Below are 114,517 nucleotides of genomic sequence, written 5' to 3' on the forward strand. Positions count from 1 at the left end.
CGGACCACCTCGTCGGCCGCGTCGGGCAGGCCGCCCTCCGGCAGCACCTCGGTGGGGGTCTCCCCCCACCACCGGCGGCGCCGGCTGTCGGTCAGCGCGTTGATCAGCACCCGGTGCACGTACGCGTCGGGGTCCTGGGCGCGGCTCACCCGCGGCCAGGCCACGAAGCACTTGGCCAGGGTCGTCTGCACGAGATCCTCGGCCGCGTGCCGGTCGGCGCCCATGAGCACCGCCGAGCGGACCAGCCGCGACCAGCGGGCCGCGACGTACTCCTCGAAGCTGTGGGTCATGCCCGGGAGACGCGACGGGCCCGGGAAGTGGTTCCCGGGCCCGTCCGCATGGTCATCGAAGGTCGGCTCAGAGGGCGGCGAGGGCCTCGTTCAGCGTCTTCGACGGACGCATCACGTGGTCGGCCTTCTCGTCGTCGGGCTGGTAGTAGCCCCCGATGTCGGCCGGCGAGCCCTGGACGCCGTTGAGCTCGGACACGATGGTGTCCTCGTTCGCGGCGAGCGTCTCCGCGAACTCCTTGAACGCCGCGGCGAGCTCGGCGTCGTCGGTCTGCCTCGCCAGCTCCTGGGCCCAGTAGAGCGCCAGGTAGAAGTGCGAGCCGCGGTTGTCGATGCCGCCGATGCGGCGGGTCGGCGACTTGTCGTTCTCCAGGAACGTCCCGGTTGCCTTGTCGAGCGTGTCGGCCAGCACCTTGGCGCGCGCGTTGTCGGCGTACCCCGCGAGGTGCTCGAACGAGGCCGCGAGCGCGAAGAACTCACCCAGGCTGTCCCAGCGCAGGTAGTTCTCCCGGACCAGCTGCTGGACGTGCTTGGGCGCCGAGCCGCCGGCACCGGTCTCGAACAGGCCGCCACCGTTCATCAGCGGCACCACCGAGAGCATCTTCGCCGACGTGCCGAGCTCGAGGATCGGGAACAGGTCGGTGTTGTAGTCGCGCAGCACGTTGCCGGTCACCGAGATGGTGTCCTCGCCCCGGCGGATCCGCTCGAGGGAGTACGCCGTCGCCTCGGCCGGGGCCATGACCTCGATGGTCAGGCCGTCGGTGTCGTGCTCGGGGAGGTACTCGTTGACCTTGGCGATCAGGTTCGCGTCGTGGGCGCGGGTCTCGTCGAGCCAGAAGACCGCGGGGGCGCCGGTGGCGCGGGCGCGGGTCACGGCGAGCTTGACCCAGTCGCGGATCGGCTCGTCCTTGGTCTGGCAGGCGCGCCAGATGTCGCCGGGCTCGACGTCGTGCTCGATCAGCACGTCGCCGGCGCCGTTGACGACCTGCACCCGGCCCGCGGCCGGGATCTCGAAGGTCTTGTCGTGGGAGCCGTACTCCTCGGCCGCCTTGGCCATCAGGCCGACGTTGGGGACCGAGCCCATCGTCGACGGGTCGAAGGCGCCGTTCGCGCGGCAGTCGTCGATCACCGTCTGGTACACGCCGGCGTACGAGGAGTCCGGGATCACCGCGAGGGTGTCGTGCTCCTCGCCGTCGGGACCCCACATGTGGCCCGAGGTGCGGATCATCGCCGGCATCGAGGCGTCGATGATGACGTCGGACGGCACGTGCAGGTTGGTGATGCCCTTGTCGGAGTCGACCATCGCCATCGCCGGGCCGTCGGCCAGGCCGGCGTCGACCGCCGACGTGATCGCGTCGCCCTCGGGCAGGTCCTTGACCGCGCCGAGGAGGGCGCCTAGGCCATCGTTGGGCGAGATGCCCGCGGCGGCCAGCGCCTCGCCGTACTGCTCGAAGAGGGTCGGGAAGAACGCCTGCACGACGTGGCCGAAGATGATCGGGTCGGAGACCTTCATCATCGTGGCCTTCAGGTGCACCGAGAACAGCACGTCCTCGGCCTTGGCGCGGGCGATCTGCTCGGTGAGGAAGCGGCGCAGCGCGGCGACGTTCATGAAGGTGCCGTCGACGACCTCGCCCTTCAGGGCCTTGACGCCGTCCTTGAGCACGGTCTCGGTGCCGTCCGCGGCGACGTGCTTGATGGTCAGGGTGTCGTCCGCAGGGAGCACGACCGACAGCTCGTTGGAGCGGAAGTCGTCCTTGCCCATGGTCGCGACGTTGGTCTTCGACTCCGGCGTCCACGCCCCCATCCGGTGCGGGTGCGACTTCGCGTAGTTCTTGACCGAGGCGGGCGCGCGCCGGTCGGAGTTGCCCTCGCGGAGCACCGGGTTCACCGCGGAGCCCTTGACCCTGTCGTACTTCGCCCGGATCTCCTTGTCCTCCTCGGACTGGGGGTTCTCGGGGTAGTTCGGCAGGTCGTAGCCCTTCTCCTGCAGCTCCTTGACCGCGGCCTTGAGCTGCGGGATGGAGGCGGAGATGTTGGGCAGCTTGATGATGTTCGCCTCGGGCTTCGTCGCGAGCTCGCCGAGCTCGGCGAGGGCGTCGTCGATCCGCTGCTCGTCGGTGAGGCGCTCGGGGAACTGCGCGATGATCCGGCCCGCGAGGGAGATGTCCCGGGTCTCGACGTCCACGCCGGCCTGGGCGGCGTACGCCTGGATGATCGGCAGGAACGAGTAGGTCGCCAGCAGGGGCGCCTCGTCCGTGTGCGTGTAGATGATCTTGGCCATGGGCTTCGGCGACTCCTGAAACGAGGGGAAATATTCCTTGACGTCAAGATACCTGACTGGCTCGACCCGATCAGCCTCGCACCCGTCCACGGTCCCGGCAACGAACGTCTCGCGGGCTTAGACTCGGGCCAGGGTCGCGGCCAGCGGGGCCGTGCGCGCGGGAGGTCATTCCTGATGGCAGAGGCGTCCACCACCACCCAGAAGATCGCCGCCGAGGTGCTCGGCACCTTCGTCCTCGTGTTCTTCGGCTGCGGCACCGCCCTGATGAGCAACGGCGACTACGTCGCCATCGCCCTCGCCTTCGGCCTCACCGTCCTGGTGATGGCCTACGCCGTCGGACGGATCTCCGGCGGGCACTTCAACCCCGCCGTCTCCGTGGGTGCCGCGATGGGCGGCCGGATGTCGTGGGGCCAGGTCCCGGTGTACGTCGCGGCGCAGCTGGCCGGCGCGCTGCTGGCCGGCTTCGTGCTCTTCACGGTGATGCACGGCTTCGAGGGCTTCACCGCCGAGGGCAACATGGCCCAGAACTTCTTCGGCGACCAGGGCGGGGTCGCCTGGTGGTCGGCACTGCTGCTCGAGACGGTGATGACCGCGATCTTCGTGTGGGTGATCCTCTCGGTCACCGACGCCCGCAACGAGCACCCCGGCCTGGCACCGCTGACCATCGGCCTCTCGCTGGCGATGATCCACTTCGGCTCGATCGCCGCCACCGGCACCTCGGTCAACCCGGCCCGCTCCATCGGCGTCGGCGTCTTCGCCGGCACCGACGCGGTGCTCCAGCTCTGGCTGTTCATCATCGCCCCGCTGCTGGGCGCGGCGATCGCCGGCGCGAGCTACGCCGTGCTCTTCGGCATGGGCAGCGAGCCGGTCCCCGGCTCGGGGTTCAACTTCTCCCGGCCGGCGCCCGCCGCGGTGCCGGGGTACGGCGCGCCCGACCAGTACCAGCAGGAGTGGAACCAGGAGAACCCCGCCGTGCAGGCCCAGGCGCAGCAGGCGCAGGAGCAGCAGGCCCAGGCCTGGGGCACCGAGCCGATCATCCAGGACGGCTGGCAGTGGGACCCGCACAGCCAGCAGTGGGTGCCGCTGGCCGAGCCGCAGCAGCCGCAGCAGCAGTGGCCACCCGCCGACGGGGGCGACCAGACGCAGATCCGGCCGCCCGGGCAGTGACCCTCAGCCGCGGGTGAGCGAGACCAGCTGGGCGCTCTCGCTGCCCCCGGCGACGGTCTCCCGGAGCACCGGCCCGACCCCCGAGGCGTAGTAGGTCCGCTCCACCACGCCGGGCCGCAGCGGTGAGGTCTCCTCGATCTGCACCAGGTCGTCGTACTCGTCGAGCGGGACGGTGCGCAGCTCGGTGAGCGAGAGCACCATCGCGCGGTCCTCAGCGACCCCCGGCGCGTGCTCCTGCACGTAGCCGTCGCCGACGCGGGGGCGCGCCGCCATCACCAGCCCGGCCTCGGCGCCGTCGACGCCGGCCTCCCACGTGTGCCGCGTGCCGCGGCTGCCCCGGTGGTACGCCGTGGTGTCGGCGCCGAAGCGCCAGACGTTGCCGTCGGTGTCCTGGGCGTACCAGTCGAACGTCTCCTCGTCGACCACCCCGTCGTCGCCGGCCGTCACCTCGCGCACGCCCGTGGTCGTGACACCCTGCACGACCCGCGTCCGGTCGAGGACCGTGACCACCTCGGTCCGGTCACCCCCGTCGCCGGTGCTGCGGTAGGTCCAGACGGTGCCGGGCTCGAGCGGGAACCAGCGGTTGTCCACGCCGTCGACGAAGTCGTGCGGGTCGGGCGAGGGCGTCGGGATCTCCAGCCCGTCGACCCCCGAGGGGGCGATCGTGGGCGGCCCACCCGCGCAGGAGGAGGCGGTCACCGACAGCAGCGCGACGGCTCCCGCGGCGGCGAGCACACGACGTACTCCCGGGCGAGCCCCCCTGACCGTCATGCCCTCAGCATGGCCCACGCGCACCGTCCGGCGGCGCAGACCTCCGTCACTCCACGCCCGGGCACGCTGCTAGCGTCGCCCCGAGATCCACCCGTCTGCCCGGACCCGGGCACGCCGTCCGACAAGGAGTCCACGTGAGCTCTACTCCCCTCAAGGTGGCCGTCACCGGTGCCGCCGGCCAGATCGGCTACAGCCTCCTCTTCCGCCTCGCCAGCGGCGCGCTCCTCGGCGCGGACCGCCCGATCGAGCTGCGGCTGCTGGAGATCACCCCCGCGCTGAAGGCCCTCGAGGGTGTCGTCATGGAGCTGGACGACTGCGCGTTCCCGACCCTGGCCGGGGTGGAGATCGGCGACGACGCCAACACCATCTTCGACGGGGTCAACCTGGCCCTGCTCGTCGGCGCCCGGCCCCGCAGCAAGGGCATGGAGCGCGGCGACCTGCTCTCCGCCAACGGCGCGATCTTCACCGCCCAGGGCAAGGCGCTCAACGAGGTCGCCGCCGACGACGTCCGCATCGGCGTCACCGGCAACCCGGCCAACACCAACGCGCTGATCGCGATGACCAACGCCCCCGACATCCCGAAGGAGCGGTTCTCCGCCCTGACCCGCCTCGACCACAACCGGGCGATCTCGCAGCTGGCCGCCAAGACCGGCGCCGCGGTCACCGACATCAAGAAGATGACGATCTGGGGCAACCACTCGGCCACCCAGTACCCCGACGTCTTCCACGCAGAGGTGGGCGGCCGCAACGCCGCCGAGGTCGTCGGCGACCAGGGCTGGATCGAGAACGACTTCATCCCGACCGTCGCCAAGCGCGGCGCCGCGATCATCGAGGCCCGGGGCTCGTCCTCGGCCGCCTCCGCCGCGTCGGCCACCATCGACGCCGCGCGCGACTGGCTGCTCGGCTCGGCCTCCGACGACTGGGTCTCCATGGCGGTCGCCTCCGACGGGTCCTACGGCGTGCCCGAGGGCCTGATCTCCTCCTTCCCGGTCACCACCAAGGACGGCAGCTGGGAGATCGTCCAGGGTCTCGACATCGACGACTTCTCCCGCTCGAAGATCGACGCGTCGGTCGCCGAGCTCGCCGAGGAGCGCGACGCCGTCACGGAGCTGGGCCTGATCTGAGGGGCCTGATCTGACACGCCGACCCGTCGCTTCCTCGCCAGGAAGTGACGGGTCGATGCGTCTGTGCGTCAGACCGGCTGGTTGGGGATGGTGCTGGCCAGGAACAGCAGCACGACCCCCACGCCGGCGAGCATCACGCAGTCGACCGCGCGATGTCGTACGGCGAGCATGCCGGCCTCGCGGGTGGGCAGCACCAGCCGCACGAGCGAGGCGAGGATCAGGCCGCCCGCGACCCAGCGGATGCCGACGCGCCAGTCGCCCGTGGCCACGATCCCGATCCCGACCCCGGTCACCGCGAGCACGACGAGGTAGAAGATCCCCCCGATCGTGGACGGGTAGCGCCGCCCGTGCTCGGGGTCGGCGTCCGGGGGCGTCGGCGCGGCGTCGGTCACGGGCTGCTCGACCGTCAACCCCGGGCCTTCTCGGCCATCGACACGATGTTGGACAGCAGCATCGCGCGCGTCATCGGTCCGACCCCGCCGGGGTTCGGCGAGACCCAGCCGGCCACCTGCCACACGTCGTCGGCGACGTCGCCGGCGAGCTTGCCCTCGACCCGGGAGACCCCCACGTCGAGCACCGCCGCGCCCGGCTTGACCATGTCCGCGCTGATGATGCCTGGCACCCCGGCCGCGGCGACCACGATGTCGGCCCGGCGGACGTGCGCCGCGAGGTCGCGCGTGCCGGTGTGGCACAGCGTGACCGTCGCGTTCTCGGAGCGACGGGTGAGCAGCAGGCCGAGCGGGCGGCCGACGGTCACGCCGCGCCCGACGACCACGACCTCCGCCCCGGCGATCTCGACGCCGTGCCGGCGCAGCAGCTCGACGATCCCGTTCGGCGTGCACGGCAGCGGCGCCTCGTTGCCGAGCACCAGCCAGCCGAGGTTGGTCGGGTGCAGCCCGTCGGCGTCCTTGGCGGGGTCGACCAGGCCGAGCACGCGGTTCTCGTCACGGCCCTTCGGCAGCGGCAGCTGCACGATGTAGCCGGTGCAGCCCGGGTCGGCGTTGAGGGTGTGCACCGCCTCCTCGATCTCCTCCTGGGTGGCGGTCGCCGGCAGGTCGACGCGGATCGACTCGATGCCGACCTCGGCGCAGTCCTTGTGCTTGCCGTTGACGTACCACCGCGAGCCCGGGTCGTCGCCGACCAGGATCGTGCCGAGGCCCGGGACCACGCCGGCCTCGCGCAACGCGGCCACGCGCTCCTTGAGCTCGCCCTTGATGGCCGCCGCGGTCGCGGAGCCGTCCAGCTTCTGTGCGGTCATGCGGTCATCCTGTCATCGTCTGTCTGGTCACCGTCGGCTCGCGGGCGACGCGGGTCTCGACACGCGCCGTCGCGACCTCGCGAGCTCGGTCGCGGCGCTCGCTCGACCAGCTTCATCGAGTCCGCTGACGCGTCCTCGATCAGTGGAAGAAGTGTCGGGTGCCGGTGAAGTACATCGTCACGCCGGCCGCCTTCGCCGCCTCGACGGTGAGCTCGTCACGCACCGATCCGCCTGGCTGCACGATGGCCCGCACCCCGGCGTCGATGAGGATCTGCGGCCCGTCCTCGAACGGGAAGAACGCGTCGGAGGCGGCCACCGAGCCCGAGGCCCGCTCCCCCGCCCGCTCGACGGCGAGCTTGCAGGAGTCGACCCGGTTCACCTGGCCCATGCCCACCCCGACCGAGGCGCCGTCCTTCGCCAGCAGGATCGCGTTGGACTTCACCGAGCGGCAGGCGCGCCACGCGAACGCGAGATCCGCGAGCACCTCCTCCGAAGCGGCCTCGCCGGTCGCGAGCGTCCACGCGGCCGGGTCGTCGCCCGGCGCCTGGAACCGGTCCGCCAGCTGGGCGAGCGCGCCCCCGGGGACCTGGCGCAGCTCGACCTCGCTGCCGGCCGGCGGCGGGGAGACCAGCAGCCGGATGTTCTTCTTGCCGGAGAGGACCTCGACCGCGCCCTCGTCGTACGCCGGGGCGACGACGACCTCGGTGAAGATCTCGGCGACCTGCCGGGCCATCTCGACCGAGACCGGCACGTTGGTGGCGATCACGCCGCCGAACGCCGACACCGGGTCGCACTCGTGGGCCCTGCGGTGGGCGTCCGCGACGTCGGCGCCGACCGCGATGCCGCACGGGTTGGCGTGCTTGATGATCGCCACCGCCGGGCGGTCGAAGTCGTATGCCGCCCGGTGCGCCGCGGAGGCGTCGACGTAGTTGTTGTAGGACATCTCCTTGCCGTGCAGCTGCTCGGCGTGGGCCAGCCCCTCCGCCTCCCCGACCTCCGTGTAGAGGGCCGCAGCCTGGTGGGAGTTCTCGCCGTAGCGCAGCGTGGCCGCCCGCTCGAACGTCTGGCCCAGGAACGCAGGCCACGGGTTCTCGGGGTCGGCGACCAGTGCGTCGGCGAACCAGTTCGCCACCTGCACGTCGTACGACGCGGTGTGGGCGAACGCCTCCGCCGCGAGCCGCTGCCGCTCGGCCAGCGTGAAGCCACCTCCGGCGACCGCGCGCAGCACGTCGTCGTAGCGCTCGGGCGAGGTCACGATCGCGACCGACGGGTGGTTCTTTGCGGCCGCGCGCACCATCGACGGACCACCGATGTCGATCTGCTCCACGCACTCGTCGGTGGTGGCGCCCGAGGCGACGGTCTGCGCGAAGGGGTAGAGGTTGGAGACGACCAGGTCGAACGGCTCGACGCCGAGGTCGGCGAGCTGCTGGACGTGGGAGTCGAGCCGGCGGTCGGCGAGGATCCCGGCGTGCACCCGGGGGTGCAGCGTCTTGACGCGGCCGTCGAGGCACTCGGGGAACCCGGTGAGCTCCTCGACGCGGGTGACCGGGACGCCCAGCCCCTCGATCAGCGCGGCCGACCCACCGGTCGACACCAGCGTCACCCCGGCGTCGTGGAGGCCGCGGACCAGGTCCTCGAGGCCCGACTTGTCGTAGACCGAGACCAGGGCCCGCTTCACTGGGATGCGCGACTCGTGGGACATGCACTTCTCCTCATCGATGCGTGAATCTTCCGATGAGGGCACCCAGGCGTTCGATGCGCTCGCCAATCCCCCAAGTCGGGGCACTCCCCGGTGGTGACCCCACCTGCGCCAGTCGTGTGCCTCCAGACTAGTGGACCGGGGCGCCGAACCTCACCTTGCGCCCGGTGATGGTGTACCCCTCGCGGGCCATCCGGCCGACGCACTCGACGAGCATCTCCCGCTCGGCGACCTTGATCCGCTCGTGCAGCGACTCCACGGTGTCGTCGTCCTCGACCGGCACCACGGCCTGGGCCAGGATCGGACCGGTGTCCACGCCCGCGTCCACGACGAACAGGGTGGCACCGGTGACCTTCACGCCGTGCTCCAGGGCGTCGGCGGCACCGTGCATGCCGGGGAAGGACGGCAGCAGGGCGGGGTGGGTGTTGACGAAGCGGCCGCCGAACCGCTCGAGGAAGGACTCCCCGGCGAGCTTCATGAACCCCGCGGAGACGACCAGGTCGGGCTCGAAGCCGGCGACGGTGTCGGCCATCGCGCGGTCCCAGTGCTCGCGGCTGCTGAACTGTCCGACCTTCTTCACGAACGTCGGGATCCCGGCGCGCTCGGCGCGGGCGAGGCCCTCGATGCCGTCGCGGTCCGCGCCGACGGCGACGATGCGGGCGCCGTACGCCGGGTCCGAGGTCGCGTCGATGAGGGCCTGGAGGTTGGTGCCGGAGCCCGACACGAGCACGACGAGGCGCGCGGGGGTGGGGATCGGCACGCGTGGGAGTCTAACGACGCCGGTGGGACGCAGCTCAGTCCGTCTCGGCGGAGCGCCGGGCGGCCCGGCGCAGCCACCAGGTCATGGCCAGGCCCCCGACCAGGCCACCCACCCCGAACGAGGTGAGGGCGTGGACCAGGACGTCGAAGGCGAACGGGCCGACCTCGCGCATCCGGCCCGGGCCCACCGCCCCACCGGACAGCGCGGCGAGCAGCCCGAACAGCACGCCGGCGGCCACCCCGCCCGCGCAGCCGCGCAACGCCCCCTCGTCCCAGCGCAGCGTCGGCAGCCGGCGCTGGGTCCGGGCCGCCGCGAACGCCGCCACCAGCGCCGGGACCGCCACCACCCCGGCGACCCAGGCCGGGGTCGGCCCGTCGTGGGGAAGGGCCGCGAGCAGCGGGAACATCGGCAGTGGGCCGAGCACGACCAGGGCCGGCGAGACCAGCGTGTGGGCCCCGACCGCGAAGCCGGGCCCGAGCAGGTAGGAGCCGGAGAACGCCACGGCGTTGGGCACGACCACGAGGCTGAGCAGCACGAGGAGCGACGCCTCGCCGCCGCCGGTGTGCAGCCGCGACAGCACGTTGGCCGCGTCGCCGAGGTCCATGACCAGCGCCGCCGCGAAGACGAGCGCCGCGACCACCAACCAGGTGACCAGGATGCTCCGGCAGGTGGCGGCTGCGCCGCGCAGCGCAGCGGGGAGGTACGCCGTCCAGATCGCCGCGCGTCCGGAGCCCACGGCGATCGCCGGGGCACCGAAGCCCACGCACAGCAGCATCGCCCACTCGACGACCCGGGCCCCCGAGGCGCCGGTGGCCGGCACCGTCGCCAGCGACAGGGTCACCAGGGCCACCGCCACGTAGCCGACGGTGAACAGGAACACGGCCGTCGGGACGGTCCAGTCCCGCTCGCCGTCGGCGATGCCGTCGGCGTCGGGTCCGTGGCCGGAGACGGAGTCACCGACCCGGTGGCCGAGGCGCCACAGCGCCCACGCGCACAGCACCGTGACCCCGAGCGGGACCGCGGTGATCGCCACCCCCTCGACCGCGACGCCGGAGCCGTGGGCGAGGAGCCACCCGAGCGCCCCCACCCGCAGTCCGTCGCGCGGGGTTCCGTGTGCGCCCGCGTCGGTGAGGAACCAGCCCACGACACCCACCGCGAGGCAGACCAGGAGGGTCGACCCGGCCGCGGCCACGCCCCCCAGCGTGGCGATCAGGGCCAGGGGCCGACGGTGTCCGAGATCCGCGTGGGCATCGGTGACGCCGGTGGTCTGTCGAGGGAGCAGCGAAGTCATGACCCGGCCATCATGGCCCGCACCCGGGGGTGTTCCGGCGCTCCCACGCCGGTTGGCAGGGTGACCCACGACTCCCGTACCGTGGAGCGGTCATGAGGAATCCCGACGAGTTCGACGCGTTCTACAAGGACGCCCGCGACCGCCTCCTCCTGCAGACCTACGCACTCACCGGCGACCTCCCGGCCTCCCGGTCCGCGGTCCGCGACGCCTTCGTCGCGGCCTGGCACCACTGGCGGAAGGTCTCACGCCTGGACGACCCGGAGGCGTGGGCGCGGCCGCATGCCTGGGCACACGCCCAGCGCCGTCACACCGCCCGTCTCTGGCACCGCGAGAAGGGGCTGGACCCCGAGGTGCTGGCCACCCTCGACGCGCTGGGCAAGCTGCCGGTCAACCAGCGCAAGACGCTGCTGCTCACGCAGCTCTCGTCGGTGTCCCTGACCGACATGGCTCGCGAGGTGGGCCTGCCCCAGGCCGACGCGGAGCGCGAGCTGCAGCGCGCCACGGCCCAGTTCGCCGTGCACCGCGACGTGGCCTCCACCAGCGTCCGGACGCTCTTCGAGCCGCTGCGCGAGCACGTCGAGGCCGCGGTCCGCTGGCCGCGCTCCACGATCATCCGGCGCGCCGGCACCCGGCGGCGTCGTACCCACACCGCGGTGGGCGCCCTGGGCACCGTCGTCGCGCTGGTCGCGACCGGGGTCCTCGTGACCGACACCACCGGGGTCCGCCCCACCCTGGGCGGCGACGACCCGGCCGTGACGAGCGCGTCCCAGGCGGAGGACTCGGCGCGCCCGGTCGCCACCCCCGAGACGCTGCCGGACTCGGCGATGCTGACCGCCCGACAGGTGGCCAAGGGCATCGCCGCGCCCCGCTGGCGCATCGACGAGACCAACGACAACACCGGCGGTGACGGCCTGGTCCTGCCCTGCCAGGAGGAGAGGTACGCCGACCCCCGCGGCACCGCCGCGCTGCTGCGCACGTTCGACGCCGGGAAGGCCAAGGACGCCGCCGCGGCCTTCCAGGTGACGGAGGTGTCGAGGAGCGACAAGACGGCCGGCCGGACCTTCGACCGGACCCTGGACTGGTACGCCGGCTGCACCGACACGCGGGTCCAGCTGCTGTCGACGCACCAGGTGGACCGGGTCGGCGACGAGGCGATGATGCTGGTGCTGCGCTCCTGGAAGCAGGACAGCACGATGGTGGTGGGCGTGGCGCGGAGCGGACAGCTCACCACGACGACCCTCGCCCGCGTCCCCGGCGAACGGGTCCCCGACCTCGACCGCTCGGCCGGCCTGCTCGCGACCGCGGTCGACGGGCTGTGCCGCCTACCCGACGCCGGAGCCTGCGCCGGCCGGCCCCGCCACAGCGTCGCCGCCCCCGTGCCGGTGGGCCAGGTCCCCGGCATGCTGGGCGAGATCGACCTGCCGCCGCTCGCCGGCATCGTGCGCCCGTGGGTCGGGACCGAGCCGCGCAAGGCGGTCCTCAACGTGGCCGCCACGAGCTGCGACCACGCCGACTTCAGTGCCCCGCCGATGACCAACAACCTCACCCGGTACTTCGGCATCCCCGGCGCGAAGCTCCCCGACGAGTTCGGCCTCACCGAGACCGTCGGCTCCATGCCCGCGGCCCGGGCCCACGCCTTCGTGGAGAAGGTGCGGGCGAAGCTGGACGCCTGCCCGGACAAGGACCTCGGCACCGACGTCACCCCCGTGGCCGACGTCTCCACGAAGACGACCGACCTGAGCGTCTGGCACGTGAGGACCGAGATCAGCGACGAGTCGACCGTCGACTTCCTGATGGGCATCGCTCGGGACGGCACGTCCGTCGCGCAGGTCGGGTTCGTCCCCTCCGGCAAGGTCACGATGCCGCCGGGCACCTTCCCCGCCCTGGTCCGCCGGGCACTGGACCGGCTGGCCGCGATGCCGCCGCCGGCGAAGGGCTGACACCTCCCGCAAAATCCCTCGAGCTCGTGCAACCGTGAGTGCCCCCGGGGCGTATACCTCCCGACAGACACCACAGCACGACCACACACGAGACGGGGACGGGTCGATGGACGAACGCGAGTTCGACGACTTCTACAACGCCTCCTACTCCCGCATCACCGGCCAGGTGTACGCCATGATCGGCAACCGGGACGAGGCGGAGGAGTGCGTCCAGGAAGCGTTCGTCCGCGCCTGGGCACACCGACGCAAGCTGGAGCGCGCGGAGTACCCGGAGGCGTGGGTTCGCACCACGGCGTACCGCCTCGCGGTGAGCCGCTGGCGGCGTACGACGCGTGGCCGGCGGCCCGCGGACCGGGCGCTGGGAGCGGCGACCGAGGCGGCACCACCGAGCGAGACCCACGTCGCGCTCGTGACGGCCCTCCGGCAGCTGCCCGAGGCCCAGCGCCAGGCGCTGGTGCTCCACCACCTCGCCGACCTGCCGGTCCACCAGGTGGCCCGCGAGGTGGGCGTGCCCGAGGGCACCATCAAGGCCCGGCTCAGCCGCGGCCGCGCAGCGCTCGCCGCGCTGCTCTCCGACGACTCCAACGGCGGCCTCCAGGAGGGAGCGAGCCATGTCTGACCCCATCGAGGACCTCGAGAACCTCAAGCACGAAGGACTCAACGTGAACCCGCTGCCCGCCTCCGAGGTGCGCCGCCGCGGCACCCGCATGCGGCGCCGCAACAACGCGATCGCCGCCGTCGGCGCGCTCGCCGTGATCGCGGTGGTCGCGACGCCGCTCGCCGTGGTCGCCCGTGGTGGTGACGACGCGTCACCCGGCCCGGTCGGCACCCCCTCGCCGAGCCCGACCCGCACCGTCGACGGCGCCGGTTGGCTGCAGGCCATCCCCGGCAGCTCCGGCGACTTCGACCTGACCGCCCTGCCCGACGACGCGACGTTCCGCTACGACGTGCGCCCCCTCCCGGTGGTCGACGACCTCACGCTCTGTGGGGTTCCGACGTTCTCGACCCGGTCGAACGACCCGGTCGCCCCGGCGGTCGACTTCCTCGGCGCCACCTACAGCGAGCCCGGCACGGACGGCAGCGCCGGCCGCACCCTGGCGCTCTACGAGAACGACGAGGTCGCGGCCAAGGTGCTCGACGCGGTCCGGCACGGGGTCGAGACCTGCCCGACCGAGCAGCAGGGCCAGGGCGCTCCGCTGGTCTACGCCGCCGTGGACACCGAGCTCCCCGCCGAGGACTCCTACGTCTTCACGCAGCAGGCGAGGATGGACAAGGACCTGCTCGCCGACCTCACGGTCTTCCAGGTCGCCCGGGTCGGCAACGCGGTCTACCTCGCGACCGACCACACCAGCGCCGGCGGCCCGCAGGTCGTCGACGCCGAGGTGCAGCGGATGGCCACCCTGTCGGCGCCGGTGCTGAGCGACATGTGCATCTTTGCCGCGGAGCCGTGCCGCACACCATCCGGCGCCGAGTCGGCGTCCGCAGAGGCCCATCCCTCGATCGGCGAGGGCGCGGTCAGCGCGATCCCGGCGGACTTCCCGCTCGACCGCGACATCGCCTCGCCCGAGGGTGACCCGCTCGACGGCCCGTCGGCGAAGGCCCAGGGCGTCCCGCCCCTGGACCTGTGCGGCCGTTCCGTGTGGCCGGTCGACGGGGTCGAGCGGCTGGCCGTGACCGCCACCGGTCCGGAGTACCGGGAGAGCCGCGAGCTCGTGACCTTCTCGCGCAGTGCCGACGTCACGGCCGCCCTGGACGCGCTGCGCCAGGCCGTCAAGGACTGCCCCGAGATCCCCGGGGACACCTCGGCGAACGACCAGCTCATCAGCCTGCAGGAGGCGGACCTCGCCGCCGCCGATGACTCGGTGACGTTCTCGATGACCTACCGCGAGGGCCTCGGTGGCGGCGTCTACCAGTTCGCCCGCGTCGGCCGAGCCCTGGTGGGGACGTTCAACGGCGGCGAGTGGTCCACCGACACCCTCCCCGCCGGCGTCGAGGAGATCAGCGGCAAGACCGAGGCACTCCTGCCGGAGCTGTGCGTCTGGACGGTCGAGGGCTGCTGAGCCCGCCGACCCGTCGCTCGTCCACGCAGAAATGACACCGACCCGTCGTCAGCCGACGACGGGTCGGTGTGCTGCGCTGGATCAGAGGCTCTTCAGGATCTCTCGCATGAGCTCCGCGGTCTCGGACGGCGTCTTGCCGACCTTGACGCCCACGGCCTCGAGGGCCTCCTTCTTGGCCTGCGCGGTGCCGGACGAGCCGGACACGATCGCGCCGGCGTGGCCCATGGTCTTGCCCTCGGGGGCGGTGAAGCCGGCGACGTAGCCGACGACCGGCTTGGTGACGTGGTCCTTGATGTACGCCGCTGCGCGCTCCTCCGCGTCACCACCGATCTCACCGATCATCACGATCGCCTTGGTGTCCGGGTCCGCCTCGAACGCCGCGAGGGCGTCGATGTGCGTCGTACCGACGATCGGGTCGCCGCCGATGCCGATGGCGGTCGAGAAGCCGAAGTCCCGGAGCTCGTACATCATCTGGTAGGTCAGGGTGCCGGACTTCGACACTAGGCCGACCGGGCCCTTGCCGGCGATCGTGGCGGGCGTGATGCCGGCCAGCGACTCCTCGGGCGTGATGATGCCGGGGCAGTTCGGCCCGATCATCCGGGTCTCCTTGCCCTGCAGGTAGGACCACACCTCGGCGGTGTCCTGGACCGGCACGCCCTCGGTGATGACCACGAGCAGGCCGATGCCGGCGTCGATGGCCTCGACGCAGGCGTCCTTGGTGAACGCCGGCGGCACGAAGACGACCGAGACGTCGGCGCCGGTCTCGGCCATGGCCTCCTTGACGCTGCCGTAGACCGGGAGGTCCTTGCCGCCCAGCTCGACCGAGGTGCCGGCCTTGCGGGCGTTCACGCCGCCGACCACGTTGGAGCCGGCCTCGACCATGAGGGTGGTGTGCTTGGAGCCCATGCCGCCCGTCATGCCCTGGACGATGATCTTGGAGTCCTTGTTGAGGTAGATAGACACGTCTAGTCAGTCCTTGCTTCAGGCGTTCGCGAGCTCGGCGGCCTTGTCGGCCGCTCCGTCCATGGTGTCGACGAGGGTCACCATCGGGTGGTTGGCCTCGGTGAGGATGCGGCGGCCCTCCTCGACGTTGTTGCCGTCGAGGCGCACGACCAGCGGCTTGCTCTCCTCGTCACCGAGGATCTCCAGCGCGCCGACGATGCCGTTGGCGACCTCGTCGCAGGCGGTGATGCCGCCGAAGACGTTCACGAACACGCTCTTGACCTGCGCGTCGTTGAGGATCACGTCGAGACCGTCGGCCATGACCTGCGCGTTGGCACCGCCACCGATGTCGAGGAAGTTGGCGGGCTTCACGCCGCCGTGCGCCTCACCGGCGTACGCGACCACGTCGAGGGTGCTCATCACGAGGCCCGCGCCGTTGCCGATGATGCCGACCGAGCCGTCGAGCTTGACGTAGTTGAGCCCCTTGGCCTTGGCCTTCGCCTCGAGCGGGTCGGTGGCTTCCTTGTCCTCGAACTGCGCGTGGTCCTCGTGACGGAACTCGGCGTTCTCGTCCAGCGACACCTTGCCGTCGAGCGCCTCGAGCTTGTCACCGGCCAGACGGGCCAGCGGGTTGACCTCGACGAGGGTCGCGTCCTCCTCGACGAAGACCTTCCACAGCGCGAGCACGGTCTGCACTGCCTGCTCGGTCAGCTCGGCGGGGAAGGCCGCCTCGGCGACGATCTCGCGGGCCTTCGCCTCGTCGACACCGGCGCCCGGGTCGATCGGGATCTGCTTCACGGCGTCGGGGTTGGTCTTGGCGACCTCCTCGATCTCGACACCGCCCTCCACGCTCGCGATGCAGAGGTACTGGCGGTTCGCGCGGTCCAGCAGGAAGGAGAAGTAGTACTCCTCCTCGATGCTCGCCGCCGGGGCGATGAGCACGCGGTGGACGGTCAGGCCCTTGATCTCCATCCCGAGGATGGCCTCGGCGTGCGCCTCGGCCTCGTCGGGGGTCTTCGCCAGCTTGACGCCGCCGGCCTTGCCGCGGCCACCGGCCTTGACCTGCGCCTTGACGACGCACACGCCCAGCTTCTCGGCTGCGGCGCGCGCCTCGGCGGGCGTGGTCGCGACGATGCCCGGGGCACCCGGCACGTCATGCTTGGCGAAGAGCTCCTTCGCCTGAAACTCCATCAGGTCCACGATCCACCCAGTCCTTTTTCAGTTGACAGTCCGGGGATTCCTCCCGGCACCTTAGACCCGCTGCCAGGCGTACGACGAGGCCGGGTGCTCGGACGTGACGCACGCAACGCGAGCGTGAAAACCGGGGCGCAAGCACGATCATGTGAGCCAGGCCACCGAGCACCTACCGTGACCGCATGACGAAGGTCCAGTACTTCACCGCCTGCACCCTCGACGGCTTCATCGCCGATGAGCACAACTCGCTCGACTGGCTCTTCGAGGTCCCGCACGACGGCGACGGGGACGAGGGCGACTGGGACGAGTTCATCTCCGGCGTCGGCGCGCTGGTCATGGGCGCGACCACCTACGAGTGGATGGTGGACCGTTACGACATGGTCGCGAATCCGCAGCAGTGGCGGGAGTTCTACGGCGACCGGCCCGGCTGGGTCTTCACGCACCGTGACCTGCCCCGGCTGCCCGGCATCGACATCCACCTGGTCTCCGGGGAGGTCCGACCGGTGTACGACGAGATCGTGGCCGCCGTGCCGGACCGGAACATCTGGGTGCTCGGCGGCGGCGACCTGGTCGGCCAGCTCGACGACGCGGGGCTGCTGGACGAGATCTGGCTCGGCCTGACGCCGGTGACCCTCGGCGCCGGGGCGCCGCTGCTTCCCCGCCGCATCACGTCGTCGCGGATGCGTGTGCGCCAGGCCCGGCAGGCGGGGCAGCGGGTGCGAGTCGTCCTCGACGTCGAGCGCGGCCAGGGACCGGGAGGTCCGGGCTAGGCGGAGGCGTCCTCGGCGAAGTGCTCCGCCACCCAGCCGGTGATCTCGTGGGTGGGGGCGCCGGGCGTGAAGACCTTGGCCACCCCGATCTCCTGGAGCACCGGGATGTCCTCCTCGGGGATGATGCCGCCGCCGAAGACCACGATGTCGGAGGCGTCGCGCTCGGAGAGCAGCTCGACCAGCTTGCGGAACAGGGTCATGTGGGCGCCGGAGAGGACCGAGAGCCCGATCAGGTCGGCGTCCTCCTGGATCGCCGTCTCGACGATCTGCTCCGGCGTCTGGTGGAGACCGGTGTAGATGACCTCGTGGCCGGCGTCCCGAAGCGCACGTGCCACAATCTTCGCGCCGCGGTCATGCCCGTCCAGTCCGGGCTTGCCGACCACGATGCGGATCCGGCGGTTCGGGCTTGTCGTGATCATGGGGCGCAGGTTATCCGACCCGGTGACGAAGGCCACGCGGCAGTCGCCGGCCACGCTCGTCCACGCGGGGAAACGGGCGTTCGTACCCAATTCGGACCGTCACATTCGTGTGGGCAATTACCCAAATGGGGGGTTTCGGTTTCCCGCCCCGTGACCCATCCGTTACAGTCATCGCTCGCTGGACCACCCCCGACCTCAGCGGAGAATCCTTCATGGGCAATCACCGAGCGGATCACCGCGGCCACGGCCGTCGACCCTCGGAGACCCCGGATGCGGAGATTCGCAGCACGGGTGGCAGCAGCACCGGTGGCAAGCGCAAGGCGGTCAAGCCGGCCTCGCGCCGCTCGGCCCCGCGTGGACCGCTCTTCCGCGGGCTCCCCTCGGCCCCGATCCTCGTGGGTGTCGCCGCCCTGGCCGTCTCGGCCGGCGGCGCCGTCACCGCCGCCACCCCCGGCCTCGTCAGCTCCGAGCAGCACGTGACGCAGGCCAGCGCGCTCAACGGCGCCAGCGACGTCGACCGGGTGAGCCTCCTCGAGGCCCGCAGCGCGGCGATCAGCCGCGACTCGCGGCGCGACGCGCTGACGGACGCCGCGGACGACGACCTCGTCGCCGAGGCGGAGCAGCAGGCCGAGCAGCACAACGCGGCACTGGCGAAGCTCGCCAAGGCCGCCGAGACCCAGGCCGCCAAGATCGCCCTCAACCAGTGGCAGCTTCCGGTGGACGGCTACCACCTCACGGCCACGTTCGGCCAGTGCAGCACCCTCTGGTCCTCCTGCCACACCGGCCTGGACTTCGCGGCCCCGAGCGGGACGCCGATCCACGCGATCGCCAACGGCGTGGTCACCTCGGTGGGCTACGACGGCTCCTACGGCAACAAGACCGTGATCACCCTCGACGACGGCACCGAGCTGTGGTTCTGCCACCAGACGTCGTACGCCGTGAACGTCGGCGACACCGTCGAGGCCGGCCAGCTGATCGGCTACATCGGCGCCACCGGCAACGTTACCGGGCCGCACCTGCACCTCGAGGTCCGCCCGGGCGGCGGCGACCCGGTCGACCCCTACCAGGCCCTCGTAGTCCACGGGCTTCAGCCCTGACGGAGCCGCCGTCGACGGCGAAGCCGTCGAACGCGACTCCGGCAGGGCTCTCGGTGGTCGAGTAGCGACCGCGACTGAGGAGCGAAGTCGCGACGGAGCGTGTCGAGACCCGGTGACGTGCGCGTCGACCGTGACCACGGATGAACGCCGCCCTCGGGCAGCCTCCTCGCCTCACCGGGTCTCGACACGCTCTTCGCGACCTCGCAAGCTCGGTCGCGGACGCTACTCGACCACCATCAAGCTCCAGCCCGTCGCTGCGCTCCTGGCTAGAGCTTCTCCACCGGCGCGTAGCGGAGCAGCAGCCGCTTGACGCCCTCGGAGCCGAAGTCGATCGACGCGACGGCCTTGTCGGCCGCGCCCTCCACCGAGACGACCGTCCCCATGCCGAACGAGTCGTGCAGCACCCGGTCACCCGGCTCCAGCGAGGGGATCGCGCGGGCCGGCTTGGCCTTGGCCGCGGCGTCGGCGCGCAGCGCGGCAGAGGAGAAGTTGCGGCGGCCGGCCGACGTCGGCTGGCCCATCCGAGCCGGGGAACCGCTCGCGAGGTCGGGCCGGCCCCACCGGGTCTGGGCCGCCTCGGTGCGCCGCCAGTCGACCAGGTCGACCGGGAGCTCGTCGAGGAAGCGTGAGCCCGGGTTGTGCGACGGCGCGCCCCAGGCGGAGCGGACCACCGCGCGCGAGATGTAGAGGCGCTGCTGGGCCCGGGTCACCCCGACGTACGCCAGCCGACGCTCCTCCTCGAGCTCCGGCTGGTCGCCGAGGGAGCGGGCGTGCGGGAAGACGCCGTCCTCGAGCCCGGTCAGGAAGACCACCGGGAACTCCAGCCCCTTCGCGGTGTGCAGCGTCATCAGCGTGACCACGCCGTCGCTCTGCTCGTCATCAGGGGCGTCGGGGATCTGGTCGGTGTCGGCCACCAGGGCCACCCGCTCGAGGAAGTCGCCGAGCCCGGGCGCGACGGTGCCGGCGTCGACGTCGGCCGGGTCCGCCGAGGGGCCCGCGACCGGGTCGTCGGAGAACTCCCGGGCGACCGCGACCAGCTCGGCGAGGTTCTCGATCCGGGTCTCGTCCTGGGGGTCGTCGGAGGCCTCGAGCTCGGCGAGGTAGCCCGAGCGCGCGAGGACGGACTCGAGGATGACGTCGGCCCGCTCCCCCGCCTCGACCATCGACTGGAGCTCCTCGACCAACGCGACGAAGCCCCTGATGTTGGTCAACGAGCGGGTCGCCAGGCCGGGGGCGTCCCCGGCCCGGCGGAGTGCCTCCCAGAACGTGAGCCGCTCGCGCTCGGCGAGCGCCTGGACGCACTCCACGGCCCGGTCCCCGATGCCGCGCTTGGGGGTGTTGAGGATCCGGCGCAGGGAGACCTGGTCGGCCGGGTTGACCAGCATCCGCAGGTAGGCCAGTGCGTCCCGAATCTCGCGGCGCTCGTAGAAGCGCACCCCGCCGACGACCTTGTAGGGCTGGCCGGTGCGGATGAACACCTCCTCGAACACGCGGGACTGGGCGTTGGTCCGGTAGAACACCGCGACGTCCGCGGCGCGCACCTCGCCCTCGTCGACCAGCTTGTCGATCTCCTCGGAGACGAACCGCGCCTCGTCGTGCTCGTCGTCGGCGACGTAGCCGACGATCCGCTCGCCGTCGCCCGCGTCCGACCACAGCCGCTTGGGCTTGCGCCCCTTGTTGTGGCCGATGACGGAGTTGGCGGCGGTCAGGATGGTCTGGGTGGAGCGGTAGTTCTGCTCGAGCAGGATCGAGGTGGCGTTCGGGAAGTCCTGCTCGAAGTCCAGGATGTTACGAATGTTGGCGCCGCGGAAGGCGTAGATCGACTGGTCGGCGTCACCGACCACCATCAGCTCCGCCGGCTCCACCCGCTCGGCGGCGGCGTCCTCGAGCGAGCCCGTCTCCTCCATCGGGTCGGCGCAGAGCTGGTGGATCAGCGCGTACTGCGCGTGGTTGGTGTCCTGGTACTCGTCCACGAGGACGTGCCGGAACCGCCGGCGGTAGGTCTCGCGCACCTCCGGGAAGGCCTGGAAGAGGTGGACCGTCATCATGATCAGGTCGTCGAAGTCCAGCGCGTTGGCCTCGCGCAGGCGTCGCTGGTAGAGCGTGTACGCCGCGGCGTAGGTCTCCTCCAGCTTGTTCTGCGCGTCCTTGGTCGCCTCCTCGGCGTCGCGCAGCTCGTTCTTGTGGTTCGAGACCCAGTGCAGCACCGCGTTGGGCTGGTAGCGCTTCGGATCCAGGTCGAGGTCCCTGCAGACCAGCGTCATCAGCCGCTTCTGGTCGGCGGCGTCGTAGATCGAGAAGTTGGACTTGTAGCCGAATTTGTCGATCTCCTTGCGGAGGATCCGCACGCACGCGGAGTGGAACGTCGAGACCCACATGATCCGGGCACGCTTGCCGACCAGGTCCTCGACCCGCTCCTTCATCTCGGCGGCGGCCTTGTTGGTGAACGTGATCGCCAGGATCGACCCGGGGTGGGCCTTGCGCTGGGAGATCAGCCAGGCGATCCGCCGGGTCAGCACCCGGGTCTTGCCGGAGCCGGCGCCCGCCACGACGAGCAGCGGGGCACCCTCGTGCACGACGGCCGCGCGCTGGGGCTCGTTGAGCCCCTCCAGCAGCTCCTCGCGGGTCGGACCGCGTCGGGTGGTGCGGGGCTCCTCGGCGCCCTCGAGGCGGTCGAGTCCGGGCAGGGTGAAGGGGGTGCTCATCTCGGAGCCAACCCTACGTGCCGGCACCCCCCGGCCCGACCCGGCCGCTCTCGCGCAGGCGCACGACGACGGGGGCGCTGGAGCCCGGCAGCAGCGTCCGGCGGTCGGCCGGCAGCCGGACCGCACACTCGAGGTGCGGGGCGACCCGGTAGGGCTGGGTGAGCAGCAGGCCCCCCAGCACTCGGCGCAGCCGCGACACCTCGGCCCGCACGGTGACCAGGCGCCCCGGAGCCGCGAACAGGTCGGCGGCCAGGTCGGCGGCGGTACGCCCCGCCGGGCCGGCTTGCACCAGCGCCACGAGGATCTCGGCGTGCCGGCGCGAGAGGCGCTGGACCCAGTCCCGCGCCGCCCCGCTCACCCGCACCTCGGGCTCGCGGGCCAGGTCGAGGACCAGCCGCGCCGGCTCCGGCTCCTCGGCATCCGCCAGGCACAGCAGCCACCCATCGGGCAGCGACTCCACCCGGGCCGTGCCCAGGCGCGGCAGCCGGGCCTCGCCGTCGACCAGGCCGTCCGGCAGCGCCACCCGGTCCGGCGCGCGCAGCCCGGTGGCGGCCGCGAGGTGGCCGTCCCGGTCCACGACCAGGGCCGGCCCGGCGATCCGGGCGAGGACGGGGGTGGCGTGCCCGCGGAGCCGCTCGAGCCGGGCCCGGCGCTCCTCCAGGAGCTCGACGGACGCGAGCCGGGCCGCCATCTCGACCAGGGCGAGCTCGGCGGGGTGCAGGCCGCGGCTGGGGCCGCTGACGTCGACCACGCCCAGGCTGCGGCCGGTCCACGGGTCCACGACGGGGGCCGCCGCGCAGCCCCACCGGGTGTGGGACTCCACGAAGTGCTCCCCGCCCCGGATCTGCACCGGGCCGCCGAGCACCAGGGCGGTGCCGATGGCGTTGGTGCCGACGTTGCCCTCGGTCCAGGCCGACCCGCGCACGAAGCCGAGGTCGTCGGCCATCCGCTGCACCCGCGGCGTGCCCCGCCGCCACAGCACACGCCCCTCCTCGTCGCTGACCACGACCAGCTGCCCGGCACCGACCACGGACTCCAGCGAGCGCACCAGGCCGGGCACCACCCGCGCGAGGGCGCTGGTGGAGCGCCGGCGCTCGACCTCGGCCTCGGTCAGCGGCGCGACCTCGGGAGCCCCGGACGGGTCCAGGCCGCACAGGGCCATGCGACGCCAGGACGCGGCGATCTCGGCGCGGGGCGGCGCGGCGCCGGGAGCGGCCCGGGCCCCGGACAGGGCGGCCTCGCGGGTGCGGCGTACGGCGAGGTCCTGCTCGTCCACCCTGCCGCCCTCCTCACCGCGGCGGCCGCGGCGCTGCAACCCAGTGCAACCCTGTCGCGACCCCGCAGCCTCGGTGTGTGCTCCATCACAGCGTAGGTGAAGGAGGCAACCATGACCCAGACCATCGATCCCCCCACCGGGACCAGCCCGCAGGCGCGCGCCGACGCGTGGCTGTCCGGCTTCGAGGACGCGCTCCGCTCGCGTGACGTCGAGCGGGCCGCCGGCATGTTCGCGGCGACCAGCTTCTGGCGCGACCTGATCGCGTTCTCGTGGAACATCACCACGGTCGAGGACCCCGCCGGGGTCGCCGACCTGCTCGGGGCGACGCTCGAGCACACCGACCCGAGCGGCTTCGCCACCAGCGAGCCGCCCGACGAGGCGGACGGCGTGACCACGGCCTGGTTCACCTTCGAGACCGCGGTCGGCCGCGGCCGGGGGCTGCTGCGGCTCGTCGAGGAGCACGGCGAGCCGAAGGCGTGGACCTTCCTGACGACCCTGCACGAGCTCAAGGGTCACGAGGAGCCGCGCGGCGGGCGCCGGCCGAAGGGCGCCCAGCACGGCGCCGACAAGGACCGCACCACCTGGCTCGAGCACCGCCAGGCCGAGGCCGAGTCGCTCGGCTCGACCACCGAGCCCTACGTGCTGGTGATCGGCGGCGGCCAGGGCGGGATCGCCCTCGGTGCCCGGCTCCGCCAGCTCGGGGTGCCCAGCCTGGTGATCGACAAGCACGCCCGGCCCGGGGACCAGTGGCGCAACCGCTACAAGTCGCTGTGCCTGCACGACCCGGTCTGGTACGACCACCTGCCCTACCTGAAGTTCCCGGACAACTGGCCGGTGTTCGCCCCCAAGGACAAGATCGGCGACTGGCTGGAGTCCTACACCAAGGTGATGGAGGTGCCGTACTGGACGAGCACCGTCGCCGTCAGCGCGTCGTACCACGAGCCCACCCAGGAGTGGGTGGTCGAGGTCGAGCGCGAGGGCAAGCCGCTGACCCTGCGCCCGAAGCACCTGGTGCTGGCCACCGGGATGTCCGGCAAGCCCAACATCCCCGAGCTGCCGGGGCAGGACGCCTTCCTCGGCGACCAGCACCACTCCTCCGCGCACCCCGGCCCGGACGCGTACGCCGGGAAGCGCTGCGTGGTGGTCGGCAGCAACAACAGCGCGTTCGACATCTGCGGGGCGCTGTGGGAACACGACGCGGACGTGACCATGGTGCAGCGGTCGAGCACCCACATCGTCAAGAGCGACAGCCTGATGGACATCGGCCTGGGTGACCTCTACTCCGAGCGGGCCGTCGCCGCGGGGGTCACCACCGAGAAGGCCGACCTCATCTTCGCCTCGCTGCCCTACCGGATCATGCACACCTTCCAGATCCCGCTCTACGAGCAGATGGCCGAGCGGGACAAGGACTTCTACGACCGCCTCGAGTCCGCCGGCTTCGAGCACGACTGGGGCGAGGACGGCTCGGGCCTCTTCATGAAGTACCTGCGCCGCGGCTCGGGCTACTACATCGACGTCGGCGCCGCGGACCTGGTCGCGGACGGCGAGGTCAAGCTCGCGCACGGCCAGGTCGACCACCTGACCGAGGACGCGGTGGTGCTCGCCGACGGGACCGAGCTGCCCGCCGATCTCGTGGTCTACGCGACGGGCTACGGCTCCATGAACGGGTGGGCCGCGGACCTCATCTCCCAGGAGGTCGCCGACCGGGTCGGGAAGGTGTGGGGGCTGGGCTCGGAGACCACCAAGGACCCGGGGCCCTGGGAGGGCGAGCAGCGCAACATGTGGAAGCCCACCCAGCAGGAGGCGCTGTGGTTCCACGGCGGCAACCTGCACCAGTCACGGCACTACTCGCTCTACCTCGCGCTCCAGCTCAAGGCGAGGTTCGAGGACATCGACACCCCGGTGCACGGGCTGCAGGAGGTGCACCACCTGTCCTGAGGCCTCGCGGACGCGCCCCGGCCGGGCCGGATCCCCGCACCCGGCCGGGGCGTCACGCACGTGCGCTCAGGTGACGCCGTCGGCGAGTCGCAGGAACTCCAGGTGCCGCTCGTACTGGTCGAGCACGTCGTCGATGAGCTGCGTGCGGGTGTAGCCCATCACGTCGTAGCCCTGCCCCCCGTCGCGCAGGTGCACCTCGAGCCGGTAGTACCAGTCGTCGTGCCGCGAGACCCGGCCGCCGTAGGTCGGGGTGACGGCCCGGGTGCGCTGCACCCGGTAGACGAACGGCTGCTCGCCGACGCCGGCCATCAGCTCGGCCGCCGGCTCGGCGTCCTCGTCGACGACGGACGCGACGACGACCTCGACCAGCTGCTCGCGCAGCTCGGCCGCGACCTCCTCCAGAGCCGGGGTCGCCACCGACGCGAGGTAGTCGTCGGCGCGCTGCTCGTCGGGGAAGTCCATCGTCCGGCGCAACCGGGACTGCCAGGGTGCGTGGCTGCGCTCCCGGTCGCCGTGGACGATGCTGCGGCCCGACAGCGCGCCCTGCAGGGTGCCGCGCTTGCTGTCGGCCAGGTGCGCCTCGGCGGAGAGCGCCCTCCACAGGCCCCACATCACGCCGACCATCACGAACGCGAACGGCAGGCCGACGATGACCGTGGCGTACTGGAGCGCGTAGATGTTGCCGGCCGCAATGATCGCCAGGGTGAGCGCCCCGGTGGCGACGGCCCAGAAGATGCGCAGCTGCGGCCCGGCGTCGTGGTTCGCGGTCTTGAGGGTGCTGGACAGGTTCGCCATCACGAGCGCCCCCGAGTCGGCCGAGGTCACGTAGAAGAGCAGGCCGATCAGGATGAAGAGGCCGGCGACGAAGGTGAAGCCGGGGTACTGCTGCAGCAGCGACCACAGGGCGGTGTCGGGGCCGCTGGCGTCGTTGACGACCTCCTTCAGGTCGGTGTTCCCGCTGCGGATCTGGTCGAGCGCGGCGTTGCCGAAGATCGCGATCCACATCACGATGTAGCTGAACGGGATGATCATCGTGCCGACGACGAACTGGCGGATGGTGCGGCCCCGCGAGATGCGTGCCAGGAACAGGCCCACGAAGGCCGCCCAGGCGATCCACCAGGCCCAGAAGAACAGCGTCCACAGGCTCATCCAGTCGCCCGTGTCCTGGTAGGCGAACGTCTGGTTGGTCATCCCGGGGAACATCCGCACGTAGTCGCCGACGTTGAGGACCAGCGCGTTGAGCAGGAACGCCGTCTTGCCGGTGACCAGGATGTAGCCCGCGAGCACGATCGCGAGCAGCACGTTGAACTGCGAGATGAGCTTGATGCCCTTGTCCACGCCGGTGACGGCCGAGAGGGTCGCGATGGTGATGGCCAGCACGACCAGGCCGATCTGCACCGGCAGCCCGACCGAGAGACCGAAGACGATCTCGAGGCCGACGTTGAGGCTCACGACGCCGATGCCCAGCGAGGTGGCGACGCCGAAGATGGTGCCGAGGATCGCGGCCGTGTCGGCGGCCGTGCCGATGCTGCCGTTGATGCGCTTGCCGAAGATCGGGAAGAGCGCGGAGCGCACCGCCAGCGGCAGTCCCATCCGGTAGGCGAAGTAGGCAAGGGCCATGCCCATCAGGGAGTACATCCCCCACCCCGAGAGGCCGTAGTGGAACAGCGTCCACACGGTGCCCTCGCGGGCGGCCTCGACGGTCCCGCCCTTGATGCTCGGCGGGTGGAGGAACTGGTACGCCGGCTCGTAGACGGCATAGAAGATCAGGTCGGTGCCGATGCCGGCGGCGAACAGCATCGCCGCCCACGCGCCGGTCGAGAACTCCGGCCGCGAGTGCTCGGGGCCGAGCCGCACCCTCCCGTACCGCGAGGCGCCGAGGTAGATCACGAATGCCAGCACCGTGGTGGTCAGCGCGACGTAGTACCAGCCGAACCAGGTGGAGACCCACCCGACCACCGACTCGAGGGTGGAGTAGGCGTTGTCGGGCAGCACCACGCACCACAGCGTCACCGCCACCGTGATGGCCGCGGAGGTGAAGAACACCGGCTTGTTGAGGACCCAGTCGGGCTGGTCGTCCGGCGGACCGGCCGGCACGGTCGACGTGGTCTGTTCCGTGGCTGTCATGCAGTCCTCCTGGGATCAGCTGCCGGCCCGGACGGTGCCCGGGCGGGAGTCGTTGCGGGGGTCGCCCTCGGGGTGGAGCGGCATGCCGGTGCCGTGGCGGTAGAACGGCACGTCGAGCGGGGCGAGGGGCTCGTTGCCGGCGATCAGGTCCGCGGCCTTCTCGGCCAGCATCATCACCGGGGCGTAGATGTTGCCGTTGGTGACGTAGGGCATCACCGACGCGTCGACCACCCGCAGGCCGTCGACGCCGTGCACGCGCATCGACGACGGGTCGACGACCGACTGGGCGTCGGTACCCATCCTCGCGGTGCAGGACGGGTGCAGCGCCGTCTCGGCGTCCTCGGCGACCCAGTCCAGGATCTCCTGGTCGGTCGAGACCCCGGGGCCGGGCGAGATCTCCCCCGCCGAGAACGGCGCGAACGCCGGCTGCTCCAGGATGTCCCGGGCGGCGCGGACCATCTCGATCCACTCCCGACGGTCGCTCTCGGTCGAGAGGTAGTTGAACTGCAGCGACGGGTGCTCGAACGGGTCCCGGCTCTTGACCTTCAGCGTGCCGCGCACGTCGGAGTACATCGGCCCGATGTGCACCTGGTAGCCGTGCTCGGCGGCCGGCTGCGAGCCGTCGTACCGGATCGCGATCGGCAGGAAGTGGAACATCAGGTTCGGGTAGGCGACGTCATCGTTGCTGCGGATGAAGCCGCCGGCCTCGAAGTGGTTGGAGGCGCCCACGCCGCGTCGCCCGAACAGCCACTCGGCGCCGATCCGGGGCTTGTGCCGATGCTTGAGCCACGGGGCGATCGAGACGGGCTGCTTGGCGGCGTGCTGGATGTAGACCTCGAGGTGGTCCTGCATGTTGGCGCCGACGCCGGGCAGGTCGGCCACGACGTCGATGCCCATCGAACGCAGGAAGGTCGCGTCGCCGATCCCGGCCAGCTGCAGCAGCTGCGGGGAGTTGATCGCGCCCCCGCAGAGGATGACCTCACCGGCCTCGACGCTGCGGCGGCCCCGACCGGGACGCACGTAGTCGACGCCGCGGACCCGGTTGCCCTGCACGCGCAGGCCGGTGACCTGGGCGAGGGTGCGCACGGTGAGGTTCTTCCGGCTGCGGACCGGGTGCAGGTAGGCGCGAGCGGCGGAGAGGCGACGACCGCGGTGGACGTTCCGGTCGAACTTCGCGAACCCCTCCTGCCGGTAGCCGTTGACGTCGTCGGTCAGCGGGTGGCCGGCCTGCTGGACCGCCTCGAAGAACGCACCGAACAGGGGCGTCTCGGCGGGGCCGCGCTCGAGCACGAGGGGCCCCGAGCCACCGCGCCACGCGTCGGCGCCGGCCGTGCACGTCTCCATCCGCTTGAAGTAGGGCAGGCAGTGGGCGTAGTCCCACTCCTCCATGCCGGGGTCGGCCGCCCAGCGCTCGTAGTCGAGCGGGTTGCCGCGCTGGAAGATCATCCCGTTGATGCTCGAGGAACCGCCGAGCACCTTGCCGCGCGCGTGGTAGACCCGGCGGCCGTTCATGTGTGGCTCGGGCTCCGACTCGTACTTCCAGTCGTAGAGCCGGTTGCCGATCGGGTACGGCAGCGCCGCCGGCATGTGGATGAAGGGGTCGAGCCTGCTGTCGCTGCGCCCGGCCTCGAGGACCAGGACACTGGTCCCCGGGTCGGCGGAGAGCCGGTTGGCCAACGCGGACCCGGCCGACCCTCCCCCGACGATCACGTAGTCGAATCGCTCCTGCGTGTGGCTCATGCGTCCTTCCCGTCGGCGAACCAGCCCTGCGGGGCAGGACGGGTGTGGTGCCAGATGTGCTTGGTCTCGCGGTACTCGTCGAGCCCGGCCAGTCCGAGCTCGCGGCCGATGCCGCTCTGCTTGTAGCCGCCCCACTCGGCCTGGGGCACGTACGGGTGGTAGTCGTTGATCCAGATCGTCCCGTGCCGCAGGCGGGCGGCGACCCGCTCGGCACGACCTGCGTCGCGCGTCCACACCGCACCGGCGAGCCCGTAGATCGTGTCGTTGGCGGTCGAGATCGCCGCCTGTTCCAGCGCGTCCCCGTCCTCGCCCGTGAAGGTCTCGACGGTGAGCACCGGCCCGAAGGACTCCTCCTGCACGCAGGACATGTCCGCGGCGCAGCGGTCCAGGACCGTGGGCAGGTAGTAGTGGCCGTCCTCGTACGCCGCACCCTCGGGGCGGGCGCCACCGACGCGAAGCGTCGCGCCCTCGGCGAGACCGGCGGCGACGTAGGCCTCGACCTTCTCGCGGTGCGCCGCGCTGATCAGCGGCCCGGTCTCGGCCTCGTCGTCGAACGGTCCGCCGACCCGGATCATCCCGGCCCTGCGGACCAGCTCGTCGACGAACTCGTCGTGGATGGACTCCTCCACGATGAGGCGGGACCCGGCGGAGCAGACCTGTCCCGAGTCGAGGAAGACCGCGGTCAGGGCCATGTCGAGGGCCGCGTCGAGGTCAGCGTCGGCGAAGACGATGTTGGGGTTCTTGCCGCCCAGCTCCAGGGCCACCTTCTTCACGGTGGCCGCGGCCGAGGCCATCACGCGGCGGCCGGTGACGAGGCCGCCGGTGAAGGAGACCAGGTCGACCTCGGGCGCCTCGGTCAGGGTCGGGCCCACCCTGTCGCCGGCCCCCAGCACCAGGTTGGCCACCCCGTCGGGCAGCCCCTCCTCGGCGAGGGTGCGGCACAGCCAGATCGCCGTGGAGGGCGTGAGCTCGCTGGGCTTGAGCACGAAGGTGTTCCCGGCCGCCAGCGCAGGCGCGACCTTCCACGAGGTCTGCAGCAGCGGGAAGTTCCAGGGCGTGATCAGCGTGCAGACGCCCACGGGCTCGTGCACGACCCGGCTGACGACGTCGGGCTGACCGGTGTCGACGACGCGACCGGCATCGGCCTGGGCGAGGTCGGCGAAGTGCCGGAACACGCCGATGATGTCGTCGACGTCGATCCGCGCCTCGACCAGGCGCTTGCCGGTGTCCAGCGCTTCGAGCCGCGCGACGTCCTCCTTCTCGGCGGCCAGCCGATCGGCCACCCGGCGCAGCAGCGCGGCGCGCTCGGGGCTCGGGGTGTCGGGCCAGGGCCCGTTGTCGAAGGCGCTGCGGGCGGCCACGACGGCGGCGACGGCATCCTCGGCGGTGGCCTCGCTGACGGTGGCGACGTGGCGTCCGTCAGCGGGACAGCGGATCTCGCGGGTCGCGCCGTCGGAGGCCTCCCGCCAGGTCCCGGCGATGAACAGGTCGGGCATGGGTGTCCTCGATGCTCGGGGGCAGGGGTCGTCGACCGGACCGGACTCGCCGCTGCCGCGTCGATCCGACGCGGCAGGGGCTCACGTCCGGCCCGTGTCGCTCCCCCGCAGGCGCACCATTCCCCGCTCTCGCGGTTCTACTCCTGCAGGCTTCGACGGGCGGGCAGGGCCGGCAGGTCAGGTGTGGACCGGCGACCAGAAGACCGCGACGGCGATGTTCGCGATCGTCAGCAGGAGCAGGCCCATCCAGAGCCCTTGGGGGATCCGCTCCTTGCGCACGTTGGCCATCACCAGCACGAGGATCACCAGGCCGATCGCGAACTTCACCCCGACCTTGGCGTGGTTCACCGAGTCGTCGTCGGCCTCCAGCACCCCGACGAGGAGGAGGCCGGCGACGAACGCCGTCCCGATGCCGTCGCGCATGGCGGGGTTGACCACCTTCTCCGGCAGCCGGGCCTGGACCAGCAGCCCGCCCAGCAGCGCCGCGAACCCGAGGATGTGGACGAACAGCAGGACCAGCCGCACAGTCTCCATGCGCAGATCGTAGGGGCAGCCGGCCGCGGGGACGCCCGACTCCGCGCTTGTTGCACATTGTTTGCAACTACGAAGGACGCGCTCCTAGGATGGCTGGGTGACCCCGACGACCATCGACCGTCCCGCCCGGCGTTCGTTGACACGCGAGGAGAAGGGCAGCCTGGTCCGCACGCTGGGCTTCGTGCTGCTGCTCCACCTGGTCGGCTGGGGGCTCCTGGTCGGCGTGGTCGCCCCGCACGACTACGAGGTGGGCGGCAAGGTGCTCGGGGTCGGCCTCGGACTCACGGCGTACACCCTCGGCATGCGGCACGCCTTCGACGCCGACCACATCGCCGCCATCGACAACACCACCCGCAAGCTGATGGCCGAGGGCAAGCGGCCGATGAGCGTGGGCTTCTGGTTCAGCCTCGGACACTCGTCGGTGGTGTTCGTGATGGTGATGGGCGTCGCCCTCGGCGTGCGAGCCCTCTCCTCGGGCATCAACGACCAGAACTCCGGGCTCCAGCAGCTCAGCGGCGTCTGGGGCACCATGATCAGCGGCCTGTTCCTGCTGGCCATCGGCCTGGTCAACCTCGCGGCGCTCGTCGGGATCCTGCACGTCTTCCGCGAGATGCGGCAGGGCCGGTTCGACGAGGCCGAGCTCGAGCGCCAGCTCGACAACCGTGGCCTCCTCAACCGGATCCTCGGCCGGGTGACGCGGGCGGTCACCAAGCCGTGGCACATGTACCCGACCGGCTTCCTGTTCGGCCTCGGCTTCGACACGGTCACCGAGATCGGCCTGCTCGTCATCGCCGGCGGCGCGGTCGCCGCGAGCCTGCCCTGGTGGGCGGTCATCACGCTGCCGGTCCTCTTCGCCGCGGGCATGTCGCTGCTCGACACCCTCGACGGCGCCTTCATGAACGTCGCCTACGGCTGGGCGTTCGCCCGCCCGGTGCGCAAGATCTACTACAACCTCACCGTCACGGCGCTCTCGGTCGCCGTCGCACTGATCATCGGCGGCATCGAGATCATCGGGCTGCTCGCCGACAAGGCCGGCATCACCCACGGTCCGCTCGCCGCGATCGCGAACGTCGACCTCAACCACGTCGGGTACGGCATCGTCGCGCTCTTCGTGGTCACCTGGGCGGGCTCGGTCGCGATCTGGAAGCTCGGCCGCATCGACGAGCGCTGGAGCGCCCACCTCGGCAAGGGCTGAGCCCTCGTCCGGCCGGTGTCACAGCAGGCGACGGTCGGAGGCCCAGCGGGTCAGCTCGTGCCGCGAGGAGAGCTGGAGCTTGCGCAGCACGCTGGACATGTGGGTCTCGACGGTCTTGATCGAGATGAACAGCTCCTTCGCGACCTCCTTGTAGGCGTAGCCGCGCGCGATCAGCCGCATCACCTCACGCTCCCGCTCGGTGAGCCGGTCGAGGTCCTCGTCGACGGCGGCGACGTCGATCGTGCCGGCGAACGCGTCGAGGACGAACCCCGCCAACCGCGGCGAGAAGACCGCGTCGTCCTCGGCGACCCGCTGGATCGCCTGCACCAGCTCGGGGCCGGTGATGGTCTTGGTGACATAGCCGCGGGCGCCGCCGCGGATCGTGCCGATCACGTCCTCCGCCGCGTCGCTGACCGACAGGGCCAGGTAGCGCGCGTCCGGCCACGGCATCCTTCGCATCACCTCGGCACCGCCCCCGCCGGGCAGGTGCACGTCGAGCAGGACCACGTCGGGGTGGTGGGCCGCGATCGCGGCGACGGCCTCGTCCACATCCGCCGCCTCGGCACAGATGTCCACGACCCCCGCGCCGGTGGCCTCCAGCTCGGCGCGCACCCCGCGCCGGAACATCGCGTGGTCGTCGACGATCACGACCCTCACCGCGCCGTGCTCATTCATCCAGGTCCTCCTGTCGGGCCCCGCGGGGCTGTCGGGGCAGGTGCAGGCGCACCTCGGTCCCCTCGCCGATGCTCGACCGCACCTCGGCCGAGCCGCCGTGCCGGTCCATCCGGTCGACGATGCTCATGCGTACGCCGTGCCGGTCGGCGGGGATGTCCGCCGGGTCGAAGCCTCGACCCCGGTCGCGGACGAACACGTCGACCGCGGCGGGCGACACCTCGGCGTACACGTCGATGCGGCCGGTGCCGGCGTGCTTGGCGGCGTTGGTCACGGCCTCGCGGGTGGCCGACACGATCGCCCTCAGGGACTCGTCGAAGTCGCAGTCGCCCACGGTCACCACGTCCACGGAGACACCGTGGGCGTCCTCGATCGTCGCCGCCGCGCCGCGCAGCGCGCTGGCGAGCGTGCTCTCGTCGGTGGACTCCCCCGCGTAGAGCCAGGCGCGCAGGTCGCGCTCCTGGGCGCGGGCCAGCCGGGCCACGGTCGGCCCGTCCTGGGCGTTCTTCTGGATCAGCGCGAGCGTCTGGAGCACCGAGTCGTGCAGGTGCGCCGCGACGTCGGCGCGCTCCTGGGTGCGCACCCGCTCCGCCCGCTCCGCGGTGAGGTCGGAGGCCAACCGGTAGACCCAGGGCCCGACCACGATGGCGATGCCGACGATCCCGAGCAGGGACGCCACCGCCACGTCCCGGGCGACCGCCAGCGACTCGCCCCGGAACGCGAACAGCGCCAGTGCCGTGACCACCAGGCCCACGCCGGCGGCGAGCCGGGCGTACGCCGCCCAGCCGCCGCTGCCGAGCACGACCCGCACCGGGTCGATCCGGCCGGTGGTGTCCAGCCACCGCTCGCGCTGGGCGTCGTCGGCCTGCCGCCACAGCAGCGCGATGCCGATCATGCCGAGGAAGAGCGGCCAGAACACCGCACCGCGGCCGAGGACCGCCTCGACCATCAGGATGCCGCCGAAGGCGAGCGCCGCCAGCGCGATCGCGGGTCCCACGTCGCCGAGCCGGCGCATCCGGCCCGGCCGCCGGCCCCCGCGGGAGGCGCTCTCCAGCCCGGGGGCCCCGATGTCGAACCGGGAGTCCGAGGGCAGCACCAGCCAGAGCCCGGCGTAGAACGCGACTCCGAGGCCACCGAGCAGTGCGGTCAGCACGAAGGCCGCGCGGACCCACAGCACCGGCACCGCGAGATGGCGCGCCAGGCCGGCGGCGACGCCGCCGAGGATCGGTGCCTGCGCGTCGCGGGTCGCCCGACGGACGCCGGCGGGCCCGGTGGTGGATGTGGTGGCCATGTCGGCTCAATCGTCACACAGCGCGCGGGCCCGAACCATGAGGACGAACCCCGACGCGACCCTGACTCCGGGCCCGGCCGGGCACCCGGGGATCAGGGTCCTCCCCGATGGTGCGCGCGGCCCGCGGGCCGCAGGCTTGAGCCATGACAACGACACCGCCCGAGGCCCCCTCCGGGCCGCAGCCCCCGCAGGACCAGGGGCCCCGGGTCACCCGGGACGAGGTCCGCGACCTCGGCCGGCTGCGCCGCAGCGTCACGGACCGCAAGATCGCCGGCGTGGCCGGCGGCCTGGCCCGTCACCTCGACGTCGACCCGGTCATCCTGCGGGTCGCCTTCGTCGTGCTGGTCTTCTTCGGGGGCGCGGGCCTGATCCTGTACGGCGCCTGCTGGCTGCTGGTCCCCGAGGAGGGCAGCGAGTCCGCGCCCCTGCACCTCGACGACCGCAGCCGCTCGGTCGCGCTGGTGCTCGTCGGGGTCGTCGCCGCGCTCGCCCTGCTCGGCGACACGTGGGGCGCTTCCTGGTTCCCGTGGCCGCTGGCGGTGATCGCCCTGGTGGTCGTCCTGGTCCTGAGCCGCAAGGACCGTGGGAGCGCCCCGCCGGCGCCGGCGTACGGTCCCCCGACCGCCGACGCGGCCGCCGCGACGTACACCCCGGGGCCCGCGAGCGGCTACGCGCCGCCGGCCTACCCGCCCTCCGACTGGGCACCGGTGCGGCCGCGCTCGCCGCGCAGGCGGGGACCGATCCTGTTCTGGTTCACGCTGGCCCTGATCGCCCTCGCCGAGGGCGTGCTCGGCATCGTCGACCTCGCGGGTGCGGCGATCGCCGCCCCGGCCTACCCGGCGCTGGCCGTCGGGATCACCGGCCTGATGCTGCTGGTCGGGGCCTTCTGGGGACGCGCCGGCGGGCTGATCCTGGTCGGCCTGGTGGCCACCGCCGTCCTGGCCGGCACGACGGTCGCCGACAACTGGGAGGGGGAACGCCTGGAGCGGACCCCGACCAGGGCGGCCGGCGTCGACGACACGTACCGCATCTCGACCGGCGAGCTCGTGCTCGACCTGCGCCAGGTGCGCGACCTCTCGCGTCTCGACGGACGCACCGTCCACGTCACCGGTGACGTGGGCCGGCTCGAGGTGATCGTGCCCGACGGGCTCGACGCGGACGTGCACGCCGACGTCGACGGCCCCGGGAACATCAACCTCTTCAGCGAGGAGACAGGCGGCATCGACCTCGCGATGGACCGCACCCACGACGGCGGCGCCCGCGCCCCGGAGCTCACCATCGTCGCGGACCTGAGCGTCGGCCAGATCGAGGTGCACCAGCGATGAAGGAGACGACCATGAGCGCGACCGACCGGCCGACCGGCCGCCACCCCGTCAGCATCGGGCACCTCGTGATGGGCCTGGCCTTCCTCGGCCTGGTCGGGGTGTGGGCGCTCTACCAGGCCGACGTGGTCGAGGGCCATGACATCCGCTGGCTGCTGCCCGTGCCCTGGGTGCTGGCCGGCATCGCCGGACTGATCGCCACCACCCTGACCAGCCGGGACCGCTGGGGCACCCGCCAGACCGGCTGGGCCGGCGACGACACCCCGCCGGCCACCGACAGCACGACCACGTTCGACACCACGCACGACAACACCGAGGAGATCCGATGAGCACCCCGCCGCCCGCCCCGAGCAACCCCAAGCGCCTGGTCCGGCGCCGCGACGACCGGATGGTCGCGGGCGTCTGCTCCGGGGTCGCCGCCTACCTCGGCGTCGACGTGACGCTGGTCCGGCTCCTGACGGTGATCGGCGCCATCATCAGCTTCGGCACCGTCGCCATCGCCTACCTCGTCGGCTGGGTGCTGATCCCGGAGGAGTGACCGGCGGACCGCGCCCAGGAGTCCCTGGCACCGACCACCTCGTCGGGGTGGTCGGTGATCAGCCCGTCCACCCCCAGGTCGAGCAGACGCCGGGCCTCGCCGGCGAGGTCCCCCCGGTGCCGGCGCCGCTCCCCGACCCGGAAATCCTTCGCGAGGAACTTGTTCTCCGCACGCAGGGTCCAGGCGTGGACGGTCAACCACTCGCGGTGGGCGGCACGGACCACCCGGTCCCCCAGTGCGCGCCGCAGCAGCAGGTCCTTGCGGGCACCGATCCCGTCGGCGTACGTCGCGGTGACGGCGAGCTGCGTCCGCGTCACCTGGTCGCGGCGGTTGACCAGCTGGATCAGCGGCACCCGCACGCTCCGCGCCAGTCGGCGCAGCACCTCGCGCTCGAAGGCCATCGCGCTGACCCGCGACCGCTCGTGGTCCATGCCGAGCCGGCGCATCGAGTCCTGCAGCAGCTCGTCCAGCGGCAGCCCCGCGGCCTGGAAGTAGGCCCCGTGCTTGATCTCGGCGAGCACCCCCACCGTCCGGCCGCGCAGCTCCGCCTCCTCGCGGACGAGCCGCACGACCTCCTCGAAGGTCGCGACCCCGTGCCGGCCGTCGTGCGCCGCGCTCCCGGGACGGGCTCGCGGCATCCGCTCGCGGGTCCTGAGCGTCCGCAGCTCCGCGAGGTCGAGGTCCTCGACGAACCAGCCGGTGATCGGCCGTCCGGCGACCAGCTTCGTGGTGCGGCGGCCGGCGAGGTCCTTGCGAGCCGCCACGTCGGTGGTGTGGCTGAGCTCGACGTCGTGACGGACCACGAGGACGCCGTCGCGGGTGGCGACCAGGTCCAGCTCGACGTCGTCGGCGCCCATCTCGACGGCCACGCGGAACGCCTCGAGGGTGTGCTCGGGGCGGTAGCCGCTGGCGCCGCGGTGCGCGGCCACGGCGGGCGTGACGACCAGGGAGGACGGGCGGGTGGTGAGGGGTGCGGGCGGCAGGACAGCGGGGCTCACCCCCTCAGGAGACCCGGGCGAGGTGGACCTGCAGCGGGATCCGGGTGAACCCCGGATGACCGTCGGGGTACGTCCCCGTCAGGATGGGGCGATGACGTTGCCCAGCCTCGGTTCCCTCGCGCCCCTGCCGGCCGCCGACCATCCCGGCCTGCTGGCCGCTCCGGTGACCGCCGTGCTCAGCGGCTGGCCGCACGCGCCGCACGTCGCCGTCGTCGAGATCGACCCGGAGCTGGCCGACACCGCGGCGATGACCGAGGCGTACGACGTGCCGCTCACCGCCAGCGCGAACTGTGTGGTGGTCGCCGGCCGCCGGGGCGGCGAGGAGCGGGTGGCGGCCTGCGTCGTCCGCGCCGACACCCGCGCGGACGTGAACAACCTGGTCAAGCGGACCCTGGACGTGCGCAAGGCCTCGTTCCTGCCGATGGACCGGGCGGTCGAGGAGTCGGGCATGGAGTACGGCGGGATCACCCCGCTGGGCCTGCCGGAGCACTGGCGGCTGCTGCTCGACGCCCGCGTCGTCGACATCGACGTGGCGATCGTCGGGTCCGGCGTACGACGGTCCAAGCTGCTGCTGCCGGGCCGGCTGCTCGCCGAGCTGCCGGGCGCCGAGGTGGTCGACGACCTGGGCCTGCCGATCAGCGGCTGAACACGCCGGCCCGCTGCCATACTGACGCCCGTGACGACAGATCAGGGTGGGTCGGAGACCCGGACGGGGCGCAACGAGACCGACGAGGAGCGCCTCGACCGCAAGTGGGACGACCTGCTCCAGGAGCTGCGGGTCATGCAGACCAGCGCGCAGCTCACCGCCGGCTTCCTGCTGACCCTGCCCTTCCAGACGGCGTTCGCCGACCTCAACAAGTTCCAGGAGGGGCTCTACCTCGGCCTGGTCGTCCTCGCCTCGCTCATCATCGCCCTGGTGATGACGCCGGTGGCCGTGCACCGGCACCTGTCGGGCGAGCACGTCAAGGAGCGGGTGGTCGCGACCGGCCACCGCATCGTGCGCACCGTCGTCGGCGCGCTGTCGCTGCTCATCCTCGGCATCGTCACGCTCATCTTCGACGTGGTCATCGACCGGACCATCGCGCTGGTCGTGGCCGGGTGCATGGGCCTGATCCTGATCGGGCTCCTGGTGGTGCTGCCGCTCAGGCTCACCCGCGACTAGCGCGATGTCCTCCCGGCTGCTCGGCGCCGTGCTCGCGGCACTGCTGTGCTGCACCTCGTGCACGGGAGCGAGCGAGCCGGAGGCCGGGCAGGCCGGCTCACCGGAGCCGTCGGTCCCCACCCTGTCCCCGATCCGGCTGCCGCCGAAGGGCCCGCCGACCGGGCGGCTCTACGCCGACCTCCGGCAGTCCTCCCGGGACGCCGCGCTGGGCCGGATGGAGGTGTGGGTCGAGAACGACACCCGCCGCGACGTGACGCCGACCCGGATCACCTACACCGACCCGAGGTTCCGCAGGCCCGTGCCGGGCGAGCGGCTCCGGCTCAACCCGTCGCGCTCCGAGCGCGGCTACCCGCTCGCGCTGCCGGCCGAGCCGGACTGCGGGCAGCACCACGGCCCGGGTCGGCTGCGCGTCGCGTATGCCGGCCGGACGGTCACCCTGCCCGTCGCCGACGACAACGACGTCGTGGCGCGGTACGTCGCCTCCCGCTGCCTCGAGCTCGCCGTCGACCGGGTCGCGCCCCTGCGGTTCGCCGACCGGGTCCCGGTGGACCGGGCGGGCGAGGGCAGCACCGGCACCCTGGTCCTGGTCGCGCAGCCGGCCGGCGTGCCCGGCCACGTGCTGCGCATCGACGCCGTCGGGGGCACGCCGCTGCTGGGTGCGGCCGGCGGCTCGGCCTGGCGGCCACGGGCGCGGGTGCGCAGCGACGGCCCCGTCGTGCGGATCGAGCTCCCGGTCCGTGCCGCCCGTTGCGACGACCACGTCTTCATGGAGTCCGCCGGCGCCACGGCGTTCCTCGTGTCGCTGCGCCTCGACGGTCGGCCGGGCAGCCTCGTCGTACGGATGAGCCCGGCCGGCGCCTCGGCCGCGATCGCCTTCGCGCGGGACTCCTGCGGCCTCTGATCGAGGCCGGCCGTGGGGGACGGCCGATGGAGAGTTGTTGCCGGATACCGTCAGCCCGGTCGGACGGCGGCCATCTCGATCGACCCGGAGCTGAACGGCGCCACCAGGCCACCGACGGAGATTGAGCCGTCGGCGGCATTGCGGACATCGATGCGGCTGGGGCGGCCGACGAAGCGCCCCTGATGCACGTGGAAGAACTCGTCCGCAGGTCGCAGCCCGTGGCGGACGAGATAGGCCGCCGCCGGTCCGGCGGCGCTGCCGGTCGCTACGTCCTCAGTCACGCCGCGGTTGTCCCAGGTGCGGCCTTCGGGTCGATCGGGATCGAGCACATAGACGAATGCGGCTCCGATCTCGCTCAGCATCGAGGGCAGGTCCGCGACGGCGACGTGGCTGGCCGCGAGGCCTTCGGAGGTGACCGGGAGCAGGAGATACGGGAGGCCGGTGCTCACGACTTGGCTGGGCAAGTCCTCACGCACCTGCTCGACCCGCAGCCCGAGGGCGGCGGCGAAGCGCCGTGCCACGCCCTGCGGGAGTGGCGGCGACACAGTGGCAGGACCTTGATCCATCTCGGCCCCGATGATGCCGTGGTCCCGGGCAACCGTCGTGACGCGTAGCGGCCGGCCGGCGACCCGGATGGTCCACACGTGGCGATCCGCAGTCGGTCGTGACTGGGCATGTAGGACGGCTGCCGCCCCGAGCACCGGATGACCTGCGAAGTCGAGCTCCTCTTCCGGCGTGAAGATCCGTGCCTCGGCCCCGTCCTCCCCGACGTGGAACAGGAAGATCGTCTCGAACTGTCTCAGCTCCTGCGCGATCCGCAGCATCTCATCCGCCGCGAGCGGGCCCGGCGAAGCGACCACGGCCAACCCGTTGCCGGCCATCGGTCGGTCTGTGAAGACGTCGACGTGATGAAGACTGAGCTGGCCGATTCCGGAGCCAAGTCCATCCATGTGCGACTCGTCTTCTCTCATCCGCGATCGGTTCGGACAGCCGGTTGGGACTGCTGCACGAACTGGTGACACGTTACTACTGACAATCTTCGCGGCCCCGAGCTGAGTCTTGTCGGGATCGTGAAGCTGGCCGAGGGCGCGGCTGCGTGCCTCGACGTCCTGCCGACACAGTGGCACCTTGGGAGGGTGATGCGTCCACCCCCTCCTCTTCTGGCGGTCGCCGCAGGGCTGACCCAGTCGGTGCTGACCAAGGGTGCGCGTCCGCCGTCAGCCTCCCGGGCTGCGGGGGCAGCTGCGATCGCGACCGCGTCCGGAACGCTTGCGGCTGCGGCCGCGGGCGCCTTCCGCCGTCAAGGAACGACGCTCGAGCCGTTTGATCCGGCGCTGGCCTCTGTCCTGGTGACCAGCGGCGCGAACTCCGTGAGCCGGAATCCCATGTACGTCGGTCTGGCGGGGCTCTTGGTCGCAAATGCGATTCGGCTCGGGTCCTGGAAGGCCCTGCTCCCGGTGGCCGCTTTCACACTCGTCATCGACCGGTTTCAGATCGCAGCGGAGGAGCCCGCACTGCTCGCCAACTTCGGAGCCGACTACGAGGCCTACCGTGTCGCCGTGCCGCGCTGGTTGGGTCGCAGATCGCTGAAGCCCGGCCCCTGAACGACGTGCGTCCTTCCGCCGCGAGCCGGCTGCCCGAAACAAGCCCGGGGTAGACGCGTCGCGGCACCTCGGATCCTCGAGCCGGCAAATCTGTCTAGCAAGACAGCAAGCACGTCTACCCTCCGTGGGTGATCAAGCGCATCGTTCTCGGCACTCTGGCCGCCGCGGTTCTCACCGCGTGCGGCGGAACCGACTCCGACAAAGTTGACAGTCAGACGTCCACGGCTGCTGCCTGCGAAGAGAGCTCGCCCGAAGCCACGAGCTCCTCGCAGGGAACAATTCTGGAGTCGGGCTTCGGGCAGAGCAACGAGTACGCGTGGGTCACGGCGCTTGTCCAGAACGACTCCGACCATGCCGGCCAGACAGTCACTGTGAACTTCAACGTCAAGGACGCCAGCGGCAAATTGGCAGCGAGCGGGTCACAGGTATCTGCTTTCTACTGGGCCGGACAGAAGCTTCCAGTTGGAACGCAGGTTGATCTCGGCAGGGGTGTCAAGGCCGCCAGCATGGAGGCAACCGTTCTCGTCGAGGATGAAGGCACATTCGACGACCAAGTCGTCGAGCAGGACTGGGGCAGCTTCCCCGGCACGATCTACAAGCAGTACGGCAACTGGGGCGCCAAGTTCCAGGTCGAGAACCCGACAAGCGAGCCGCTGGACGGTTCCGCTGTTGCGGTTATCTGCCACAACGCGAGCGGTGAGGTCATCGGCGGATCAAGCACATATCCGGACCTGATCCCGCCGTCCGGTGAGACGCTGGTCGACGTGAGCGACCTCTACGCGGCAGCCGAGCCGCACGACTGTGTCGGTTACCTGCACCCGTGGATGTGAGTCGAACGCGACCCATTGTCGTCTTCTCGATTACGGAAGCCACGGACGTCTCTGTCCCGCCCTGCAGTCCAGAAACGAGCAATCGATAAGTCTGACCGACGCGCGTCTTTCCCGCCGCCTCCACGGCAGCGTCCGGATCCGTCTACATTCGCCGCCTCGGCGACTCCGGCCTGATGCCCTCCTCGGTGAACACCTCCATGCACGCCGTACGTGGCTTCTTCCGGTTCGCCCACATCGACGGACTGAACCCCGGTGACCCTGCCGGCCCAGACCATCACTCCACCAGCGCGCCCTGGCCAACCTGCTCGGGATCGACGCCCTGCGCGCCTCGGAGGCCGCAGCGGTCAGCATCGAGGACTACCGGGAGACCTTGCGCTGACACCGGCTGCGCCTGGTCGGGAAGGGCAACAAGCCTGCCACGATGGCGCTGACCGTCCCGGTCCTCCGGGTGCTCGAGGCCTGCCGCGGGCAGCGCACCCACGGGCCACTGGTGCTGCGACCCGTCTCGGGCAACCCCATCGACCGCCGCGACGCGTACCGGATGGTGGTGGGGATCGCGAAGGCCGCGGGCATCCCCTCGACTTCGAGGGAGATGAGTCCGGCTGGGTCGATGGCGCACCTACAAGTCGGAACGGCCAATCGTGTGCCTTCTGTGGCAACGAACATGCGGACTGGGCACATCCGTTGGACGCCGACCTGATCAGGTACGAGCAGTACGGCAAGGGCCATACGCTGCCTACCTTCTGGGCCCTTTGTGATGCGTGCGAAACGATCTACCAAGCAGGCGAAGACGTCGTAGCCGTAGGCGTGACGCGGTCGTCGGGTGCGTGGAGTTGGGTCGCGGACGCGGACGTAGCGGAGTGCATTGGTAGGCCTCTCAGCGTGTTCCGTCGCACCGACAAGGCGGTAGACCCTTGGTGGGATTGACCGGGAGCGCGAGAAGTTCACCACTCCGAGCCAACGGACTTACGAGGCACGTCGTCTCCACGGTAGGTGCCGCGGCCGGTGCCCCACCGACGACGGCGGCCGCTACCTGCGTTGCACCGACTGCGGGCGCAACGACCCGCGCGTCAGGGCCCGCGTCAAAGGCAGCGCGGCTTGGAGTGATTGTCGCCTACTCGCCGAGCTAGAGTCGCCCGACATGACGATGTCCGGGCTCCGGCTCACCTCCCCCACGGCCGAGCTCGCCGAGCAGTTCCTGACTTGGCGCCACCGGCCCGACGTGACCCGCTGGTTCCTGCAGCAACGCATCGAGCACACCGAGGAGTACGTCGCTGACTGGGCGGCGTACGACGACCACGACCACCACCGAGTCGTGGCGGTGCTCGACGGCGCGATGGTCGGCCAAGCGACCCTGGGCGTCGTCGACGGGATGGGGCAGTCGGGTAATGAGGCGGAGTTCGTCGGCCGTGAGGGGCGGCTCTCGTACTTCGTGCACCCGGACCACGCTGGCCGGGGCATCGCGACGGCGCTAGCACGCGAGGCGCTCGCGAACGCTTTCGGCCGACTGGGGCTGCGCCGGGTCCAGGCCGGCTGCTTTGCCGACAACGTCGCGTCGTGGCGGGTGATGGAGAAGCTGGGGATGCGGCGTGAGCAGCACGGCGTCAAAGACTCCTTCCACACCGAGTTCGGCTGGGTCGACGGCTACACCTATGCGCTCCTTGCCGAGGAGTGGAGGGAATGAGGACCGGGAACGCAAGCGGACCTGCTGGTGCTGCTCGCCGTCCGGCTGCCGGGGTTCGCGCCCGTCGGGCGTTTCCACCCGCCACGGACTTCGGGAGGCGAAGGTCGCCGAGCGATGACCGCCTACTACCAACACATGGGACAACGACCGCTGTTGCCGCGTTGAGGGCGATTCCAGCAGGTGCGTCATACCGCCCACGAGGCGCGTCTCTGCCCACCGAGCGTGAGCCGGGCCCGGCTCACGGAGTGTGTCCGCCAGCGTCACTTCGACTTGGATGGATTGGGGTCTCCGACCACTCCAGCGTCGATGTGTTGGCCGACAGTCGTGGTGACGATGACGGGGATGCCGTTGGGGATCTGCCCGTCGAGGTCGGCGACGAGCTCGACGGTGGATGGCAGTCCGCCTGGGGTCTGGACGTTGACGTAAACGTTCTTCGAGACCACGGTGACGCTTTGAATGCGGGCTCCGGACTGTCGTTTGATCCATTGCTCGGCGGTCGTCTGCACGCGCTGGGTCCACCGGTCGACGAGGTAGGTGCCGACGGTGTTGGCAGCCATCGGGACAAGGACCACGACCAGCAGGATCCCGATCGCCAGGGTGGCGCGGCGACGCGAGAGCTGTTTGTCCTGGCTTGCCTCGGCGGCGTAGCCGGCACTGGTGAAGACGAGGGTGCCGGCCAGCACCAGCGCGACGAAGTTGGAGGCGAACAGCACCAGGGCACCCACCGCCAGCGTCACGGCGCCCTGGCCCAGGCAGACACCGACGACCGCGAGCGGGGGCACCAGTGAGATCGCGATCGCGACCCCGGGAAGAACCGCTGCAACGTCGCGGCGGGCGAACGCGACGGACCCGGCGAACCCGGTGGCCACGGCCGCGATCAGGTCGACGAGCGCAGGCGAGGTGCGGCTCGCGATCTGGCTGTCGTTGAGCAGGTCCACCCCACCGGGGATGACCAACGAGAACGCCACGCCGATCAGCACCACCAGGACGCCTCCGGTGAAGGTGAACGCGGCTGCCCGCCAGGTCACCGTGGTGCTGCGTCGCACGATGCCGAGAGCGACGCCCATGATGGGGGTCGACAGCGGCGCGATGATCATGGCGCCGATCACGGTGGCGGTGGAGTCGGACAGCACGCCCGCCGTCGCGACGACCGCCGACAAGACCAGCATCGTCCAGAACGCCGACTTCTTGGACCGGGTGTCTCCCGAGCCCAGGTCGAGATCCTCGGACAGCTCCTCGAGGGTCCGCCGCTGACGGGCCGGCAGGACCCGGTCGGAGAGGTTGAGTGTCACGTGCGCAGCATCCCTCAGGTACCGACGGCGCGCGAGCCCTCAGGCGCGCTCTCATCCGCCGAGGGTGATGAGCTCGACCGGGGCGTGTCGGACGTTCGGGGGACGGCGAACCGGACGCTTCGAGATCGCTCCCAACGTGCTGCTGGTGCTGATCGACGACGCGGGCTTCCTTCTACGGATTCCTGGGCGGCGACTCGGGCCAGTGGGACCCGCTCCCGGCCGAGAACCAGAAGGTGAACGTGACTCCGGAGGACTTCGACCACGCGGAGCTCCCGTATCACCTTCCGATGCGATGGCCGACAAGACCATCGAGTGGCTGCACGGGGTCAGGGGAAAGGACGCGCACCAGCCGATCTTCGTACGACCGGGCAGCGGGTCAGAAGACCGTCCAGTCCGAGTACGTGGTGAAGGCGTCCAGCGCCGCCAGCCCGGCTGCCGAGCTGCCGCTGGGGCCCAGCGAGGGGCTCCATACACAGGCGACCCCCCGGTCCGGGATGACGGCCAGGATGCCGCCACCGACGCCGCTCTTGGCCGGCAGCCCGACCCGGTAGGCGAAGTCGCCGGCCGAGTCGTAGGTGCCGCAGGTGAGCATCACGGCGTTGACCCGCTTGGCCTCGCGCTCGCTGAGCAGCCGGGTCGCGTCGGAGAGCACCCCGTCCCGGGCCAGGAAGAGCCCCGCGAGCGCCAGCTCGCGACAGGTCATCGAGAGCGCGCACTGGGCGACGTACTGCTCGATCACCTGGTCGACCGGACACTCCAGGTTGCCGTAGCTGGCGAGCAGGTGAGCGAGCGCCGAGGTGCGGTGCCCGGCCTCGAGCTCGGACCGGGCGACCTCGGCGTCGCTGTCCACGTCGCTGCGGCCGCTCTCCCGGCGCATCAGGTCACGAAGTGTGCCGAACGCGTCGCCAGTCAGCGCGTGCAGCCGATCGGTGACGACGAGTGCTCCCGCGTTGATGAACGGGTTGCGGGGCCGGCCCGCCTCCTGGTCGAGCTGGAGCAGGGAGTTGAACGGGTTGCCGGACGGCTCGCGCGACACACGCTCCCAGATGCGCTCGCCCTCGGCGGCGATGACCAGTGCGAGCGTAAAGACCTTGCTGATGCTCTGCACCGAGAAGGGCACGTCGGCGTCGCCCACGGCGTGCACCTCGCCGTCGCAGGAGGCGACCGCCATCCCGAACTGGTTCGGACAGACCGACGCCAGGCTGGGGATGTACTCGGCGAGCCGGCCGTTGCCCACCTCGGGTGCAGCCGCCTCCTGCGCGCGCAGCAGGGCGTCCTTGATCTCCACGCCAGAATCCTCGCGCAGCCGGGGTCGCGCCGTGAGGCCGGGCTTCCGCCGCGGGTCGTTCGACTCGGCTCAGCACTTCGTTGACCGTCCAGCGGTGATCAGGCCGCTGGCCATGACGCTGCACGGGACAGCCATCTAGCCCGCTCACAGTTCAACTTCTGGCGATGGCTGCCGGGGGTGGCGCCGAGCGAGCGCGCCTTCTTCGAGGCGTTCTTCACCTGGGTGTATACGCCGCGAGCGCACGCGGACGGGACGGTCGGAGCAATCGTCGAGGAAGCGCTGGCCTTCCCCCACCAGCAGTCCGTCGAGGCCTTCCAAAGCGCAGGTCGACGCCGGTCTCGAGCACAACACCGCCGACCGCCTGCCGGAGATCGCAGTTCCGACCCTGGTCATGGCTGGCGAGTACGACACCATCTTTCCACCGCGCTCGGGTCGACGCGTCGCCGAGGCGATCGCGGGCGCCGAGTTCGAAGTCCTGCCCGGGCAGGCGCACCAACCCTTCCAGGAGATCCCGGATCAGTGGAACGCCCGCGTCGACGCTTTCTGGCGCGAGGTCGAGCCGCGAGGCTGAAACCACCGCGCTTGGAGGACCGGGGCGTCCCGCCTCACGTGCAACGCCCCTGGAAGCCGGCACCGTCGAGATCGAGTGGATGTCTCCGACAGTTCGTCGGGGATCGGTGCCGACGTGGCGCCCGACGCTTCCCGCCGGCGGTTGACGCGCCCACGTGTGCCCACAGCGGCACGGGTACGGACGGGGCATCCCTTGTCGATCGCTGGCGGTGATCGAGGAGGTGGACGACGATGTAGCTGTGCAGGGTCGGGACGCCGGTGTCGCGCATGGTCGTGAGGCCTACGCCGACGCCGCGTGGCTCGATGCGTCGGCTCACCTGTCGCGGGCGGACGAGGCGTTGCCCCTCGACCCTCCGGACCTGGAGCTGCTCGCGACCGCCTGGTACATGCTTGCCGACGACGCGGCGTACGCGGCCTGTCTGGAGCGAGCCCACCACGGCTACCTGGCCGCGGGCGACGACCGGCGGGCGGTGCGGTGTGCATTCTGGATCGGGCACAACCGCTTGTTCCGTGGCGACCCGGTCCATGCTGGTGGTTGGTTCGCTCGAGCACACCGGATCCTCGGTGATCAGGACTGCGTCGAGGCCGGCTACCTGCTGATCCCGGTGTGGCTGAGGGAGATGGCCAGTGGTGACTTCGAACGTGGTCATGCCACGGCGGTGCGAGGCGAACAGGTGGGCGAGCGGTTCGGCGATCTGGACCTGACGTGGCTGGCACGTGACGACCAGGCCCGCGCCCTGCTCAACCTCGGCCGCGTCGAGGAGGGCCTACGCCTTGTCGACGAGGCGATGCTCGCGGCCACTTCCCAGGAGCTGTCGCCGATCGTCACCGGCATTCTCTACTGCAACACGCTTGCGTTCTGCCAAGACTCTCTCGAGGTCGACCACGCCCGGGCGTGGATGCTCGGGCTCGTCGGCTGGTGTGACGGCCAGCCCGCGATGGTGGAGCACAACGGTTTGTGCCAGGTCCACCGAGCCGAGGTGTTGGAGCTCGAAGGCGCCTGGGCCGATGCCCTCGACGCCGCAGAGCAGGCGGCGGACCGTTTCGACCACGGGGTGTTGAACCAGCTGGCCAGCGGAAGGGCGCGCTATCGGCAGGGGGAGATCCATCGGCTTCGCGGGGACTTGGACACGGCCGAGCAGGCCTTCCGGGAAGCCAACGCCCTGGGGTACGAGCCGCAACCGGGCCTGGCGTTGCTCCGCCTCGAGCAGGGCGACTCCGGTGCTGCCGCGGCCACGATCCGCCGTGTCCTGCGTGAGACGGTCCAACGCCTCCCGCGTGCTCGGCTGCTCCCCGCCTTCGTGCAGATCATGCTGGCCGCCGGCGAACAAGACGATGCTGTGGCCGCATCCACCGAACTGGATGACCTCGCTCGGTTGCAGGGCACCAGCATGCTCCGCGCACAGGCGGCGTACGCCGTCGGGGCGGTCTCACTCGCCGGCGATGACCCCGGGGGCGCCCTCGTCGCGCTGCGGCGGGCCCTGAACCTGTGGCTTGGTCTCGCGGCGCCGTACGAGGTGGCGCGGACCCGCGTCCTCATCGCCCTCGCGTGCCGCGCCCTGGGCGACGAGGAAACCGCGACGATGGAGCAGGAGGCCGCCCGGTTGTCGTTCAACGCGATGGGCGCTCGGGCTGACGCGGCCCGGCTCGATGCACGTCGAGCCCGGAGGGCCGCGGCCGGACTCACCGGACGCGAGGTGGAGGTGCTCCGCCTGGTCGCCGCCGGTCGCAGCAACCGGGAGATCGCGACCGAGCTGCAGATCAGTGAGCACACCGTCGCCAGGCACGTCCAGAACATCCTGGGCAAGGTCGGCGCGTCGTCGCGCACCGCTGCGAGCGCCTTCGCTCACCACCACGGCCTGGTCTGAGCCTGGTCAGAAGTAACCACCCCCGGCCCCGATGATGGTGGATCTCGGCGAAGCGGCCAGCTCACCTCGAGACCTACGGTGACGTGCACGACCTCACCGAAAGGGGACCGAGATGTACGTGATCGCTCACCACCGCTTCACCGACCCGCCGACGGCTGTCGCTCGCGGCGAGAAGCTGATCAAGAACGAGGGTGTCCCGGCCGGCACCCGCGGGCTCCAGTTCTACCCGAACCGCGACGGCTCCGAGGCAGTCTGCCTCTGGGAGTCGGACTCAGTCGCCGACGTCCAGGCCTATGTCGATGACACCCTGGGCGACAGCAGTGTGAACACGTGCTGGGAGGTGAACAGCGACCAGGCCTTTGCCGATCGGCCCCTCGGTCTGCAGACCGCGACGACCGTCCGCGGCACGATGGCGACGACCTAGCGCACGTGGCATGGTCTGCCTGCCCTTGGTGCGGACCCGAGACGTCATGTCGGGCGGCCCCTGCGCGGGAGTATTCGTCGCAGGAACCGCCGTCAAGCGGCGTAGTCGAGCTCGAGGCCGACCTGTGAGTGCCAGATCTCGACGACAACAGGCGACGGGCCCGGCTCCTCGAGATGTGAGCTCTCGGGGGTGCGCGGGAGCCGGCGGGTGCCGGTGTGGTCGACGAGGTAGAAGACGCCGTGCGGGTCGCGCCAGAGGTAGAGGCCGGGGTAGGGCTGCTGGACCTGCCACCGGCCGTGGGTCTTGATCCGGTGGTGGAGCGTGGTCATCGGGCCGTAGTTGCCCACCCCGGTGACACCGCCCTGGGCGTGCGGCACGGTGTGGTCCACCTGCTTGGTCCGGGTGGTGCAGGAGGCGTGGGGGAAGGTGTCGGCCGGCGTCATCAGATGCACGGCCTGCCGATGTCGGTCCGGGATCTCGTAGGCGTCCACCGGCGCCTGGCCGGCGAGGTCGAGCACCGGCCGGACCGTGAACCGGGCCCGCGGCCCGAGCAGGCTGCGGACCCAGTCCTCGGTGACCGGGCCGTGGCCCTCGACGCGGGCGATGCCCTCGCCGTCGGGGTGCCGGTAGGTGTGGACGTGGAGCTGGACGTCCGGGAGCAGGTCGGCCAGGTCGGTGTCGGGCGCGGCGCCGGGGTGGGCCATCAGCAGCAGGGCGTGCACCCGCCGGTCGTCGTCGGTGTGGAGGTGCTCGGCGTCCGGCAGCGTCTGCGCGAGGTGCTGGGCGGCCGCGGTGACCGCGGCCTCGATCTGGTCGATGGTCGCCACGTCGGCGCGGATCAGGAACGACGCCATCCCGTGCGCCTCGCCGCGCAGCTTCTTCGCGAACCGCGCCCTGGCGGCCTGCTCCTCCTTCTCCCGGGCGACCTCGGGCGCGGCCTGGGCGACCTTGGCCTCGACCAGGGCCTCGAACCGGGACCACGGGATCCGCCCGTCGGTGGACTCGGCGACCGCGGCGTCGACGTACGCCGCCTGCGCCAGGCTCAGGTCGCGCGTCTTCGCGGTCACGTGGCGGGCGTAGGAGGCGCGCACCTCCCCGGCCCGGACCCGCGCCCACAGTTGTGGGTGCCGGTGGTGCAGGTCCTGGGCGTCGGCCATCAGCCGCGCGGCCGCGTACGGGGAGCGGCCGATCCGGGCGCCGAGCTCCGCGGCCGCGAACTCGGAGACCTCCGGCACGCCGTCGCCGCCCAACCGTCGCGCCCCCTCCCGGCCCGGCTTCCCGCGCTCGGCGGGATCGAGCCGGTCCGCGGAGTGGGTCACCGCCCAGTGGTACGCCGCCCGGAGCAGGTCCACCTCCGCCCGGCGGGCCGCCTCGGCACAGGCGCCGGCGAAGTCGAGGACCTGGTCCTCCGACATCTCCTCCAGCGCCTGCACTTCGAGCATGCAGACAGTCAAACAGCGACCACCGACACTCGGACTCCACGAGGTCTGGCGGGTGTCGTTGGCCCCTAGCGAGGATGGTGCGGGCGTTCCGATGCTCGTCGTATGACATCGGCGCGCAAGCTCGCGGGATCGGCGGCGACAGCCGGGATGGCGGCTCTCGTCTACGGACGCTGGGTGCGCCCTCGGCTCCTGCACTGGGGCGCAACCGACGACGAGGTCGACGGACCGTATCCGGGTGCCGACCTGGTCGCCGACGGCCACAGGGGCGCGACGATGGCCGTCACGATCGACGCGCCGCCGGACCACGTCTGGCCGTGGCTCGTCCAGCTGGGCGGGGACCGCGGAGGGTGGTACTCCTGGGACCACCTCGACAACGCCGGCCACCCGAGCGCGCAGCGCGTCCACCCCGAGTGGCAGGACCTCGCCACGGGCGACCACGTGAAGTACCGGACCCGACGCCACGGCATCGTGGACGCCTGGCAGGTTGCGGCACTCGAACCGAACCGGTTCCTGGGACTGCACGCATCGAGTGACCTGCGGGGCCGCCCCCTTGCTCCGGGACGGGCACGCCCGTCGGCCTACACCGAAGGACTGTGGGGCTTCCGCCTGAGCGAGCTGCCCGGAGGCCGGACCCGGCTCGTCATCGGCGGCTACGAGGCCTTCCGCCCTCGGTGGCTGGGCCGGATGATCTCGTTCTGGATCTTCCCGCCGCTCGTCTGGGTGATGCAGGCGCGGATGTTGTCGGTGCTCAAGCGCAACGTCGAACGAGCATCCGGCGCGAACGCCGGGGTCGTCTCCGGGTGAACGCCTGAGGACCACCCGGGGGACGCGCTCGCCGGTGGCCGGGCACGCGAAATTCGGTCGCTGCCGGGCCGTCCGCCCGCGTAGCGTGATCAGGTGCGCCACCTCCCCCTCGACCACCCCGGAACCGCCGACCACCGGTCGCCGGGCCGCTTCCTGTGGTGGATGGCCAAGGGGCAGTGGCGCACGCTGGTGATGGGCATGCTGTTCGGCATCGTCTGGATGAGCGCCCAGGCCGTGATGCCGGCGGTGATCGGACGGGCCATCGACCGCGGCGTCGCCGCCAAGGACACCGGCGAGCTCGTCCTGTGGTCCGCGGTGCTGCTGGTCATCGGGCTCGTGCAGGCCGCCAGCGGGATCATCCGGCACCGGTTCGCCGTCACCAACTGGCTCACCGCGGCCTACCGCACCGTGCAGCTGGTCGGGCGCCAGACCGTGCACCTCGGCGGCTCGCTGCCGCGCAAGGTCTCCACCGGCGAGGTGGTCGCCATCGGCACCAGCGACCTCTCCCACATCGGGCAGGTCATGGACGTCTCCGCCCGGTTCGCCGGCGCCATCGTGTCGTTCCTGCTGGTGTCAGTGATCCTGCTCAGCACCTCGGTGACGCTCGGCCTGGTCGTGCTGCTCGGCGTACCCCTGCTGATGCTGGTCGTCGGCCCGCTGCTCTCGCCGCTGCAGGAGCGCAGCGCCCGCCAGCGCTCGCTGATGGGCGAGCTCTCCAACACCGCCAGCGACATCGTCGGCGGCCTGCGGGTGCTGCGCGGGATCGGCGGCGAGCAGGTCGTCCACGACCGCTACCGCCGCGAGTCGCAGGCCACCCGCCGGGCCGGCGTCGAGGTCGCGAAGCTGCAGTCGGTGCTCGAGGCCCTGCAGGTCTTCCTGCCGGGGGTCTTCGTGGTCGTGGTCGTGTGGCTCGGCGCGCGCTATGCCGTCGAGGGGCGGATCAGCCCCGGCGAGCTGGTCGCGTTCTACGGCTACTCGGCGTTCCTGATGATCCCGCTGCGCACCGCCACGGAGTACGCCAACAAGTTCATCCGCGCCCGCGTCGCGGCCCGCCGCGTCTGCCGGGTGCTGGCGCTGACGCCCGACGTCACCGACCCCGAGCACCCGGCGCCCTCGCCGCCGGTGGGATCGAGCCTGTACGACGTCCGCACCGGGTTGCGGGTTCGCGCCGGTTCGTTGACGGCCGTCGTCAGCGAGCAGCCCGACGAGTCGTCGGCACTGGCCGACCGGCTCGGCATGACGGCCGCCGAGGTCGACGACGACGTGCGACTCGGCGACGTCCCGCTCAGCTCGCTGCGCCGCGAGGAGGTCCGACGCCGGATCCTGGTCTCGGACACCGGCGCGACGCTGTTCTCGGGCCGGCTGGCCGAGCGGATCGACGTCACCGGCGCGGGGCGGGTCCGCGAGGCGCTGGACACCGCCTCGGCCGACGACATCCTCGAGGCGCTCCCGCAGGGCCTCGACACCCCGGTCGCCGAGCGCGGCCGCACCTTCTCCGGCGGTCAGCGCCAGCGCCTGGTCCTGGCGCGTGCGCTCGCGGTCGACCCCGAGATCCTGGTGCTGGTCGAGCCGACCTCGGCGGTGGACGCCCACACCGAGGCGCGGATCGCCTCCCGCCTGCGCCGGCACCGCGCCGGCCGCACCACGGTGGTGACCACGAGCAGCCCGCTGATGCTGGACGCGGTCGACGAGGTGGCGTTCCTGCGCGGTGGCCGGGTCGTGGCCACCGGCCGGCACGTCGACCTTCTCGAGACCGACCCCGTCTACCGCGCGGTGGTGACCCGGGAGACCGAGCCGGCCACGGAGCGCGTGGAGGCCGTCCGATGAGCGCTCCCGACACCCGCCTGCCGGTCGCCTCCACCCGCGAGGTGCGCCGCTACGCCGCCCGGCTGACCCGCCACCACCCCCGGCTGCTCTGGACGGCGGTGACCCTGCACGTGCTCGCCGCGCTGGCCGGCCTGGCCGCGCCCCGGCTGCTCGGGGACCTGGTCCAGTCGGTCCAGGAGGGCACCACCACCGCGCACGTCGACGAGATCATGCTGGCCCTGGCCGGCTTCCTGCTCGTGGCGACGGTGCTGACCCGCTACGCCCGCTACGTCAGCCAGGTGCTCGGGGAGCAGGTGCTCGCCGAGCTGCGCGAGGACTTCGTCGGCAACGCGCTCGCGCTGCCGGTCGGCGTCGTCGAGTCGGCCGGCTCCGGCGACCTGCTCACCCGCACCAGCCGCGACGTCGACCAGCTCGGCTGGTCGGTGCGGATGGCGCTGCCCGAGTGGACGATCGCGGTCATCACCGCGGTGGTGACGTTCGTGGCGGCGATCAGCGTCGGCTGGTGGGTCGCACTGCCGTGCGTGCTCGGCGTACCCCCGCTGGTGATCGGGCTGCGCTGGTACCTCGCCCGGGCCAAGGACGGCTACCTGCGCGAGAGCGCGTCGTACTCCGCGATCAACGCGACGCTGACCGAGACCGTCGAGGGGGCGCGCACCGTCGAGGCGCTGGGCACCGGCGAGGAGCGGATCCGCGCGATCGACACCGACATCGACGAGTCCTACCGGGCCGAGCGCTACACGCTCTACCTGCGCACGGTGTTCTTCCCGAACATGGAGATCTCCTACCTGATCCCCACGGTCGCGACGCTGCTGTTCGGCGGCTGGCTCTACACCCAGGGCCAGGTCTCGCTGGGCGACGTCACCGCCGCGACCCTGTACGTGCAGATGCTCATCGACCCGGTCGACCGGATCGTGTCGATCCTCGACGAGCTGCAGATCGGGGCGGCCTCGCTCGCCCGGCTGCTCGGCGTGGCCCAGGTGCCCGACGACCGGGAGGTGAGCGGGGCGGAGCCCGACGGGGAGGATCTCGCCGCGACGGACGTGCGGTTCTCGTACGTCGAGGGCCGCGACGTGCTGCACGGCGTCGACCTGGTCGTCGGAGTCGGCGAGCGGGTCGCGATGGTCGGCCCGTCGGGTGCGGGCAAGTCCACGCTCGGCCGACTGCTCGCCGGAATCCACCCGCCCCGCACCGGTTCGGTGACCGTCGGCGGCGTCGGGCTGACCGAGCTGCCGCTCGACGACCTGCGCGGCCACGTCGCGCTGGTCACCCAGGAGCACCACGTCTTCGTCGGCACGCTGCGGGAGAACCTGGCACTCGCGGCCCCGCCGGGCGCGGTCGACGACGACATCCGGGGCGCGCTCGCGGCCGTGGACGCGCTGGACTGGGTGGACGCGCTCCCCGACGGCCTCGACACCGTGGTCGGCTCGGGAGGGCGGGCGGTCACCGCCCCGCAGGCCCAGCAGATCGCCCTGGCCCGGCTGGTGCTGGCCGACCCACACACGCTGGTCCTCGACGAGGCCACCTCACTGATCGACCCGCGGGCGGCGCGGCACCTCGAGCGCTCGCTGGCCGCGGTGCTGGAGGGCCGGACCGTGATCGCCATCGCCCACCGGCTGTTCTCCGCCCACGACGCCGACCGGGTGGCGGTGGTCGAGGACGGCCGGATCTCCGAGCTCGGGTCGCACGACGAGCTGGTCGCGGCCGGCGGCTCCTACGCCGCCCTCTGGGACTCCTGGCACGGCCGCGGCTGACGCCGACCCGCCGCGTGCTCACGGCACGACACGCGACGGGTCGGCGTTCACTTCAGGGGGCACACAGGCTGCGGCCCGTCGAGCGCGGTGTTCCAGTGCGCCCGGTACATGAAGCAGGGACGGTCGCCCGAGGACGTCCCGGCGGCCGAACCGGCCGGGACCACCACGACAGCCGTGGCCGTGCCGAGCGCAGCTGCAGCGGCGATCGTGCGCCACCCCGGGTGACGCGAGCCCGAGACTGATGACTCGTTCATGATCTGGCTCCTCCCGCCGCGGGGCCCGGTGCCCCGCGTCCGCCACCAGTTCTGCACGGCGCGGTATCGCCGCGGTATCGCCCACCGGCGCCGTCCTTGCCGTCGTGACAGTGGTTCTGTCAAGGTTGTGAGGTCCTCCACCCACGCCCGACAGGGGAACCATGAAGCTCTCGATGCCGCTGATCTACGCCGGCAACCCGCGCGAGACCGCCGACCAGGTGGCCGGCCTGGAGAAGGCGGGTCTGGACACGATCTGGGTCGCCGAGCCCTACGGCTTCGACGCCCCGACCCTCATGGGCTACCTCGCAGCGAAGACCGAGACGGTCGAGATCGGCGCGGGCATCCTCAACGTCTTCTCCCGCACCCCGGGCGCCCTCCTGCAGACCGCGGCCGGGCTCGACAACGTCTCCGGCGGCCGCGCGGTCATCGGCCTCGGCGCCTCGGGACCCCAGGTGATCGAGGGCTTCCACGGCGTCCCCTACGACAAGCCGCTGGGACGCACCCGCGAGGTCATCGACATCATCCGGATGGGGCTGCGCCGCGAGGCACTGGTCAAGGACGGCATCTTCAAGATCCCGCTCCCCGAGGGCCAGGGGCTCGGCCTCGGCAAGCCGCTGAAGCTGCTGAACAAGCCCGAGCGCTCCGTCGTACCGCTGTGGGTCGCGGCGCTCGGCGACAAGAACGTGCAGATGACCGCCGAGGTCGCCGACGGCTGGCTGCCGTTCCTGTTCCACCCGGAGAAGGCCAAGGACGTCTGGGGCGACTCGCTGGCGAAGGGCACCGCGAAGCGCTCCCCGGAGCTCGGCCCCCTCGAGATCAGCGCCGGCGGCATGGTGGCCATCGGCGAGGACGTCAAGGGCATGCTCGACTTCATGCGTCCGATGTACGCGCTCTACGTCGGCGGCATGGGCGCCCGCGGGAAGAACTTCTACAACGACCTCGCCTGCCAGTACGGCTACGAGAAGGAGGCCAGGGAGATCCAGGACCTCTACCTCGGCGGCAACAAGCGGGACGCCGAGGCGAAGGTTCCGCTCGAGTGGCTGGAGGCCGGCAACCTGGTCGGCCCCGCGTCCTACGTCAAGGAGCGGATCGAGGCGTTCCGCGAGGCCGGCGTCACCAGCCTCCAGGTCTCCCCCGCCTCCGACGACCCCGCCGCGACGATCGCCCAGGTCAAGGAATGGGCGTCCTAGGCGGGCTCGCCCATCCCCGCAGGTACGCCAACCTGCGGGAGATCCGCACGCTCGACCCCGAGCGCGACACCGACCGAATCGTGTGGCTGACCAGCCGGCACGAGTTCCCGTGGGACTACACCCAGGGCACCGGCATCGCGTTCCTGCGCGACTACGGCATCCCGTCCATCGCGCGGCTGCTCGACCGGACCCGCCAGTTCGAGGACGACGGGGTCAAGAGGTACGACGACACGTTGCTGTTCGCCGAGGAGGCCTCGGTCGAGGGGATCGACTCCGAGCGCTCGCACGCCGCGGTCCGCCGGCTGAACCGCATCCACGGCCACTACGACATCCCCGACGACGAGTTCCGCTACGTGCTGGCCACCACGATCGTCGGGCCGGTCCGCTGGATCGAGGAGTTCGGCTGGCGCCGGCTCGACCCGGTCGAGCTCCGGGCCCTGGCGAGGTTCACGACCCGCTTCGGCGAGCTGATGGGCATCAAGGACCTCCCCAGCACCTACGACGGCTACCTCGAGCTGCTCACGTCGTACGAGCGCGAGCACTTCGCCTTCGACCCCGCCAACCGGCGGGTCACCGAGGCCACGCTGCGGATCGCCCGGAAGACCGCCCCGCGCCCGCTGCGGCCGGTCGTGCGGCGGGTGACGATCGCGCTGATGGACCAGCCGCTGCGCGAGGCGCTCGGCGTGCCCCGCCAGCCGGCCTGGTTCGCGGCCGCGGTCCGGGCCGGGCTGCGGCTGCGCGGCCGGCTGCTCCGCCTCGCGCCGCCGCGGCGCACGGCGTACCACCACCGGCCGTCGACCTACCCCCAGGGCTACCGCCTCGGCGACCTCGGGCCCGCCTCGATGCTCGACGAGCTCGACCACCGGGACGTCTCCGCACCGCTTGAATCGTGACAGCGATGCTGTAACAGTTGGGCTGTACCCGCCGGCTCGGCGGCCACCGACCCAGGAGGACCTCCATGACCGCACCGTTCTTCGAGCAGGAGCACGAGGACTTCCGGGCCACCGTGCGGGCCTTCCTCGAGCGCGAGGTGGTGCCCTTCCACGACCAGTGGGAGAAGGACGGTCAGGTCAGCCGCGAGGTGTGGACCAAGGCGGGGGCGGCGGGGCTGCTGTGCTTCGACGTCGACGAGGAGCACGGCGGGGCCGGCATCAAGGACTTCCGCTACAACATGATCGTGTCCGACGAGATCGGGCGGGTCGGCGCCTCCGGGCTCGGCTTCCCGGTGCACAGCGACATCATCGTTCCCTACATCAGCAGCCTCGGCACCGACGAGCAGAAGGCGCGCTGGCTGCCCGGCCTGGTCAGCGGCGAGCTGATCTCGGCCATCGCGATGACCGAGCCCGGCGCCGGCAGTGACCTCCAGGGCATCCGCACCACCGCCGTCGACAAGGGCGATCACTATGTCCTCAACGGGTCGAAGACGTTCATCAGCAACGGCATCATGTCCGACCTCGTCATCGTGGTGTGCCGCACCAACCCCGAGGCCGGCCACCAGGGCATCAGCCTGCTCGTCGTCGAGCGCGGCATGGCGGGGTTCGAGCGCGGCCGCAACCTGGACAAGATGGGCCTGAAGGCGCAGGACACCGCCGAGCTGTTCTTCGACAACGTCGAGGTCCCGAAGGCGAACCTGCTCGGCGAGGAGGGCTCGGGCTTCGTCTCGCTGATGGTCAACCTGCCCCAGGAGCGGATCTCGATCGCCGCGATCGCGGTCGCCGCCTGCGAGCACGTGCTGCAGCTGTGCCTCGACTATGCCAAGGAGCGCGAGGCCTTCGGCCGGCCGATCGGCAAGTTCCAGCACAACCGGTTCCTGCTGGCCGAGATGGCCACCGAGATCCGCATCGCGCGGGTCTTCGTCAACGACTGCGTGCTGAAGCTCAACGCCGGCGAGGTCGACACCTCGCTCGCGTCGATGGCGAAGTGGTGGACGACCGAGCTGCAGAAGAAGGTCGTCGACCAGGGCGTGCAGCTGCACGGCGGCTACGGCTACATGATGGAGTACCCCATCGCCAAGGCCTACGTGGACAGCCGGATCCAGACGATCTACGGCGGCACCACCGAGATCCAGAAGGAGATCATCGGGCGCAGCCTCGGCATCTGAGGCCGGTAGGTCACAGCTCGCCGACCGGCGTCAGCGGGCGCCGCCCGGACCGGACTCCGGGCAGTTGACGTCTCGCCTGGCCGTATCCCCGCCTGGACCGGACGCAGCGCGGACGAACTGCCCGGGGTTGTGGCCGGTGCCAGTAGGTCCCCCCCGGCGCGCCGGATGCGGTGTCCGCGTACTGCTCGCAGAGCCGGCCCTTGACCATCTTCCCGGTGGGCGTGCGGGCAGCTCGTCGCGGAAGAGGATCTCGCGCGTCACCTTGTAGTGGGCGATCCGCTCGCGGGCGTACGCCGTCAGCCCGGCCGCGAGGGGGGTACATGCGGCGACACCAACGCTCCCAGATGGTCTAGACGGGCCATGCGCGGCGAGGAGCCCGTGCCCCCAACAGGCGATGAATTCCGGGAGGGAAACGGGTCTGATCGGGGGAAACCCTGATGCCGAATGTCGCCGCTCTCTGCTGGAGTTCTCTCATGCATCGTCAGATCGCCGGAAAGCTCACCGGACGCGTCACCAAGTGGGTCGTCCTCGTCTTCTGGATCCTCGTCGTCGGCGTGTCCAGCGTCTACGCGCAGAAGCTCACCGACGTCCAGAACAACGAGGCGTCCTCCTGGCTCCCATCCAGTGCCGAGTCGACCAAGGCGCTCGCGAAGCTCGAGCCCTTCCAGGACCCCGACCTGATCCCCACCCTGGTGGTCTACGAGCGGACGTCCGGGCTGACGCCCGCCGACCGCGCGGCGGCCGCCGCGGACGCCAAGCAGTTCCAGACCCTGGACGGTGTCGAGGGCAAGGTCGTCGGCCCGATCCCCTCGGAGGACGGCGAGGCGCTGCAGACCCTGGTCAACTTCAACTTCGGCAAGAACGGCTGGAACGACATGCCGGACGCCGCCGACGAGCTCCGGGACATCTCGGCCATCGACGGCGTGCAGGTCTACGTCGCCGGGGCCGGCGGCCAGGCTGCCGACTCCGCCGAGGCGTTCGGGGGCATCGACTCCACCCTGCTGTTCGCCACCCTCGGCATCGTCATCCTCATCCTGCTGTTCACCTACCGCAGCCCCGTGCTCTGGGTGCTGCCGATCATCTCGGCCGGCTTCGCGCTGACCTCGTCCCAAGCCCTGATCTACCTGCTGGCCAAGTACGCCGACCTGACCGTCAACGGCCAGAGCCAGGCGATCCTGACCATCCTGGTGATCGGCGCGGGCACCGACTACGCGCTGCTGCTGGTGGCGCGCTACCGCGAGGAGCTGCGCCGGCACGAGGACCGGCACGAGGCGATGGCCTTCGCCCTGCACCGGGCCGCCCCGGCCATCCTGGCGAGCGCGGCCACCGTGGTCCTGGGCATGCTGTGCCTGCTGCTCGCCGAGATGAACTCCACGGCCGGCCTCGGGCCGGTCGCGGCGATCGGCATCGCGGTCACGTTCGTCGTGATGGTGACGCTCCTGCCCGCCCTGCTCGTGATCGCCGGCCGGTGGGTCTTCTGGCCCAAGCGGCCCACCTTCGGCTCGGCCGAGCCCACGACCACCGGCCTCTGGGCCCGGATCGGCGCCCGGATCAAGCCCCGCCCGCGGGCGGTGTGGGTCGTGACCGCCGCACTGCTCGGGGTCGCCTGGCTCGGCGTCGTGCAGCTCGACGCGGACGGCATCCCGGTCGAGGACAGCTACACCAAGGAGTTCGAGTCGATCCAGGGGCAGAAGGCGCTGGAGGCGCACGGGCTCTTCGACCAGTCGAACACGGTCCAGGTCGTCGCGAACGCCGACGAGGCGGGCGCGGTGCGCCAGGCGATGACCGGCATCGAGGGGACCTCGGCGCCGTCCAGGCCGGTCATCCAGGGCGACACGGCCTACATCCAGGCGGCCATCGACGGGGACGCCGCCTCGACCGCGGCCTTCGACGTGGTCGAACGCGTCCGTGACTCCGTCCACGGGGTCAGCGGTGCCGATGCGCTGGTGGGCGGCTGGTCGGCGGTCTACCTCGACACCAAGATCGCCTCGGGCGACGACAACAAGGTGATCATCCCAGCGGTGCTCCTGGTGGTGCTGCTCATCCTGATGGTCCTGCTCCGTGCGCTGGCCGCACCGCTCATCCTCGTGGCGACGGTGGTGCTCTCCTTCGGGGCGGCGATGGGGCTCTCGGCACTGCTGTTCCAGTACGTCTTCGGCTTCGAGGTGGCCGACCCCGCGTTCCCGCTGTTCGCGTTCGTGTTCCTGGTGGCGCTGGGCATCGACTACAACATCTTCCTGATGACCCGGGTCCGCGAGGAGACGATGACCCGCGGCACCCGGGACGGCTCCCTGGTCGCCCTCACCTCCACCGGTGGGGTGATCACGTCGGCCGGGCTGGTCCTCGCCGCGACCTTCCTGGTGCTCGGCACCATCCCGGTGGTCTTCCTGGCCGAGCTCGGGGTGGCGGTCGCGCTCGGGGTCATCCTCGACACGATGATCGTCCGATCGGTGCTGGTGACGGCGATCAACATGGACCTCGGCGGCAAGATCTGGTGGCCGAGCAGGCTCGACCGTGGCGACGGCACCATCACCCCGGCCGAGCCCGAGCGGGAGCCCGCCTCGGTCTAGCCCGGAGCTGGTCCGCGCGCTGGGCCCGGGGACTCCCGGGCCGGGCGCGCGACTAGCCTGAGGACGATGAGCGAGCAGCCGACTCCCCAGCAGGTACGCCGTGCCCTGGCCCGCGCCGAGCGGGGCGCGGCGCTGGACGTCCCCGAGGCCACCGCGCTGCTGGCCGCCCGAGGGGAGGAGCTGGACCGGCTCTGCGCAGCCGCGGCGCGGGTGCGGGACGCCGGCCTGGTCGCCGCCGGTCGCGAGGCGGTGGTGACCTACTCCCCCAAGGTGTTCATCCCGGTCACCCGGCTGTGCCGGGACCGCTGCCACTACTGCACGTTCGTGGAGACGCCCGGACAGGCGGCGCGGGACGGCAGGGCGCCGTACCTCTCCCCCGACGAGATCCTCGAGATCGCCCGGGACGGCGCGGCGCTGGGCTGCCTGGAGGCGCTGTTCACGCTCGGCGACCGGCCCGAGGACCGGTGGCCCGAGGCCCGCAAGTGGCTCGACGAGCAGGGCTACGACTCCACCCTCGCCTACGTCCGGGCGATGGCGATCCGGGTGCTGGAGGAGACCGGGCTGCTGCCCCACCTGAACCCGGGCGTGATGTCGTGGGAGGAGATGAACCGGCTCAAGCCGGTGGCCCCCTCGATGGGCATGATGCTCGAGACCACCTCCCGCCGTCTCTTCGAGACCCGCGGCGAGGCGCACCACGGCTCCCCGGACAAGGACCCCGCGGTCCGGCTCCGCGTCCTCGAGGACGCCGGCCGGCTCTCGATCCCGTTCACCACCGGCCTGCTGGTCGGCATCGGCGAGACGCTGACCGAGCGCGCGGAGACGATCTTCGCGCTGCGCGCCACGAGGAAGCGGTACGGCGCCGTGCAGGAGGTCATCGTCCAGAACTTCCGCGCCAAGCCCGACACCGCGATGCGGCACGCCGACGACCTCGGGCTCGAGGAGTACCGCGCCGCCCTCGCCGTGACCCGGCTCGTGCTCGGGCCCAGGGCGCGGGTCCAGGCCCCGCCCAACCTGGTGGACCTCTCGGAGTGCCGCGCCCTGCTCGAGGCCGGGGTCGACGACTGGGGCGGGGTGTCCCCGCTCACCCCGGACCACGTCAACCCCGAGCGTCCCTGGCCCTCCCTGGACCGGCTCCGCTCGATCACCTCCGATCTCGGGTTCGAGCTGCGGCCGCGGCTCACCGTGCACCCGGAGTACGTCCGGCAGGGCGAGCCCTGGCTCGACCCGCGGGTCTCCGCCCACGTCGCCGCGCTCGCGGACGACCAGGGCCTCGCCCGGCCCGGGGTGCACCCGACCGGACTGCCCTGGCAGGAGCCCGACGGCGGCTTCACCCACCTCCACGGCCAGGACGGCACCGGCCGGGTCGACCTGCACGCCGCCATCGACACCGAGGGCCGGACCGCCGACCGCCGCAGCGACTTCGACGAGGTCTACGGCGACTGGGAAGAGCTGCGCAACGGGATGGTCCGTGACGTTTCTGCAGTTCCTGAGCCTCCGGGACAGCCAAGACGTCACGGAGCATCCCCTCGACCCGAGGGGTACGCCGCGCTGCGCGCCGCCGAGGCCGACCCCGGCAACCTCTCCGACGAGCACGCCCTCACGCTGATGACCGCGGAGGGCGACCTGCTCGACCAGGTCTGCCGGCTCGCCGACGACCTGCGCCGCGACACCGTCGGCGACGACGTCACCTACGTGGTCAACCGGAACATCAACTTCACCAACGTCTGCTACGTCGGCTGCCGGTTCTGCGCCTTCGCCCAGCGGCGCACCGACACCGACGCCTACTCCCTCTCCCTGGACCAGGTCGCCGACCGCGCCGAGGAGGCCTGGCAGCTCGGCGCCACCGAGGTCTGCATGCAGGGCGGCATCGACCCCGAGCTGCCCGGCACCGCCTACTTCGACCTCGCCGCCGCCGTCCGGGCCCGCGTCCCCGGCATGCACGTGCACGCCTTCTCCCCCATGGAGATCGTCAACGGCGCCACCCGCACCGGGCTGTCCTTCGAGGACTTCCTGATCAAGGCCCGCGAGGCCGGCCTCGGCTCGATCCCGGGCACCGCCGCCGAGATCCTCGACGACGACGTCCGCTGGATCCTCACCAAGGGCAAGCTGCCCACCGCCACCTGGGTCGACATCATCAGCACCGCCCACCGCGTCGGGATCCCCACGACGAGCACGATGATGTACGGGCACGTCGACAACCCCCGCCACTGGGTCTCCCACCTTCGCGTGCTCTCCCGCATCCAGGACGAGACAGGTGGCTTCACCGAGTTCGTCCCGCTCCCGTTCGTGCACACCAGCGCCCCCATCTACCTCGCCGGCGTCGCGCGCCCCGGGCCGACGCTCCGGGACAACCTGGCGGTCCACGCCCTGGCCCGGATCCTGCTCCACGGCCGGATCCGCAACATCCAGACCAGCTGGGTCAAGCTCGGCACCGACGGCACCCGCGCGATGCTCGACGCCGGCGCCAACGACCTCGGCGGCACCCTCATGGAGGAGACCATCTCCCGCATGGCCGGCTCCGAGCACGGTTCGGCCAGGACCGTCGAGGAGCTCGCCGAGATCGCCGCCGGCATCGGCCGCCCGCTGCGCGAACGCACCACGACGTACGCCGAGCCCACGCCGCGGTTGCGCTAGCCGGGGATTCCGAGGATCGTTCGCGGGCCGGGGGTCCGAACAGTAAAGTCGTCCGGGTCAACGGGGCGGCCGATCGGCCGGACAGGGGTTCGAGGGCGGCGATGGCGGGTTTTCCGAAGGCTGGCGACGAGTACGGCGGCCGCTACCGCATCCTGCGCCAGATCGGGCACGGCGGGATGGGCATCGTCTACGAGGCCCAGGACCTGGTGCTCAACCGCTCCGTCGCGCTGAAGATCGTGCTCCCCTCGCTGCCCGACCGCGAGGACTTCCAGGCCCGCTTCGCCCGGGAGGCCTCGGTCCTGGCCCGCATCCGGTCCCGCAACATCGTGGGCATCCACGAGTACGGCGAGCACGAGGACACCGTATTCTTCGTCACCGAGTACTTCCCCGACGGCGACCTGCAGACCTGGATCGCCACGCACGGGCCGCTCGACCGCCGGGCGTCGCTGGCGCTGGTGGCCCAGGTGTGCGAAGCGCTCGCCGACGCCCACGAGGCCGGCGTGATCCACCGGGACGTCAAGCCCGGCAACGTCTTGCTGTGGAGCCGGCCCGAGGGCCTGATCCCCTACCTGTGCGACTTCGGCATCGCCCTGGACGGCGCCGAGACCCGGGCCAGCCTGACCCGCACCGGCACCCTCGTCGGCAGCCCGGCCTACATGGCCCCCGAGCGGCACTTCGGGCACGCCGCCGACGAGCGCGGCGACCTGTACTCCATGGGCTGCCTGCTCTGGGCGGTGCTGGCCGGGGACGCGCCGTACAGCGGCACCGACTTCCAGATGATGAACTCCCACATCAACGCCCCGGTCCCCCAGCTGGGCACCGGCCACCCGGTGGACGACCGCATCGACGAGGTCCTCGCCGAGGTGATGAACAAGGACCCCGAGCGTCGTACGCCGTCGGCCGCGGCGATGCGGGCGTCCCTGCTCGCCATCATCCGGGACGTCGACGCCGCCGCCGTGCCGCCACCCGCCGTGCTGTCACCCGTCGCGCCGACCATCCCGCCGTCGGCACCCGCCGCTGAGGCCGCGGCGCCTGCCGCGGGCCCGGACCGGACCGCGATCCGCAGCGTGGCGACGCCGCCCCCTGCCCCGCCCGGGCCCGACGTCGCCGAGCCCGCCGAGGACCGCAGGCGCCGATGGGTGCCGGCCGTGCTGGTGGCCGCCGCCGCCGCCGTCGCCGTGGTGGCCGTCACCGGTGTCCTGGTCAGCGCGGGCGAGGGCGAGCCCTCCGCCCCGGCAGCGGAGCTGACCCCCGGCACCACCTCGAGCGCCGCGGCCGAGACGACCGAGGCCACGACCCCGACCGCGCGACCGCTGGCGCGACCCGCGCCACCGCGGGTGAAGGCCGGCCCCGGCTACCGGTCGGTGGTGTTCTCCCTCGTGGCCACGAAGCCGAAGCGGCCGGGCCTCGACCGCATCACCCAGGTCAACGCCGGGCACGGCTGGAAGCCGGCCGCCCGGTTCACCCTGCCCACCCGCGAGGGCGGCGACCGCGGCTGCGTCCGGGTCCGCACGGTGGACCGCGATGGCGCCGACCAGCAGGCCACCAGCAAGCCCGTCCGCAGCTGTGGCACGGCCACCCCCCGGTCGGTGCGACTGGTGCGCACCGACGATGCCTGCACGGCCGGCGCGGGCTGCCACTGGTACAACGTGTACGTCGAGGGGTTCGCCCCCGGCACCAGCCCGCAGGCGTTCGTCTACGACGCGGCCGGGAACCCCTGGTGCGACTGCACCTTCCGGCCGGTGCAGGTCGGCAAGGACGGCCGCGGCGCCCAGGTCCACGAGTGGCAGGTGACCCCCGGCCGGTTCAACAGCTACGTCACGCTGGTCGTCGACGGCGTCCGGCAGCAGGTCTTCGTCCCCTGAGCCGACCCGGCCTGACATGACCGAGGCCACCCGTGCCTGGCGGCTGACGGGTGGCCTCGGTGCCCGAGAGAGCGTTTCGCTCAGGTGCGCTGGGACCGCTTGCGCGAGAGCGCGTCGACCGCGGCGGCGGCGAGCAGCACCACGCCGGTGATGACCTGCTGGTACTGCACGCCGAGGTTGGGCTTGAGGCCCAGCCCGTTCGGGATGATCACGATGACGAGGGCACCGATCACGGCGTCGCGCGGCTTGCCGCGCCCGCCGAAGAGCGACGTACCGCCGATGACCGCCGCGGCGACCGAGAACAGCAGGATGTTGCCGGCGCCGAGGTCCAGCGACACCGAGTGCGACGTCGAGGCGAGCATGATGCCGCCGAAGGCGCCGAACGCCGAGCAGAGCGTGAAGGCGGTGACCTTCATGTGGACCACGTCGATGCCCGCGCGGCGTGCGGCCTCGGCGTTGCCGCCGGTGGCGTAGAGGTGCCGGCCCCAGGTCGTCTTGGAGAGCGCCAGCGAGCACACGATCATCAGCGTGAGCGCGATGACCGCGGCGTACGGAATTCCCGCGATGACGAGGTAGGGGTTGTTGTTGCGGTTCTGGTTGGCCAGGAAGGTCAGCACGATCCCCACCGCGGCGAGCACGCCGCCACGCAGCAGGACCAGGCTCAGCGCGTCGTGCGCCAGGCCGGCGCGCTGCGACGAGATCGACTTCCAGAGCGTGAAGGCCAGATAGCCCGCCACGACCACGATCGTGAACACCCAGCTCAGCGTCGTGGAGAGGTTGGCGTTGGCGAGGTTGAACCAGAGGTCGTAGTCGGTGGTGCCGATCGGCTGCGAGGTGAGGGCGAAGAGCAGCACGCCCTGCCAGGCCAGGAAGAGCGCCAGCGTCACGATGAAGCTCGGGATGCCGACCTTGGCCACCAGGAAGCCGGTGAAGATGCCCACCGCGGCGCCGATGCAGACGGCGGCGGCGATCGCCCACCCGACGTGCTGGATCATGTTGGTCAGGATCAGGACGATCCCGATCGCCACGACGACGGCGCCGGTCCACGCCTTGAGCCACACCGCGAGGGCGATCGCGCCGAGCATGCCCACGATGAGCGACCAGTAGAGGAACGACGGCAGCGCCGCGTGGAGGTCACCGGAGAACACCGCCCGGGCGGCGAAGCCGGCGCACATGCCGCCGCACGTACCGGCGGAGAGGTCGATCTCGCCGAGGAGCAGCACGAACACCAGGCCCATGCCGATGACGGCGATGTAGGCGCCCTGGCCCGGCAGGTTGCCGATGTTGCTCTTCGACAGGAAGCGGTCACTGACCTGCATGAAGATGAGCACGAGGACGACGAGTCCGAGGACCGACGGCAGCGCGCCCGGGTCGCCGGAGCGGAGCTTGCTGATGTAGGACCGGAACGCTCCGGGGATCGTCTGGCGCTCGATGTCGAGCGCGAAGCCGGAGGACTGGTCGCCGCCCCCCGACTCGTTCGACGGCTTCGTGGTCTCGCTGGTGGCAGACATGGCGGGGTCCTCAGATGTTCGCGTTGGCGGTGGCGGGGGCGAGGCCGACGTCACCACTGCGCCCGGCGGTGATGAGCTCGACGATCTGCGTGGTGCTGGTGTCCTTGGTCAGGACCTCGGCGGCGACGCGGCCCAGGTAGAGCGCCGCGACCCGGTCCGCGACCTCCATCACGTCGTTCATGTTGTGGGAGATCAGCACGACCCCGAGGCCCTGGTCGGCCAGCCGACGGACCAGGTCGAGCACCTGACGGGTCTGGGCGACGCCGAGCGCGGCCGTGGGCTCGTCGAGGAACACCACCTTGCTGTTCCACAGCACCGCGCGCGCGATGGCGACGGTCTGCCGCTGGCCGCCGGAGAGGCTCGACACGAGCTGGCGCACCGAGGAGACCGTGCGCACCGACAGGCCCTTGAGCGTCTCGCGGGCCTTCTTCTCCATCTCGCCGTCGGCCAGCATCCCGAACTTGCGGATCTCCCGGCCGAGGAACATGTTCTGGGTGATGTCGAGGTTGTCGGACAGCGCGAGGTCCTGGTAGACGAACTCGATCCCCAGGCTGGTGGCGACGCGCGGGTCGGTGAACTCGACGGGCTTGCCCTCGAACTTCACCTCACCGCTGTCGATGTGGTTGATCCCGGCGATGCACTTGACGAGGGTGGACTTCCCCGCGCCGTTGTCGCCGACGAGCGCGGTCACCTCGCCGGGGTAGACGTTGAGGTCCACGTCGTGGAGGACGTGCACAGGTCCGAAGCTCTTGTTGAGCTTCGTGATCTCGAGGATCGGTTCAGTCACGGGTATCACCGTCCGGTGTCGGGGGCCGAGGGGGGTCTGACCTGATGATGGCCGGGCAGGAACCCCCACCCGGCCATCATCGAGCCTGGATCGTCGTCAGGAAATGCCCAGCTTCTGGCAGTCGTCCTCGATGCCCTTGCAGACCTGGTCGGCAGGGAGGGCCCCCGCGTCGATGACGTCCTGCACGTTGGCCTGGGTGATGACCTGGGCCGGCAGCAGCAGCGCCTGCAGGTCGCGGCTCGGCGCCTCCGGGTCGTCGAACTTGGACAGCGTCAGCCCCAGGGAGGAGGGGTCCGTGCCGTTGATCAACGAGATCGCGAGCGCGGAGGCGGCCGTGGCCTCGTAGTCGACGTTCTTGAAGATCGTCATGCTCTGCTGCCCGGTGATGATGTTCTGCAGGCCGTTCACGCCGGCGTCCTGCCCGGTCACGACGACGTGGCCGTTGAGGCCGGTGCTCTTCAGGGAGCCGATGACCGCGTTGGCGATGTCGTCATTGGCGGCGACGACGCCGTCGACCTGGCCGCCGGCGGCCTGGAGCGCCTGGGTGAACGTCGGCGCCGCGTTCTCGATCTTCCAGCCCTTGACGGTCGACTCGGAGACGATCTCGAGCTTGCCGTCGGCCTCGAGCGGGTCGAGCACGCTGTGGGCGCCCTTGGCGAAGAGCACCGCGTTGTTGTCGACGTCCGTGCCGCCGTCCATCATGATGATCTTCGGCTTGTCGACGTTCTGCGCGTCGAGGCAGTCCACCATGGTCTGCGCCTGGAGCTTGCCGACCTCTTCGTTGTCGAAGGAGACGTAGTACGGCGCGGTGCCGCCGAGGTTCACGCGGTCGTAGTCGATGGTCTTCACGCCGGCCTGGGTGGCCTGCTTCTCGACGCCCACGCCCGAGGGGATGTCGATGGAGTCGAGGATCAGGACCTTGACTCCCTCACCGATCATGCTCTGCGCGATCGAGGCCTGCTTGCTGGTGCTGCCCCCGGCGTTCTGGATGTCGGGCTGGATGCCCGCGGCCGACAGGTACTTCTTCAGCAGCGGCTGGTCGTAGGCGGTGTAGCGCGTCGACGACGTGGTGTCGGGGAGGATCGCCCCGACCTTGCCGGACGCCTTGCCCGCGTCGACGTTGGCCGGGGCCTCGGCCTGGCTCGTCGGGGGGCTGTCGAGGCTGCAGGCCGCCGTGATCCCGCCGCTGCTGCTCCCGTCGGAGCTGTTGTTGTCGTTGCTGTCTCCTCCGCAGGCGGCGAGGCCTGTGGAAGCCAGGATGAGCGCGGCCCCGAGGGGCGCGAGGCGGTGCAGGGCTGTGGACACGTGTCTCTCCTCGACTGGGGGCTGCCCGAGGGCCGGCCCGTTGACCTGACACGAGTGTCGACGGTCACACGATTGCCGTCAAGACTTGAACGCAAAAATGCCGCAACGAGGTGACGTGACGAGTTTGTCGTCACACCTTGACCACAAAGCCGCCCTGAGTGCACAGTTCGTCCATGCCCCGTCGCCGCCCCGAGAGCTCTCCGGGGTCCCCCGCCTCGCTGCGGAGTGCCAACCAGCAGCGGGTCCTCGACGTGCTGCGCGGTGGCGTGCCGGGCGAGCCGCTCGACGACGACGGCGGGTTCACGCAGGCCGAGCTGTCCCGGGCGACCGGGCTGGCGCCCGCCACGGTCTCGAACATCGTGCGCGAGCTGGCCTCGTCCGGGCTGGTGGAGACCGACCCGGGCAGCGGGCGGCGCGGCTCGTCGGTCCGGCTGGCCCGGGGCGCTGGCCTGGTGGTCGGCGTCGACTTCGGGCACAGCCACGTCGCCGTGGCCGTCGGCGACCTGACCGGACGGCTGGTGGCCGAGGAACGACGTCGCCTCGAGGCGGGCCACGGCTACACCGAGGCACTCCGGATGGCCGCGTCGATGCTCGAGGCGATGACGCCCGGGCACGAGACCGTGCGCCACATCGGCATGGGCCTGCCGGCGCCGGTCACCAACGACATCATCCGCTCCTCCGCGATCTTCCCCGGATGGGAGGACGTGGACGCCCGCGCGGCCGCCGAGAAGGAGTTCGGCCTCCCCGTCCATGTCGAGAACGACGCGAACCTCGGCGCACTCGCGGAGCACCGGCACGGCGTCGGGCGCGGGCACGACAGCTCGGTGTTCGTGAAGATCTCCTCCGGCGTCGGCGCCGGCATCATCATCGACAACCAGCTGTTCCACGGCGCGGGCGGCACCGCCGGCGAGATCGGACACCTGACGCTGGACGACCAGGGGCCCCTGTGCCGGTGCGGCAGCCGTGGCTGCCTGGAGGCCTACACCTCGGTCGGGAACGTGCTGGCCATGATGTCGGGACAGCTCCCCGAGGCCGACCTCGACCACGTCGTCGCGGCCGCGCGCAGCGGCAACGTCTCCGCCCGGCGGGCGTTCGAGGACGCCGGGCTGCACCTGGGCTGGGGCCTGGCCAGCATCGTGAACCTGCTCAACCCCTCGCTCGTGGTGGTCGGCGGCGACATGGCCCGGGCCGGAGAGCTGCTGCTGGAGTCAGCGCGGATCGGGTTGCGCCGGCACGCCCTCGACTCGGTCGCCCTCACCCCGGTGCTGGCCAGCGAGCTCGGCGAGCGGGCCAGCCTCGTGGGCGCCGTACTGTTGGCAGCAGAGCGGACCGAGCTGGTCGTCGAGAGCGTGTGACTCGGAGCTCCTCGGGGCATGGATCGATGACCTGCCGGGTACCGGGCATGGTCGGCGTACGTCGTCCGGAATCCGGTTCCGGAGCCGCCGACCTGGTGCCCGTCCCCTGCGGGTGCCGCACCCCTGAACGGAGAAACACATGGCCTTCCTGCTCTGGATCCTCGCCGTCATCCTCGTGGTGACCGGCATCGTCCAGCTCTTCAAGCGCAACATCCTCTGGGGAGTCGTGCTGATCATCGTCGGCTTCGCCGTCGGCCCGGGCGGCTGGAGCGTCATCCGCTGACAGCCGGGCGGGGCGGGGGCACTCCCCCGCCCTGCCCGCCCCGTCCCGGCGGGCACCGGGCTCAGTCGCCGAGGACGATCTCGACCTCGAACCCCTCGGAGCTCTCCAGGTAGAGCGCGGTGTGCTGCTCGCCCCCGGCGTGCGGGTAGCGGTCGGCGAAGAGCTCGTGCCAGCCGTGCGCCGACGACTCGGCCCGGATCCGATCGAGCGTCGCGCGGTCCTCGACGGTCAGCGCGAGGTGGTTGACGCCCGGCCGCATCCGGTCGTACGCCGCGTCCACCTGGTCGCGGGACCGCTCCATGAAGACGTAGGTGCCGTCCGCATGGGCCCACGAGCGGCCGTCGTCGCTGACGTCCCACCCCAGCTCCCCCAGCAGCCAGCCCCACTCGCCGGCCGCCACCACGGGGTCACCGACCCAGAGGTCGAGATGGTGGACGGCTCGAGGCATGGCCCGACCCTAGAGGCACCCCCGGACCTCCCGCCACACCCGTCAGGCGGCAACGGGCACGGCCTCCGCCGCGGGGACCGTCTCCTCGGTCGAGAGCCGTGCCCGCCGGACGCTCTTGCCCAGCTCGCCGAGCAGCAGCAGGACGACCCCCGGCGCCAGGCACAGCGCCCACTGGTTCCCCGTCAGCGGGGTGGTCCGGAAGACGTCCTGCAGCACGCGCATCTGGGTGACCAGCATCGAGCCGACCGCGGCCCACGCGAACGCCCAGAGGAGCTTCGGGTTGGACAGCGTCGCCGGCCCGAACGCACTCTCCTCGGGGTAGCGGAGGTTGAGCGCGAGGAACACGTTCATCAGGCCGAGCCCGACCACCGCCATCGTCTGGCCCACCTCGAGCGAGTCGTACGTCGACTTGCCGATCTGCACCAGGACGAGGGTGGCGGCGGCCATGAAGAGGCCCGCGACGAAGAGCCGCACCATCATCGACCTGACGATGATCGGCTGGTCGAACGGCCGCGGTGACCGCCGCATGATCCCCGGCGTTGCGGTGTCCAGGCCCATCACCGCCCCGATCGGAGCGACGACGGCCATGTGGATCCACAGCACCTGCGAGGGGATCAGCAGGGCCGTGCCCGCGATCGCGAACGCCGAGGAGCCCAGGAACGCGAGGATGAACATGAACAGGTTGGCGATCTGGATGCGCAGGAACTTCTGCAGGTTGTCGTAGACCAGGCGTCCCTGCTCCACCGCCTTCACGATGGTGGCGAAGTTGTCGTCCGCCAGGATCATCTTGGCGGCGCCCTTGGCGACGTCCGTGCCGGTGACCCCCATCGCGATGCCGATGTCGGCGGCTGCGATGGCGGGTGCGTCGTTGACGCCGTCGCCCGTCATGGCGACGACGTTCCCCGTGCGCTTGAGCACCTCGACCAGTCGGACCTTGTGCTCGGGCGCCACCCGCGCGAACACCCCGATCTCCTCGACCAGGCGGTCCGCCTCGTCGTCGTCGAGCGCGGCGAAGTCCGCACCCGTGACGGCGCGCCCCTCGATCCCCAGCTCCCGCGCGATCGCCTCCGCGGTCACGGCATGGTCGCCGGTGATCATCCGAACCCGGATCCCGGCCTGTCGCGCCTCGGCGATGGCCCTCGTCGCCTCCGCCCGAGGTGGATCGACCTCGCCGACCAGCGCCGAGATCTCCAGGTCCTCCATCAACGCCATCAGGTCACCGGACGGGTCGAAGGTCGCCGGATCGAACTCGCGCTGGGCCAGGGCGAGCACCCGGAGGCCCTGTCCGGCGATCCGCTCGTTCTCCGCCAGCACCTTGGCCCGCATCTGGTCGGTCAGCGGCTCGGCCCGGCCTCCCGGCATGCGCGCGGAGCCCGAGCGGTCCAGGACCACGTCGGGCGCACCCTTGACGTAGGCCCGGACCACGGGTGCCCCGTCGGCACCGGGCATCGTGTGGAAGGTCGCCATGAACTTGTAGTCGGAGTCGAACGGCACGAGGGCGATCCGGGGGTGGCTGCGCCGGAACTCGGTGACGTTCACCCCGCCCTTCTGCGCGAGCACGTAGAGCGCGCCCTCGGTCGGGTCGCCGACGACCGCCCCGTCCTGGATGTCGGAGTCGTTGCACAGGGCGCAGGGGAACATCACGTGGTCCAGGTCGCGCTCCGCGTCTCCCGCCGTACGCTCCACCTGCCCGTCGAAGCTGTAGCCCTCGCCGCTGACCGTGTAGCGGTGGGCGACCGTCACCACCTCGCGCGCGGTCATCTGGTTCATCGTCAGGGTGCCGGTCTTGTCGGAGTTGATCGCGGAGGTGGAGCCCAGGGTCTCCACCGCCGGGAGGACCTTCATGATGGCGTTCTGCTTCGCCATGTTCACCGACCCCACCGAGAGGATCGTCGTCACGACGGCCGGAAGCGCGTCCGGTATCGACCCGACCGCGAGCGCGACGCCGATGCCGAACAGGACGGTGAAGGAGTCCCCCTGGGCCAGCCCCATCACCACGATCACGACGAAGGCGAACAGCGCCGCGCCGATGATGAACACGGTCAGCCGGTCCACCTGCCGGGTCAGGGGGGTCTTCTCCACCTTCTGCGCGCCCAGCATGTCGGCGATGTGCCCGACCTCCGAGCCCATCCCGGTCGTGGTCACGAGGATCTCGCCGTGCCCCCGGGTCACGTTGGTGTTCATGAAGGCCAGGTCGAGGCGGTCGCCGATCGGCACCTCGGGCTCGGTCACGGCGTCGGTGTCCTTCTCCACCGCGACGCTCTCGCCGGTCAGCGCGCCCTCCTCGATCTGCAGGGTTGCCGCGAGGACGACTCGGCCGTCGGCGGGGACCCGGTCGCCCGCGTCCACGAGCACGAGGTCACCGGGCACGACCTCCTCGGCGGGGACCTCGGCGACGACGCCGTCGCGGCGTACCTTGGCGACGGCGTTCATCATCTCGCCCAGCGACGCCGCGGCCGCCTCGGCCTTGCCCTCCTGGTGGTATCCCAGCCACGCGTTGAACATTGTCAGCACCAGCAGCCCGATCCCGGTCCGGTACTCGCCGATCAACGCGCTGACCACGGCCGCGACCACGAGCACGATCTGCATGTAGTCCCGGTAGTGCTTGAGGAACTGCCTCCAGACCGGCTCCGGCTCCGGTTTCGCCAAGGCGTTCGGGCCGTGCTGCTGCAGCCGTCGCTGCGCCTCGGCCGCGGTCAGGCCCAGGCCGGGGTCGACGCCGAGCCGGCGCGCGACCTCGGAGACATCGAGCGCGTGCCACGGGACCTCCGACGCGCGGTCCTCCCCCGTCGTCTCGCCCACGGCCCGCCTCCGATCGCGCTCGGGTACGCCGAACTCGTCCCGTCGGAGTCTCACCCGCGCCGCAGCCGGACGGATCCCCCGCGCCGGATGATCCGCCGGCCCGGCGTCGGGCCGTGCGGCCGGGGTCAGTGCCGGAGGGTCACTCCCACTCGATCGTGCCCGGCGGCTTGGAGGTGATGTCGACCGTGACCCGGTTGACCTCGCGGACCTCGTTGGTGATCCGGGTCGAGATCTTCTCGAGCACGTCGTAGGGCAGCCGGGCCCAGTCCGCGGTCATCGCGTCCTCGGAGGTGACCGGGCGCAGCACAACCGGGTGGCCGTAGGTGCGGCCGTCGCCCTGGACACCGACGGAGCGGACGTCGGCGAGCAGCACCACCGGGAACTGCCAGATGTCGCGGTCCAGGCCGGCCCGGGTCAGCTCCTCGCGGGCGATCGCGTCGGCCTCGCGCAGGAGGTCGAGGCGCTCGCGGTCGACGGCGCCGATGATCCGGATCGCGAGGCCGGGGCCCGGGAACGGGTGCCGCCAGACGATCTCGGCCGGCAGGCCGAGCTGCTCGCCGACCAGCCGCACCTCGTCCTTGAACAGGGTCCGCAGCGGCTCGACCAGCTCGAACTCGAGGTCCTCGGGGAGGCCGCCCACGTTGTGGTGGGACTTGATGTTGGAGGTGCCGGCGCCGCCGCCCGACTCGACCACGTCGGGGTAGAGCGTGCCCTGCACCAGGAAGGCGACCTTGTCGCCCTCCGCGGCGCTCTTCTCCAGCACCTCCGCCTCGGCGGCCTCGAAGACGCGGATGAACTCGCGCCCGATGATCTTGCGCTTCTGCTCGGGGTCGGACACCCCGGCGAGCGCGTCGAGGAAGCGCTTCTCGGCGTCCACCACGTGCAGGTCGACGCCGGTCGCGGCGACGAAGTCCCGCTCCACCTGCTCGGCCTCGCCCTTGCGCAGCAGGCCGTGGTCGACGAAGACGCAGGTGAGCCGGTCGCCGATGGCACGCTGCACGAGCGCGGCCGCGACCGCGGAGTCCACGCCGCCCGACAGGCCGCAGATGGCCCGGCCGGAGTCGCCGATCTGGTCGCGGATCCGCTCGATCTGCTCCTCGACGATGTTGACCATGGTCCAGGTCGGCCGGCAGCCGGCGATCTGGTGGAGGAAGTGCTCGAGGACCTTCTGCCCGTGCTGGGTGTGCAGCACCTCTGGGTGCCACTGGACCCCGGCCAGGCCGCGTGCGACGTCCTCGAAGGCCGCCACCGGGGTGACCTCGGTGGAGGCCAGCACCGTGAAGCCCTCGGGGGCAGCGGTCACCGAGTCGCCGTGCGACATCCAGACGGTGTGCTGGGCCGGGATCTCGGCGAGCAGCGTGCCCGACTCGCCCACGCTGACCGGCGTGCGGCCGTACTCGCGGGCTCCGGTGTGGGAGACCTCGCCGCCCAGGCCGCGCGCCATCAGCTGGAAGCCGTAGCACATCCCGAAGACCGGGACGCCCGCGGTGAACAGCGAGGTGTCGATCGACGGCGCCCCCTCGGCGTACACCGAGGACGGCCCGCCGGAGAGCACGATCGCCTTCGGCCGCCGGGCGAGCATCTCCTCGACCGGCATCGTGTGCGGGACGATCTCGGAGTAGACGCGGGCCTCGCGCACGCGGCGGGCGATGAGCTGGGCGTACTGCGCCCCGAAGTCGACCACCAGGACGAGGTCGTGGTCCGTCACCTGAGTCATGGCGCCCTTTCGACGTACGGCGAGGCCCCAGCCTATCGAGGGACATTCCCCGGGGCCCGGCCGGGGAGTGCAGCCGCACGGCCAGACCCTGCCCGCAAATGCAGTCAGGGCCCGGCCGGGGAGGGAGGGTGGCCGGGCCCTGATCGTCCACGCATCTGCTGGACAGTGCCTGGACCGCGGAACCCGGCGATTGGGAGGGAGCGTTGCTGCCGGGTCCGCTGGGCTCAACGAGGTGTGGTCAGGGGGGTTACGGGCTGTGACGGATTGTTTTTCCGGAGGTTCCGGCGGTGCGGAAGAGCAGCACGACGAAGCAGACGACCACGACGAGCGCGGCGAGCCCCACGAGCAGGGCCAGGACCCCGAAGGACGGGTCCGACGCGGCGAGGGCGAGCACGGCCGCGGCGGCCGGTCAGCTGACCCCGACGATCGGCAGCCGCAGCGCCGCCGGCGCATCGGCCGGGACAGCCGGGGCGGCCGGGCTGACCGGCTCGATCCGCTGGTACGTCGACCCCAGCGCCGGACGCCGGTCGGCCTCACCCTTGTTGGGCCAGAAGGACATCGCCCGCTCGGCCTGCGCGGTGATGGTCAGCGACGGGTTCACGCCGAGGTTCGCGGTGATCGCCGAGCCGTCGGCCACGTGCAGGCCGGGGTGGCCGTAGACCCGCTGGAACGGGTCGATCACCCCGGACTCCGGGGCGTCCCCGATCGCGCAGCCACCGAGGAAGTGCGCGGTCAGGGGCCGGTTGAACGGCTCACCGATCGAGCCGCCGGCAGTCCCGCCGAGGATCCGGGCCATCGCCCGGACGGCCGCGTTGCCGGCGGGGATCCAGGTGGGGTTGGGTACGCCGTGCCCCTGCCGCGAGGTCAGGTAGCGGCGGCGCGTGCCCGGCAACCGCCTGGTGTAGGTCGTGATCGAGTTGTCGAGGCTCTGCATCACCAGGGCGATGACGGTGCGCTCCGACCAGTGCTTCATGTCGTACAGGTCACCGACGTGGCGGCGCTGCTTCCACATCTCCTTCAGCCAGGTCCGCCAGCGCGGCTCGGGCCCGTCGCCGTCGGTGAGCACCGTCTGCAGCAGCGACATCAGGTTGCTGCCCTTGCCGTAGCGCACCGGCTCGATGTGGGTGTCGGGGTCCGGGTGGAAGCTGGAGGTGATCGCGATGCCCTGGCTGTAGTCGACCTCGGCGTCCGGTGCGATCGCGCCCAGGATCGACTCGGAGTTGGTCCGGGAGAGGAAGCCGAGCCGGGGTGAGATGTTCGGCAGGTGCCCCTCGTCGCGCATCCGGTGCAGCAGCCGCTGCGTGCCGAGCGAGGAGGCCGCGAAGACCACCTGCTCCGCGGTCAGCACCCGGCGGGCCGCGGGCCGTCGGGTCTTGGCCTTGGTGAACTTCACGTGCACGTCGTACCCGCCACCGGTCCGCGGCGCGACCCGGGTGACCGTGGTCAGCGGCAGCACCCTCGCGCCGCCCTGCTCGGCGAGGTGGAGGTAGTTCTTGACCAGGGTGTTCTTGGCGTTGTGCCGGCACCCGGTCATGCACGAGCCGCAGCCGATGCAGGTGGTGCGCTCGGGTCCGGCGCCCCCGAAGAACGGGTCGGCCACCGTGGTGCCCTGCTGGTCGCCGGGACCGCCGAAGAACACGCCCACCGGCGTCGGGTGGAACGTGTCGCCCACCCCCATCTCGGTCGCGACCTGCTCCATCACCTCGTCGGCGGGCGTGCGCAGCGGGTTCTCGACCACCCCGAGCATCCGCTTCGCCTGGTCGTAGTACGGCGCGAGCTCGGACCGCCAGTCGGTGATGTGGCTCCACTGCGGGTCGTCGTAGAACGCAGGCAGCGGTTCGTACAGCGTGTTGGCGTAGACCAGCGAGCCGCCGCCGACACCGGCGCCGGAGACGATCAGGCAGTCCCTGAGCGCGTCGATCCGCTGGATGCCGTAGCAGCCGATCTCGGGACGGAACAGGAACCGCTTGGCGTCGAACGACGTCTCGGCGAAGTCCTCGTCGGCGAAGCGGGCCCCGGCCTCGAGGACTCCCACGCGGTAGCCCTTCTCGGTGAGCCGCAGCGCGGTGACCGAGCCGCCGAAGCCGGAGCCGACGACGAGGACGTCGTAGTCGAACGCCATCAGGCCCTCCCCAGCTTCTTCATCAGGCGCAGGTTGGCGGTCATCACCTTCGCGTAGGTCTCGTCGGACATGCCGAGCATCGGCGCGAACCGGACCACCCGCTGGGTGGCCACCGACTGCGACTCGGTGTAGCGCAGGATCCCCTCGCTGCCCTGCCGCCGGCCCATCCCGGACTCGCGCATCCCGCCCATCGGGGCGTCGATGCTGGCGAACGTCGCGCCGAAGGCCTCGTTGACGTTGACCGTGCCGCACCTGATCTCGCGAGCGATCGCGCGGGCCCGGCGACCGTCCTGGCTGTAGATCGAGGCGTTCAGGCCGTACTCCCCCGCGTTCGCGCGGGCGATCGCGTCGGCCTCGTCGTGGAACCGGTACAGCGAGATGACGGGCCCGAAGGTCTCGTGGCCGAAGCAGGTCATCTCGGGGGTGACCCCCTCGAGGATGGTCGGCTCGTAGAAGAAGGGCCCCAGGTCGGGCCTGGCCCGGCCGCCGGTGAGCACCCGCGCACCCTTGGCGACGGCGTCGTCGACGTGGGCGGTGACCGTGTCGAGCTGGTCCTGCGAGATCAGCGACCCCATGTCGTTGCCCCAGTCGAGGGTGGCGCCGAGCGTCATCGCCTCGGTGCGGGCCACGAACCGCTCGACGAACCGGTCGTAGACCTGGTCTGCCACGAAGAGCCGCTCCATCGACACGCAGAGCTGCCCCGCGTTGGAGAACGAGGCGCGCACGACGCCCTCGGCGGCCTTCTCGAGGTCGGCGTCGCGCAGCACGAGCAGGGGGTTCTTGCCGCCGAGCTCCAGCGAGCAGCCGATCAACCGGTCGGCACAGCCCTTCGCGACGATCTTGCCGGTGGCGGTCGAGCCGGTGAAGCAGACGTAGTCGGCCCGCCCGATGATCGACGTACCGACGCGGGAGCCGGGGCCGGCCACGACCTGCCACAGGTCCCGCGGGAAGCCGGCCTGCTCGAGCAGCTCGGCGGCCAGCAGCGCCGAGAGCATGGTCTGCGAGTCGGGCTTGGCGACCACCGCATTGCCGGCCATCAGCGCTGGGAGGCCGTCGCAGAGCGCCATCGTGAACGGGTAGTTCCAGGGCGAGATGATGCCGACGACGCCCTTGGGGACCCGGTTGACCTCCACCCGGGTCAGCCCGGGGACCACGCCCAGCTTGCGCTGGGTGTCGAGGTGCTCATGCAGCGTGCGCGCGTAGTAACGGGCGGTCAGGGCGATGTGCAGGGGCTCGTCGAAGGCGTGCTTGCGGGCCTTGCCGGACTCCCAGACGATCAGGTCGATGATCTCGTCCTGGCGGTCGAGGACCAGGTCGTGGAGGCGCAGCGCCATCGCCGAGCGCTCCTCGAACGAGGTCCGGGCCCAGGCGGCCTGGGCCCGGCGGGCCCGGGCGAACGCCTCGGCGACGTCAGCGTCGCTCGACTGCGGGATGTGCGCCAGGGGCGCCCCGTTCAGCGGCGACCGGACCTCGACGGTGCTGCCCGACGTGGCCACGATCCGGCGCGTCAGCCGGCCGGTGTCGTCGGGCTCGAGGGCGTAGGAGGCGGTCGGGTCGTGCTCGGGGTCGTGCGGGCCCTCCACCGTCGGGCCGCCCGAGGGATTGGGGTTCTGCGCGCTCATGTACCGAGAGTATGTGACCCCCGTCTCGCTCACTACCCCGCGGTAGCAAGTGAGACGTTTTACACAGGGCTTGACTTTGTCAACGCCGGATCCTCAGACGATGTCGGGCGCCTGGACCCGGGCCTCGTCGGCCTCCCGGTCGGTCAGCTGTTCCTGGCTGCGCCGTTCGGCCTCCACCCGGCGCCGGTAGTGGTCGAGCTCGCCGGCGAGCCGGGCCTCGTCCCAGCCGAGCACGTCGGCCATCAGCCGCGCGGCCGCGGGGGCCGCGGCCAGTCCCCGGTCGAACGTCTCGATGGAGATGCGGGTGCGCCGGGTCAGCACGTCGTCGAGGTGGCGGGCGGCCTCGTGCGTCACGGCGTGCACGACCTCCGCGGCGAGGTAGTCGTCGGTGCCCTCGAGCGGGAGGCCGAGGTCGGGTCGCTCGGCGATCAGGCCGAGCAGCTCGTCGACCAGGCCGCCGTACCGCCCGAGGAGGTGGTCGACGCGGGCCACGTGCAGGCCCGCGCGACGGGCCAGCAGCACCCGCTGGTTGGTCCGCGCCTCGAACCCGTCGGCCCCGACGAGGGGCACCCGGTCGGTGATGGAGTCGCGCACCGAGGCGTTGACGGTCGTGCGCAACGAGTGGGCGGCGGCGTCGACCGCGTCCCGGGCCATCACGCGGTACGTCGTGAGCTTGCCGCCGGCGATCATCACCAGGCCCGGCACGGGGGTGACCACGGTGTGCTCGCGGGAGATTCTCGAGGTCGGCTCGGACTCACCGGTGAGCAGCGGCCGCAGCCCGGCGTACACGCCCTCGACGTCCTCGTGGTCCAGCGGCTCGCGCAGGATCGTGTTGACGTGGGCGAGCACGTAGTCGATGTCGGCGCGGCTGGCGGCCGGGTGCGCCTTGTCTAGGTCCCACGGGGTGTCGGTGGTCCCGATGATCCAGTGCCGCCCCCACGGGATCACGAACAGCACCGAGGTCTCGGTGCGGGTGATGAAGCCGGCCTCGGAGCGGATCCGGTCGCGCGGCACCACCAGGTGGATCCCCTTGCTGGCCTGGACGTTCAGGGCGCCACGGCCACCGACCATCTCCTGGATCTCGTCGGTCCAGACCCCGGCCGCGTTGACCACGACCCGGGCCCGGATCTCCACGTCGCGGCCGTTCTCGAGGTCCCGGGCCCGGACTCCGACCACCCGCTCCCCCTCCCGGAGGAAGCCGGTGACCCGGGTCCGGGTCGCCACGTGGGCGCCGTGCGCCGCGGCGGTGCGCGCGAGGGTGACCACGAGCCGGGCGTCGTCGACCTGGCAGTCGTAGTAGCGGATCGCGCCGGCCATCGTGTCGAGCGCCAGGTCCGGCGCCAGGCGAGCGACGTGGCGGCGGCCCAGGTGCCGGTGCCGGGGCACGCCGCTGTCGTACCTGCCCAGGGCGGCCATGCCGTCGTACAGCGCCAGGCCGGCGCCCACGTAGGCCCGCTCCCAGCCGCGGTGGGTCAGCGGGTACAGGAAGGGCACCGGCCGGACCAGGTGCGGCGCGAGCCGGGTGAGCAGCAGCCCGCGCTCCTGGAGCGCCTCGCGGACCAGCCCGAAGTCGAGCATCTCGAGGTAGCGCAGGCCGCCGTGGACCAGCTTGCTGCTGCGGCTGCTGGTGCCGCTCGCCAGGTCACGCTGCTCGAGCAGGCCGGTGTTGAGGCCCCGGGTGACCGCGTCCAGCGCGGTGCCGGTCCCGACCACCCCGCCGCCCACCACCAGGACGTCCAGCTCGCCCGGTCGCTCCATCGCCGCCAGCGCGTCGACCCGGGCCTGTGGGCTGAGGGCGCTGGACTGGCTCATGCCCCCCAGTGTCGCAAACCCCGTGACCGGGTACTTGCAGGCACTCTCAGGCCCGCGACCGGGCACTTCCGGGCACTCTCGGGCCCGTGACCGGGCACTTCCGGGCACTCTCGGGACGGGACGCGCACACTGGGGACATGGTGGATCTCGAGACGGCGCGCGCGCTGCGGCAGGCGGGGGTGGTGTGGACGCCCGCCAAGGGAGACCGGTTCGCCGTGCCCGACCGGGACCTCGACGACGAGGTCTTCGTCGTCAGCGACATGGTGATCGAGACTGTGGACGTGCCGCACGGGCCCCGGATCCTCGCGTTCAACGGCACGACCGAGTGGGCGCTGGACAGCCTCGAGGCCGGCGAGGCGCTGTGGCTGCCGCGCGAGGACCAGCTCCGCGACCTGCTCGGCGACGCGTTCGTCTCGCTGGAGCAGCTGCCCGGGCCGGCGTCAGGCTGGGCGGTCACCGTGGACGCCGACGGCGAGCCCAGTCGCCACGTCGACGTCGACGCCGAGGCGGCGTACGTCCGGGCGGTGCTGGCCGTCCTCAGCGCTTGAGACCTCGCCCGAGTGCCCGGTCAGTCCCGCACGCGCGGGCCCAGGGAGGCACGCCGGTCCGCGTGCATCCGGTGCGCGGCACGGGCCTCGGCGAGGACGGCCGGGTCGAGCTCGGCGACGGCCAGCCCCTCCTCCTCCCCGAGCCGGGCCAGCGGGCGCCCCTCGGGGTCGTAGACCGCCGAGCCGCCGATGAACTCGTAGGGTCCGCACGGGCCGGTCATCGCCGCGAGCACGACGTACATCCCGTTGTCGAGCGCGCGGGCGGCCAGCGCCGTGTCGCGGCGGTGGGCGCCGCCGGGGAGGAGGGCCGAGGAGCTGAGGTACGCCGCGGCCCCGTCGTCGGCGGCGGCCCGGGCGTGCTCGGGGAACGAGCCGTCGTAGCAGATCGACAGGCCGAGCTCCATGCCGTCGACCGTGATCGAGGCACCGTGGTCGCCGGCGACGAAGAACGCGGTCTCGTCGGCGTCGAGGTGCTGCTTGTCGTAGGGCGCGGTGACCCGGCCCGAGGGCCGGACCACGAGCAGGGACAGCGTCTTCTCCGCCCCTCGCCGCAGCGGCGTGGAGACGACCACGACGGCGTCGGCCTCGGCCGACGCCGCCCGGAGCGGGTCGAGCCAGCCGCCGTCGAGATCGTCGGCGGAGGGCACCGGTCCGAGGAAGACGCCCAGGTCGTAGCCGGTCAGGAAGGCCTCGGGCAGCAGCACCATCCGTACGCCCTGGCTGCCGGCGAGCGAGACCAGCCGCGCCGCCTTGGCCACGTTGGCCGCCACGTCCCCCGAGGTGACGACCGCCTGGCCGACGGCCACGCGCAGCGGCTCCGGGGTCACTCGACGACGACCTCGACCCGCTGGAACTCCTTGAGGTCGGTGTAGCCGGTGGTGGCCATCGAGCGGCGCAGGGCGCCGATGAGGTTCATGGTCCCGTCGGCGACCCGCGAGGGGCCGAACAGGATCTCCTCGAGCGTGCCCACCGGCTCGAACCCGACCCGCTGCCCGCGCGGCAGCTCGGCGTGGTGCGCCTCGGCACCCCAGTGGAAGCCCCGGCCCGGGGCGTCGGAGGCGCGGGCGAACGGGGACCCGACCATGACCGCGTCGGCACCGCAGGCGATCGCCTTGGCGATGTCGCCGGACCGGCCGATCGAGCCGTCGGCGATGACGTGGACGTAGCGGCCGCCGGACTCGTCGAGGTAGTCACGCCGCGCGGCGGCCACGTCGGCGACCGCCGAGGCCATCGGCACCGCGACCCCGAGCACGGTGCGGGTCGTGTGGGCGGCGCCGCCGCCGAACCCGACCAGCACGCCGGCGGCCCCGGTGCGCATCAGGTGCAGCGCGGCCTGGTACGTCGCGCAGCCGCCGACGATCACCGGCACGTCGAGCTCGTAGATGAACTCCTTGAGGTTCAGGGGCTCGGCCTGCGAGGAGACGTGCTCGGCGGAGACGGTGGTGCCGCGGATGACGAACATGTCGACACCTGCGTCGACGACGGTCTTGGCGAACTCCTTGGTCCGCTGCGGCGACAGCGACCCGGCGACGGTCACCCCCGCCTCGCGCATCTCCTTGAGCCGCGCGGTGATCAGCTCGGCGCGGATCGGCTCGGCGTACATCTCCTGCATCCGGCGGGTCGCATCGCCGCCCTCGAGTCCGGCGACCTCCTCCAGCAGCGAGGTCGGGTCGTCGTACCGGGTCCAGAGGCCCTCGAGGTCGAGCACCCCCAGCCCGCCGAAGCGGCCGAAGGCGATCGCGGTCTCGGGCGACATCACCGAGTCCATCGGCGCCGCCATCACCGGGAGGTCGAAGCGGTAGGCGTCGATCTGCCAGGCGACGCTGACCTCCTCGGGGTCACGCGTCCGTCGCGACGGCACGATCGCCACGTCGTCGAAGGAGTAGGCACGGCGGGCGCGCTTGGCGCGGCCGATCTCGATCTCGGTCATCTCGTCTCTTTCAGTGCCGGTCGCGCAGCGACGCGAGTTCGGTGGTCGAGCCTGTCGAGACTCAGCGTCCCGTGTAGTTGGGGGCCTCGACGGTCATCTGCACGTCGTGCGGGTGGCTCTCGTTGAGCGAGGCGGAGGTGATCCGCACGAAGCGGCCCTTCTCCTGCAGCTCGGGGACGGTGCGGGCGCCGACGTAGAACATCGACTGGTTGAGACCGCCGATGAGCTGGTGCGAGACCGCGGCCAGCGGGCCCCGGTAGGCGACCTGGCCCTCGATCCCCTCGGGCACGATCTTGTCGTCGCTGGAGACCTCGGCCTGGAAGTACCGGTCCTTGGAGTAGGACTTCTTGCCGCGGCTCGACATCGCCCCGAGCGACCCCATGCCGCGGTAGGCCTTGTACTGCTTGCCGTTGACGAAGACCAGCTCCCCCGGGGACTCCTCGCACCCGGCGAGCAGCGAGCCCAGCATGACGCTGTCGGCGCCGGCCACGATGGCCTTGGCGATCTCGCCTGAGTGCTTCATGCCGCCGTCGGCGATGAGGGGTACGCCGGCCGGCTTGGTCGCCAGCGAGGCCTCGTGGACCGCGGTGACCTGCGGGACACCCACACCGGTCACCACACGGGTCGTGCAGATCGAGCCGGGACCCACGCCCACCTTGACGGCGTCGGAGCCGGCGTCGACGAAGGCCTGGGCACCCTCCCGGGTGGCGACGTTGCCGCCGATGACCTGCACGTGCCGGGTGGCGGGGTCGGTCTTGAGCCGCCGGACCATGTCGAGCAGCAGCCGGACGTTGCCGTGGGCGGTGTCGGCCACGAGCACGTCGACCCCGGCCTCCACCAGCGTCGTGGCGCGCTGCCAGGCGTCACCGAAGTAGCCGATCGCGGCACCGACGAGCAGCCGGCCGTCGCCGTCGTACGACGCGTGCGGGAACTGCTCGGACTTCACGAAGTCCTTGACCGTGATCAGGCCGGCCAGCCGGCCTTCCTCGTCGACCAGCGGCAGGCGCTCGCGCTTGTGCTTGCGCAGCAGCAGCGTCGCCTCGTCGCGCGAGATTCCGACCGGGCCGGTGATCAGCGGCATCGGGGTCATCACCTCGTCGACCTTGGTGGTCGCCCACTCCGCGACCGGGGTGAAGCGCAGGTCGCGGTTGGTGATGATCCCCAGCAGCCGGTTCCCGGGGTCGACGACCGGCAGCCCGGAGACGCGGTACTCGCCGCAGATCCGGTCGAGGTCCTCCAGCGTCGCGTCCGGCCCGATCGTGACCGGGTTGGAGATGATGCCGGTCTGGGTCCGCTTCACCAGGTCGACCTGGTAGGCCTGGTCCTCGATCGAGAGGTTGCGGTGCAGCACGCCGAGGCCACCCTGGCGCGCCATCGCGATCGCCATCCGCGACTCGGTGACCGTGTCCATCGCGGCGCTGACGAGCGGCACCCTCAGCGAGATCTCGCGGGTCAGCCGCGAGGTCGTGTCGATGTCCGACGGCGCGAGGTCGGAGTGACCCGGCAGCAGCAGGACGTCGTCGTAGGTCAGGCCCAGGGCGGCGAACTTCTCGGGGAGCTCCACCCGGCTCATCCTACCGAGCGCCGGGTGGCCGGGCCGAGCCGCCGGGGGTCAGGTCCGCAGCGGCCGCAGCGAGCGGACCGGGACCCGCACCGTCAGCTGGTCGGCCGCCATCCGGATCCGGGCGCGCAGCCCCGCGGCGAGCACCATCGGCAGCACCGCCTGGTTGTCCGCGCGGGTGGTCAGCACGATCTCCGCGGCCCCCATCGAGCCCGCGAGCCGGGCCGCGTCGACCAGCAGCCGGGTGCCGATCCCGCGTCGCTGCCAGGCCGGGTCGACGCGCAGCGTCACCGGGCGCACCTCGGGGTCCTCGACAGCGTCGCGGACCACGGCGAGACCGACCGGGGTGCCGTCGATCAGCGCCCGGACCGTGTCCCCGTCGATGACGTACTCCGGCGTCGAGCCGGCCCCGACCCGCCGGCCCGGGGTCGGCGGGACCGCGGTCTCGCGGCCCCGGGCCAGCACGTCGGAGACCAGCTCGGCGATCGCGGAGCCGCGGGCGTGCTCGGTGGCGGTGAACGGCGCGGTACGCCGGACCTGCACCTGCACGTCGCCCACCGTCATGTCCATCACGTCCTGGACGGGCCCGAGCTGCCCCTGCTCCGGGTCGGCCTCGGCGTCGAAGAGCGTCGCCACGACCTCGGGAAACGACGCCGGCCGGGCCAGGATCGTGCGCGCCGCGTGGACGTAGCGCGTGGGCTGGTCGCTGAGGGCCGCCTCGGTGCACGGGGCGGCAGTCACCGCGAGCCCCCCGGAGGCCTCCACGAGGCGTGCGATCTCCGGCAGCCCCCAGCCCTCCGGGGTGCGCAGCACCAGCTCGTCGGTGACCGACTCGATCCCCGGGAAGATCTGCAGGCCGAGGATGTTCACCCCGGCCTCACCGCAGCTCCGGGCCAGGACGGCCAGCGAGCCGGGTCGGTCGGGCAGGGTGGTGCGAACTCTCCACAACACGGGCTCTCCCCCTCGTCGATGCGCGGATGGCCTCACTCTGCGGGGACGACGTTGCCGGTCGGGGTCGTCGGTGTTTCCGGCGCGTCACACCGGCGCGCCCGGGGCTGCGACCCAAAATGTCGGGAGCGGCCACGGTGCGACCCAGTGGATCGGCGAGCTTCGCTGAACCGCGGACGGGACGCTGGTCGACGGGGGAAGGTGGGGCCGTGCGGGGACGACTGGCGATCTCGGGCCTGGCCCTGCTCGCCGCAGCAGCGGCGACGGCCGCGTGCGCCACCGACCACGGTGGGGCCGAGGCGGCCGGGCCTCCCCCGGTTGTCCGCGCCGACGACGCGGTGCGCCCGCAGGAGGGCCGTGACTACCGTCTGGTCCGCACCCTGCGCGACCGGGACGCCCGGAGCGCGTCCGGGGTCATAGAGAGCGGGGAGGTCCTGCTCACCCGGTACACGAAGTCGTACGACGTGGAGCACGCGCTGCTCGACCCGCGGTCCGGCCGTCGCACCCGGCTGCCCGACCTCGGCGGCTCCGCCGACGTCCTCTCTGCGACGTCGAGCACGGTCTGGTTCGTCCGCCCGGCACCGGGTCCGCTGCGCGACCTGGTCCGGCTCGATCGCTCGACGGGCCACCGCCGGCACTTCACGCTGCCCGAGGTCCCGCGCGCTCGCCACTACACAGTCCTGGGGCTCGACGCCGACACCGCGTGGTTCAAGACCGGGCCCGGCTACGACCACGATTCCCCCGACGACGTCTGGTCGGTCCGGTTCGGCAGGCCGGGCAGCCTCGAGCACCAGGGGAGGTTCTCCACCCCGACGCTCGCCGGCGGCGTCCTGGCGTACGCCGTGCGGCGCACTGACGGTGGGCCCGACTCGGTCGCCCTGCGCGAGGTGGCGACCGGCGACACGGTGACGGTCGCCCTCCCCGGCGGCTGCTCGGTCGGCTCGAGGTGGGAGACGATCCTGGGCAACGGGGACCGGGTCGCCGTCGACAGCCACTGCGGCGACCACTCCCCGACGTTCGTGGTGGACCGCGAGGACGGCGTCGTCGCCGACCTGCGGGTCGAGAGCGACGAGGGTGTGATGCAGGTGAGCGACCGGACCGTGTCCTTCTACTGGTACTCCTACGACCTCGCCACCGGCCGGCTCTTCGACGTCTCCGGCCGCAGCAGCCTGGCCGGGACGCCGCCCGCCGCCGGTCCCGGTGACCGGCCGCTCATGATCTGGCCGCGCGGCAATGACCGCCACGGCGACCCCACGACGGTCCTGGTCGTCCGCCTCGCCGACCCGTCGTGAGCTGGAACGAGAAACGCGTCGACCCGTCGTCAGCTGACGACGGGTCGACGCGTTTCAGCGCAGGAGCTGCGACGGGTCAGTGGCCGTGGCCGTGACCGTGGCCGTGGCCGGCGGCCGCGCCGTTCTCGTCCTCGTCCTCGGGCTTCTCGACGACCAAGGTCTCGGTCGTGAGCAGCATGCCCGCGATCGAGGTGGCGTTGACCAGCGCGGAGCGGGTCACCTTGACCGGGTCCAGGACGCCCTGGGCGACCAGGTCGCCGTACTCCTCGGTGGCGGCGTTGTAGCCGTTGCCGACGCCGAGCTCGCGGACCTTGGTGGTCACGACGTAGCCGTTCTGGCCGCCGTTCTCGGCGATCCAGCGCAGCGGCTCGTCGGCCGACTTGCGGACGATCCGGACGCCGACGGCCTCGTCACCGGTCAGGCCGAGGTTGTCGTCGAGGACCGACACCGCGTGGATGAGCGCGGAGCCACCGCCGGGGACGATGCCCTCCTCGATCGCGGCGCGCGTCGCGGAGACGGCGTCCTCGATGCGGTGCTTCTTCTCCTTCAGCTCCACCTCGGTGGCGGCGCCGACCTTGATCACGCACACGCCGCCGGCGAGCTTCGCGAGGCGCTCCTGGAGCTTCTCGCGGTCCCAGTCGGAGTCGGTGGACTCGATCTCGGCCTTGATCTGGTTGACGCGACCCTCGACCTCGGCGGCGTCACCGGCGCCGTCGACGATCGTGGTGTTGTCCTTGGTGATGACGACGCGGCGCGCCTGGCCGAGGACCTCGAGGCCGACCTGGTCGAGCTTGAGGCCGACCTCCGGGGCCACGACCTGACCACCGGTCAGGGTCGCGATGTCCTGCATCATCGCCTTGCGACGGTCGCCGAAGGCCGGGGCCTTCACCGCGACGGCGTTGAAGGTGCCACGGATCTTGTTCACGACCAGGGTCGAGAGAGCCTCGCCCTCGACGTCCTCGGCGAGGATGAACAGCGGCTTGCCGGCCTGGATGACCTTCTCGAGCAGCGGCAGAAGGTCGGCGATCGCCGAGATCTTGCCCTGGTGCAGCAGGATGTAGGGCTCGTCGAGGACGGCCTCCATGCGCTCGGGGTCGGAGACGAAGTACTGCGAGATGTAGCCCTTGTCGAACTGCATCCCCTCGGTGAACTCCAGCTCGGTGCCCATGGTGTTGGACTCCTCGACGGTGATCACGCCGTCCTTGCCGACCTTGTCGAAGGCCTCGGCGAGCAGCTCACCGATGTGGGAGTCGCGGCTGGAGATCGTGGCGACCGACGCCATGTCCTCCTTGGAGTCGACCTCGCGGGCCGCCTCGCGCAGCGCGTCGCCGACGGCCTCGGCCGCGGCGTCCATGCCCCGCTTGAGCCCCATCGGGTTGGCGCCGGCGGCCACGGCGCGCAGGCCCTCGTGGACCATCGCCTGGGCCAGCACGGTGGCGGTGGTGGTGCCGTCACCCGCGACGTCGTTCGTCTTGGTGGCGACCTCCTTGGTCAGCTGCGCGCCCATGTTCTCGAACGGGTCGTCCAGCTCGATCTCACGCGCGACGGTCACGCCGTCGTTGGTGATGGTCGGTGCGCCCCACTTCTTGTCGAGGACGACGTAGCGGCCCTTGGGGCCCAGCGTCACCTTGACGGCGTTGGCGAGCGCGTCCACGCCCCGCTCGAGCGCCCGGCGGGCGCCCTCGTCGAACTCAAGAATCTTCGGCATTGCTCTCCTCAAAGAGATCGGGTCGTGTGCCTGAGAACGCGCCATGGCGCGTCGTCAGGCACACGACCCAGGGAAAATCAGGAAACGACGGCCAGCACGTCGCGGGCGGAGAGGATGAGGAACTCCGACCCGGCGTACTTGACCTCGGTGCCGCCGTACTTGCTGTAGATGACCTTGTCGCCGACGGCCACGTCCAGCGGGACGCGGTTGCCGTTGTCGTCGATGCGACCCGGACCGGTCGCCACGACCTCGCCCTCCTGGGGCTTCTCCTTGGCGGTGTCGGGGATGACCAGGCCGGACGCCGTGGTCTGCTCGGCCTCGAGCGGCTTGACGACGATGCGGTCCTCGAGGGGCTTGATGTTGACCGACACGATGTCGACCTCCACTTTCTCCACTTGTCTGACGTAGGGCTGGAGCACTCCGGGTGACGGGAGTCCTCCGGACGTTGGGGCTTGCTGGGAGGTACGCCGTCGCGGGGGTCGTACTTCGCTCGCAAGCGCTGGCACCCTCATGGTGAGAGTGCCAGTCCAGACGTTAGCACTCGGCCTGAATGAGTGCCAGCAAAGGTCTGGGCCGGGCCCTCTGGAAGGATCGGTTCCATGGACCTCGACGACTTCCGCTGGCTGCTGACCGACGACGGCCAGCGGCTGCTGGCCGCCGCCGAGGAGGTGGCGGAGGAGGATCCCCTGCGCGCGCAGACCGCCCTGCGGCGGGCCTCGGTCGGCTCCACCCCGCAGACCCCCGGACACGTCGCCGCCGCCATGACCCAGGCGACGCTGCGCCGTCGGGCCGTGGCGAAGTTCGGCGACCTCGCCCCCCGGATGTACTTCACCCCCGACGGCCTCGAGCAGGCCACCCGCCTGCCCGTGGCCCGGCACCGCGCCGCCCGGCTGGGCGCCGCGTCGGCGCGGACGGTCATCGACCTCGGCTGCGGCATCGGCGGGGACCTGGTGGCGTTCGCCGAGACCGGCCTCATCTGCGCCGGCATCGACCTGGACCCGTTGCGGGTCGAGGTGGCCGCTGCGAACCTCTCGGCGCTCGGCCTCGAGGGCGCGGTCCAGGTCGCCGACGCGACCGAGGTCAGCACCGCTCCCTTCGACGTCGCCTTCGCCGACCCGGCCCGGCGTACCGGCCGGGGCCGGACCTTCGACGTCGACGACTGGACGCCGCCGTGGTCCTTCGTGGAGGGGCTGCTGCGCCGGGACTCCTGCGTGAAGGTCGCGCCGGGGATTCCCCACGAGCTGGTCCCCCAGGGCGTCGAGGCCGAGTGGGTCAGTGACCACGGCGAGGTCAAGGAGGCGGCCCTGTGGTCGGGGCGGCTCGCGACGACGGCGCGCCGGGCCACGGTGATCGGGAGCGGCGGGCTGGCGACGCTGACCGACGAGGACGACCCCGGCGCCGGGGTGGTCCCGGTCCGACGGTTCCTCTACGAGCCGGACGGTGCGGTGATCCGGGCCGGCCTGGTCACCGCCGTGGCCGCCGCGGTCCACGGCGGGCTCGTCGACGAGCACATCGCCTACGTGACCTCCGACGTGCCGGCGCACACGCCGTTCGCGCGCGGCTACGAGATCCTCGAGGAGCTGCCCTACCGCGAGAAGCCGCTGCGCGCCGCGCTCCGCGAGCGCGGGGTGGGCACGCTGACGATCAAGAAGCGCGGCGTCGACGTGGTCCCGGACCAGCTCCGCAAGCGGCTCGCGCTCAGCGGCGACACCGAGGCCACGATCGTGCTGACCCGGGTCGCCGGGCACGGTACGGCGCTGCTGGTCCGCCCGTTCTGACCGTCCGGAGCCTCAGCCCAGGGCCTCCCGCTCGGCGCCGATCGTGGTGTCGTCACCGTGCCCGGTGTGCACGACGGTCTCGGGCGGCAGCTCGAACAGCCGGGCCCGGATGGACCGCTTGATGACGTCCTCGTCGCTGAACGACCGGCCGGTCGCCCCCGGCCCGCCCTGGAACAGGGTGTCGCCGGTGAACACGCAGCCGAGCTCCGGGGCGTGGAAGCACACCGCACCCGGGGCGTGCCCGGGCGTGTGGATCGCCCGCAGGGTGCTGCCGCCGACCGTGATCTCGAAGCCGTCCTCGAGGTCGACGTCCCAGAGCCGGTCGGTGTGGGTCAGCTCCCAGAGGGGCTTGTCGTCGGGGTGCAGCAGGATCGGGGCACCCTGCCCACCGTTGACCCGCTCGCGCAGCGGGGGAGCGACCCGGCAGTGGTCGTCGTGGGCGTGGGTCAGCAGGATCGCCTTCACCGTGCGGTCCCCCACCACCGCCATGATGTCGTCGACCGAGTGCGGGGCGTCGATCACCACGCACTCGGAGTCGTCGCCGACGACCCAGATGTTGTTGTCGACGTCGAAGGTCTCGCCGTCGAGGCTGAAGGTGCCGCTGGACACGGCGTGGTCTACGCGGGCGGTCACAGGATCACCACCGAGCGCAGCACGTCGCCTGCGTGCATCCGGTCGAACGCGGCCTCCACGTCGTCGATGCCGATCTCCTCGGTCACGAACGCATCGAGGTCCAGGCGGCCCTGCTGGTAGAGGTCGACCAGCATCGGGAAGTCCCGCGACGGCAGGCAGTCGCCGTACCAGCTGGACTTCAGCGACCCACCGCGGCCGAAGACGTCGATGAGCGGGATGTCGGGGACCAACATGTCGGGGGTGGGGACGCCGACCAGCACGACGGTGCCGGCGAGGTCGCGGGCGTAGAACGCCTGCCTCCAGGTCTCGGGGCGGCCGACCGCCTCGACGACCACGTCGGCACCGAAGCCACCGGTGAGCTCCTGGATCGCCGCCACCGGGTCGGTCTGCGAGGAGTCGACGATGTGGGTCGCGCCCAGCTTCTTCGCGGCCTCGAGCTTCTTGGGGTCGATGTCCACGGCGATGACCGGGCTCGCGCCGGCGAGGGCCGACCCGGCCACCGCGGCCACGCCGACACCACCGCACCCGATCACCGCGACGGACTTGCCGCGGGTCACGGCACCGGTGTTGATCGCCGCGCCGATGCCGGCCATCACACCGCAGCCGAGGAGGCCGACGGCGGCGGGACGCGCCGACGGGTCGACCTTGGTGCACTGCCCCGCCGCGACCAGGGTCTTCTCGGCGAAGGCGCCGATGCCCAGCGCCGGCGAGAGCTCGGTGCCGTCCTCGAGGGTCATCTTCTGGGTGGCGTTGTGGGTGGCGAAGCAGTACCACGGCTCGCCCCGGTCGCAGGCGCGACAGTCACCGCACACCGCGCGCCAGTTGAGGACCACGAAGTCACCCGGGGCGACGCTGGTGACGTCGTCCCCGACTGCCTCGACCACGCCCGCGGCCTCGTGGCCGAGCAGGAACGGGAAGTCGTCGTTGATGCCGCCCTCGCGGTAGTGCAGGTCGGTGTGGCAGACCCCGCAGGCCTGCACCTTCACCAGCGCCTCACCCGGGCCCGGGTCGGGCACGTTGATGGTCGTCACCTCGACGGGCTGCCCCTTGGCGCGCGCGATGACCGCCTTGACCTGTTGCATTCGTTGTCCTCTCGTCCGCCCGGCGCGGGCACGTGCAAACCGACTCCTGCCACCTTAGGGAGCCGCTGGTCGGTCCGGTCGACGCACTGATTGCAACCTTCTCCGGCACGCCCGCGTCCTCCACCCGTAGGGACGGAGGAGAAGATGCAGCTCACAGCCCAGCCGGGCTCGGGATCGGAGGCCGTGGTGTCGGGACGGGGAGCCGAGCGGGACGCCGAGTTCACGGCGTACCTCGCCGCGCGGCAGCCCGCGCTGCTGCGCACGGCGTACCTGCTGACCGGCGACCGGCACCAGGCCGAGGACGTCCTGCAGACCTCGCTGGCCAAGCTGTACCTGGCGTGGGACCGGGTGCGCGACCGGGAGTCCGTGGACGCCTACGTGCGGCGGATCATGGTCAACGAGAACAACTCGCTGTGGCGGCGCGGCTGGAAGCGCCGTGAGCGCGCCACCGACGAGGTGCCCGAGGGGGCACCGGTCCTCGACAGGCACTACGACGGCCGCAACGACGAGCTGTGGGCGCTGGTGCAGACGCTGCCCCGCAAGGCGCGGGCCGTCCTGGTCCTGCGCTACTACGAGGAGATGACCGAGGCCGAGACAGCGGACGTCCTCGGCATCTCCGTCGGAACCGTGAAGTCCCAGACCAGCCGCGCGCTCGCCGCCCTGCGTGAGCGCACACCCGCCACCCTGGACCCCCGGGAGGAGGAGCGATGAGCACCCAGGACCCCATGACCGACGAGGTCGTTCGCGAGCTGCGCCACCGCGCCGACGCCCTGTACGACGCGCCGCTCTCCTTCACCGACGTGCGCGGTCGCGCGCACCGGATCCGTCGCCGCCGCCGCGCGACGGCGGCGGCAGCAGTCGCCGCGGCGGTGGCGGTGGTCGCGGTCGTCCCCGCCGTGCTGTCCGGCAGCCTGGACCGCGCCGACGGTCCCGACCCGGCGCCCACCCCCTCCCGGGCCGGGCACACCGCCGTGCTGCACGACGGACGGGTGACCCTCCCCGACGGCAGCACCGTCGGCGTGGACCTCGACAACGCCGACGTGACCCAGCTCGGCCTCCTGACGGACGGCCGGATCGTCGCCGCGACGTCTCGTCCGCAGGCGATCCAGGTCTTCTCCCCCGACGGTGATCTCGAAGCCCGCTACCGGGTCCCGGTCAACGCGATCACGATGAGCCCGGACGACGACCTGGTCGCCTGGGCCGACGACAGCCACCGGGTCGAGGTGCTCGAGAGCGGCGTCGCGGAGCCGGTGGCCCTGAGCGGGATCCCGCTGCCCGGGGAGACCGTCCCCACCATCGACGCGGTCACCGGGTCCGACTGCGCCGCCGGCGGGTGCACGGTGTACGCCGGGGACGGCACCACCACGTCCGCCACGGCCACGCTCGACGGGGCCCGGGACCTGACAGCTGTCAAGCCGCTGCGCATCACCGACGTGAGCCCTGACGGGAGGCTGTGGGCGGTGCAGCTGCCGCATGCCGGCTCGGTTCCGCAGCTCCCGTGCGCGGGTCTCTACGACCCCGAGGCAGACCGGGTCGTTGCGAGGAACTGCAACTACGCCTCGAACCTGGACTTCTCCCCCGACGGCCAGTACCTCACGGCCGCCGAGGGTGACAACAACATGGTCGGCAAGGTTGACGTGTTCGACCTCGGCCTGGAGCGGGTCGGCACCTGGCAGCCACCCGGCTCGCAGGTCGTCAGCCGCTACGCGTGGGCCGACGCGACGCACCTCCTCGCCGCGACGGTCGGGCTCGAGGACAACCAGTGGTCGCTGGTCCGTGTCGCGCTGGACTTCGGGGACCCCGAGGTCCTCGCGGGACCGGTGGCAGGTCGCAACCCGGAGATCCTCTCGGAGTTCCTGCCGTCGGAGTGACTCTCAGGCCAGCACGCTGGTGACCGGCAGGGAGGAGTCGGCCGGCAGGTCCAGGGGCGACGGGGTCCGGCCCCGCGACACCATCTCGGAGCCGAGCGCGGCGACCATCGCGCCGTTGTCGGTGCACAGGCCGGGGCGCGGGACCCGCACGCGGATGCCCTTCGCGGCCGCCCGCTCCTCGGCCATCGAGCGGAGCCGGGAGTTCGCGGCGACGCCGCCGCCGATCAGGATGTCCTCGATGCCCTCGGTCACGGCGGCGTCGATCGCCTTGCGGGTCAGCACGTCGCAGACCGCCTCCTGGAAGCTGGCCGCCACGTCGTTGACCGGCACCGGCTCCCCGGCGCGCTCGCGGGCCTCGACCCAGCGGGCGACGGCCGTCTTGAGGCCCGAGAACGAGAAGTCGAAGCGGTGGCGCTCGAGGTCCCGGCGCGACGTGAGCCCGCGCGGGAAGTCGACGTACACGCTGTCCCCCTCGCGGGCGGCCCGGTCGATGTGCGGGCCTCCGGGGAACGGCAGACCGAGCAGGCGGGCCACCTTGTCGAACGCCTCACCCGCCGCGTCGTCGATCGTCGAGCCCATCGGGTCGACGCCGGTGGTGACGTCGTGGACCCGCAGCAGGCTCGAGTGCCCGCCGCTGACGAGCATCGCCAGGCACGGCTCGGGCAGCGGCCCGTGCTCGAGCTGGTCGACGGCCACGTGCGAGGCGAGGTGGTTGACGCCGTAGATCGGCTTGCCGAGCCCGACCGCGAGCGCCTTGGCCGCGGCGACACCGACCAGCAGCGCGCCGGCCAGGCCGGGGCCGTTGGTGACCGCGACCGCGTCCACGTCGCCGAGCGCGATGCCGGCGGTCTCGCAGGCGCGCTCGATCGTGGGGACCATCGCCTCGAGGTGGGCGCGGCTCGCGACCTCGGGCACGACCCCGCCGAACCGGGCGTGCTCCTCGACGCTGCTCGCGACCGCGTCGGCGAGGAGCGTGTTGCCGCGGACGATGCCGACACCCGTCTCGTCGCACGACGTCTCGATGCCGAGGACCAAGGGTTCGTTCACCCTGCCATTGTGCGGGGCCCCGGGGCGGGGCCGCCGCCGGGGGCGGCTGGTGGCCGTCGGTGCGCTGCGGCGCGAGGCCGACGGCACCGGGCACCTGCGCGCCGTGTACCGCCGGCTCGGGTACTCCGTGGCCCACACCTTCGCCTCCGGACCTGTGAATCGGTGAGTCTCCCTGCGGGCGGCGGCTCGCAGTCGTAGGTTGTCCGAGTTTGTTGTCTCTCTCACATCAAGACTCGGAGCACCACATGCGAATTCCGGGAACCACCCGAACTCGTGCCGCCCTCGTCGTCACGGCGTCAGCAGCACTCCTCCTCACCCCCGCCACCGCCGACGCCCGCGTCGTCGACGACGCCAAGCTGGTCCCGCACTCGCACTTCGTGATGCAGCCGGACGGCTCGACCGGGCTCACCGCCAAGGGCGCCCAGATCCCCAACATCGACTCGGTGAAGTCGACGATCCGCACCTACTACGGCGCGGACTCGAAGGGCATCGCGAGCAAGACCGACTCCCCCTACATCACCGAGATGAAGGCGATGGAGGCGAACATCCTGTCGCAGATGCCGGACGCCCCGGCGCCGAACCTCGCGGTCGTCTTCGACGCCGACGACACCACGCTCTGGACCTACGACATGGAGGACGGGGCGATGCACTTCAACTTCGACCCGAAGCTCCAGAACGACGAGTGGGTCATGAAGGAGGCCTTCCCGGCCACCCCCGGCATGGTGGACTTCGTGGACGCCGTCGAGGCCAAGGGCTACCACGTCTACGGCGTCACCGGCCGCAGCGCCAGCCAGGAGGACGCCACCGTCTCCAACCTGGAGAAGGTCGGCTACACCCAGTTCGACAACGCCAACTTCTACACGAAGTGGAACAAGGGCGACGCGGTCCCGTCCTACGTCGACTGCACCGCCGACGGCAGCGCCGCCGACAGCTGCTCGACGGTGGAGTACAAGGCCTTCACCCGCAAGCACATCGAGGAGACCGACGGCGTCAAGATCGTCCTGAACCTCGGCGACCAGTTCTCCGACCTGCAGGGCGGCTACTCGCTCAACAGCGTCAAGCTGCCGAACCCGACGTACTACCTGCCGAGCCCGAACATCGCGGGCGCCCCGGCGAGCGACTCCGAGCTCACCCCGCGCACCGAGTTCACCATGGCGCCGAACGGCTCCAGCGGCGCGACCGAAGGTGGCGAGGGCATCCCGAACATCGACTCGGTGAAGTCCACGATCCGCAACTACTACGGCGCGGACCCCGTCACCCACAAGGCGAACAAGCAGACCTCGCCGTACATCAGCGAGATGAGTGCGTTCTCGACCAAGTGGAGCCACAAGCTGCGCGCCAAGTGCGCGAGGGGCGTGGCCCAGGGCATCAAGCCGGCGGTCGTCTTCGACGCCGACGACACCACCCTGTGGACCTACGACATGGAGGACGCGGCGATGGGCTTCAACTTCGACCCGCCGCTGCAGAACACCTGGGTCCAGGAGGAGCGCTTCCCGGCGACGCCGGGCATGGTCAAGGTCGTCCGCGCCGCCGCCGCCGGTGGCTGCAAGGTCGTCGGGCTGACCGGTCGCAACAACGCCCAGCGCACCGCGACGCTCGACAACCTCGCCAAGTTCTACTTCAACGCGAAGACCGACAACTCGCTCTTCCGCTCGCAGTACTACTTCACCAAGTGGACCAGCACCGACCAGCCCCCGGCGTACGTCGACCCCACGGTCGACGGCAAGGACGGCTACTCGACGATCGACTACAAGGCCTCGACCCGCAGGCACGTCGAGCAGGACATGGGCCTGAAGATCATCGCGAACTTCGGTGACCAGTTCAGCGACCTGATCGGTGGCTCCTCGGAGCGCGCCGTGAAGCTGCCGAACCCCACGTACTACCTCCCGTGAGGCGTGCCTCGCACTAGCTAGCGATCAACCCCCGACGGCGCCGTCGCGGCGTTCCAGCCCCAGGCTGAGGACGACCGCGGTGGCGCCGTCGCGGTAGTAGAGCCGGCGCCGGGCGAGCTCGGCGAACCCCTGGGACTCGTAGAAGGCGATCGCGCCGGCGTTGTCCTCGCGGACCTCGAGCAGCAGCCGGTCCGCACCGCCGTCGACGGCGAGCAGGCGCACCTGCTCGAGCAGGGCGGTCGCGAGGCCGGTACGCCGGTGGGCCCGACCGACCGCGATCCGCTGCAGCTCCGCGACGTCGGCCACGATGCTGGCCGCCGCGTGCCCGACCACGTCGCCCTCCACCTCGGCCACGAGATAGTGCACCGTCGGGAGCCGGCCGCTCACCCCCTCGGCGACCAGTGCCTCGGACCAGGCGTCCGCGCCGAGGTTGGCCTCCTCCAGCGCGGCGATCGCGGCGATGTCGGCCGCCTCCGCGGCGCGGATCACGAGACGGGCTTGGGCTTGCCGGGTGCGACGGCGTCCGGACGCCGCAGGTAGAGCGGCTCGGGGTCGTGCAGCTCCGCGCGCTCACCGGTCACCACGCGCGCCAGCCAGCCCGCACTCGGCCGGACCGGCCCGACCGCGTTCGGGAACGAGTCGGGGTAGAGCGTGGCTCCCTCGCCGACGACCGGCAGGTCGGTCGCGGCCGCTCCCGGGTGCTCCACCAGCGGCCCGTGCAGCCGCGTCGCGGCGACGTCGTAGGAGGCCAGGTAGACCTCCTTGCGGCGGGCGTCGGTGGCCACCACGAAGTGGCCGTCCACGACCCCGGTGTCGACAGCCTCGACGGCGAGCACGTCGAGCGAGCACACGCCGTGCACGGGGATGCCGAGGACGAAGGCGAGCGTGCGCGCGGTGACCAGCCCGACCCGCAGCCCGGTGAAGGGGCCCGGGCCGACGCCCACCGCGATCGCGGTGAGGTCCTGCCGGACGATCCCGGCCTGCCCGAGCGCCTGCTCGATCAGCGGCGCGAGCTGCTCGCCGTGCTTCATCGGCCGCTCCGAGGTCAGCTCGACCAGCACGTCCCGGCCGTCGTGGAGGGCGACGGAGACGTACGGCGTGGCGGTGTCGAAGGCGAGCAGCACGGGTCGAAGGCTACTGCGGCTACGCAGGCTCCCCGGTCGCCGGGCGGTCCGGCGCCGGTGGGTCGACCGCCAGCTCGGCGAGATGGGCGTCGATCCCGGAGAGGCCGGGCAGCTCCGAGCCGGGCTGCCAGGTGCACAGCTCGTCGATCTCGTCGTTGGGCACGAAGTCGACCTCCCCCTCGAGGACGGTGCGGTAGACCGCGACGAACTCGATGCGTCGCTCGTGGCCCAGCTGGACCGTCCCCACCCCCACGAACTCGACGTCGCCGGCGGGCACCCCGGTCTCCTCGAGGAACTCCCGCTGCGCGGCCTCGCGCGGGGTCTCGCCGTCGTCGATCATGCCGCCGGGCAGCTCCCACTCGTCGCGCCAGCTGTTGTGCACCATCACCACGCCGCCGGCGTGCCCGGCCACCATCAGCGAGAGCGGCAACGGGATGCTCGGGTCGAGCTCGGCCAGCTCGGACTCGGGGCAGCGGTAGAAGTCGAGGAGGAGGTTCTCGTTGAGCTTCTCCGCCAGCGGCGGCCGCTGGCTGGACGGCACCTCCATCTCGTACCAGCGCGGCCCGATCGGCGTCATCAGCACCCGCCGCGGGTCGAGGTCGGAGTCGAGCTCCTCGTCGGCCAGGGCGCGGATGATTCGGACCTCCAGGCGCGACTCCGCCAGCCCCTCGGCCACGCCCTCGCCCCACTCCACGACGGTCACCGAGTCGTCCAGCGAGGTCTCGAGGTCGAGGTCGTCGAGCTCCTCGATCCCGCCGAGGCGGTAGGCGTCGACGTGGACCAGGCCCGGTCCCCCCGCCAGGGACGGGTGCTCCCGGGCGATCACGAACGTCGGCGAGGTGACGTCGCCGCGGACCTCGAGCCCCTGTCCCACGCCCTGGGTGAACGTGGTCTTGCCCGCGCCCAGCTCACCGCTGAGGACGACCAGGTCCCCCGCGGCCAGCTGCCCGGCCAGCGCCCGGCCGATCTCGCGCATGGACTCGGCATCGGGGGCGTCGAAGAGGAAGGTCCGCAGCGGGCGGCGCAGCTCGACGTTCGGCGAGGACCGCCGGATCTCGCGAAAGCCCTGGCGCTCCCAGAAGCGCCGCGTCCGCGGCAGCTCCTCGCGGGTCACCACGGTGAGGTCGTCGTAGCCGTGGGCCGCGTCGACGGCCGCGTCGATGAGCACCTTCGCGATGCCGTGGCCCTGGGCCTTCGGCAGCACCCCGAAGCGGCGCAGGTACATCGTGCTGCCCTTGGGGTCGAGCACCAGCGCGCCCACGTCCTCGCCCTCGAAGCGGGCCACCAGGCCACCGGCGCCGTTCGCGAGCAGCGCGGCCAGCTCGGTCAGGCTCTCGCTCAGGGCCGCGGCCGGCGGGTCGAGCGGCGGGCGCGCCTCGAAGGCGGGCAGCACCACGGCCCGGACGTCCTCGGCCCCCTCCGGGCCCACGTGGCGGATCTCCAGGCTCACCGCGAGTCCACCAGACCTGCCGCGGCGGCGATCAGCTGGTCGAGCTCGGCGTTGACCTGGTCGTGGCGCTCCATGATCACCATGTGTCCGGCCTTCTCGCACTCCAGCAGGGTCGAGCCGGGGACGTGGGCGTGCAGCTTGCGGCTGTGCCCGATCGAGGTGAGCCGGTCGGCGGTGCCGCAGATGATCGCGGTGGGCACGTCCTCGAGCGCCGCGACCGCGTGGAACTTGTCGAACAGCCGGAAGCTCCCGAAGAACTCCGCGACCACCTCGAAGGGCGTGTCGGAGAGCATCTGGTCGACGAAGTCGACGTACGCCGCGGGCACGGCGTCGCCGAACGCGAACAGGTCGGTGGCCACCATCGCCACGTTGCGGCCCAGCCGGCGCACCCGGTCGACGCTCTTGTGGCCGCGGCCGAGCAGGGCGACCACCTGGTGGGTGATCCCGCCGCCGATGGACAGCGGCACGACCGGGAGCAGGATCCGGCTCGGGTCCAGGCCGCCGGCCGTCGTGGAGATCAGCGCGACGCCGGCGACCCGGTCGCCGAACAGCTCGGGGTGCTGCTCGGCCAGCGCGATGATGCTCATCCCGCCCATCGAGTGGCCGACGAGGACCACCGGGCCCTCGGGCACGACCTCGTCGAGGATCCGCTCCAGGTCGCGTCCGAGCTGGTCGATGGTGGCGTGGCCCAGGCTCGAGCGGCCGGATCGGCCGTGGGAGCGCTGGTCGTAGTAGACGGTGCGGACCAGCCCCCGGTAGCCCGCGCGCTGGAAGTGCCAGCAGTCGAGGTTGAGCGCGTAGCCGTGGCAGAAGACGACGGTCAGCGGCGGCTGCGCCTCCCCCGACGTACGACGCCGGCCGGAGTCCTCGACGGGTTCGTACTCGTCGACCTCGACGTGCAGGGGCACCCCGTCGTCGGCGACGACCGTGATCGGCCGGGAGCGCAGCGATCCGAACGGGGTGACGTCCCCCGCCCCGCGACGGGCCATCACCCGGCGGTGCCGGGCCACCCCGACGGCCGTGCCGGCCACCGCGATGCCGGCAGCACCGGCCGCGAGTCCCAGGATCCTGCGTTTCAGGCTCATTCGGCTCCTCCGTCAGGGTGGACGTGGCGGCGGGTCATCCGACCGCCGATCCGGGTGACGATCTCGTAGGAGATGGTGCCGCACGCCTCGGCCCAGTCCTGGGCGGTCGGCTCGCCGTCCCGCCCGGTCCCGAAGAGGACCACCTCGTCGCCGGCGCCGGCCTCGTCACCCTCCAGGTCGACGACGAACTGGTCCATGCAGATCCGCCCGCGCACGGGGCGCCGCTTCCCGGCGACCCAGGTCTCGGCGCTGTTCGAGGCGTGACGGGGCACGCCGTCGCCGTACCCGGCGGGGACCAGGCCCACCGTCGTGGGTTGACCGGCGGTCCAGGTGTGGCCGTAGGACACGCTCGCGCCGGCCGCGAGCGGCTTGGTGAGCACCAGGCGGGCGCGCGCGGTCATCGCGGGCACCAGGCCCAGGTCGGGCGAGTGCCCGGGTGCGGGGTCGAGGCCGTACGACGCCAGCCCGCAGCGCACCAGGTCGAACCACGAGGAGGGCCGGAGCAGGGCGGCCGCCGAGTTCGCGAGGTGGCGGACCTCCGGCCGGAGGCCTGCCGCCTCGGCCACGGCCAGGGCTTCGACGAACACCCGCTCCTGGGCGTCGTTGGCGGGGTGGTCGGGCTCGTCGCTGCACGCGAAGTGGGACCAGATCCCGGTCACCTGCCAGGTGCCGGCCTCCTCGCCTGCCCGGGCCCGGGCGACGACGTCGGGCCAGTCGGCCACGGTCGCCCCACCGCGGGAGAGCCCGGTGTCGACCTTGAGCTGGAGCCGCGCCGGAGACCCGGCCGCGGCCACGCCGGCCGCGATCTCGTCCAGCTGGGCCACCGAGGAGGCGGTGACGTCGACGCCGGCCGCGACCGGGGCGGCGTACTCCTCGCCGGGGGCCGCCAGCCAGCAGAGCACCCGGCCGGTGTCGCCGGCCCCGCGCAGCGTCATCGCCTCGTCGAGGGTGGCGACGCCGAGCCACTCGGCGCCGGCCTGCCGGGCGGCCGCGGCTGCCGCGACCATGCCGTGGCCGTAGCCGTCGGCCTTCACGACGGTCATCATCTGCACGGGGGACGCACCCTCGGGCGAGACCGTCCGCCTCAGCGTGGCGACGTTGTGCCGGATCGCCGCCAGGTCGACCACGATCTCGGCGCGCGCGACCGGCGGGGGGCTCATGGGGGGTGATTCTTCCATCACCGCTCAGCAGCCCGTCAGGGACCGTTCAGACTCGGGCCGGGAGCTCCCGGACGACGGCGGTGACGTGGCGGGCGACCTCGCTCGCCACGATCGGCCCGCCATCGGAGGCGAGGGTGGCGGCAGCACCGTGCAGCCAGGAGCCGAGCGACGCGGCGTCGAAGGGCTCCAGGCCGGCCGCGAGCAGCGCCCCCACCAGCCCGCCGAGGACGTCGCCGGCCCCCGCGGTGGCGAGCCACGGCACCCCCGTCGTGGTGGCACGGACCCGGCCGGTGGGCTCGGCCACGAGGGTGTGGCGCCCCTTGAGCAGGACCACGGCGCCGAGCTCGTCCGCGGCCCGGCGGGCGTGCGCCAGCGGGCGCGCCTCGACCTCGGACCGGTCGGTCCCGAGCATGGCGGCGAGCTCGCCGGCGTGGGGGGTGAGGACACCCGGCACGCCCAGCCGGCCGCGTACGTGGGCCAGCGCGTCGGCGTCGACGACGACGGGGACGCCGTCCTCCACGGCGTCGGCCAGCTCGCGACCCGCGTGCTCGCCGCCGCCCGAGCCGACGACCCAGGCCTGCACCCGCCCGTCCCCGACCACCTCCGGGTGCGCCTCCCGCACCCGGTCGGCGACGGCGCGGTCCCCGACGTACCGCACCATGCCGCACAGCCCGGTCGCCGCCCCGGCGACGCTGAGCAGGCCGGCGCCGGGATAGGCCGCCGAGCCGCAGCGGACGCCCACGACCCCGCGGGTGTACTTGTGGGCGTCCGGTCGTGGGCGCGGCAGGATTGCCGCGACGTCCTCCGGCTGGAGCGCCTCGACCGGCGCCGGGGGCAGGTCGAGGCCGATGTCGACGAGGTGGACGGCGCCGCAGGCCGCGGCGGCGGGGTCGACGAGGTGGGCGATCTTGTGGGTGCCGAAGGTGACGGTGACGTCGGCGCACACGTGCTCACCCTCGAGCTCGCCGGTGTCGACGCCGATCCCGGACGGCGTGTCGACGGCGACCACCGGGACGCCCGGCACCGCCGCGAGCGCTGCTGCCGCGTCCACCCGGAGCCCGCCGCGGCCGCCGATCCCGACGATCCCGTCCACCACCACCTCGGGGCCGGCGTCGCCCGGTGGTCTCGTGGCACCCGGTGGTCGAGCCTGTCGAGACCACACCGTCACCCGGCCGCCGGCGGACCGCAGCGCGGCCACGCCGGCCCGGTGCGCCTTGTCGGAGAGCAGCCACGCCTCGACCTGGCAGCCGCGCCGGGCCAGCAGCGTCCCGGCGTACAGCGCATCGCCCCCGTTGTCGCCGGAGCCGACCAGCAGCAGCACCCGGCGCCCGTACGCCGACCCGAGCAGGTCGATCACGGCGTACGCCAAGCCGGCCGCGGCCCGCTGCATCAGCGCACCCTCCGGCAGCCGCGCCATCAGCGCCGCCTCGGCCTCCCGCACCTGCTCGACGGTGTGCGCGCTCCTCATGCCGCCAACCTAACCGGGTCGTGTGGCTGACAGTGCGCGATGGCGCACTCACAACCACACGACTCGGTGGCTGTGGATGAGGTACGACGGGTTGGCGTCGAAGAGAGCACGCTTCCGGCATGGACGGGGAGAGCTGGCGAGCGGCAGCGGACGAGCAGGCCGGGCTGCTCTCGCGCAGGCAGCTCAACGAGCTCGGGGTCGACAGGTGGCGGGTGCGCAACCAGATCGCCGCCGGACGGTGGGCGGAGCGCTCGCCGATGGTGATCAGCACGACCACGGGGCCCCTGTCGCGCGAGCAGCTGATGTGGCTGGGCGTGCTGCACGCCGGGCCGGAAGCGGTCGTCGGCGGGCTCGCGGCGGCCGAGGTGGCCGGCCTGCGCAACTGGCACCGCGACGAGGTCACCGTGCTCATCCCCGACGAGCTCGAGGTCGAGGACGTGCCCGGCATCGACTTCCACCGCACACGTCGGGCGATCAAGCTGATGCGCAGGCCGGGCCCGGGACTGCCGACCTGCCGGGTCGAGCCGGCCATCCTGCTCTTCGGCGCCTACCAACGCTCGCGCCGAACGGCCCAGGGGGTCGTGGCGGCCGCCGTGCAGCAGCGGCTGACCGAACCTGAGGCGCTGATCCACTGGGTGAACGCCATGCGGCCGCTGCGGTGGGCGCCCATGTTCCGACAGGTCATCGGCGACATTGCCGGTGGATCGCAGTCAGTGGCCGAGCTGGACGTCGTCCGCATGTGCCGCGACCAGGGCTTGTCTCTCCCGGACCGCCAACTGCAGCGGATCGACGCCGACGGTCGCACCCGGTTCACCGACTGCGAGTGGCGACTGTCCGACGGCCGCGTCCTCGTGCTCGAGGTGGACGGGTCGTTCCACATGGACAGTCAGCATTGGGAGGACGATCTGGCCCGGCAGCGGCAGCTGAGTGCACCCGATCGACTGATGGTCCGCTGCACCGCGCGCGAGCTCCGGGAGGAGCCCTGGAAGGTGGCGCGTGATCTTCGCCGGCTCGGCGTCCCAAGTCGTGCGGCCTAGCGTGCGCCCTGGCGCACTCTCCACCACACGACCCGGTGGGTCGGGGTCAGGACTCCAGGACGACCATGGCGGAGGCGATGCCGGCGTCGTGGGAGAGCGACAGGTGCACGTGGGCGACGCCCAGCTCGGTGGCGCGGGCCAGGACGGTGCCGCGCAGGTCGAAGCGCGGCCGCCCGGACTCCTCCGAGACGACCTCGGCGTCGTGCCAGGCCATGCCGACCGGGGCGCCGAGGGCCTTGGCGAGCGCCTCCTTGGCGGCGAACCGGGCGGCCAGCGACGCCGGCGGGCGGCCGGCCTCGTGCGGGGTGAAGATCCGCTGCAGCAGGCCCGGCGTCCGGGCGAGCGCCTCCTCGAAGCGCTCGATGTCGGCGACGTCGATCCCGACCCCGATGACGGCCACCGCAGCCCTACTCGACCGTGACGGACTTGGCGAGGTTGCGGGGCTGGTCCACGTCGTGGCCCAGCGCCGTGGCCAGCTCGCACGCGAACAGCTGCAGGGGCACGACCGCCACCAGCGGCTGGAGCAGCACCGGCACCTTCGGCAGCCGCACCAGCACGTCGGCGTACGGCGCGATCGTCTCGTCGCCCTCCTCCACCAGGCAGATGGTCCGGGCCCCCCGGGCGCGCACTTCCTGGATCCCGCTGAGCATCTTGTCGCGCAGCTGGTCGCGGCCCTGGGGAGGTACGACGCACAGCACCGGCAGCCGGTCCTCGACCAGCGCGATCGGGCCGTGCTTGAGCTCTCCGGCGGCGAACCCCTCGGCGTGCAGGTAGGCCAGCTCCTTGAGCTTGAGCGCCCCCTCGAGGGCCACCGGGTAGCCCGCGTGCCGGCCCAGGAACAGCACCGAGCGGGCGTCGACGTGCTCGCGGGCCAGGGCGTACATCGCCTCGTCGTCGTCGAGGACCCCCTGGATGTGGGCGGGCATCGACTCGAGCTGGTCCATGATCTCGGTGATCTCGTCACCGAACCGGGTGCCCTTGACCTGGGCGAGGTAGAGGGCCAGCAGGTAGCAGGCCACCAGCTGGGTGAGGAACCCCTTGGTGGACGCGACGCCGATCTCCGGGCCGGCGTGGGTGTAGATCACCGCGTCCGACTCCCGCGGGATGGTCGAGCCGTTGGTGTTGCAGATCGCCAGCACCCGCGAGCGCTGCTGCCGCGCGTGCCGGATCGCCTGCAGGGTGTCGGCGGTCTCCCCGGACTGGCTGATCGCGACGACCAGCGTCGAGGAGGTCAGGATCGGGTCGCGGTAGCGGAACTCCGAGGCCAGCTCGACCTCGACCGGGATCCGGGTCCAGTGCTCGATGGCGTACTTCGCGACCATGCCGGCGTAGAACGACGTACCGCACGCGATGATGATGATCTTGTCGATGTCGCGCAGGTCCTGGTCGGAGAGGCGCATCTCGTCGAGCTGCAGCTGGCCGGCCGCGTCGCGGCGGCCCAGCAGCGAGTCCGCGACCGCGCGGGGCTGCTCGTAGATCTCCTTGCGCATGAACCAGTCGTGGCCGTCCTTCTCGGCCGCCGAGAGGTCCCAGTTCACGTGGTAGCGGCGGCCCTCCGCAGGTGACCCGTCGAAGCCGGTGACCGCGACCGCCTCGCGGGTGATGGTGACGACCTGGTCCTGCCCGAGCTCCATCGCCTCGCGGGTGTGCTCGATGAACGCGGACACGTCGGAGCCGAGGAAGTTCTCCCCCTCCCCGATCCCGACGACCAGCGGCGAGTTGCGGCGGGCGGCGACGACGCGGGAGGGGTCCTCGCCGTCCAGCGCGACCAGGGTGAACGCGCCCTCGAGTCGGCAGCAGACCCGCTGCATCGCCGTGGTCAGGTCCACGCCCGCCGCCAGCTCGCGCTCCAGCAGGTGCGCGGCGACCTCGGTGTCGGTCTCCGAGGACAGCTCGTGGCCGGCGTTCTCCAGCTCGGTGCGCAGCTCCACGAAGTTCTCGAGGATGCCGTTGTGCACCAGCGCCAGCCGGCCGGACCGGCCGAGGTGCGGGTGCGCGTTGACGTCGTTCGGCGCGCCGTGCGTGGCCCAGCGGGTGTGCCCGATCCCGGTGGTCGACGCCACCAGCGGCTCGTCCACGATCGCCTTCTCGAGGTTCGCGAGCTTGCCGGCGCGCTTCTGCCACGACACGGTCCCCGCGTCGATCAGGGCGATCCCCGCGGAGTCGTAGCCGCGGTACTCGAGGCGGCGGAGCCCCTCGATGACGACGTCCTGCGCCTGCTTCTCACCGACGTAGCCCACGATTCCGCACATGGGGGCCACTCTAACGAGCGGACACCCCGCCGGACCGCGGCAGCCTGACTGCAACAATCTCCCGCATGTCTCCCAACGGCGGGGTCCCCAACGGTGGTCCCGAGGACGCCGGCCGCGAGTCCTCGCCGTACATCGAGCTGGACCGTTCCGCGTGGGCCGCGCTCGCGCAGGAGACCGAGAGCCCGCTCACCCCGGAGGAGATCCGTCGGCTGCGCGGCCTCGGTGACTCCCTCGACCTCGAGGAGGTGCGGGAGGTCTACCTGCCGCTCTCCCGCCTGTTGAGCCTGTACGTCGGGTCCGCCGGCCGGCTGCACCGGCAGCAGGAGGACTTCCTGCACCGCCGGGTCCCCCCGCGCACGCCGTTCGTGATCGGCCTGGCCGGCTCGGTCGCCGTCGGGAAGTCGACCACGGCACGGGTGCTCCAGCAGATGCTCGCCCACTGGCCCGAGCACCCGAACGTCGCCCTGGTCACCACCGACGGCTTCCTCTACCCCAACGCCGAGCTCGAGCGCCGCGGCATCCTGCAGCGCAAGGGGTTCCCGGAGTCCTACGACCGGCGCGCCCTGCTCCGTTTCGTCGTCGACATCAAGTCCGGCAAGGACGAGGTCGAGGCGCCGACCTACTCCCACCTCGTGTACGACGTGGTGCCCGACGAGAAGGTCGTCATCAGCCGACCCGACATCGTGATCATCGAGGGCCTCAACGTCCTCCAGCCGGCCCGGGTCCGCGAGGACGGCCGCACCGGCCTGACCCTGAGCGACTTCTTCGACTTCAGCGTCTACGTCGACGCCGGCACCGGCCACATCCGCAACTGGTACGTCGAGCGGTTCCTGCGGCTGCGCGAGACCGCCTTCCGCGACCCCGGCTCCTACTTCTCCAAGTACGCCGCCCTGACCGAGGACGAGGCCGTCGCCGAGGCGGAGCGGATCTGGGACACGATCAACGGCCCGAACCTGGTGCAGAACATCCTGCCCACCCGCTCGCGGGCCACGCTGGTGCTGCGCAAGGACCGCGACCACTCGGTGCGCTACGTGCGGGTGCGCAAGCTGTAGCCCAGCCCCGGCCGGGACAGGTCGTCCCGGCAGTCCTACCGCAGGCGCTTCTGGACGTCGAGGCACCTCTCCACGACCCGGTAGCCCAGCTGCTCGTTGACGGCGTTCATGGCGGCGTTGACGCCGGCGTTGCCGGTCTCCACGTGGGCGCACTCCGGGAAGAGGTCGTGGACCGTGCGGTGCGTCAGCAGCTTCATGCCCAGGCCCAGCCGGTGGCCGCGGTGCCCGGGCAGGACCAGCGTGCCGCCGACCGAGGCGTGCCGTGGGTCGGCGCGGTGGATCCGGACGTCGGAGAACCCGCACAGGTGGCCGTCCGGCGCCACGGCCAGGCCGTAGACCGAGACCCGGCCGGTGCTGATCGCCCGGGCCTCACCGTCCCGGATCCGCTGCGGGGTCCACTCGGCCCGGCGCAGGTCGAGGCCCCCGGTCGGCACCTCGCCCAGGAAGGCGGACAGCAGCTCGCAGAAGTCGTCGAGCCGCTCCTCGGGCACCCGGTCGACGGCGACCTCGAGGCGGTAGCCACCCAGCGCGGCCGCGACCTCCTCGTCGAGGATCGCCCAGGCCGCCGGCGCGGTGGTGAGGTCCACGAGCTTGGTCTCCTCGAAGCTGCCGACCTCGTAGCCGGCGGCCGCGGCGAACAGCGAGCCGGGGCTCTCCAGGCCGACCGGTGCGTACGCGCTGGAGATGAGCGTGGTGCGGCCCTCGCGGCCCGCTGCGGCCTCGAGCTCCTCGAGCAGGGCCCGGCCGACACCGCGGCGACGGTGCTCCGGGTGCACCCACACCTCCACCTCGGCCAGGTGGGTGTTGTCCAGGTCGAAGAGCCACAGCTGGGCCGCCCCGACGGCCCGACCCTCCCGCTGCGCCACCGTGTGCACCACGCGGCCGTCGTGCCGGGGCGCCCTGATGGTGTCGCGGGCGACCTCCCACAGCGGCCAAGCCTCGAACGGACGCTCCACGCTCGCGGCACGGCCGACCTCCCACCAGGCGCGCAGCAGCTGCTCGTCGTGCGGGTCGATCCTGCGGATCTCGAGGGTGGCCACGGAACCGCAGCCTAGGCAGCGGCGGGCACCCCGGGCGACCAGGTTTCGAGCGGCGTCAGAGGGAGAGCTGGCGCTTGACGACGTCCGCGAGCCGACCGGCGACGGCGTGCGCCTCGTCGTACGTCCCTGCCTCGACCATGACCCGCACCAACGGCTCGGTTCCGGAGGGGCGCAGCAGCACCCGTCCGGTGTCGCCCAGCGCGGCCTCCTCCTCGGCCACCGCGGCGGCGAGGACGGCGTCGTCGTCGGCGCGTGCCTTGTCGACGTTCGGGACGTTGACGAGGACCTGCGGGAGGCGTACGACGACCGACGCGAGCTCCTGCAGGCTCTTGCCGGTCGCCGCCATCCGCTCCAGCACGTGCAGCGCGGTGAGGATGCCGTCACCGGTCGTGGCGTGCTCGCTCATGATCACGTGGCCGGACTGCTCGCCACCGAGGGAGTAGCCGGACACCTTCATCGCCTCGAGGACGTAGCGGTCGCCCACCTTGGTCTGCCGGACGCCCACGCCCGCGACCTTCATGGCGTGCACGAAGCCGAGGTTGCTCATCACGGTGGCCACCACGGTGTTCTTGGTCAGCCGGCCGGCATGCGCCATCGAGAGCGCCAGGATGGCCAGGATCTGGTCGCCGTCGACGACCTCCCCGTCGTGGTCGACCGCCAGGCACCGGTCGGCGTCGCCGTCGAGCGCGAAGCCGGCGTCGGCGGCCTGCTCGAGCACGGCCTTGCGGAGCGGCTCGAGGTGGGTGGAGCCGCAGCCGTCGTTGATGTTGAGGCCGTCGGGCTCGGCGTGGATGGGGAGCACGGTGGCACCCGCCTCGCGCAGCGCCCGCGGCCCGGCGTCGTACGCCGCGCCCTCCGCGCAGTCGAGCACGATCCGCAGCCCGGTCAGCGGCTGGCGCAGCGTGGCGTCGAGGTGGGCGGCGTACTCCTCGACCGCCGTCGGGTGCGGACGGACCCGTCCCACCGCGCCGCCGGTGGGGCGGTCCCAGTCCTCGTGCAGGTGCCGCTCGATCTCGGCCTCGATGGCGTCGTCGAGCTTGACTCCCCCGCGCGCGAGGAACTTGATGCCGTTGTCGGGCATCGCGTTGTGGGAGGCGGAGAGCATCACGCCGAGGTCGGCGCCGAGCGAGCCGGTGAGGTAGGCGACGCCCGGTGTGGGCAGCACCCCCAGCAGCAGCACGTCCACCCCCGCCGAGGCCAGGCCGGCGACGACGGCCGACTCCAGGAACTGTCCGGAGATGCGCGTGTCCCGGCCGACGACGGCGAGCGGGCGGTGGCCCTCGAACTCGCCCCGGTCGGCCAGGACACGGGCGGCAGCAACGGAAAGGTCCAGGGCCAGCTCAGCGGTCAGATGACCGTTGGCCAAGCCCCGGACCCCGTCCGTGCCGAAGAGTTTGGGTGACATGCGGCCCAAACTATAGAACTGCTTAGCGCTTGCTGAACTGAGGCGCCTTGCGGGCCTTCTTCAGACCGGCCTTCTTGCGCTCGATGACACGGGCGTCGCGCGTGAGCAGCCCGGCCTTCTTGAGCGAGGGACGGTTCGCCTCGACGTCGATGGCGTTCAGGGCACGGGCCACGCCGAGGCGCAGGGCGCCGGCCTGACCGGTGATGCCGCCGCCGTGGATGCGGGCGATGACGTCGAAGCGGCCCTCGAGCTGCAGCTCGGCGAAGGGCTCGTTGACGACCTGCTGGTGCAGCTTGTTCGGGAAGTACGAGTCCAGCGTGCGGCCGTTGACGGTCCACACACCGGTGCCGGGCACCAGGCGGACGCGGGCGACTGCCTCCTTGCGGCGGCCGGTGGCCGCGGCGGGGGCGATGGTCGCGGGGCGCTGCGGGGCGTCCGCGGACGGCGCGCTCTCCGAGCTGTAGGCGACGCCCTGCTCGTTGGTCTCGAAGGTCTCCTCGACCTCAGTGTTCTCGGTGGTCTCAGCCACGGTGTTCCTCACTCAGTCTTTCGTCGCGGATTACTGGGAGACCTGGACGATCTCGAAGGGCGTGGCCTGCTGGGCCTGGTGCGGGTGGTTCGGGCCCGAGTAGACCTTCAGCTTCTTCAGGATCTGGCGACCGAGACGGTTCTTGGGGAGCATGCCCCAGACCGCCTTCTCGATCGCCTTGCGGGCGTCCTTCTCGAGGACCTCACCGATCGGGGTGGACGACAGGCCACCCGGGTAGCCGGAGTGGCGGTAGGCCATCTTGGTGGTCTTCTTGGTGCCCGAGAGGGCGACCTTCTCCGCGTTGACGATGATGACGAAGTCACCCATGTCCATGTGCGGGGCGAAGGTGGGCTTGTGCTTGCCACGCAGCAGGTTCGCGGTCGTGACGGCGAGGCGGCCCAGGACGACGTCCTCGGCATCGATGACGTGCCAGGCACGCTGGATGTCACCGGGCTTGGGGCTGTACGTACGCACGGCTGATCTACTTTCCTCGTTCGTAGGACCCGCCCGGATCTGTCCGGACAGGTGGTGGTGCAGCGGCTTCTGACGAACACGGCCCGGCTTGCCAGGAACTGGCTTCCGGGACAGCCCCTCGACCGCACAGCAGTTGGTCGGGGAGCGGCAGGAGTCGCGACCGTCAAGAGTACGGGCACGCGTGCGCGGGGGTCAAAATCCGGGGACCTGAATTCGCCCAGCCCGGCCGGGCAGACTAAGTTGGCCGAGTGACTGATTCTCTCACCGTCCGTGACAACCGCACCGGACAGGAGTACGACGTCCCGATCCTCGACGGCACCATCAAGGCGGCCGACATCGGAAAGATCAAGGCCGGGGACGACATTCCCGGCCTCGCGGTCTACGACCCGGGCTTCGTGAACACCGCCTCCTGCCGCAGCGCCGTGACCTACATCGACGGCGAGCAGGGGATCCTGGAGTACCGCGGCTACCCGATCGAGCAGCTCGCGGAGAAGTCGAACTTCCTCGAGGTCGCCTATCTCCTCATCCACGGCTCCCTGCCGACCAAGGCGGAGTACGAGTCGTGGGTCCACGAGATCACGTACCACACGTTCGTCCACGAGAACGTGAAGAGCTTCATGGAGGGCTTCCGCTACGACGCCCACCCCATGGGGATGCTGATGGCCTCCGTCGGCGCCCTCTCCACGTTCTACCCCGACGCCCGCAACATCTCCGACGCCGACAACCGGCACATGCAGATCGTGCGGATGATCGCGAAGATGCCCACGCTCGGCGCCTGGTCGTTCCGGCACGCGCAGGGCAAGCCGTTCGTCTACCCCGACAACGAGCTCGGCTACACCGCGAACTTCCTCTCGATGCTGTTCAAGATGAGCGAGCACAAGTTCGAGGCCGACGAGCGCCTGGTCAAGGCCCTCGACATCCTGTTCATCCTGCACGCCGACCACGAGCAGAACTGCTCGACCAACGCGGTCCGCTCGGTCGGCTCCTCGCAGGTCGACCCGTACTCCGCCGTGGCCGCCGGCGTGGCCGCGCTCTACGGCCCGCTGCACGGCGGCGCCAACGAGGCGGTGCTGCGGATGCTGCGCCGGATCGGGTCGAAGGAGAACATCCCCGCCTTCATCCAGGGCGTCAAGGACGGCAACGAGCGCCTGATGGGCTTCGGCCACCGGGTCTACAAGAACTACGACCCGCGCGCGAAGATCATCAAGAAGGCCTGCGACGACGTCTTCGAGGTCACCGGGGTCAACCCGCTGCTGGAGATCGCCCAGGAGCTGGAGAAGATCGCGCTGGAGGACGAGTACTTCGTCAGCCGCAAGCTCTACCCCAACGTGGACTTCTACTCCGGCCTGATCTACGAGGCCTTCCAGTTCCCGCCGGAGATGTTCACCGTCTTGTTCGCCATCGGCCGCACCCCCGGCTGGCTGGCCCAGTGGCTCGAGCTGGTCCAGGACAAGGAGCAGAAGATCGCGCGCCCCAAGCAGATCTACACCGGCGACCGCCGCCTCGACTTTGTGCCCGCGTCGGAGCGGTGGGCCTGAGCGCAGCGATGGCCCACCGCTCCGACGGGACAGGGCCAGGTCGAGCAGCGGCACGGCTGAGCCTGCGAAGCCGTGACCCGCGTGTCGAGACCCGGTGAGATGATCGATCAGAGCAACCACGAAACGACCCCGGACGATCCTCCGTCCGGGGTCGTCGTGCCCTCGGGGACCGAGGCACCGTCCGGGCTGGTCTGGGATCTCGGGAACGTCCTGATCGACTGGGACCCGTACGCCGCGATCGCGGCCGGGGTGGGCCCCGACGAGGCCCGGCGGTTCCTGGCGGCCGACGACTTCGACTTCATGGCCTTCAACCACGGCCCGGACTCCGGCGCCAGCTGGGAGGACGCCGAGGCCGAGGTGCGGCGTACCCATCCCCACTGGGCGGAGCACGCCCTGTCCTACCGGGCCAACTTCCCTGCCTCGCTGGTCGGGGAGGTGCCCGGCAGCGTCGCCCTGCTCCGGGAGCTGCACGCGGCCGGAGTGCCGATGTGGGGCCTGACCAACTGGTCCGACGAGCTCTACCCGCACGGGCCGGCGAAGTTCCCGTTCCTGCGCGAGCTGCTGCGCGAGGTGTTCGTCTCCGGCACCGAGGGCGTGGCCAAGCCGGACCCGCGCATCTTCGAGATCGTCGCGACGCGGACCGGGCACGCCCTGGCCGAGCTGGTCTTCGTCGACGACCGACCCGACAACGTCCGGGCCGCCGCCGAGCTCGGCATGCACGCGCTGCTGTTCACCGACGCCGAGACGCTGCGCCGGGACCTGCGCGCCCGCGGCCTGCCGGCCTGACGTGATGGTCGTGTCGGCCGGCTGGGACTGGCTCGACAGGGCCTGATCGGCGTCGATCCCCCGCAGCTGGCCTCGCGTGCGGCCGACTCGTTGCGGGGCGTCCGTCCTCAGCCGGGGTCAGCCGGTCCAGCCGAGCTGCCGAAGGGCCCAGCCAGCGTTCCAGACCTTGGTCATGTGGCTGATCCTGCCGTCGTCGAACTCCATCGCGTAGACGTAGTCGCTGCTGGTGCCCTTGCCGGTCGGCGGCATTGGACCACCCTCGCCGGTGTGGGTGCCCGTGAACACGGCGTACACGCACACGTTGTTGCGCTCGGGGTCCACGGCGAAGGACTTGACCGTGTAGCTGCCGTCCGGCATGAGGCCGAGCATCCCCTTCATCCAGTCGGCGTACTCCTGCAGGGTCCTCATCTCGGCAAGCGGCTCGGCCTGGGCCGCGAACGTGGCGTCCGGTCGGCAGTAGCTGCTGCACTCCTCCCAGCCCCTGCCCGTCTCGCAGGCGTCGAAGAAGGCCCAGGCAGTCTCGGCGACGGATTCGGTGGTCACGGACATGACGTCTCCCTTCTCGGTGGATCTCTGCCCCTCATCACACGGCGCGCCGCGCGGGGCTGGCAGAGGCGGAGGTCCTCGCCGGACGTCAGGCACACTCAGGGCCGAGCAGGACCTCATCGACGCCCCGGTCCGCAGCGGAATCCCCTTCTTCATCCACCTGCCGAGGAGGACGCGTGCCCCAGCTCGACTTCGACGGACCGACCGACGAGGAACCTCAGGTGGCCGAGCGCTCCGAGGAGGCTGACATGGCAGTGGCGGAGCGCACGACCGGGGCCCGGGCGTGGCCGACCGGGGTCCGTGGGTTCGTCCTCGGTGTCCTCGTTGCCGTGGTCACGCTGCTGGCGCTCGAAGCCGCACTGCCCGGAGAACTTCCGTAATGGGTCGGGTTCGTCCTGGCCACGCTCGGCTTCGGCTTCGGCTTCGGGTACGTGCGCAGCTTCCTCGCGTGGCGAGCGCGACGGGTGGAGCGCCGCTCGAGGACGCAGTGAGCCCGAGGGAGCCGTGGTCGTGTCCCGGCCGTCCCGGTGGGGCAACCCGTTCCCGATCGGCGCGGATCAGCCG

General features: G+C 71.7%; 100 protein-coding genes and 1 riboswitch (1 of these 101 running past the window's edge). Of the genes, 43 read left to right on the top strand and 57 right to left on the bottom strand.

Annotated elements, in window-relative coordinates:
• Positions 1-290: the 5' portion of a SigE family RNA polymerase sigma factor gene (locus tag ABD268_RS00760; protein ID WP_344146090.1), read on the bottom strand. 211 nt of this gene lie to the left of the window's left edge; only the first 290 of its 501 coding nucleotides appear in the window; it begins with the start codon at positions 288-290; its stop codon lies beyond the left edge, outside the window.
• 67 nt (positions 291-357) lie between these two features.
• The gene (locus tag ABD268_RS00765; RefSeq protein ID WP_344146093.1) at positions 358-2,568 is read right to left on the bottom strand and encodes an NADP-dependent isocitrate dehydrogenase; all 2,211 of its coding nucleotides are present in this window, start codon (positions 2,566-2,568) and stop codon (positions 358-360) included.
• 174 nt (positions 2,569-2,742) lie between these two features.
• On the opposite strand from ABD268_RS00765, the gene ABD268_RS00770 reads away from it, so the two are divergent.
• Positions 2,743-3,735: an aquaporin gene (locus ABD268_RS00770; RefSeq protein ID WP_344146096.1), complete on the top strand. Its 993-nt coding sequence runs from the start codon at positions 2,743-2,745 to the stop codon at positions 3,733-3,735.
• Positions 3,736-3,738: 3 nt separating this feature from the next.
• Here the strand turns inward: ABD268_RS00770 and ABD268_RS00775 are convergent, their stop codons facing one another.
• Positions 3,739-4,506 carry a hypothetical protein gene (locus ABD268_RS00775; protein WP_344146099.1) on the bottom strand — a complete coding sequence of 256 codons (768 nt, stop codon included), beginning with the start codon at positions 4,504-4,506 and terminating at the stop codon, positions 3,739-3,741.
• 134 nt (positions 4,507-4,640) lie between these two features.
• On the opposite strand from ABD268_RS00775, the gene ABD268_RS00780 reads away from it, so the two are divergent.
• A complete protein-coding gene (locus ABD268_RS00780; RefSeq protein WP_344146102.1) occupies positions 4,641-5,630 on the top strand; it encodes a malate dehydrogenase in 990 nt (329 codons plus the stop codon).
• A gap of 68 nt (positions 5,631-5,698) precedes the next feature.
• Here ABD268_RS00780 and ABD268_RS00785 read toward each other — a convergent pair whose 3' ends face one another.
• From ABD268_RS00785 to ABD268_RS00805, 5 genes are all read right to left on the bottom strand, one after another.
• Positions 5,699-6,040 carry a DUF3017 domain-containing protein gene (locus ABD268_RS00785; RefSeq protein WP_344146105.1) on the bottom strand — a complete coding sequence of 114 codons (342 nt, stop codon included), beginning with the start codon at positions 6,038-6,040 and terminating at the stop codon, positions 5,699-5,701.
• Positions 6,037-6,888 (bottom strand): bifunctional methylenetetrahydrofolate dehydrogenase/methenyltetrahydrofolate cyclohydrolase, encoded by an 852-nt coding sequence (locus tag ABD268_RS00790; RefSeq protein WP_344146108.1) that lies wholly within the window; start codon positions 6,886-6,888, stop codon positions 6,037-6,039. Before ABD268_RS00790 ends, ABD268_RS00785 begins: the two co-directional genes overlap by 4 nt.
• A gap of 139 nt (positions 6,889-7,027) precedes the next feature.
• A complete protein-coding gene (gene purH, locus ABD268_RS00795) occupies positions 7,028-8,590 on the bottom strand; it encodes a bifunctional phosphoribosylaminoimidazolecarboxamide formyltransferase/IMP cyclohydrolase (RefSeq protein WP_344146111.1) in 1,563 nt (520 codons plus the stop codon).
• A 33-nt stretch (positions 8,591-8,623) separates the two neighbouring features.
• Positions 8,624-8,716, bottom strand: a riboswitch (ZMP/ZTP riboswitch).
• 1 nt (position 8,717) lies between these two features.
• Positions 8,718-9,347 carry a phosphoribosylglycinamide formyltransferase gene (gene purN / locus ABD268_RS00800; RefSeq protein WP_344146114.1) on the bottom strand — a complete coding sequence of 210 codons (630 nt, stop codon included), beginning with the start codon at positions 9,345-9,347 and terminating at the stop codon, positions 8,718-8,720.
• 34 nt (positions 9,348-9,381) lie between these two features.
• Complete coding sequence (locus ABD268_RS00805; protein WP_344146117.1) at positions 9,382-10,638, bottom strand: cell division protein PerM; 1,257 nt, start codon at positions 10,636-10,638, stop codon at positions 9,382-9,384.
• A gap of 92 nt (positions 10,639-10,730) precedes the next feature.
• Here ABD268_RS00805 and ABD268_RS00810 point away from each other — a divergent pair, with 92 nt between their 5' ends.
• The 3 genes from ABD268_RS00810 to ABD268_RS00820 all read left to right on the top strand — a co-directional run bounded on the left by ABD268_RS00810 (position 10,731) and on the right by ABD268_RS00820 (position 14,638).
• On the top strand, positions 10,731-12,578 hold the full coding sequence (locus tag ABD268_RS00810) for a SigE family RNA polymerase sigma factor (RefSeq protein WP_344146120.1): 1,848 nt from the start codon (positions 10,731-10,733) through the stop codon (positions 12,576-12,578).
• A gap of 106 nt (positions 12,579-12,684) precedes the next feature.
• Positions 12,685-13,197: an RNA polymerase sigma factor gene (locus tag ABD268_RS00815; protein WP_344146123.1), complete on the top strand. Its 513-nt coding sequence runs from the start codon at positions 12,685-12,687 to the stop codon at positions 13,195-13,197.
• Positions 13,190-14,638: a hypothetical protein gene (locus ABD268_RS00820; protein ID WP_344146126.1), complete on the top strand. Its 1,449-nt coding sequence runs from the start codon at positions 13,190-13,192 to the stop codon at positions 14,636-14,638. Before ABD268_RS00815 ends, ABD268_RS00820 begins: the two co-directional genes overlap by 8 nt.
• 81 nt (positions 14,639-14,719) lie before the next feature.
• Here ABD268_RS00820 and sucD read toward each other — a convergent pair whose 3' ends face one another.
• A complete protein-coding gene (sucD, locus tag ABD268_RS00825) occupies positions 14,720-15,601 on the bottom strand; it encodes a succinate--CoA ligase subunit alpha (RefSeq protein WP_344146129.1) in 882 nt (293 codons plus the stop codon).
• Between the two features lie 18 nt (positions 15,602-15,619).
• Complete coding sequence (sucC, locus tag ABD268_RS00830) at positions 15,620-16,780, bottom strand: ADP-forming succinate--CoA ligase subunit beta (RefSeq protein ID WP_344146132.1); 1,161 nt, start codon at positions 16,778-16,780, stop codon at positions 15,620-15,622.
• A 176-nt stretch (positions 16,781-16,956) separates the two neighbouring features.
• Here sucC and ABD268_RS00835 point away from each other — a divergent pair, with 176 nt between their 5' ends.
• The gene (locus tag ABD268_RS00835) at positions 16,957-17,544 is read left to right on the top strand and encodes a dihydrofolate reductase family protein (protein WP_344146135.1); all 588 of its coding nucleotides are present in this window, start codon (positions 16,957-16,959) and stop codon (positions 17,542-17,544) included.
• On the opposite strand, the gene ABD268_RS00840 is transcribed toward ABD268_RS00835, so the two are convergent.
• Complete coding sequence (locus ABD268_RS00840; protein ID WP_344146138.1) at positions 17,541-17,963, bottom strand: cobalamin B12-binding domain-containing protein; 423 nt, start codon at positions 17,961-17,963, stop codon at positions 17,541-17,543. The two genes, ABD268_RS00835 and ABD268_RS00840, sit on opposite strands and share 4 nt — an antisense overlap.
• Before the next feature lie 212 nt (positions 17,964-18,175).
• Between ABD268_RS00840 and ABD268_RS00845 the strand changes: the two genes are divergently transcribed.
• A complete protein-coding gene (locus ABD268_RS00845) occupies positions 18,176-19,060 on the top strand; it encodes a M23 family metallopeptidase (RefSeq protein WP_344146141.1) in 885 nt (294 codons plus the stop codon).
• Positions 19,061-19,326: 266 nt separating this feature from the next.
• On the opposite strand, the gene pcrA is transcribed toward ABD268_RS00845, so the two are convergent.
• Both pcrA and ABD268_RS00855 read right to left on the bottom strand, forming a co-directional pair.
• On the bottom strand, positions 19,327-21,765 hold the full coding sequence (gene pcrA / locus ABD268_RS00850) for a DNA helicase PcrA (RefSeq protein WP_344146144.1): 2,439 nt from the start codon (positions 21,763-21,765) through the stop codon (positions 19,327-19,329).
• A 13-nt stretch (positions 21,766-21,778) separates the two neighbouring features.
• The gene (locus ABD268_RS00855) at positions 21,779-23,041 is read right to left on the bottom strand and encodes a GAF domain-containing protein (RefSeq protein ID WP_344146147.1); all 1,263 of its coding nucleotides are present in this window, start codon (positions 23,039-23,041) and stop codon (positions 21,779-21,781) included.
• Positions 23,042-23,152: 111 nt separating this feature from the next.
• Between ABD268_RS00855 and ABD268_RS00860 the strand changes: the two genes are divergently transcribed.
• A complete protein-coding gene (locus tag ABD268_RS00860) occupies positions 23,153-24,979 on the top strand; it encodes a flavin-containing monooxygenase (RefSeq protein ID WP_344146150.1) in 1,827 nt (608 codons plus the stop codon).
• A gap of 66 nt (positions 24,980-25,045) precedes the next feature.
• Here ABD268_RS00860 and betT read toward each other — a convergent pair whose 3' ends face one another.
• The 4 genes from betT to ABD268_RS00880 form a co-directional block, all read right to left on the bottom strand.
• The gene (gene betT, locus ABD268_RS00865) at positions 25,046-27,106 is read right to left on the bottom strand and encodes a choline BCCT transporter BetT (protein ID WP_344146153.1); all 2,061 of its coding nucleotides are present in this window, start codon (positions 27,104-27,106) and stop codon (positions 25,046-25,048) included.
• A gap of 15 nt (positions 27,107-27,121) precedes the next feature.
• Complete coding sequence (betA, locus tag ABD268_RS00870) at positions 27,122-28,846, bottom strand: choline dehydrogenase (protein WP_344146156.1); 1,725 nt, start codon at positions 28,844-28,846, stop codon at positions 27,122-27,124.
• Positions 28,843-30,342, bottom strand: coding sequence for an aldehyde dehydrogenase family protein (locus ABD268_RS00875; protein WP_344146159.1), 1,500 nt, complete (start codon positions 30,340-30,342; stop codon positions 28,843-28,845). The genes betA and ABD268_RS00875 overlap by 4 nt, the downstream gene beginning before the upstream one ends.
• A 177-nt stretch (positions 30,343-30,519) precedes the next feature.
• Complete coding sequence (locus ABD268_RS00880) at positions 30,520-30,876, bottom strand: hypothetical protein (RefSeq protein ID WP_344146162.1); 357 nt, start codon at positions 30,874-30,876, stop codon at positions 30,520-30,522.
• Between the two features lie 97 nt (positions 30,877-30,973).
• On the opposite strand from ABD268_RS00880, the gene nicT reads away from it, so the two are divergent.
• Positions 30,974-32,071 carry a Nickel transporter NicT gene (gene nicT, locus ABD268_RS00885; protein ID WP_344146165.1) on the top strand — a complete coding sequence of 366 codons (1,098 nt, stop codon included), beginning with the start codon at positions 30,974-30,976 and terminating at the stop codon, positions 32,069-32,071.
• A gap of 18 nt (positions 32,072-32,089) precedes the next feature.
• On the opposite strand, the gene ABD268_RS00890 is transcribed toward nicT, so the two are convergent.
• Together ABD268_RS00890 and ABD268_RS00895 are read right to left on the bottom strand one after the other, a co-directional pair.
• Positions 32,090-32,746 carry a LuxR C-terminal-related transcriptional regulator gene (locus ABD268_RS00890; protein WP_344146168.1) on the bottom strand — a complete coding sequence of 219 codons (657 nt, stop codon included), beginning with the start codon at positions 32,744-32,746 and terminating at the stop codon, positions 32,090-32,092.
• The gene (locus ABD268_RS00895; RefSeq protein WP_344146171.1) at positions 32,739-34,034 is read right to left on the bottom strand and encodes an ATP-binding protein; all 1,296 of its coding nucleotides are present in this window, start codon (positions 34,032-34,034) and stop codon (positions 32,739-32,741) included. Before ABD268_RS00895 ends, ABD268_RS00890 begins: the two co-directional genes overlap by 8 nt.
• Positions 34,035-34,177: 143 nt before the next feature.
• Between ABD268_RS00895 and ABD268_RS00900 the strand changes: the two genes are divergently transcribed.
• The 3 genes from ABD268_RS00900 to ABD268_RS00910 are packed head-to-tail and all read left to right on the top strand — an operon-like array spanning position 34,178 to position 35,894.
• Complete coding sequence (locus tag ABD268_RS00900; RefSeq protein ID WP_344146174.1) at positions 34,178-35,359, top strand: PspC domain-containing protein; 1,182 nt, start codon at positions 34,178-34,180, stop codon at positions 35,357-35,359.
• Between the two features lie 11 nt (positions 35,360-35,370).
• On the top strand, positions 35,371-35,685 hold the full coding sequence (locus tag ABD268_RS00905) for a hypothetical protein (protein WP_344146177.1): 315 nt from the start codon (positions 35,371-35,373) through the stop codon (positions 35,683-35,685).
• On the top strand, positions 35,682-35,894 hold the full coding sequence (locus ABD268_RS00910) for a PspC domain-containing protein (protein ID WP_344146180.1): 213 nt from the start codon (positions 35,682-35,684) through the stop codon (positions 35,892-35,894). The genes ABD268_RS00905 and ABD268_RS00910 overlap by 4 nt, the downstream gene beginning before the upstream one ends.
• Here ABD268_RS00910 and ABD268_RS00915 read toward each other — a convergent pair.
• A complete protein-coding gene (locus tag ABD268_RS00915; protein WP_344146183.1) occupies positions 35,858-36,892 on the bottom strand; it encodes a glycerophosphodiester phosphodiesterase family protein in 1,035 nt (344 codons plus the stop codon). The two genes, ABD268_RS00910 and ABD268_RS00915, sit on opposite strands and share 37 nt — an antisense overlap.
• Before the next feature lie 91 nt (positions 36,893-36,983).
• Between ABD268_RS00915 and ABD268_RS00920 the strand changes: the two genes are divergently transcribed.
• Genes ABD268_RS00920 through ABD268_RS00930 form a run of 3 tightly spaced genes read left to right on the top strand, consistent with a single transcriptional unit; the run spans position 36,984 to position 38,955 of the window.
• Positions 36,984-37,538: a YbaK/EbsC family protein gene (locus ABD268_RS00920; protein ID WP_344146186.1), complete on the top strand. Its 555-nt coding sequence runs from the start codon at positions 36,984-36,986 to the stop codon at positions 37,536-37,538.
• A gap of 30 nt (positions 37,539-37,568) precedes the next feature.
• The gene (locus ABD268_RS00925) at positions 37,569-38,054 is read left to right on the top strand and encodes a DUF6328 family protein (RefSeq protein WP_344146189.1); all 486 of its coding nucleotides are present in this window, start codon (positions 37,569-37,571) and stop codon (positions 38,052-38,054) included.
• Positions 38,055-38,058: 4 nt separating this feature from the next.
• The gene (locus tag ABD268_RS00930) at positions 38,059-38,955 is read left to right on the top strand and encodes a hypothetical protein (RefSeq protein WP_344146192.1); all 897 of its coding nucleotides are present in this window, start codon (positions 38,059-38,061) and stop codon (positions 38,953-38,955) included.
• A gap of 50 nt (positions 38,956-39,005) precedes the next feature.
• Here ABD268_RS00930 and ABD268_RS00935 read toward each other — a convergent pair whose 3' ends face one another.
• Positions 39,006-39,905: a PhzF family phenazine biosynthesis protein gene (locus tag ABD268_RS00935; protein WP_344146195.1), complete on the bottom strand. Its 900-nt coding sequence runs from the start codon at positions 39,903-39,905 to the stop codon at positions 39,006-39,008.
• A 120-nt stretch (positions 39,906-40,025) separates the two neighbouring features.
• Between ABD268_RS00935 and ABD268_RS00940 the strand changes: the two genes are divergently transcribed.
• The 3 genes from ABD268_RS00940 (at position 40,026) to ABD268_RS00950 (ending at position 43,073) form a co-directional block, all read left to right on the top strand.
• Positions 40,026-40,559 (top strand): methyltransferase family protein, encoded by a 534-nt coding sequence (locus ABD268_RS00940; protein WP_344146197.1) that lies wholly within the window; start codon positions 40,026-40,028, stop codon positions 40,557-40,559.
• A gap of 128 nt (positions 40,560-40,687) precedes the next feature.
• The gene (locus ABD268_RS00945) at positions 40,688-41,389 is read left to right on the top strand and encodes a hypothetical protein (RefSeq protein ID WP_344146200.1); all 702 of its coding nucleotides are present in this window, start codon (positions 40,688-40,690) and stop codon (positions 41,387-41,389) included.
• 1,141 nt (positions 41,390-42,530) lie between these two features.
• Positions 42,531-43,073 (top strand): GNAT family N-acetyltransferase, encoded by a 543-nt coding sequence (locus ABD268_RS00950; RefSeq protein ID WP_344146203.1) that lies wholly within the window; start codon positions 42,531-42,533, stop codon positions 43,071-43,073.
• A gap of 260 nt (positions 43,074-43,333) precedes the next feature.
• Here the strand turns inward: ABD268_RS00950 and ABD268_RS00955 are convergent, their stop codons facing one another.
• Together ABD268_RS00955 and ABD268_RS00960 are read right to left on the bottom strand one after the other, a co-directional pair.
• Positions 43,334-44,365 carry a TIGR00341 family protein gene (locus ABD268_RS00955; protein ID WP_344146206.1) on the bottom strand — a complete coding sequence of 344 codons (1,032 nt, stop codon included), beginning with the start codon at positions 44,363-44,365 and terminating at the stop codon, positions 43,334-43,336.
• A gap of 376 nt (positions 44,366-44,741) precedes the next feature.
• A complete protein-coding gene (locus ABD268_RS00960; protein WP_344146209.1) occupies positions 44,742-45,653 on the bottom strand; it encodes a glutaminase in 912 nt (303 codons plus the stop codon).
• A 391-nt stretch (positions 45,654-46,044) separates the two neighbouring features.
• On the opposite strand from ABD268_RS00960, the gene ABD268_RS00965 reads away from it, so the two are divergent.
• The 3 genes from ABD268_RS00965 to ABD268_RS00975 all read left to right on the top strand — a co-directional run bounded on the left by ABD268_RS00965 (position 46,045) and on the right by ABD268_RS00975 (position 48,515).
• Positions 46,045-46,224: an alpha/beta fold hydrolase gene (locus ABD268_RS00965; RefSeq protein WP_344146212.1), complete on the top strand. Its 180-nt coding sequence runs from the start codon at positions 46,045-46,047 to the stop codon at positions 46,222-46,224.
• 208 nt (positions 46,225-46,432) lie between these two features.
• Positions 46,433-48,091, top strand: coding sequence for a LuxR C-terminal-related transcriptional regulator (locus tag ABD268_RS00970; protein WP_344146215.1), 1,659 nt, complete (start codon positions 46,433-46,435; stop codon positions 48,089-48,091).
• 112 nt (positions 48,092-48,203) lie between these two features.
• Complete coding sequence (locus tag ABD268_RS00975; protein ID WP_344146218.1) at positions 48,204-48,515, top strand: hypothetical protein; 312 nt, start codon at positions 48,204-48,206, stop codon at positions 48,513-48,515.
• A 92-nt stretch (positions 48,516-48,607) separates the two neighbouring features.
• On the opposite strand, the gene ABD268_RS00980 is transcribed toward ABD268_RS00975, so the two are convergent.
• Positions 48,608-49,957, bottom strand: a complete 1,350-nt coding sequence (locus ABD268_RS00980) for a DUF222 domain-containing protein (RefSeq protein ID WP_344146221.1) — start codon at positions 49,955-49,957, stop codon at positions 48,608-48,610.
• Between the two features lie 102 nt (positions 49,958-50,059).
• Here ABD268_RS00980 and ABD268_RS00985 point away from each other — a divergent pair, with 102 nt between their 5' ends.
• From ABD268_RS00985 to ABD268_RS00995, 3 genes are all read left to right on the top strand, one after another.
• Positions 50,060-50,761: a hypothetical protein gene (locus ABD268_RS00985; protein ID WP_344146224.1), complete on the top strand. Its 702-nt coding sequence runs from the start codon at positions 50,060-50,062 to the stop codon at positions 50,759-50,761.
• Positions 50,762-50,854: 93 nt separating this feature from the next.
• Complete coding sequence (locus ABD268_RS00990; RefSeq protein WP_344146227.1) at positions 50,855-52,588, top strand: ABC transporter ATP-binding protein; 1,734 nt, start codon at positions 50,855-50,857, stop codon at positions 52,586-52,588.
• A complete protein-coding gene (locus ABD268_RS00995; protein WP_344146230.1) occupies positions 52,585-54,339 on the top strand; it encodes an ABC transporter ATP-binding protein in 1,755 nt (584 codons plus the stop codon). The genes ABD268_RS00990 and ABD268_RS00995 overlap by 4 nt, the downstream gene beginning before the upstream one ends.
• A 47-nt stretch (positions 54,340-54,386) precedes the next feature.
• Here the strand turns inward: ABD268_RS00995 and ABD268_RS01000 are convergent, their stop codons facing one another.
• On the bottom strand, positions 54,387-54,593 hold the full coding sequence (locus ABD268_RS01000; RefSeq protein ID WP_344146233.1) for a hypothetical protein: 207 nt from the start codon (positions 54,591-54,593) through the stop codon (positions 54,387-54,389).
• Positions 54,594-54,754: 161 nt separating this feature from the next.
• Between ABD268_RS01000 and ABD268_RS01005 the strand changes: the two genes are divergently transcribed.
• The 6 genes from ABD268_RS01005 to ABD268_RS01030 all read left to right on the top strand — a co-directional run bounded on the left by ABD268_RS01005 (position 54,755) and on the right by ABD268_RS01030 (position 64,953).
• Complete coding sequence (locus ABD268_RS01005; protein WP_344146236.1) at positions 54,755-55,783, top strand: LLM class F420-dependent oxidoreductase; 1,029 nt, start codon at positions 54,755-54,757, stop codon at positions 55,781-55,783.
• Positions 55,771-56,676, top strand: a complete 906-nt coding sequence (locus ABD268_RS01010; protein ID WP_344146238.1) for an oxygenase MpaB family protein — start codon at positions 55,771-55,773, stop codon at positions 56,674-56,676. Before ABD268_RS01005 ends, ABD268_RS01010 begins: the two co-directional genes overlap by 13 nt.
• Before the next feature lie 65 nt (positions 56,677-56,741).
• Positions 56,742-57,884 carry an acyl-CoA dehydrogenase family protein gene (locus tag ABD268_RS01015; protein ID WP_344146241.1) on the top strand — a complete coding sequence of 381 codons (1,143 nt, stop codon included), beginning with the start codon at positions 56,742-56,744 and terminating at the stop codon, positions 57,882-57,884.
• A gap of 473 nt (positions 57,885-58,357) precedes the next feature.
• Positions 58,358-60,454, top strand: a complete 2,097-nt coding sequence (locus ABD268_RS01020) for an MMPL family transporter (protein ID WP_344146244.1) — start codon at positions 58,358-58,360, stop codon at positions 60,452-60,454.
• Between the two features lie 66 nt (positions 60,455-60,520).
• Entirely contained in the window at positions 60,521-63,088 is a 2,568-nt protein-coding gene (locus ABD268_RS01025) for a bifunctional FO biosynthesis protein CofGH (RefSeq protein WP_344146247.1), read from the top strand.
• 101 nt (positions 63,089-63,189) lie between these two features.
• Positions 63,190-64,953 (top strand): serine/threonine-protein kinase, encoded by a 1,764-nt coding sequence (locus tag ABD268_RS01030; protein ID WP_344146250.1) that lies wholly within the window; start codon positions 63,190-63,192, stop codon positions 64,951-64,953.
• 80 nt (positions 64,954-65,033) lie between these two features.
• On the opposite strand, the gene ABD268_RS01035 is transcribed toward ABD268_RS01030, so the two are convergent.
• The 3 genes from ABD268_RS01035 to ABD268_RS01045 all read right to left on the bottom strand — a co-directional run bounded on the left by ABD268_RS01035 (position 65,034) and on the right by ABD268_RS01045 (position 68,556).
• Entirely contained in the window at positions 65,034-66,464 is a 1,431-nt protein-coding gene (locus tag ABD268_RS01035; RefSeq protein ID WP_344146253.1) for a sugar ABC transporter permease, read from the bottom strand.
• 10 nt (positions 66,465-66,474) lie between these two features.
• The gene (locus ABD268_RS01040; protein ID WP_344146256.1) at positions 66,475-67,251 is read right to left on the bottom strand and encodes an ATP-binding cassette domain-containing protein; all 777 of its coding nucleotides are present in this window, start codon (positions 67,249-67,251) and stop codon (positions 66,475-66,477) included.
• Between the two features lie 96 nt (positions 67,252-67,347).
• Entirely contained in the window at positions 67,348-68,556 is a 1,209-nt protein-coding gene (locus ABD268_RS01045; RefSeq protein WP_344146259.1) for a sugar ABC transporter substrate-binding protein, read from the bottom strand.
• Positions 68,557-68,729: 173 nt separating this feature from the next.
• Here ABD268_RS01045 and ABD268_RS01050 point away from each other — a divergent pair, with 173 nt between their 5' ends.
• Positions 68,730-69,911, top strand: coding sequence for an ROK family transcriptional regulator (locus tag ABD268_RS01050; protein WP_344146262.1), 1,182 nt, complete (start codon positions 68,730-68,732; stop codon positions 69,909-69,911).
• 139 nt (positions 69,912-70,050) lie between these two features.
• Positions 70,051-70,194, top strand: a complete 144-nt coding sequence (locus ABD268_RS01055; RefSeq protein ID WP_344146265.1) for a GPGG-motif small membrane protein — start codon at positions 70,051-70,053, stop codon at positions 70,192-70,194.
• Between the two features lie 61 nt (positions 70,195-70,255).
• On the opposite strand, the gene ABD268_RS01060 is transcribed toward ABD268_RS01055, so the two are convergent.
• The 7 genes from ABD268_RS01060 to ABD268_RS01090 all read right to left on the bottom strand — a co-directional run bounded on the left by ABD268_RS01060 (position 70,256) and on the right by ABD268_RS01090 (position 80,717).
• On the bottom strand, positions 70,256-70,642 hold the full coding sequence (locus ABD268_RS01060) for a VOC family protein (protein ID WP_344146268.1): 387 nt from the start codon (positions 70,640-70,642) through the stop codon (positions 70,256-70,258).
• A gap of 42 nt (positions 70,643-70,684) precedes the next feature.
• The gene (locus ABD268_RS01065) at positions 70,685-73,444 is read right to left on the bottom strand and encodes a cation-translocating P-type ATPase (RefSeq protein ID WP_344146271.1); all 2,760 of its coding nucleotides are present in this window, start codon (positions 73,442-73,444) and stop codon (positions 70,685-70,687) included.
• Positions 73,445-73,583: 139 nt separating this feature from the next.
• A complete protein-coding gene (gene guaA / locus ABD268_RS01070) occupies positions 73,584-75,161 on the bottom strand; it encodes a glutamine-hydrolyzing GMP synthase (protein WP_344146274.1) in 1,578 nt (525 codons plus the stop codon).
• Positions 75,162-75,408: 247 nt separating this feature from the next.
• The gene (locus ABD268_RS01075) at positions 75,409-75,555 is read right to left on the bottom strand and encodes a hypothetical protein (protein WP_344146277.1); all 147 of its coding nucleotides are present in this window, start codon (positions 75,553-75,555) and stop codon (positions 75,409-75,411) included.
• A 15-nt stretch (positions 75,556-75,570) separates the two neighbouring features.
• On the bottom strand, positions 75,571-77,283 hold the full coding sequence (locus tag ABD268_RS01080) for a GMC oxidoreductase (protein ID WP_344146279.1): 1,713 nt from the start codon (positions 77,281-77,283) through the stop codon (positions 75,571-75,573).
• Positions 77,283-78,905, bottom strand: a complete 1,623-nt coding sequence (locus tag ABD268_RS01085; protein ID WP_344146281.1) for a succinic semialdehyde dehydrogenase — start codon at positions 78,903-78,905, stop codon at positions 77,283-77,285. The genes ABD268_RS01080 and ABD268_RS01085 overlap by 1 nt, the downstream gene beginning before the upstream one ends.
• A gap of 93 nt (positions 78,906-78,998) precedes the next feature.
• Positions 78,999-80,717 (bottom strand): glycerol-3-phosphate dehydrogenase/oxidase, encoded by a 1,719-nt coding sequence (locus ABD268_RS01090; RefSeq protein ID WP_344146284.1) that lies wholly within the window; start codon positions 80,715-80,717, stop codon positions 78,999-79,001.
• A gap of 137 nt (positions 80,718-80,854) precedes the next feature.
• Between ABD268_RS01090 and ABD268_RS01095 the strand changes: the two genes are divergently transcribed.
• A complete protein-coding gene (locus tag ABD268_RS01095; RefSeq protein ID WP_344146287.1) occupies positions 80,855-81,265 on the top strand; it encodes a pilus assembly protein CpaE in 411 nt (136 codons plus the stop codon).
• A gap of 20 nt (positions 81,266-81,285) precedes the next feature.
• Here ABD268_RS01095 and ABD268_RS01100 read toward each other — a convergent pair whose 3' ends face one another.
• The 4 genes from ABD268_RS01100 to ABD268_RS01115 form a co-directional block, all read right to left on the bottom strand.
• Positions 81,286-82,092: a carbon-nitrogen hydrolase family protein gene (locus tag ABD268_RS01100; protein ID WP_344146290.1), complete on the bottom strand. Its 807-nt coding sequence runs from the start codon at positions 82,090-82,092 to the stop codon at positions 81,286-81,288.
• Complete coding sequence (locus ABD268_RS01105; RefSeq protein ID WP_344146293.1) at positions 82,089-83,195, bottom strand: GuaB3 family IMP dehydrogenase-related protein; 1,107 nt, start codon at positions 83,193-83,195, stop codon at positions 82,089-82,091. Before ABD268_RS01105 ends, ABD268_RS01100 begins: the two co-directional genes overlap by 4 nt.
• Positions 83,196-83,256: 61 nt before the next feature.
• Positions 83,257-84,768, bottom strand: coding sequence for an IMP dehydrogenase (gene guaB / locus ABD268_RS01110; RefSeq protein WP_344146296.1), 1,512 nt, complete (start codon positions 84,766-84,768; stop codon positions 83,257-83,259).
• A gap of 39 nt (positions 84,769-84,807) precedes the next feature.
• Complete coding sequence (locus tag ABD268_RS01115; protein ID WP_344146299.1) at positions 84,808-85,707, bottom strand: GNAT family N-acetyltransferase; 900 nt, start codon at positions 85,705-85,707, stop codon at positions 84,808-84,810.
• A 206-nt stretch (positions 85,708-85,913) separates the two neighbouring features.
• Between ABD268_RS01115 and ABD268_RS01120 the strand changes: the two genes are divergently transcribed.
• On the top strand, positions 85,914-86,996 hold the full coding sequence (locus ABD268_RS01120) for a hypothetical protein (RefSeq protein ID WP_344146302.1): 1,083 nt from the start codon (positions 85,914-85,916) through the stop codon (positions 86,994-86,996).
• A 76-nt stretch (positions 86,997-87,072) separates the two neighbouring features.
• On the opposite strand, the gene groL is transcribed toward ABD268_RS01120, so the two are convergent.
• Both groL and groES read right to left on the bottom strand, forming a co-directional pair.
• Positions 87,073-88,704, bottom strand: coding sequence for a chaperonin GroEL (groL, locus tag ABD268_RS01125; protein ID WP_344146305.1), 1,632 nt, complete (start codon positions 88,702-88,704; stop codon positions 87,073-87,075).
• Between the two features lie 77 nt (positions 88,705-88,781).
• Positions 88,782-89,075, bottom strand: coding sequence for a co-chaperone GroES (groES, locus tag ABD268_RS01130; protein ID WP_185254692.1), 294 nt, complete (start codon positions 89,073-89,075; stop codon positions 88,782-88,784).
• Between the two features lie 228 nt (positions 89,076-89,303).
• Here groES and ABD268_RS01135 point away from each other — a divergent pair, with 228 nt between their 5' ends.
• Entirely contained in the window at positions 89,304-90,482 is a 1,179-nt protein-coding gene (locus ABD268_RS01135; protein WP_344146308.1) for a class I SAM-dependent methyltransferase, read from the top strand.
• Positions 90,483-90,494: 12 nt separating this feature from the next.
• Here the strand turns inward: ABD268_RS01135 and ABD268_RS01140 are convergent, their stop codons facing one another.
• Positions 90,495-91,115: an MBL fold metallo-hydrolase gene (locus tag ABD268_RS01140; RefSeq protein ID WP_344146311.1), complete on the bottom strand. Its 621-nt coding sequence runs from the start codon at positions 91,113-91,115 to the stop codon at positions 90,495-90,497.
• The gene (locus ABD268_RS01145; RefSeq protein ID WP_344146314.1) at positions 91,112-92,197 is read right to left on the bottom strand and encodes an S-(hydroxymethyl)mycothiol dehydrogenase; all 1,086 of its coding nucleotides are present in this window, start codon (positions 92,195-92,197) and stop codon (positions 91,112-91,114) included. The genes ABD268_RS01140 and ABD268_RS01145 overlap by 4 nt, the downstream gene beginning before the upstream one ends.
• 144 nt (positions 92,198-92,341) lie before the next feature.
• On the opposite strand from ABD268_RS01145, the gene ABD268_RS01150 reads away from it, so the two are divergent.
• On the top strand, positions 92,342-92,908 hold the full coding sequence (locus ABD268_RS01150; RefSeq protein ID WP_344146317.1) for a SigE family RNA polymerase sigma factor: 567 nt from the start codon (positions 92,342-92,344) through the stop codon (positions 92,906-92,908).
• Positions 92,905-94,068, top strand: a complete 1,164-nt coding sequence (locus ABD268_RS01155) for a WD40 repeat domain-containing protein (protein ID WP_344146320.1) — start codon at positions 92,905-92,907, stop codon at positions 94,066-94,068. The genes ABD268_RS01150 and ABD268_RS01155 overlap by 4 nt, the downstream gene beginning before the upstream one ends.
• A gap of 3 nt (positions 94,069-94,071) precedes the next feature.
• Here the strand turns inward: ABD268_RS01155 and tsaD are convergent, their stop codons facing one another.
• Positions 94,072-95,115, bottom strand: a complete 1,044-nt coding sequence (tsaD, locus tag ABD268_RS01160) for a tRNA (adenosine(37)-N6)-threonylcarbamoyltransferase complex transferase subunit TsaD (RefSeq protein ID WP_344146323.1) — start codon at positions 95,113-95,115, stop codon at positions 94,072-94,074.
• A gap of 245 nt (positions 95,116-95,360) precedes the next feature.
• Here tsaD and ABD268_RS01165 point away from each other — a divergent pair, with 245 nt between their 5' ends.
• Positions 95,361-97,007 carry an HAD family acid phosphatase gene (locus tag ABD268_RS01165; protein ID WP_344146326.1) on the top strand — a complete coding sequence of 549 codons (1,647 nt, stop codon included), beginning with the start codon at positions 95,361-95,363 and terminating at the stop codon, positions 97,005-97,007.
• A 24-nt stretch (positions 97,008-97,031) separates the two neighbouring features.
• Here ABD268_RS01165 and rimI read toward each other — a convergent pair whose 3' ends face one another.
• Genes rimI through ABD268_RS01200 form a run of 6 tightly spaced genes read right to left on the bottom strand, consistent with a single transcriptional unit; the run spans position 97,032 to position 103,294 of the window.
• Positions 97,032-97,496 (bottom strand): ribosomal protein S18-alanine N-acetyltransferase, encoded by a 465-nt coding sequence (gene rimI, locus ABD268_RS01170; protein WP_344146329.1) that lies wholly within the window; start codon positions 97,494-97,496, stop codon positions 97,032-97,034.
• Positions 97,493-98,131: a tRNA (adenosine(37)-N6)-threonylcarbamoyltransferase complex dimerization subunit type 1 TsaB gene (gene tsaB / locus ABD268_RS01175; protein ID WP_344146332.1), complete on the bottom strand. Its 639-nt coding sequence runs from the start codon at positions 98,129-98,131 to the stop codon at positions 97,493-97,495. Before tsaB ends, rimI begins: the two co-directional genes overlap by 4 nt.
• A gap of 19 nt (positions 98,132-98,150) precedes the next feature.
• Entirely contained in the window at positions 98,151-99,581 is a 1,431-nt protein-coding gene (gene tsaE, locus ABD268_RS22785) for a tRNA (adenosine(37)-N6)-threonylcarbamoyltransferase complex ATPase subunit type 1 TsaE (protein ID WP_425573655.1), read from the bottom strand.
• Positions 99,578-100,666, bottom strand: coding sequence for an alpha/beta fold hydrolase (locus tag ABD268_RS01190; RefSeq protein ID WP_344146335.1), 1,089 nt, complete (start codon positions 100,664-100,666; stop codon positions 99,578-99,580). The genes tsaE and ABD268_RS01190 overlap by 4 nt, the downstream gene beginning before the upstream one ends.
• Positions 100,663-101,826 carry an alanine racemase gene (gene alr, locus ABD268_RS01195; RefSeq protein ID WP_344146338.1) on the bottom strand — a complete coding sequence of 388 codons (1,164 nt, stop codon included), beginning with the start codon at positions 101,824-101,826 and terminating at the stop codon, positions 100,663-100,665. The genes ABD268_RS01190 and alr overlap by 4 nt, the downstream gene beginning before the upstream one ends.
• A 46-nt stretch (positions 101,827-101,872) precedes the next feature.
• Positions 101,873-103,294: an NAD(P)H-hydrate dehydratase gene (locus tag ABD268_RS01200; RefSeq protein ID WP_344146341.1), complete on the bottom strand. Its 1,422-nt coding sequence runs from the start codon at positions 103,292-103,294 to the stop codon at positions 101,873-101,875.
• A 119-nt stretch (positions 103,295-103,413) separates the two neighbouring features.
• On the opposite strand from ABD268_RS01200, the gene ABD268_RS01205 reads away from it, so the two are divergent.
• Positions 103,414-104,331 (top strand): hypothetical protein, encoded by a 918-nt coding sequence (locus tag ABD268_RS01205; RefSeq protein WP_344146344.1) that lies wholly within the window; start codon positions 103,414-103,416, stop codon positions 104,329-104,331.
• Between the two features lie 46 nt (positions 104,332-104,377).
• Here the strand turns inward: ABD268_RS01205 and ABD268_RS01210 are convergent, their stop codons facing one another.
• Complete coding sequence (locus ABD268_RS01210; protein WP_344146347.1) at positions 104,378-104,731, bottom strand: holo-ACP synthase; 354 nt, start codon at positions 104,729-104,731, stop codon at positions 104,378-104,380.
• A 7-nt stretch (positions 104,732-104,738) separates the two neighbouring features.
• Positions 104,739-106,583 (bottom strand): glutamine--fructose-6-phosphate transaminase (isomerizing), encoded by a 1,845-nt coding sequence (gene glmS, locus ABD268_RS01215; protein WP_344146350.1) that lies wholly within the window; start codon positions 106,581-106,583, stop codon positions 104,739-104,741.
• 65 nt (positions 106,584-106,648) lie between these two features.
• Here glmS and coaA point away from each other — a divergent pair, with 65 nt between their 5' ends.
• Positions 106,649-107,635: a type I pantothenate kinase gene (gene coaA / locus ABD268_RS01220; protein WP_344146353.1), complete on the top strand. Its 987-nt coding sequence runs from the start codon at positions 106,649-106,651 to the stop codon at positions 107,633-107,635.
• A 35-nt stretch (positions 107,636-107,670) separates the two neighbouring features.
• On the opposite strand, the gene ABD268_RS01225 is transcribed toward coaA, so the two are convergent.
• The 4 genes from ABD268_RS01225 to rplM are packed head-to-tail and all read right to left on the bottom strand — an operon-like array spanning position 107,671 to position 111,083.
• Positions 107,671-108,675, bottom strand: a complete 1,005-nt coding sequence (locus tag ABD268_RS01225) for a GNAT family N-acetyltransferase (RefSeq protein WP_344146356.1) — start codon at positions 108,673-108,675, stop codon at positions 107,671-107,673.
• A 55-nt stretch (positions 108,676-108,730) separates the two neighbouring features.
• Positions 108,731-110,080, bottom strand: a complete 1,350-nt coding sequence (gene glmM, locus ABD268_RS01230) for a phosphoglucosamine mutase (protein ID WP_344146359.1) — start codon at positions 110,078-110,080, stop codon at positions 108,731-108,733.
• A 22-nt stretch (positions 110,081-110,102) separates the two neighbouring features.
• Positions 110,103-110,609: a 30S ribosomal protein S9 gene (gene rpsI, locus ABD268_RS01235; protein WP_344146362.1), complete on the bottom strand. Its 507-nt coding sequence runs from the start codon at positions 110,607-110,609 to the stop codon at positions 110,103-110,105.
• 30 nt (positions 110,610-110,639) lie between these two features.
• The gene (gene rplM / locus ABD268_RS01240) at positions 110,640-111,083 is read right to left on the bottom strand and encodes a 50S ribosomal protein L13 (protein ID WP_344146365.1); all 444 of its coding nucleotides are present in this window, start codon (positions 111,081-111,083) and stop codon (positions 110,640-110,642) included.
• Between the two features lie 248 nt (positions 111,084-111,331).
• On the opposite strand from rplM, the gene ABD268_RS01245 reads away from it, so the two are divergent.
• Together ABD268_RS01245 and ABD268_RS01250 are read left to right on the top strand one after the other, a co-directional pair.
• Positions 111,332-112,621, top strand: a complete 1,290-nt coding sequence (locus ABD268_RS01245) for a citrate synthase (protein WP_344146368.1) — start codon at positions 111,332-111,334, stop codon at positions 112,619-112,621.
• Positions 112,622-112,777: 156 nt separating this feature from the next.
• A complete protein-coding gene (locus tag ABD268_RS01250) occupies positions 112,778-113,407 on the top strand; it encodes an HAD family hydrolase (RefSeq protein ID WP_344146371.1) in 630 nt (209 codons plus the stop codon).
• Between the two features lie 117 nt (positions 113,408-113,524).
• On the opposite strand, the gene ABD268_RS01255 is transcribed toward ABD268_RS01250, so the two are convergent.
• A complete protein-coding gene (locus ABD268_RS01255) occupies positions 113,525-113,956 on the bottom strand; it encodes an ester cyclase (RefSeq protein ID WP_344146374.1) in 432 nt (143 codons plus the stop codon).
• A 173-nt stretch (positions 113,957-114,129) separates the two neighbouring features.
• On the opposite strand from ABD268_RS01255, the gene ABD268_RS01260 reads away from it, so the two are divergent.
• Positions 114,130-114,333 carry a hypothetical protein gene (locus tag ABD268_RS01260; RefSeq protein WP_344146377.1) on the top strand — a complete coding sequence of 68 codons (204 nt, stop codon included), beginning with the start codon at positions 114,130-114,132 and terminating at the stop codon, positions 114,331-114,333.
• Positions 114,334-114,517 lie beyond the last annotated feature (184 nt).

Source organism: Nocardioides koreensis (assembly GCF_039531775.1).
Classification (GTDB): domain Bacteria; phylum Actinomycetota; class Actinomycetes; order Propionibacteriales; family Nocardioidaceae; genus Nocardioides; species Nocardioides koreensis.

Excerpts from the sequence above, each read along its gene's own strand:
- ABD268_RS00765 (WP_344146093.1), bottom strand. The coding sequence starts at position 2,568 with ATGGCCAAGATCATCTACACGCACACGGACGAGGCGCCCCTGCTGGCG.
- ABD268_RS00770 (WP_344146096.1), top strand. The coding sequence starts at position 2,743 with ATGGCAGAGGCGTCCACCACCACCCAGAAGATCGCCGCCGAGGTGCTC.
- ABD268_RS00775 (WP_344146099.1), bottom strand. The coding sequence starts at position 4,506 with ATGACGGTCAGGGGGGCTCGCCCGGGAGTACGTCGTGTGCTCGCCGCC.
- ABD268_RS00790 (WP_344146108.1), bottom strand. The coding sequence starts at position 6,888 with ATGACCGCACAGAAGCTGGACGGCTCCGCGACCGCGGCGGCCATCAAG.
- purH (WP_344146111.1), bottom strand. The coding sequence starts at position 8,590 with ATGTCCCACGAGTCGCGCATCCCAGTGAAGCGGGCCCTGGTCTCGGTC.
- ABD268_RS00805 (WP_344146117.1), bottom strand. The coding sequence starts at position 10,638 with ATGACTTCGCTGCTCCCTCGACAGACCACCGGCGTCACCGATGCCCAC.
- ABD268_RS00810 (WP_344146120.1), top strand. The coding sequence starts at position 10,731 with ATGAGGAATCCCGACGAGTTCGACGCGTTCTACAAGGACGCCCGCGAC.
- ABD268_RS00815 (WP_344146123.1), top strand. The coding sequence starts at position 12,685 with ATGGACGAACGCGAGTTCGACGACTTCTACAACGCCTCCTACTCCCGC.
- ABD268_RS00820 (WP_344146126.1), top strand. The coding sequence starts at position 13,190 with ATGTCTGACCCCATCGAGGACCTCGAGAACCTCAAGCACGAAGGACTC.
- ABD268_RS00835 (WP_344146135.1), top strand. The coding sequence starts at position 16,957 with ATGACGAAGGTCCAGTACTTCACCGCCTGCACCCTCGACGGCTTCATC.
- ABD268_RS00840 (WP_344146138.1), bottom strand. The coding sequence starts at position 17,963 with ATGATCACGACAAGCCCGAACCGCCGGATCCGCATCGTGGTCGGCAAG.
- ABD268_RS00845 (WP_344146141.1), top strand. The coding sequence starts at position 18,176 with ATGGGCAATCACCGAGCGGATCACCGCGGCCACGGCCGTCGACCCTCG.
- pcrA (WP_344146144.1), bottom strand. The coding sequence starts at position 21,765 with ATGAGCACCCCCTTCACCCTGCCCGGACTCGACCGCCTCGAGGGCGCC.
- ABD268_RS00860 (WP_344146150.1), top strand. The coding sequence starts at position 23,153 with ATGACCCAGACCATCGATCCCCCCACCGGGACCAGCCCGCAGGCGCGC.
- betT (WP_344146153.1), bottom strand. The coding sequence starts at position 27,106 with ATGACAGCCACGGAACAGACCACGTCGACCGTGCCGGCCGGTCCGCCG.
- betA (WP_344146156.1), bottom strand. The coding sequence starts at position 28,846 with ATGAGCCACACGCAGGAGCGATTCGACTACGTGATCGTCGGGGGAGGG.
- ABD268_RS00875 (WP_344146159.1), bottom strand. The coding sequence starts at position 30,342 with ATGCCCGACCTGTTCATCGCCGGGACCTGGCGGGAGGCCTCCGACGGC.
- ABD268_RS00880 (WP_344146162.1), bottom strand. The coding sequence starts at position 30,876 with ATGGAGACTGTGCGGCTGGTCCTGCTGTTCGTCCACATCCTCGGGTTC.
- ABD268_RS00890 (WP_344146168.1), bottom strand. The coding sequence starts at position 32,746 with ATGAATGAGCACGGCGCGGTGAGGGTCGTGATCGTCGACGACCACGCG.
- ABD268_RS00895 (WP_344146171.1), bottom strand. The coding sequence starts at position 34,034 with ATGGCCACCACATCCACCACCGGGCCCGCCGGCGTCCGTCGGGCGACC.
- ABD268_RS00900 (WP_344146174.1), top strand. The coding sequence starts at position 34,178 with ATGACAACGACACCGCCCGAGGCCCCCTCCGGGCCGCAGCCCCCGCAG.
- ABD268_RS00905 (WP_344146177.1), top strand. The coding sequence starts at position 35,371 with ATGAGCGCGACCGACCGGCCGACCGGCCGCCACCCCGTCAGCATCGGG.
- ABD268_RS00910 (WP_344146180.1), top strand. The coding sequence starts at position 35,682 with ATGAGCACCCCGCCGCCCGCCCCGAGCAACCCCAAGCGCCTGGTCCGG.
- ABD268_RS00920 (WP_344146186.1), top strand. The coding sequence starts at position 36,984 with ATGACGTTGCCCAGCCTCGGTTCCCTCGCGCCCCTGCCGGCCGCCGAC.
- ABD268_RS00930 (WP_344146192.1), top strand. The coding sequence starts at position 38,059 with ATGTCCTCCCGGCTGCTCGGCGCCGTGCTCGCGGCACTGCTGTGCTGC.
- ABD268_RS00935 (WP_344146195.1), bottom strand. The coding sequence starts at position 39,905 with ATGGATGGACTTGGCTCCGGAATCGGCCAGCTCAGTCTTCATCACGTC.
- ABD268_RS00950 (WP_344146203.1), top strand. The coding sequence starts at position 42,531 with ATGACGATGTCCGGGCTCCGGCTCACCTCCCCCACGGCCGAGCTCGCC.
- ABD268_RS00965 (WP_344146212.1), top strand. The coding sequence starts at position 46,045 with ATGGCTGGCGAGTACGACACCATCTTTCCACCGCGCTCGGGTCGACGC.
- ABD268_RS00975 (WP_344146218.1), top strand. The coding sequence starts at position 48,204 with ATGTACGTGATCGCTCACCACCGCTTCACCGACCCGCCGACGGCTGTC.
- ABD268_RS00980 (WP_344146221.1), bottom strand. The coding sequence starts at position 49,957 with ATGCTCGAAGTGCAGGCGCTGGAGGAGATGTCGGAGGACCAGGTCCTC.
- ABD268_RS00985 (WP_344146224.1), top strand. The coding sequence starts at position 50,060 with ATGACATCGGCGCGCAAGCTCGCGGGATCGGCGGCGACAGCCGGGATG.
- ABD268_RS00995 (WP_344146230.1), top strand. The coding sequence starts at position 52,585 with ATGAGCGCTCCCGACACCCGCCTGCCGGTCGCCTCCACCCGCGAGGTG.
- ABD268_RS01000 (WP_344146233.1), bottom strand. The coding sequence starts at position 54,593 with ATGAACGAGTCATCAGTCTCGGGCTCGCGTCACCCGGGGTGGCGCACG.
- ABD268_RS01005 (WP_344146236.1), top strand. The coding sequence starts at position 54,755 with ATGAAGCTCTCGATGCCGCTGATCTACGCCGGCAACCCGCGCGAGACC.
- ABD268_RS01010 (WP_344146238.1), top strand. The coding sequence starts at position 55,771 with ATGGGCGTCCTAGGCGGGCTCGCCCATCCCCGCAGGTACGCCAACCTG.
- ABD268_RS01015 (WP_344146241.1), top strand. The coding sequence starts at position 56,742 with ATGACCGCACCGTTCTTCGAGCAGGAGCACGAGGACTTCCGGGCCACC.
- ABD268_RS01020 (WP_344146244.1), top strand. The coding sequence starts at position 58,358 with ATGCATCGTCAGATCGCCGGAAAGCTCACCGGACGCGTCACCAAGTGG.
- ABD268_RS01025 (WP_344146247.1), top strand. The coding sequence starts at position 60,521 with ATGAGCGAGCAGCCGACTCCCCAGCAGGTACGCCGTGCCCTGGCCCGC.
- ABD268_RS01030 (WP_344146250.1), top strand. The coding sequence starts at position 63,190 with ATGGCGGGTTTTCCGAAGGCTGGCGACGAGTACGGCGGCCGCTACCGC.
- ABD268_RS01035 (WP_344146253.1), bottom strand. The coding sequence starts at position 66,464 with ATGTCTGCCACCAGCGAGACCACGAAGCCGTCGAACGAGTCGGGGGGC.
- ABD268_RS01050 (WP_344146262.1), top strand. The coding sequence starts at position 68,730 with ATGCCCCGTCGCCGCCCCGAGAGCTCTCCGGGGTCCCCCGCCTCGCTG.
- ABD268_RS01055 (WP_344146265.1), top strand. The coding sequence starts at position 70,051 with ATGGCCTTCCTGCTCTGGATCCTCGCCGTCATCCTCGTGGTGACCGGC.
- ABD268_RS01060 (WP_344146268.1), bottom strand. The coding sequence starts at position 70,642 with ATGCCTCGAGCCGTCCACCATCTCGACCTCTGGGTCGGTGACCCCGTG.
- guaA (WP_344146274.1), bottom strand. The coding sequence starts at position 75,161 with ATGACTCAGGTGACGGACCACGACCTCGTCCTGGTGGTCGACTTCGGG.
- ABD268_RS01080 (WP_344146279.1), bottom strand. The coding sequence starts at position 77,283 with ATGGCGTTCGACTACGACGTCCTCGTCGTCGGCTCCGGCTTCGGCGGC.
- ABD268_RS01085 (WP_344146281.1), bottom strand. The coding sequence starts at position 78,905 with ATGAGCGCGCAGAACCCCAATCCCTCGGGCGGCCCGACGGTGGAGGGC.
- ABD268_RS01090 (WP_344146284.1), bottom strand. The coding sequence starts at position 80,717 with ATGAGCCAGTCCAGCGCCCTCAGCCCACAGGCCCGGGTCGACGCGCTG.
- ABD268_RS01095 (WP_344146287.1), top strand. The coding sequence starts at position 80,855 with ATGGTGGATCTCGAGACGGCGCGCGCGCTGCGGCAGGCGGGGGTGGTG.
- ABD268_RS01105 (WP_344146293.1), bottom strand. The coding sequence starts at position 83,195 with ATGACCGAGATCGAGATCGGCCGCGCCAAGCGCGCCCGCCGTGCCTAC.
- guaB (WP_344146296.1), bottom strand. The coding sequence starts at position 84,768 with ATGAGCCGGGTGGAGCTCCCCGAGAAGTTCGCCGCCCTGGGCCTGACC.
- groL (WP_344146305.1), bottom strand. The coding sequence starts at position 88,704 with ATGCCGAAGATTCTTGAGTTCGACGAGGGCGCCCGCCGGGCGCTCGAG.
- ABD268_RS01135 (WP_344146308.1), top strand. The coding sequence starts at position 89,304 with ATGGACCTCGACGACTTCCGCTGGCTGCTGACCGACGACGGCCAGCGG.
- ABD268_RS01145 (WP_344146314.1), bottom strand. The coding sequence starts at position 92,197 with ATGCAACAGGTCAAGGCGGTCATCGCGCGCGCCAAGGGGCAGCCCGTC.
- ABD268_RS01150 (WP_344146317.1), top strand. The coding sequence starts at position 92,342 with ATGCAGCTCACAGCCCAGCCGGGCTCGGGATCGGAGGCCGTGGTGTCG.
- ABD268_RS01155 (WP_344146320.1), top strand. The coding sequence starts at position 92,905 with ATGAGCACCCAGGACCCCATGACCGACGAGGTCGTTCGCGAGCTGCGC.
- ABD268_RS01165 (WP_344146326.1), top strand. The coding sequence starts at position 95,361 with ATGCGAATTCCGGGAACCACCCGAACTCGTGCCGCCCTCGTCGTCACG.
- ABD268_RS01190 (WP_344146335.1), bottom strand. The coding sequence starts at position 100,666 with ATGAGCCTGAAACGCAGGATCCTGGGACTCGCGGCCGGTGCTGCCGGC.
- alr (WP_344146338.1), bottom strand. The coding sequence starts at position 101,826 with ATGAGCCCCCCGCCGGTCGCGCGCGCCGAGATCGTGGTCGACCTGGCG.
- ABD268_RS01200 (WP_344146341.1), bottom strand. The coding sequence starts at position 103,294 with ATGAGGAGCGCGCACACCGTCGAGCAGGTGCGGGAGGCCGAGGCGGCG.
- ABD268_RS01205 (WP_344146344.1), top strand. The coding sequence starts at position 103,414 with ATGGACGGGGAGAGCTGGCGAGCGGCAGCGGACGAGCAGGCCGGGCTG.
- glmS (WP_344146350.1), bottom strand. The coding sequence starts at position 106,583 with ATGTGCGGAATCGTGGGCTACGTCGGTGAGAAGCAGGCGCAGGACGTC.
- coaA (WP_344146353.1), top strand. The coding sequence starts at position 106,649 with ATGTCTCCCAACGGCGGGGTCCCCAACGGTGGTCCCGAGGACGCCGGC.
- glmM (WP_344146359.1), bottom strand. The coding sequence starts at position 110,080 with ATGTCACCCAAACTCTTCGGCACGGACGGGGTCCGGGGCTTGGCCAAC.
- ABD268_RS01255 (WP_344146374.1), bottom strand. The coding sequence starts at position 113,956 with ATGTCCGTGACCACCGAATCCGTCGCCGAGACTGCCTGGGCCTTCTTC.